Annotated in this window: 101 protein-coding genes and 1 pseudogene (2 of these 102 only partly in view); 45 read left to right on the top strand and 57 right to left on the bottom strand. The window is 59.4% G+C overall.

The genetic code is table 11. The annotated features are described in order from the left end of the window. On the bottom strand, positions 1 to 1,049 hold the 5' portion of the coding sequence (locus JTJ32_RS17415) for an endonuclease/exonuclease/phosphatase family protein (protein ID WP_210042785.1). It extends 43 nt beyond the left edge of the window; the window shows 1,049 of its 1,092 coding nt (coding positions 1-1,049); it begins with the start codon at positions 1,047 to 1,049; its stop codon lies off the left edge, out of view. A 46-nt stretch (positions 1,050 to 1,095) separates the two neighbouring features. Further along, positions 1,096 to 1,758 (bottom strand): YciC family protein, encoded by a 663-nt coding sequence (locus JTJ32_RS17410; protein ID WP_210042784.1) that lies wholly within the window; start codon positions 1,756 to 1,758, stop codon positions 1,096 to 1,098. 195 nt (positions 1,759 to 1,953) lie between these two features. Here JTJ32_RS17410 and JTJ32_RS17405 point away from each other — a divergent pair, with 195 nt between their 5' ends. The 3 genes from JTJ32_RS17405 to JTJ32_RS17395 all read left to right on the top strand — a co-directional run bounded on the left by JTJ32_RS17405 (position 1,954) and on the right by JTJ32_RS17395 (position 4,009). Continuing rightward, positions 1,954 to 2,649 carry a DUF2076 domain-containing protein gene (locus tag JTJ32_RS17405; RefSeq protein WP_210042783.1) on the top strand — a complete coding sequence of 232 codons (696 nt, stop codon included), beginning with the start codon at positions 1,954 to 1,956 and terminating at the stop codon, positions 2,647 to 2,649. A gap of 232 nt (positions 2,650 to 2,881) precedes the next feature. Beyond that, the gene (locus JTJ32_RS17400) at positions 2,882 to 3,358 is read left to right on the top strand and encodes an NYN domain-containing protein (protein ID WP_004887906.1); all 477 of its coding nucleotides are present in this window, start codon (positions 2,882 to 2,884) and stop codon (positions 3,356 to 3,358) included. A gap of 39 nt (positions 3,359 to 3,397) precedes the next feature. Further along, positions 3,398 to 4,009 carry a 3'-5' exonuclease gene (locus JTJ32_RS17395; RefSeq protein WP_180274256.1) on the top strand — a complete coding sequence of 204 codons (612 nt, stop codon included), beginning with the start codon at positions 3,398 to 3,400 and terminating at the stop codon, positions 4,007 to 4,009. Here JTJ32_RS17395 and JTJ32_RS17390 read toward each other — a convergent pair. Further along, complete coding sequence (locus JTJ32_RS17390; RefSeq protein WP_184321702.1) at positions 3,987 to 4,493, bottom strand: Lrp/AsnC family transcriptional regulator; 507 nt, start codon at positions 4,491 to 4,493, stop codon at positions 3,987 to 3,989. The genes JTJ32_RS17395 and JTJ32_RS17390 overlap by 23 nt on opposite strands. A 167-nt stretch (positions 4,494 to 4,660) precedes the next feature. On the opposite strand from JTJ32_RS17390, the gene yedA reads away from it, so the two are divergent. Both yedA and JTJ32_RS17380 read left to right on the top strand, forming a co-directional pair. Then, a complete protein-coding gene (gene yedA / locus JTJ32_RS17385; protein WP_210042782.1) occupies positions 4,661 to 5,575 on the top strand; it encodes a drug/metabolite exporter YedA in 915 nt (304 codons plus the stop codon). 62 nt (positions 5,576 to 5,637) lie between these two features. Further along, positions 5,638 to 6,966: an RNA helicase RhlE1 gene (locus tag JTJ32_RS17380; RefSeq protein WP_210042781.1), complete on the top strand. Its 1,329-nt coding sequence runs from the start codon at positions 5,638 to 5,640 to the stop codon at positions 6,964 to 6,966. 80 nt (positions 6,967 to 7,046) lie between these two features. Here the strand turns inward: JTJ32_RS17380 and JTJ32_RS17375 are convergent, their stop codons facing one another. After that, positions 7,047 to 8,630 carry a peptide chain release factor 3 gene (locus JTJ32_RS17375; protein ID WP_099226676.1) on the bottom strand — a complete coding sequence of 528 codons (1,584 nt, stop codon included), beginning with the start codon at positions 8,628 to 8,630 and terminating at the stop codon, positions 7,047 to 7,049. 298 nt (positions 8,631 to 8,928) lie between these two features. On the opposite strand from JTJ32_RS17375, the gene JTJ32_RS17370 reads away from it, so the two are divergent. From JTJ32_RS17370 to JTJ32_RS17350, 5 genes are all read left to right on the top strand, one after another. Beyond that, the gene (locus tag JTJ32_RS17370; RefSeq protein WP_236059343.1) at positions 8,929 to 9,687 is read left to right on the top strand and encodes an ABC transporter permease; all 759 of its coding nucleotides are present in this window, start codon (positions 8,929 to 8,931) and stop codon (positions 9,685 to 9,687) included. Between the two features lie 14 nt (positions 9,688 to 9,701). Then, positions 9,702 to 10,595: a glycine betaine ABC transporter substrate-binding protein gene (locus JTJ32_RS17365; RefSeq protein ID WP_210042780.1), complete on the top strand. Its 894-nt coding sequence runs from the start codon at positions 9,702 to 9,704 to the stop codon at positions 10,593 to 10,595. 13 nt (positions 10,596 to 10,608) lie between these two features. Beyond that, positions 10,609 to 11,262 carry an ABC transporter permease gene (locus JTJ32_RS17360; protein WP_099226680.1) on the top strand — a complete coding sequence of 218 codons (654 nt, stop codon included), beginning with the start codon at positions 10,609 to 10,611 and terminating at the stop codon, positions 11,260 to 11,262. Beyond that, positions 11,259 to 12,428 carry an osmoprotectant ABC transporter ATP-binding protein OsmV gene (locus tag JTJ32_RS17355; RefSeq protein ID WP_210042778.1) on the top strand — a complete coding sequence of 390 codons (1,170 nt, stop codon included), beginning with the start codon at positions 11,259 to 11,261 and terminating at the stop codon, positions 12,426 to 12,428. The genes JTJ32_RS17360 and JTJ32_RS17355 overlap by 4 nt, the downstream gene beginning before the upstream one ends. Before the next feature lie 544 nt (positions 12,429 to 12,972). Further along, positions 12,973 to 14,136 (top strand): type III PLP-dependent enzyme, encoded by a 1,164-nt coding sequence (locus JTJ32_RS17350; RefSeq protein WP_210042777.1) that lies wholly within the window; start codon positions 12,973 to 12,975, stop codon positions 14,134 to 14,136. A gap of 38 nt (positions 14,137 to 14,174) precedes the next feature. Here the strand turns inward: JTJ32_RS17350 and JTJ32_RS17345 are convergent, their stop codons facing one another. Then, complete coding sequence (locus JTJ32_RS17345; protein WP_210042776.1) at positions 14,175 to 14,972, bottom strand: tetratricopeptide repeat protein; 798 nt, start codon at positions 14,970 to 14,972, stop codon at positions 14,175 to 14,177. Between the two features lie 2 nt (positions 14,973 to 14,974). Beyond that, entirely contained in the window at positions 14,975 to 15,655 is a 681-nt protein-coding gene (locus JTJ32_RS17340) for a Fe2+-dependent dioxygenase (RefSeq protein ID WP_210042775.1), read from the bottom strand. A gap of 214 nt (positions 15,656 to 15,869) precedes the next feature. Here JTJ32_RS17340 and JTJ32_RS17335 point away from each other — a divergent pair, with 214 nt between their 5' ends. Together JTJ32_RS17335 and JTJ32_RS17330 are read left to right on the top strand one after the other, a co-directional pair. Further along, a complete protein-coding gene (locus tag JTJ32_RS17335) occupies positions 15,870 to 18,122 on the top strand; it encodes a TonB-dependent receptor (RefSeq protein WP_210042774.1) in 2,253 nt (750 codons plus the stop codon). A 142-nt stretch (positions 18,123 to 18,264) separates the two neighbouring features. Further along, positions 18,265 to 20,805: a sulfite reductase flavoprotein subunit alpha gene (locus JTJ32_RS17330; protein WP_210042773.1), complete on the top strand. Its 2,541-nt coding sequence runs from the start codon at positions 18,265 to 18,267 to the stop codon at positions 20,803 to 20,805. 63 nt (positions 20,806 to 20,868) lie between these two features. Here the strand turns inward: JTJ32_RS17330 and JTJ32_RS17325 are convergent, their stop codons facing one another. From JTJ32_RS17325 to JTJ32_RS17275, 11 genes are all read right to left on the bottom strand, one after another. Further along, a complete protein-coding gene (locus tag JTJ32_RS17325) occupies positions 20,869 to 21,843 on the bottom strand; it encodes a peptide ABC transporter ATP-binding protein (protein ID WP_210042772.1) in 975 nt (324 codons plus the stop codon). Then, on the bottom strand, positions 21,843 to 22,811 hold the full coding sequence (locus JTJ32_RS17320) for an ABC transporter ATP-binding protein (protein ID WP_099226686.1): 969 nt from the start codon (positions 22,809 to 22,811) through the stop codon (positions 21,843 to 21,845). The genes JTJ32_RS17325 and JTJ32_RS17320 overlap by 1 nt, the downstream gene beginning before the upstream one ends. Positions 22,812 to 22,821: 10 nt before the next feature. Next, positions 22,822 to 23,733 carry an ABC transporter permease subunit gene (locus tag JTJ32_RS17315; protein WP_073172030.1) on the bottom strand — a complete coding sequence of 304 codons (912 nt, stop codon included), beginning with the start codon at positions 23,731 to 23,733 and terminating at the stop codon, positions 22,822 to 22,824. Between the two features lie 10 nt (positions 23,734 to 23,743). Continuing rightward, on the bottom strand, positions 23,744 to 24,754 hold the full coding sequence (locus JTJ32_RS17310) for an ABC transporter permease subunit (protein ID WP_004887871.1): 1,011 nt from the start codon (positions 24,752 to 24,754) through the stop codon (positions 23,744 to 23,746). A gap of 71 nt (positions 24,755 to 24,825) precedes the next feature. Further along, positions 24,826 to 26,421 carry an ABC transporter substrate-binding protein gene (locus JTJ32_RS17305; protein ID WP_099226687.1) on the bottom strand — a complete coding sequence of 532 codons (1,596 nt, stop codon included), beginning with the start codon at positions 26,419 to 26,421 and terminating at the stop codon, positions 24,826 to 24,828. 66 nt (positions 26,422 to 26,487) lie between these two features. Then, a complete protein-coding gene (locus JTJ32_RS17300) occupies positions 26,488 to 27,903 on the bottom strand; it encodes an OprD family porin (protein ID WP_210042771.1) in 1,416 nt (471 codons plus the stop codon). Between the two features lie 156 nt (positions 27,904 to 28,059). Beyond that, entirely contained in the window at positions 28,060 to 29,658 is a 1,599-nt protein-coding gene (locus JTJ32_RS17295; protein ID WP_099226689.1) for an ABC transporter substrate-binding protein, read from the bottom strand. A gap of 312 nt (positions 29,659 to 29,970) precedes the next feature. Next, positions 29,971 to 31,593 carry an ABC transporter substrate-binding protein gene (locus JTJ32_RS17290; protein WP_029244387.1) on the bottom strand — a complete coding sequence of 541 codons (1,623 nt, stop codon included), beginning with the start codon at positions 31,591 to 31,593 and terminating at the stop codon, positions 29,971 to 29,973. Positions 31,594 to 31,857: 264 nt separating this feature from the next. Beyond that, complete coding sequence (locus JTJ32_RS17285) at positions 31,858 to 33,459, bottom strand: ABC transporter substrate-binding protein (RefSeq protein WP_210042769.1); 1,602 nt, start codon at positions 33,457 to 33,459, stop codon at positions 31,858 to 31,860. Between the two features lie 105 nt (positions 33,460 to 33,564). Continuing rightward, positions 33,565 to 35,112: an HET-C-related protein gene (locus JTJ32_RS17280; RefSeq protein ID WP_210042768.1), complete on the bottom strand. Its 1,548-nt coding sequence runs from the start codon at positions 35,110 to 35,112 to the stop codon at positions 33,565 to 33,567. Positions 35,113 to 35,439: 327 nt separating this feature from the next. Beyond that, positions 35,440 to 36,156, bottom strand: a complete 717-nt coding sequence (locus JTJ32_RS17275; protein WP_099226692.1) for an SIMPL domain-containing protein — start codon at positions 36,154 to 36,156, stop codon at positions 35,440 to 35,442. Between the two features lie 192 nt (positions 36,157 to 36,348). On the opposite strand from JTJ32_RS17275, the gene JTJ32_RS17270 reads away from it, so the two are divergent. The 8 genes from JTJ32_RS17270 to JTJ32_RS17235 all read left to right on the top strand — a co-directional run bounded on the left by JTJ32_RS17270 (position 36,349) and on the right by JTJ32_RS17235 (position 46,834). Beyond that, complete coding sequence (locus tag JTJ32_RS17270) at positions 36,349 to 37,608, top strand: ATP-binding protein (protein ID WP_099226693.1); 1,260 nt, start codon at positions 36,349 to 36,351, stop codon at positions 37,606 to 37,608. Beyond that, the gene (locus JTJ32_RS17265; protein WP_004883127.1) at positions 37,605 to 38,168 is read left to right on the top strand and encodes a response regulator transcription factor; all 564 of its coding nucleotides are present in this window, start codon (positions 37,605 to 37,607) and stop codon (positions 38,166 to 38,168) included. Before JTJ32_RS17270 ends, JTJ32_RS17265 begins: the two co-directional genes overlap by 4 nt. An 89-nt stretch (positions 38,169 to 38,257) precedes the next feature. After that, positions 38,258 to 39,991, top strand: coding sequence for an ABC transporter ATP-binding protein/permease (locus JTJ32_RS17260; protein ID WP_210042767.1), 1,734 nt, complete (start codon positions 38,258 to 38,260; stop codon positions 39,989 to 39,991). A 100-nt stretch (positions 39,992 to 40,091) separates the two neighbouring features. Beyond that, the gene (locus tag JTJ32_RS17255; protein ID WP_004883131.1) at positions 40,092 to 40,841 is read left to right on the top strand and encodes a FadR/GntR family transcriptional regulator; all 750 of its coding nucleotides are present in this window, start codon (positions 40,092 to 40,094) and stop codon (positions 40,839 to 40,841) included. A gap of 431 nt (positions 40,842 to 41,272) precedes the next feature. Next, positions 41,273 to 42,184, top strand: a complete 912-nt coding sequence (gene kdgD / locus JTJ32_RS17250) for a 5-dehydro-4-deoxyglucarate dehydratase (RefSeq protein ID WP_099226695.1) — start codon at positions 41,273 to 41,275, stop codon at positions 42,182 to 42,184. A 165-nt stretch (positions 42,185 to 42,349) separates the two neighbouring features. Further along, positions 42,350 to 43,732, top strand: a complete 1,383-nt coding sequence (locus JTJ32_RS17245; RefSeq protein WP_099226696.1) for an MFS transporter — start codon at positions 42,350 to 42,352, stop codon at positions 43,730 to 43,732. Between the two features lie 10 nt (positions 43,733 to 43,742). Then, a complete protein-coding gene (garD, locus tag JTJ32_RS17240; RefSeq protein WP_004883146.1) occupies positions 43,743 to 45,296 on the top strand; it encodes a galactarate dehydratase in 1,554 nt (517 codons plus the stop codon). A 383-nt stretch (positions 45,297 to 45,679) separates the two neighbouring features. Beyond that, positions 45,680 to 46,834 carry an L-dopachrome tautomerase-related protein gene (locus tag JTJ32_RS17235; RefSeq protein ID WP_408004606.1) on the top strand — a complete coding sequence of 385 codons (1,155 nt, stop codon included), beginning with the start codon at positions 45,680 to 45,682 and terminating at the stop codon, positions 46,832 to 46,834. Positions 46,835 to 46,966: 132 nt separating this feature from the next. On the opposite strand, the gene JTJ32_RS17230 is transcribed toward JTJ32_RS17235, so the two are convergent. Then, positions 46,967 to 47,593 carry a Yip1 family protein gene (locus JTJ32_RS17230; RefSeq protein WP_184321676.1) on the bottom strand — a complete coding sequence of 209 codons (627 nt, stop codon included), beginning with the start codon at positions 47,591 to 47,593 and terminating at the stop codon, positions 46,967 to 46,969. Positions 47,594 to 47,815: 222 nt separating this feature from the next. Between JTJ32_RS17230 and JTJ32_RS17225 the strand changes: the two genes are divergently transcribed. Further along, positions 47,816 to 48,055: a PLD nuclease N-terminal domain-containing protein gene (locus tag JTJ32_RS17225; protein ID WP_073172084.1), complete on the top strand. Its 240-nt coding sequence runs from the start codon at positions 47,816 to 47,818 to the stop codon at positions 48,053 to 48,055. Positions 48,056 to 48,081: 26 nt separating this feature from the next. Here the strand turns inward: JTJ32_RS17225 and JTJ32_RS17220 are convergent, their stop codons facing one another. Genes JTJ32_RS17220 through JTJ32_RS17210 form a run of 3 tightly spaced genes read right to left on the bottom strand, consistent with a single transcriptional unit; the run spans position 48,082 to position 50,387 of the window. Further along, entirely contained in the window at positions 48,082 to 48,852 is a 771-nt protein-coding gene (locus JTJ32_RS17220; protein WP_099226699.1) for an alpha/beta hydrolase family protein, read from the bottom strand. Next, on the bottom strand, positions 48,849 to 49,946 hold the full coding sequence (locus JTJ32_RS17215) for a DUF3182 family protein (protein ID WP_210042766.1): 1,098 nt from the start codon (positions 49,944 to 49,946) through the stop codon (positions 48,849 to 48,851). Before JTJ32_RS17215 ends, JTJ32_RS17220 begins: the two co-directional genes overlap by 4 nt. 39 nt (positions 49,947 to 49,985) lie before the next feature. Then, positions 49,986 to 50,387 (bottom strand): Rho termination factor N-terminal domain-containing protein, encoded by a 402-nt coding sequence (locus JTJ32_RS17210; protein ID WP_210042765.1) that lies wholly within the window; start codon positions 50,385 to 50,387, stop codon positions 49,986 to 49,988. Positions 50,388 to 50,615: 228 nt separating this feature from the next. Between JTJ32_RS17210 and JTJ32_RS17205 the strand changes: the two genes are divergently transcribed. Beyond that, complete coding sequence (locus tag JTJ32_RS17205) at positions 50,616 to 50,819, top strand: hypothetical protein (protein ID WP_099226702.1); 204 nt, start codon at positions 50,616 to 50,618, stop codon at positions 50,817 to 50,819. Positions 50,820 to 51,103: 284 nt separating this feature from the next. On the opposite strand, the gene JTJ32_RS26615 is transcribed toward JTJ32_RS17205, so the two are convergent. From JTJ32_RS26615 to JTJ32_RS17190, 3 genes are all read right to left on the bottom strand, one after another. Beyond that, the gene (locus tag JTJ32_RS26615) at positions 51,104 to 51,319 is read right to left on the bottom strand and encodes a hypothetical protein (RefSeq protein WP_099226703.1); all 216 of its coding nucleotides are present in this window, start codon (positions 51,317 to 51,319) and stop codon (positions 51,104 to 51,106) included. Positions 51,320 to 51,531: 212 nt separating this feature from the next. After that, on the bottom strand, positions 51,532 to 52,317 hold the full coding sequence (locus tag JTJ32_RS17195; protein WP_210042763.1) for a sulfite exporter TauE/SafE family protein: 786 nt from the start codon (positions 52,315 to 52,317) through the stop codon (positions 51,532 to 51,534). Between the two features lie 91 nt (positions 52,318 to 52,408). Continuing rightward, entirely contained in the window at positions 52,409 to 54,232 is a 1,824-nt protein-coding gene (locus JTJ32_RS17190) for a sensor domain-containing phosphodiesterase (protein ID WP_099226828.1), read from the bottom strand. Positions 54,233 to 54,535: 303 nt separating this feature from the next. Between JTJ32_RS17190 and JTJ32_RS17185 the strand changes: the two genes are divergently transcribed. After that, positions 54,536 to 54,862, top strand: a complete 327-nt coding sequence (locus JTJ32_RS17185) for a con-10 family general stress protein (RefSeq protein ID WP_099226705.1) — start codon at positions 54,536 to 54,538, stop codon at positions 54,860 to 54,862. A gap of 313 nt (positions 54,863 to 55,175) precedes the next feature. Here JTJ32_RS17185 and JTJ32_RS17180 read toward each other — a convergent pair whose 3' ends face one another. Next, positions 55,176 to 55,703, bottom strand: a complete 528-nt coding sequence (locus JTJ32_RS17180; protein ID WP_099226829.1) for a GAF domain-containing protein — start codon at positions 55,701 to 55,703, stop codon at positions 55,176 to 55,178. 463 nt (positions 55,704 to 56,166) lie between these two features. Between JTJ32_RS17180 and JTJ32_RS17175 the strand changes: the two genes are divergently transcribed. Further along, positions 56,167 to 57,435 carry an OmpP1/FadL family transporter gene (locus JTJ32_RS17175; protein WP_210042762.1) on the top strand — a complete coding sequence of 423 codons (1,269 nt, stop codon included), beginning with the start codon at positions 56,167 to 56,169 and terminating at the stop codon, positions 57,433 to 57,435. A gap of 254 nt (positions 57,436 to 57,689) precedes the next feature. Further along, positions 57,690 to 58,139: a hypothetical protein gene (locus tag JTJ32_RS17170; protein WP_184321668.1), complete on the top strand. Its 450-nt coding sequence runs from the start codon at positions 57,690 to 57,692 to the stop codon at positions 58,137 to 58,139. On the opposite strand, the gene JTJ32_RS17165 is transcribed toward JTJ32_RS17170, so the two are convergent. From JTJ32_RS17165 to JTJ32_RS17145, 5 genes are all read right to left on the bottom strand, one after another. Continuing rightward, on the bottom strand, positions 58,133 to 59,761 hold the full coding sequence (locus tag JTJ32_RS17165) for an ATP-binding response regulator (protein ID WP_184322141.1): 1,629 nt from the start codon (positions 59,759 to 59,761) through the stop codon (positions 58,133 to 58,135). The genes JTJ32_RS17170 and JTJ32_RS17165 overlap by 7 nt on opposite strands. A gap of 38 nt (positions 59,762 to 59,799) precedes the next feature. Then, on the bottom strand, positions 59,800 to 60,423 hold the full coding sequence (locus tag JTJ32_RS17160; protein WP_210042760.1) for a response regulator: 624 nt from the start codon (positions 60,421 to 60,423) through the stop codon (positions 59,800 to 59,802). A 336-nt stretch (positions 60,424 to 60,759) separates the two neighbouring features. After that, a complete protein-coding gene (locus JTJ32_RS17155) occupies positions 60,760 to 62,385 on the bottom strand; it encodes a methyl-accepting chemotaxis protein (protein WP_210042759.1) in 1,626 nt (541 codons plus the stop codon). Between the two features lie 367 nt (positions 62,386 to 62,752). Continuing rightward, positions 62,753 to 63,667, bottom strand: a complete 915-nt coding sequence (locus tag JTJ32_RS17150; protein ID WP_210042758.1) for a proline iminopeptidase-family hydrolase — start codon at positions 63,665 to 63,667, stop codon at positions 62,753 to 62,755. A gap of 97 nt (positions 63,668 to 63,764) precedes the next feature. Further along, positions 63,765 to 64,529, bottom strand: a complete 765-nt coding sequence (locus JTJ32_RS17145; protein WP_099226712.1) for a LuxR family transcriptional regulator — start codon at positions 64,527 to 64,529, stop codon at positions 63,765 to 63,767. A 428-nt stretch (positions 64,530 to 64,957) separates the two neighbouring features. On the opposite strand from JTJ32_RS17145, the gene JTJ32_RS17140 reads away from it, so the two are divergent. Genes JTJ32_RS17140 through JTJ32_RS17120 form a run of 5 tightly spaced genes read left to right on the top strand, consistent with a single transcriptional unit; the run spans position 64,958 to position 70,305 of the window. After that, a complete protein-coding gene (locus JTJ32_RS17140) occupies positions 64,958 to 65,905 on the top strand; it encodes an ABC transporter permease (RefSeq protein WP_099226713.1) in 948 nt (315 codons plus the stop codon). Then, positions 65,902 to 66,765 (top strand): ABC transporter permease, encoded by an 864-nt coding sequence (locus tag JTJ32_RS17135; RefSeq protein WP_184321662.1) that lies wholly within the window; start codon positions 65,902 to 65,904, stop codon positions 66,763 to 66,765. The genes JTJ32_RS17140 and JTJ32_RS17135 overlap by 4 nt, the downstream gene beginning before the upstream one ends. Next, a complete protein-coding gene (locus tag JTJ32_RS17130; RefSeq protein WP_210042757.1) occupies positions 66,762 to 67,766 on the top strand; it encodes an ABC transporter ATP-binding protein in 1,005 nt (334 codons plus the stop codon). Before JTJ32_RS17135 ends, JTJ32_RS17130 begins: the two co-directional genes overlap by 4 nt. Next, on the top strand, positions 67,763 to 68,743 hold the full coding sequence (locus JTJ32_RS17125; protein WP_210042756.1) for an ABC transporter ATP-binding protein: 981 nt from the start codon (positions 67,763 to 67,765) through the stop codon (positions 68,741 to 68,743). The genes JTJ32_RS17130 and JTJ32_RS17125 overlap by 4 nt, the downstream gene beginning before the upstream one ends. Positions 68,744 to 68,790: 47 nt before the next feature. Then, positions 68,791 to 70,305 carry an ABC transporter substrate-binding protein gene (locus tag JTJ32_RS17120; protein ID WP_210042755.1) on the top strand — a complete coding sequence of 505 codons (1,515 nt, stop codon included), beginning with the start codon at positions 68,791 to 68,793 and terminating at the stop codon, positions 70,303 to 70,305. A 245-nt stretch (positions 70,306 to 70,550) separates the two neighbouring features. Here JTJ32_RS17120 and JTJ32_RS17115 read toward each other — a convergent pair whose 3' ends face one another. From JTJ32_RS17115 to gmd, 12 genes are all read right to left on the bottom strand, one after another. Further along, the gene (locus tag JTJ32_RS17115; RefSeq protein WP_099226830.1) at positions 70,551 to 71,237 is read right to left on the bottom strand and encodes a GntR family transcriptional regulator; all 687 of its coding nucleotides are present in this window, start codon (positions 71,235 to 71,237) and stop codon (positions 70,551 to 70,553) included. A 5-nt stretch (positions 71,238 to 71,242) separates the two neighbouring features. Continuing rightward, complete coding sequence (gene hpxZ, locus JTJ32_RS17110) at positions 71,243 to 71,629, bottom strand: oxalurate catabolism protein HpxZ (RefSeq protein WP_210042754.1); 387 nt, start codon at positions 71,627 to 71,629, stop codon at positions 71,243 to 71,245. Next, positions 71,629 to 72,306: a cysteine hydrolase family protein gene (locus tag JTJ32_RS17105; RefSeq protein ID WP_210042753.1), complete on the bottom strand. Its 678-nt coding sequence runs from the start codon at positions 72,304 to 72,306 to the stop codon at positions 71,629 to 71,631. Before JTJ32_RS17105 ends, hpxZ begins: the two co-directional genes overlap by 1 nt. Beyond that, the gene (locus JTJ32_RS17100) at positions 72,303 to 73,838 is read right to left on the bottom strand and encodes an ABC transporter ATP-binding protein (RefSeq protein ID WP_210042751.1); all 1,536 of its coding nucleotides are present in this window, start codon (positions 73,836 to 73,838) and stop codon (positions 72,303 to 72,305) included. Before JTJ32_RS17100 ends, JTJ32_RS17105 begins: the two co-directional genes overlap by 4 nt. 2 nt (positions 73,839 to 73,840) lie before the next feature. Further along, positions 73,841 to 74,527, bottom strand: a complete 687-nt coding sequence (gene biuH, locus JTJ32_RS17095; RefSeq protein WP_210042750.1) for a biuret amidohydrolase — start codon at positions 74,525 to 74,527, stop codon at positions 73,841 to 73,843. After that, complete coding sequence (locus JTJ32_RS17090) at positions 74,524 to 75,549, bottom strand: formamidase (protein WP_184321647.1); 1,026 nt, start codon at positions 75,547 to 75,549, stop codon at positions 74,524 to 74,526. The genes biuH and JTJ32_RS17090 overlap by 4 nt, the downstream gene beginning before the upstream one ends. A gap of 24 nt (positions 75,550 to 75,573) precedes the next feature. Further along, positions 75,574 to 76,494 (bottom strand): ABC transporter permease, encoded by a 921-nt coding sequence (locus tag JTJ32_RS17085; protein WP_210042749.1) that lies wholly within the window; start codon positions 76,492 to 76,494, stop codon positions 75,574 to 75,576. Further along, complete coding sequence (locus JTJ32_RS17080) at positions 76,487 to 77,596, bottom strand: ABC transporter permease (protein ID WP_210042748.1); 1,110 nt, start codon at positions 77,594 to 77,596, stop codon at positions 76,487 to 76,489. The genes JTJ32_RS17085 and JTJ32_RS17080 overlap by 8 nt, the downstream gene beginning before the upstream one ends. Before the next feature lie 10 nt (positions 77,597 to 77,606). Next, complete coding sequence (locus tag JTJ32_RS17075) at positions 77,607 to 78,716, bottom strand: BMP family ABC transporter substrate-binding protein (RefSeq protein ID WP_184321641.1); 1,110 nt, start codon at positions 78,714 to 78,716, stop codon at positions 77,607 to 77,609. Between the two features lie 15 nt (positions 78,717 to 78,731). Continuing rightward, on the bottom strand, positions 78,732 to 80,540 hold the full coding sequence (gene atzF / locus JTJ32_RS17070) for an allophanate hydrolase (RefSeq protein WP_210042747.1): 1,809 nt from the start codon (positions 80,538 to 80,540) through the stop codon (positions 78,732 to 78,734). 453 nt (positions 80,541 to 80,993) lie between these two features. Beyond that, a complete protein-coding gene (locus JTJ32_RS17065) occupies positions 80,994 to 81,890 on the bottom strand; it encodes a GDP-mannose 4,6-dehydratase (RefSeq protein WP_184321637.1) in 897 nt (298 codons plus the stop codon). After that, entirely contained in the window at positions 81,890 to 82,921 is a 1,032-nt protein-coding gene (gene gmd, locus JTJ32_RS17060; protein WP_099226728.1) for a GDP-mannose 4,6-dehydratase, read from the bottom strand. The genes JTJ32_RS17065 and gmd overlap by 1 nt, the downstream gene beginning before the upstream one ends. Before the next feature lie 263 nt (positions 82,922 to 83,184). On the opposite strand from gmd, the pseudogene JTJ32_RS26815 reads away from it, so the two are divergent. Together JTJ32_RS26815 and JTJ32_RS26810 are read left to right on the top strand one after the other, a co-directional pair. Further along, a pseudogene (locus JTJ32_RS26815) lies at positions 83,185 to 83,910 on the top strand (PAS domain-containing protein); the annotation flags it as partial. A 30-nt stretch (positions 83,911 to 83,940) separates the two neighbouring features. Further along, positions 83,941 to 84,498, top strand: coding sequence for a methyl-accepting chemotaxis protein (locus JTJ32_RS26810; RefSeq protein WP_408004605.1), 558 nt, complete (start codon positions 83,941 to 83,943; stop codon positions 84,496 to 84,498). A gap of 45 nt (positions 84,499 to 84,543) precedes the next feature. Here JTJ32_RS26810 and JTJ32_RS17050 read toward each other — a convergent pair whose 3' ends face one another. Then, the gene (locus JTJ32_RS17050) at positions 84,544 to 86,115 is read right to left on the bottom strand and encodes an alkaline phosphatase D family protein (RefSeq protein ID WP_210042745.1); all 1,572 of its coding nucleotides are present in this window, start codon (positions 86,113 to 86,115) and stop codon (positions 84,544 to 84,546) included. Continuing rightward, positions 86,108 to 86,671, bottom strand: coding sequence for a GNAT family N-acetyltransferase (locus tag JTJ32_RS17045; RefSeq protein ID WP_184321628.1), 564 nt, complete (start codon positions 86,669 to 86,671; stop codon positions 86,108 to 86,110). Before JTJ32_RS17045 ends, JTJ32_RS17050 begins: the two co-directional genes overlap by 8 nt. Positions 86,672 to 86,857: 186 nt before the next feature. On the opposite strand from JTJ32_RS17045, the gene JTJ32_RS17040 reads away from it, so the two are divergent. The 5 genes from JTJ32_RS17040 (at position 86,858) to JTJ32_RS17020 (ending at position 92,308) form a co-directional block, all read left to right on the top strand. Next, positions 86,858 to 87,265 carry an ExbD/TolR family protein gene (locus tag JTJ32_RS17040; protein ID WP_099226732.1) on the top strand — a complete coding sequence of 136 codons (408 nt, stop codon included), beginning with the start codon at positions 86,858 to 86,860 and terminating at the stop codon, positions 87,263 to 87,265. Position 87,266: 1 nt separating this feature from the next. Continuing rightward, positions 87,267 to 88,028 (top strand): energy transducer TonB family protein, encoded by a 762-nt coding sequence (locus tag JTJ32_RS17035; RefSeq protein ID WP_210042744.1) that lies wholly within the window; start codon positions 87,267 to 87,269, stop codon positions 88,026 to 88,028. Between the two features lie 20 nt (positions 88,029 to 88,048). After that, positions 88,049 to 90,328: a TonB-dependent receptor gene (locus JTJ32_RS17030; RefSeq protein WP_210042741.1), complete on the top strand. Its 2,280-nt coding sequence runs from the start codon at positions 88,049 to 88,051 to the stop codon at positions 90,326 to 90,328. 25 nt (positions 90,329 to 90,353) lie between these two features. Next, complete coding sequence (locus tag JTJ32_RS17025; protein ID WP_210042739.1) at positions 90,354 to 91,004, top strand: MotA/TolQ/ExbB proton channel family protein; 651 nt, start codon at positions 90,354 to 90,356, stop codon at positions 91,002 to 91,004. Positions 91,005 to 91,093: 89 nt separating this feature from the next. Continuing rightward, positions 91,094 to 92,308: a phospholipase D-like domain-containing protein gene (locus tag JTJ32_RS17020; protein ID WP_236059353.1), complete on the top strand. Its 1,215-nt coding sequence runs from the start codon at positions 91,094 to 91,096 to the stop codon at positions 92,306 to 92,308. 75 nt (positions 92,309 to 92,383) lie between these two features. Here the strand turns inward: JTJ32_RS17020 and JTJ32_RS17015 are convergent, their stop codons facing one another. Beyond that, positions 92,384 to 92,857 carry a Dps family protein gene (locus JTJ32_RS17015; protein WP_004883263.1) on the bottom strand — a complete coding sequence of 158 codons (474 nt, stop codon included), beginning with the start codon at positions 92,855 to 92,857 and terminating at the stop codon, positions 92,384 to 92,386. Between the two features lie 218 nt (positions 92,858 to 93,075). Between JTJ32_RS17015 and mltA the strand changes: the two genes are divergently transcribed. Continuing rightward, a complete protein-coding gene (gene mltA / locus JTJ32_RS17010) occupies positions 93,076 to 94,239 on the top strand; it encodes a murein transglycosylase A (RefSeq protein WP_184321622.1) in 1,164 nt (387 codons plus the stop codon). Positions 94,240 to 94,484: 245 nt separating this feature from the next. Here the strand turns inward: mltA and JTJ32_RS17005 are convergent, their stop codons facing one another. Together JTJ32_RS17005 and parS are read right to left on the bottom strand one after the other, a co-directional pair. Beyond that, positions 94,485 to 94,958: an RES family NAD+ phosphorylase gene (locus JTJ32_RS17005; protein WP_184321620.1), complete on the bottom strand. Its 474-nt coding sequence runs from the start codon at positions 94,956 to 94,958 to the stop codon at positions 94,485 to 94,487. Beyond that, the gene (gene parS / locus JTJ32_RS17000; protein WP_099226739.1) at positions 94,955 to 95,404 is read right to left on the bottom strand and encodes a type II RES/Xre toxin-antitoxin system antitoxin; all 450 of its coding nucleotides are present in this window, start codon (positions 95,402 to 95,404) and stop codon (positions 94,955 to 94,957) included. Before parS ends, JTJ32_RS17005 begins: the two co-directional genes overlap by 4 nt. Before the next feature lie 319 nt (positions 95,405 to 95,723). Here parS and JTJ32_RS16995 point away from each other — a divergent pair, with 319 nt between their 5' ends. The 3 genes from JTJ32_RS16995 to aroA all read left to right on the top strand — a co-directional run bounded on the left by JTJ32_RS16995 (position 95,724) and on the right by aroA (position 98,567). Continuing rightward, positions 95,724 to 96,731 (top strand): response regulator, encoded by a 1,008-nt coding sequence (locus JTJ32_RS16995; protein WP_184321619.1) that lies wholly within the window; start codon positions 95,724 to 95,726, stop codon positions 96,729 to 96,731. Positions 96,732 to 96,735: 4 nt separating this feature from the next. Then, positions 96,736 to 97,215 carry a PAS domain-containing protein gene (locus JTJ32_RS16990; RefSeq protein WP_210042734.1) on the top strand — a complete coding sequence of 160 codons (480 nt, stop codon included), beginning with the start codon at positions 96,736 to 96,738 and terminating at the stop codon, positions 97,213 to 97,215. Positions 97,216 to 97,310: 95 nt separating this feature from the next. Then, the gene (gene aroA / locus JTJ32_RS16985; RefSeq protein ID WP_210042732.1) at positions 97,311 to 98,567 is read left to right on the top strand and encodes a 3-phosphoshikimate 1-carboxyvinyltransferase; all 1,257 of its coding nucleotides are present in this window, start codon (positions 97,311 to 97,313) and stop codon (positions 98,565 to 98,567) included. 22 nt (positions 98,568 to 98,589) lie between these two features. Here the strand turns inward: aroA and JTJ32_RS16980 are convergent, their stop codons facing one another. The 10 genes from JTJ32_RS16980 to JTJ32_RS16935 form a co-directional block, all read right to left on the bottom strand. Continuing rightward, entirely contained in the window at positions 98,590 to 99,246 is a 657-nt protein-coding gene (locus tag JTJ32_RS16980; protein ID WP_099226743.1) for a ChrR family anti-sigma-E factor, read from the bottom strand. Next, positions 99,246 to 99,758 carry a sigma-70 family RNA polymerase sigma factor gene (locus tag JTJ32_RS16975; protein ID WP_025994245.1) on the bottom strand — a complete coding sequence of 171 codons (513 nt, stop codon included), beginning with the start codon at positions 99,756 to 99,758 and terminating at the stop codon, positions 99,246 to 99,248. The genes JTJ32_RS16980 and JTJ32_RS16975 overlap by 1 nt, the downstream gene beginning before the upstream one ends. A gap of 434 nt (positions 99,759 to 100,192) precedes the next feature. Continuing rightward, entirely contained in the window at positions 100,193 to 101,062 is an 870-nt protein-coding gene (locus tag JTJ32_RS16970) for an aldose 1-epimerase (protein ID WP_210042730.1), read from the bottom strand. Beyond that, a complete protein-coding gene (locus JTJ32_RS16965) occupies positions 101,037 to 102,017 on the bottom strand; it encodes an EamA family transporter (RefSeq protein WP_099226745.1) in 981 nt (326 codons plus the stop codon). Before JTJ32_RS16965 ends, JTJ32_RS16970 begins: the two co-directional genes overlap by 26 nt. A 90-nt stretch (positions 102,018 to 102,107) precedes the next feature. Beyond that, complete coding sequence (locus JTJ32_RS16960) at positions 102,108 to 103,388, bottom strand: TRAP transporter large permease (RefSeq protein ID WP_099226746.1); 1,281 nt, start codon at positions 103,386 to 103,388, stop codon at positions 102,108 to 102,110. Beyond that, positions 103,389 to 103,916: a TRAP transporter small permease gene (locus JTJ32_RS16955; protein WP_099226747.1), complete on the bottom strand. Its 528-nt coding sequence runs from the start codon at positions 103,914 to 103,916 to the stop codon at positions 103,389 to 103,391. Between the two features lie 63 nt (positions 103,917 to 103,979). After that, entirely contained in the window at positions 103,980 to 105,002 is a 1,023-nt protein-coding gene (locus tag JTJ32_RS16950) for a TRAP transporter substrate-binding protein (protein WP_099226748.1), read from the bottom strand. A gap of 81 nt (positions 105,003 to 105,083) precedes the next feature. Further along, positions 105,084 to 105,968 (bottom strand): glucurono-1,5-lactonase, encoded by an 885-nt coding sequence (locus tag JTJ32_RS16945; protein ID WP_210042729.1) that lies wholly within the window; start codon positions 105,966 to 105,968, stop codon positions 105,084 to 105,086. Between the two features lie 44 nt (positions 105,969 to 106,012). Further along, positions 106,013 to 106,840, bottom strand: coding sequence for an NAD-dependent epimerase/dehydratase family protein (locus JTJ32_RS16940; RefSeq protein ID WP_099226750.1), 828 nt, complete (start codon positions 106,838 to 106,840; stop codon positions 106,013 to 106,015). 177 nt (positions 106,841 to 107,017) lie between these two features. Next, complete coding sequence (locus JTJ32_RS16935) at positions 107,018 to 108,286, bottom strand: OprD family porin (RefSeq protein ID WP_184321611.1); 1,269 nt, start codon at positions 108,284 to 108,286, stop codon at positions 107,018 to 107,020. A gap of 480 nt (positions 108,287 to 108,766) precedes the next feature. Between JTJ32_RS16935 and JTJ32_RS16930 the strand changes: the two genes are divergently transcribed. The 4 genes from JTJ32_RS16930 to JTJ32_RS16915 all read left to right on the top strand — a co-directional run. Next, the gene (locus JTJ32_RS16930; RefSeq protein ID WP_099226752.1) at positions 108,767 to 109,531 is read left to right on the top strand and encodes a meso-2,3-butanediol dehydrogenase; all 765 of its coding nucleotides are present in this window, start codon (positions 108,767 to 108,769) and stop codon (positions 109,529 to 109,531) included. Positions 109,532 to 109,953: 422 nt separating this feature from the next. After that, positions 109,954 to 110,784, top strand: coding sequence for an ABC transporter permease (locus JTJ32_RS16925; protein ID WP_408004603.1), 831 nt, complete (start codon positions 109,954 to 109,956; stop codon positions 110,782 to 110,784). Then, on the top strand, positions 110,774 to 112,135 hold the full coding sequence (locus JTJ32_RS16920) for an ABC transporter ATP-binding protein (RefSeq protein WP_210042726.1): 1,362 nt from the start codon (positions 110,774 to 110,776) through the stop codon (positions 112,133 to 112,135). The genes JTJ32_RS16925 and JTJ32_RS16920 overlap by 11 nt, the downstream gene beginning before the upstream one ends. Then, on the top strand, positions 112,132 to 115,343 hold the 5' portion of the coding sequence (locus JTJ32_RS16915; protein ID WP_210042725.1) for a glycosyltransferase. It continues 1,159 nt past the right edge of the window; 3,212 of the gene's 4,371 nt are visible here — the first part of the coding sequence; it begins with the start codon at positions 112,132 to 112,134; its stop codon lies beyond the right edge, outside the window. The genes JTJ32_RS16920 and JTJ32_RS16915 overlap by 4 nt, the downstream gene beginning before the upstream one ends.

Below are 115,343 nucleotides of genomic sequence, written 5' to 3'. Positions count from 1 at the left end.
TGATCGGAGATCAGCAGCGTGTCGTCACGACGCACTCTGGCGCTGACCCGTTTCAGGCTCGGACTGTAGAACAGATAGTCGACGGTTCGATCCGGCCCGTTCACGCGAGGATCGTTGGGGAAATAGGTCAGCCATTTGTTGCGATCGATGCCGCTGGCTTCGGCATTGGTCGGGATCATCGGGTATCTGTCCCAGAGTCCATGCAATTCACTGTCTGCTGCGTAGCCGGTGCGTAACGGTTCCGGCAGGCGTCGGTACTGGCCCAGCGGCAACAGATTGAAGTCGCCGCCGATCAGCCAGGGCGTGCCGCTGCCTTCGAATGTGTCCAGAAGGTCGCGGGTGGCAGCGATCTGTTTTTGTGCGGTGTCGCTGCTGGTTCGGGCAGCGGTCAGGTGAGTGTTGATGATGGCGAGATGGCCACCGTCACGCAGGGGAAGATAGCTGACCAGCAGCGCGTTCTTCGGCCGAAACTGCCGGCTGATGATGTTGGCGTCCGGTATCGGCAGTTGCACGCGTTCGGCACGGTCGATCTGGAAGCGGCTGAAGGTCGCCAGTTTGGTGCCGACGCCGCCCCATATGTGCGGGCTCGGTACGAACTCGGCGCGCCAGTAAAAGGCTTGTGAGCTGCATGGATAGAGATCCACCACACGCTCCTGAAGCAGCGCCAGTTGATCCTGATAGTCCGTGTTCTTGGCGTTGTCGTTCACTTCCTGCAGCAGAATGACGTCGGGTTGTTCATCGCGGATGACGCGGGCCACCTCGTCGAGGTTGTAGGCAAGGTCTTCGGGAGTCGGACGATCGTCCGGGCCGCTGCCATCGGCCATGTCATACCAGAATACGTAGCGCTTGCCGGCCAGGTATTGAATGTTCCAGGTCATGACTTTCAACGCCTGCCCCGGCACCAGGGGCTTTGCTGCCACTTCGGGGTTGCAGCTGGTCTGGGCCGACTCACGTGCGGCCGGGCGCCAGGTCATCTGCTGAATGACGATCAGCAGGAGGGCGGCCAGCAATAGACCCGAGAGTGTCAGGCGTAGCAGGAAGCGTTTCATCGGCTCGACCTGGAGCGCCTTGCGCTCGGTGAGGTTCGCGTTCGGCTCAGGCGGTGTGCTCCGGTTCGCTGATCAACATGAACAGCCGGAACATCACAACGCTGGTAAACAGGTTCAGAAAGCTGCTGATGCTGTCGATGAGCAGCGAAACCGGCGCGCTTTGCGGTTCCGGCATCAGGTAAAGCCCTACACCTTCGAGCAGCCACAACGGAATGTAGACACACAGCACGCAGACCATGATGCGTGTGAAATGCCCGGTGGTCATCAACATGCTTTCACGCATGGCCATGAACGGTGTCAGCTTGCGCAGCACCAGCAGGTATTCGCTGAAAGCCAGCTTGATCATCACCCAAATGCCCGGCACGACCAGCAGCGACAGACCGAACATGATCAGCAGCGTACTCATGGCCGAGAGCACGGCAAAGGTCGGCCAAAGACGCAAGGCCATCGCCAGCAGGTGACGGGTTGCCGGTTCCTCGCCACGGGTGCGTGCGTCAAGAAACAGAATCAGCGCAGCGGTGTAGAGCGGGTAGAAAAACAGCCCGACGACCAGGCTGTAGGCAGGTGACGCCTCGGCGGACATGGCACTGCCCAATGCTTGCTTGGCCAGCGCTTCGAGCACCACCAAGGGCAGGCAGAGCATCAGGATGCTGCCCAGATTGCGCCGGAAGAAATAGAGCGAATCCTGGATAACGGTCAACGGGTTCATAGTAGATCGCAGGCAAAAAAGCAGGTCGCCACTTTAGCCCATGCCCTGTGCCGATCCAAGCGCAGCGGCCGCCGCGGCAAGGCTTCCTTATCTTTTTTTTCATGTTGTTGAACCGCCGCCGAGCAGCCCCATTACTGATTCAGGTACCGGCATCTGGCCGGACGGTGATTGATAACGGCAATCCGCGAGGTCGCCATGAACCACGAAGAGCAAACCCTGATCGACGGTCTTTTCTCGAAACTGAAAACTGCCGAAACAACGTCCGCCCCTCGAGACACGGGGGCCGAGACGCTGATCAAGGAGCATTTGAATCGCCAGCCCGCCGCGCCTTACTACATGACGCAGGCGATTCTGGTGCAGGAAGCGGCCGTCAATCAGTTGAATCAGCAGATCAAACAGCGTGACGAACAGATCCAGCAATTGCAGGCCGAACTCCAGCAGGTGAAGAGTCAAACGTCTTCGGCACCTGCCAGCGGCGGGTTCCTATCGAACATATTCGGAAGCAGCGCGCCGCGAGCGCCGCAGTCGCCACCGGCTGCGTCGGGCGGTGGCTGGCGTGACGGGGCAGGCTTCAATCCGGCGCCGGCTCCGCAGGCAGGTTATGGCTCGGCACCAGCGGCTCCCGTCGGCAGTGGCTTTCTCGGCGGGGCGCTGAAAACAGCAGCCGGGGTCGCAGGCGGTGTGATGCTGGCTGAAGGTATCAGCAGTCTGTTCAGCCATCACAGCCAGCCGCAGGAAATCGTCGAAGTCATTCACGACTCGCCTGTTCAGGACCAATTCTCCAACAATGATCAAGGCAACTGGGGGCAGCCTGACCCGCAATACACGGCCGACGACAGCTACAACGACGATGGCGGAATGTTCTCGGACGACGACGATTCGTTTGTTTGAGGACGGTCGGTTCAGTTCGCCTGGGCACGATCAGTGTCGAGGCGGACTTCTGCATAACGATGAGCGCTGAAGCCCGGGCACGATCACCGTATGCCTGATCGTGCCCAGGCCATGCGTTGGCCAACAGACCAATCCATCCCTCAATTCCCGGCTCAAGCTGGCATACTGGGCACCGGTCCACGTTCCGGATCGCTGTAAACGCAGTGGCCAGCCTGCGTCATGAGGAATTGCGGTGAAGAAGATCGCGGTGTTCGCCGATGTGCAGAACCTCTATTACACCGTGCGCCAGGCGCATGGCTGTCATTTCAATTACGCCGCGTTGTGGGCGGATATCAGCAAGCGTGGCGAGATCGTCCATGCCTTTGCGTATGCCATCGATCGCGGCGACAGCAAGCAGCAGCAGTTCCAGCAGATCCTTCGCAATCTGGGCTTCACCGTGCGGCTCAAACCGTACATCCAGCGCAGCGACGGTTCAGCGAAAGGAGACTGGGATGTGGGCATCACCATCGATATCATGGACTTCGCGCCGCAGGTCGACGAAGTGGTGCTGGCATCGGGCGATGGCGATTTCGACATGCTGCTCGAACGCATCATCAGCAAACATGGCGTAGAAGCGGTGGCTTATGGCGTGCCGGGGCTGACGGCCAATTCGCTGATCCGCGCCGCCAGTCGTTACGTGCCCATCGAAGGCGCTTTGTTGTTGAAATGACACTGTTGTTGAAATGAATTCAAGGGTTGGACCATCGTGTTGGAACGTATTGCAGTCATCGACTTTGAAACCACCGGGATCTCGCCTGGCCATGGTTGCCGTGCGACAGAGATTGCCGTGGTCATCATGGAGCAGGGGCGTATCGTCGATCGCTACCAGAGCCTGATGAATGCCGGTGTACGCATCCCCGCGTTCATCGAAGGGCTGACCGGTATCAGCAACAACATGATTCGCACCGCGCCCAGTGCCGAGCGGGTGATGGGTGATGTGTGCGATTTCGTCGGTTCGACGCCGCTGGTGGCACACAACGCCTCGTTCGACCAGAAGTTCTGGGACTACGAGCTGTCGCGTATCGAGCGCAAGCGCGAGCAGAGCTTTGCCTGTTCGATGCTGCTCGCTCGCCGCCTGATGCCGGGTGCGCCCAATCACAAGCTCGGCACGTTGACCCAGTACGCACGCCTGCCCAACACCGGCCGGGCTCACCGGGCCATGGCCGATGCCGAGATGGCAGCCAACCTGACGGCTTATCTGACCAACGAGTTGCGTCAGAAACACGGCCTGGCGGGTGTTTCCCACCAGTTGCTGTGCTCGCTGCAGAAAGTCCCTGCGGCAAAGATCGGCGAAGCCATCAAGCGTCAGCGCGGGCTTTGAGCGGTTTTCGCTCTTTGCCGCTTTCCTGCCGGCCTTGAGGCACCAGATGGCCTGACGGCAGGCTGCGCTCCACCGCTGTCGACAGCACAATCGATGTCTTGCTGAAGCCGAACTGCGCGATGCGGTTGATCAGGTCTTCCAGATGGGGCATCGAATCCACCGCAGCGCGCATGATCACGCAGGGGTCGCCAGTCACCCGATGGCACTGGATCAGCTCCGGTATTTTCCACAGATCGTCATACGCCTGCTGGTTGCCGTGACTGGCCATGCGCAGTTCGATGATGCATTGAATCGGCAGGCCCACTTTCGACAGATCGACCTTGGCCTCATACCCGGTGATGACCCCGTTGGCCTCCAGCTTGGCGACACGTTCGGCAACGGCGGGCGCCGAAAGGTTGACCAGCTTCGCCAGTTGAGCGAATGAGGCGCGGCCGTTCTGCAGCAGCGCGTCGAGCAGAATCCGGTCGTATTTGTCCAGCATCATTGCAGGCCTCCTGTGGCATGCGTGGTGTTTTTGAAAACCAAGGCAAAACCGTAAAACAAGCATTGAATCGTAAGTTTGGCAGTCTGTTAAAAAGGTTTACCTGCTTAATATTAGTGGTTTGCCTTCATACAATAAGCCAACCATAACAATGATTACCGAGCCTGAACATGTCGCAGTCCGTTCGTTTTTCCCCATTGCTCATCGGCGCCTTTCTGGCCTTGTACCTGATCTGGGGTTCGACCTATCTGGTCATTCGCATCGGCGTCGAGTCCTGGCCGCCGTTGATGATGGCCGGTATCCGGTTTCTGATCGCAGGGGCCCTGATGTATGGATGCCTGCGTTCTCGCGGCGCGCCTGCACCGACCTGGGCGGAGTGGAAGGGCGCGGCGGTGATCGGTTTTCTGTTGCTGACCTGTGGAAACGGCGGGGTGACGCTCGCCGAACATGCCGGCGTGGCCTCGGGAATCGCAGCGTTGTCGGTTGCGACCATGCCGCTGTTCACCTTGCTGTTCGGCCTGTTCTGGGGCAATCGCACCACCAGCCTGGAATGGGCCGGCATCATTCTGGGTTTGATCGGCATTGGTCTGCTGAACATGGGCTCGAACCTGCAAGCCAGTCCTTATGGTGCAGCGCTGGTTATTTTCGCGGCCGCGTCCTGGGCCTTCGGTTCGGTATTGAGCAAACATCTCACCTTGCCCAAAGGGCCTATGGCCAGCGGCGCTGAGATGCTCGTTGCGGGCGCGACACTGCTGATCGGCAGCTTTCTGAGTGGCGAGCGGCTGGAGCAGATGCCGACGGCGGCAGGGTGGGGGGCGTTGCTGTATCTGGTGGTGTTCGGCTCTATCGTCGCGTTCAGCGCCTATATGTACCTGCTCAAGAACGTGCGTCCGGCGGCGGCGACCAGTTATGCCTATGTCAACCCGGCGGTGGCGGTGTTGCTGGGGGTGGTGTTCGCGGGTGAAACGATCGGTCTGGTCGAGTGCCTGGCAATGGTGGTGATCATCAGCGGCGTCGTGCTGATCGGCTTGCCGCAATGGCGCAGGCCGCGGCCTCAGGAAGCCGTATCGGCGCGTACAAGCTAACCGAGGCGGGCCGGACAGGGTAAACTGCGCGCCTTGCGCTGAATTTTTCCTACGGTATTCCCATGACATTCGCCTCTCTCGGCCTGATCGAACCCTTGCTGCGCGCCCTTGATGCGCTTGGCTACCAGACTCCGACCCCTGTGCAGGCACAGGCGATTCCTCCGGTTCTGGCTGGCCGTGACCTGATGGCAGCCGCCCAGACCGGCACCGGCAAGACCGCAGGTTTCGCACTGCCGCTGTTGCAGCGTCTGACGATGGAAGGGCCGAAAGTCGCCCCCAATACCATTCGCGCGCTGGTGCTGGCACCCACGCGCGAACTGGCCGAACAGGTTCACGAAAGCATCCGTCAGTATGCCGAGCATCTGCCGCTGAGCACCTACGCGGTCTATGGCGGGGTGAGCATCAACCCGCAAATGATGAAGCTGCGCAAAGGCGTTGACGTCCTGGTTGCCACGCCCGGTCGCCTGCTCGACCTGCACCGTCAGAACGCAGTCAAGTTCTCGCAATTGCAGACCCTCATCCTCGACGAAGCCGATCGTATGCTGGACCTGGGCTTTGCCGAGGAGCTGCGCGGCATCTACGCCGTGTTGCCGAAACGCCGCCAGACGCTGCTGTTCTCTGCGACTTTCTCCGACCCTATTCGCCTGCTGGCCTCACAGATGCTGGATGACCCGCTGACCATTGAGGTCAGCCCGCGCAACGTGGCGGCGGCGTCGGTCAAGCAGTGGGTCGTGACGGTGGATAAAAAACGTAAGGCCGACCTGTTCATTCACCTGATAAAAAAGCATCGCTGGGGTCAGGTGCTGGTGTTCGCCAAGACCCGTGTGGGTGTCGATCAACTGGTGGATCGCCTGCAGGCGTTGGGCCTGAACGCGGACGGCATTCATGGCGACAAGCCTCAGGCAACCCGTCAGCGTGCGCTGGACCGTTTCAAGAGCAATGAAGTGAAGATTCTGGTGGCGACCGATGTTGCGGCACGCGGGTTGGACATCGACGACCTGCCGACGGTGGTCAACCTCGACCTGCCGATTGTGGCCGAGGATTATATTCACCGTATCGGTCGTACTGGCCGTGCAGGCCTGACCGGCGAGGCGATTTCGCTGGTGTGCGCAGATGAGGTCGAGCTGCTGTCGGCCATCGAAGTGCTGACCCGTCAGACGCTGGAGCGTCGCGAAGAGCAGGATTTCGAACCGGAGCACCGCGTGCCGAGCACCGATGCCAGCGGCCAGATTCTCAAGAAACCCAAGAAGCCGAAAAAGCCGAAGGTCTCGGGCAGCAAGCGTAATCTGGGCAAATGGGTCGACAGCGGCGATTCCGAGCCGACACCAGCAGTCAAACCCGTGCGCAAGGTCCCGGTCTTCAACACCGGGCCACGCAAGAAGAAGCCTTGAGTCCTCAACGGCGTAGCCATTGAGGATGGATCGTTACCACGCGCCTGCGTGGTAACGCCGTCCAGGACGCCTTCAGTCGATCAATGGTGCTCGCGAGTGGCGCGGAATTTCACGTCGGGCCAGCGCTCTTCCATCAGCGCCAGATTCACGCGGGTAGGGGCCAGGTAGGTGAGGTGACCACCACCGTCCAGCGCGAGGTTTTCCACGGCCTTGTTTTCAAACTCTTCGAGCTTCTTCTTGTCGGCGCATTCGATCCAGCGGGCTGACCATACGGTGATCGGCTCGTAGGCGCATTCCACCTTGTATTCTTCCTTCAGGCGGCTTGCGACCACGTCAAACTGCAGCACACCCACGGCGCCGAGAATGATGTCGTTGCTGCGCTGCGGGAAGAACACCTGTGTGGCGCCTTCTTCGGCCAACTGCTGAAGGCCCTGACGCAACTGCTTGGACTTGAGCGGATCCTTCAGGCGCACGCGACGGAACAGCTCCGGTGCGAAGTGCGGAATGCCGGTGAAGCCCAGGCCTTCGCCTTCGGTGAAGGTATCGCCGATCTGGATGGTGCCGTGGTTGTGCAGGCCGATGATATCGCCTGCGTAGGCCTCTTCCAGTTGCTCGCGTTCCGAGGAGAAGAAGGTCAGGGCATCACCGATTCGCACGTCCTTGCCCAGGCGCACATGGCGCATTTTCATGCCCTTGTCGTAACGGCCCGAACAGATACGCATGAACGCAATACGGTCGCGGTGCTTGGGGTCCATGTTCGCCTGGATCTTGAACACGAAGCCGCTGAATTTCTCTTCTTCCGGCTCCACGGTGCGTTCGTTGGCGACGCGGGCCAGCGGCATGGGTGCCCAGTTCACCACGGCATCGAGCACGTGGTCGACACCGAAGTTGCCCAGTGCGGTCCCGAAGAACACCGGCGTCAGTTGACCGTCGATGAACTCCTGCTGGTTGAATTCGTGGCAGGCACCCTGCACCAGTTCCAGTTGCTCGACGAAACGGTCGTACTCGTCACCCAGGTGGGCGCGGGCTTCGTCGGAGTCCAGGTTCTGGATGATTCTGGTTTCGGTACGCTCATGCCCATGACCGGCCGTGTAGACGATGATGTAGTCGTCTGCCAAGTGGTACACGCCCTTGAAATCACGGTAGCAGCCGATTGGCCAGGTGATGGGCGCCGCCTTGATCTTGAGGACGGCTTCGATCTCGTCCAGCAGTTCGATCGGGTCGCGGATGTCACGGTCCAGCTTGTTGATGAAGCTGACAATCGGCGTATCGCGCAGACGGCAGACGTCCATCAGGGCAATGGTGCGTGGCTCGACACCTTTACCGCCGTCCAGAACCATCAGGGCCGAATCGACCGCCGTCAGGGTGCGGTAGGTGTCTTCCGAGAAGTCTTCGTGGCCCGGCGTGTCCAGCAGGTTGATCATGTGATCGCGGTACGGGAACTGCATGACGGAGGTGGTGATGGAGATGCCGCGCTGTTTCTCCATTTCCATCCAGTCGGATGTGGCGTGACGGTCGGATTTACGCGATTTGACCGTACCGGCGACGGAAATGGCCTTGCCCATCAGCAGCAGCTTTTCCGTGATGGTGGTTTTACCGGCGTCGGGGTGGGAAATAATGGCGAAAGTGCGGCGTTTCGCGACTTCGGCGGCCTGTTGGGTCATGGGAAATCGCCTGGAATGGGATTGAAAAAGGGCGCAGATTATAGCTCAACTCCGGGCAATAACCGAACCGTTCAGTCAATCGGGGGTGGCCAGTTAATGTCTCACGTGGGAACCTTTCGGGTCGTGGAGACGTCCACTCCCCCGTCAAGGCCAGTACCGAGGCCAACTTCCGGGGCTGATTCATCAGCATGTTGGCTTGACGAAGCTGCGCTCATGGCTTGTGTTATCGCCGAGGTCAAACCCTCTATGGCGACCCACCCGCTGCTCTTCGCGAACGTTATTGCCGGTGTCCTGACGGATGCCCGAGTCAACGCGTTCGCCGACTGAAATAAGGAGTCCGCCTGTGGCAAATCGCTATGGCAAGGGGCTATTGGGAGGCGCGGTTGTTATCGCGCTCCTGGCCCTGCTGATCCACTGGATCGGCATCAGTACTATCAAGCAATATCAGGATGACCTGCTGTTCTACCTTCAGGCTCACCTGATTCTGGTCCTGTTTTCAATGCTCGCGGCTTTGGTGGTCGGTATCCCGGCAGGCATTGCCCTCAGCCGACCCAGTATGGTTGGCCGCGCTGAACGCTTCATGCAGATATTCAACATTGGCAACACCGTCCCACCTCTCGCCGTTCTGGCCATTGCCCTCGGGATTCTCGGGATCGGCAGCGGACCCGCCATCTTCGCGCTGTTCCTCGCCTCGCTATTGCCCATCGTGCGCAACACCTACGAAGGCTTGAAGAACGTGCAGGGTTCACTCAAGGAAGCCGCCGTCGGCATCGGCATGACGCCGCGCCAGGTGCTGTGGCGTGTCGAACTGCCCAATGCCGTGCCGATCATTATCGGTGGCGTGCGGGTTGCGCTGGCAATCAACGTCGGTACTGCGCCGCTGGCCTTTCTCATCGGTGCCAACAGCCTCGGCAGCCTGATCTTCCCGGGGATCGCCCTGAACAATCAGCCGCAATTGGTGCTGGGCGCTGCCTGTACCGCTCTGCTGGCGTTGCTGCTCGACGGTCTGGTGATCATCGCCAGTCGCCTGTGGCTTGAACGCGGCCTGACTCGCTGAGCGAAGGAAATACCATGAAGAAGTTATGTTTGTTTTTAGGCTTTGCCCTGCTGTTCCCGGCATTGGCCCAGGCGGCGGAACAACCGCTGCTGCGCGTCGGCGCTCGCGTGTTCACCGAGCAGACGCTGCTGGCCGAGCTGACAGCGCAATACCTGCGCACCAAGAACTACAACGTGCAGATCACTGGCGGTCTGGGCAGCAACCTGGCGCGCAGCGCTCAGGAAAGCGGCCAGTTGGACCTGCTGTGGGAATACACCGGTGTTTCGCTGGTTGCTTATAACCACATCGATGAAAAGCTCGACAGCGAGCAGACCTATGCCCGGGTGAAGGAAGTCGATGCGAAGAAAGGCCTGGTCTGGCTTTCGCCGTCGAAATTCAACAACACCTACGCACTGGCGCTGCCGCAGAAGGTCGCGGACAAGTACCCGCAGGTCAACACCATGAGCGACCTGACCAAGGTGCTCAGGGATGAAGCCAAAGAGGGTCATGTCGTAGCGCTGGACACTGAGTTCGCCAACCGTTCCGACGGTCTGATCGGCATGGTCAAGCATTACGACATGAATCTCGGTCGTGAAAACACCCGGCAGATGGACGCCGGTCTGGTCTACACCGCGCTGCGTAACAGCCAGGTGTTTGCCGGCTTGGTCTACACCACCGACGGTCGCCTGAACGCGTTCAAGCTCAAGGTGCTGGAAGACGACAAGCGGTATTTCCCGGACTACACCGCTGCGCCGGTGATCCGTCAGGAGTACCTGGATGCGCATCCGGAGATCGCCACGCTGCTCAAGCCGCTGGCTGACCTTCTGGACAACCAGACCATGATCGACCTCAACGCCCGTGTCGACGTCGGCCATGAAAGCCCATCCTCGGTTGCCGCAGATTTCCTGCGTCAGCATCCCCTGAATTAAGGAAGGAGACGATATGAGTTTCTTGAGCGCCTTCTCCCATCTGGACTGGGCTCAGGTCCTGCAACTGACCTGGCAGCACATCACGCTGGTCGGCATTGCGGTGACCCTGGCCATTTTCATCGGTGTGCCGCTGGGCGTACTGATGACGCGCTTTCCGGTGTTGGCAGGTCCCCTGCAAGCCAGTGCGACCGTGCTGCTGACTGTGCCGTCGATTGCCCTGTTCGGCCTGCTGCTGCCGTTCTACTCCAAGTTCGGCCAGGGCCTTGGCCCGATGCCGGCCATCACTGCCGTTTTCCTCTATTCCCTGTTGCCGATCATGCGCAATACATACCTGGCCCTGACGGGCGTTGAACCGGGTATTCGCGAAGCCGCCAAAGGCATCGGCATGACCTTTGGCCAGCGCCTGCGCATGGTCGAGCTGCCGATTGCCGTGCCCGTCATCCTCGCCGGTGTCCGCACCGCCGTGGTGATGAATATCGGTGTCATGACCATCGCCGCGACCATCGGTGCCGGTGGCCTGGGTGTACTCATTCTCGCTTCAATCAGCCGCAGCGATATGTCGATGCTGATCGTCGGCGCCGTACTGGTCAGCATTCTGGCCATCATCGCCGACCTTCTCCTGCAATGGCTGCAACGCACGCTGACTCCAAAAGGACTCCTGAAATGATCGAACTCCAGAACCTCTCCAAGACTTTCCAGAGCAACGGCAAAGAAGTGAAGGCTGTCGACTCGGTCAGCCTCACCGTCAACGAAGGCGAGATCTGCGTCTTCCTCGGCCCGTCGGGCTGCGGCAAGAGCACCACGCTGAAAATGATCAACCGCCTGATCATGCCGACCTCCGGCAAGGTGCTGATCAACGGTGAAGACACCACGGACCTGGATGAAGTGACCTTGCGTCGCAACATCGGTTACGTGATCCAGCAGATCGGCCTGTTCCCGAACATGACCATCGAAGAGAACATCGTGGTCGTGCCCAAGCTGTTGGGCTGGGACAAGCAACGTTGCCACGACCGTGCCCGTGAACTGATGAGCATGATCAAGCTGGAGCCCAAGCAGTACCTGCATCGTTATCCGCGTGAACTGTCCGGCGGCCAGCAACAGCGTATCGGCGTGATCCGCGCCCTGGCGGCCGATGCCCCGTTGCTGCTGATGGACGAACCGTTCGGTGCGGTCGACCCAATCAACCGCGAGATGATCCAGAACGAATTCTTCGAGATGCAACGCGCACTGAACAAGACCGTGATCATGGTCAGCCACGACATCGACGAAGCGATCAAGCTGGGCGACAAGATCGCGATCTTCCGGGGCGGCAAGCTGCTGCAGATCGATCACCCGGACACCTTGCTGGCGCACCCCGCAGACGATTTCGTCAGCAGCTTCGTCGGTCAGGACAGCACCCTCAAGCGCCTGCTACTGGTCAAGGCCGAAGACGCTGCGGACAACGCACCATCGGTCAGCCCGGAAACCCCGGTGGCCGACGCGCTCGACGTCATGGACGAAAACGACCGTCGCTATATCGTCGTGACCGACAGCGAAAACAAGGCAATGGGCTACGTCCGCCGTCGCGATCTGCACCGCCAGCAGGGCACCTGCGTCCAGTTCCTGCGCGAATTCAACGGCACAGCGGCGTACGACGAGCACTTGCGTATCCTGCTGTCGCGCATGTATGAGTTCAACCGCTCGTGGCTGCCGGTGCTGGATGCCGAAAACGTATTTCTGGGTGAAGTGACTCAGGAATCGATTGCCGCTTACCTGAGCTCGGGTCGTTCGCGCGGCATGAAGACCAGTATTGTGTCGCCGGCTGAAATTGCACTGAGCGACGCGCAGGCCTGACGGCGAAACCCTCTGCGTTGGGTTCAGGGCTCGAGTCATCCAACGGGGCGACTGGCATGTGTGCCAGTCGCCCCGTTTGCATTTCACGTTTAAGGTGTTTCCGAGGTCGCCTGAACGAGTGGCGCTTGATGCAGGCCGTCAATGGCGGTGGTTTTTGGCCTTGAGCCACTGACAGCGAAGCAATCGCGGGACGTATGACCCCTGTCCCGATATTGCACAGGTCAGGAACATCAGCCTGTCACATCGGTCCGTTACACAAGAGGCCAGCGCCGCGGCCGCGACGAACGCGTGTAAAAACGCGACATTTTTTGTTGATCTCAGCCCCTTCACGCCCTAAAGTTCGCGCCGAACGTCCATGCTGGAAACGATCCATCCGGCTCAAGTACTGACGACGAGACAGCAAGGCCAGGAAGGCAAGCCCTTCAGTGGCCTTTTTGCTTTCGGCGACATGCCTTGGGAAGTAGGCGAACCAAAGTGGGGATACGGAGGACGTTCATTTGCACCCATTTACCAATTCCGTTTGCCAGACAGGAGTTCCAGCAGCATGACGATCAATGTCGAAGACTACTACTCAGCCGAAACCTTCAAGAAAATGAAGTCGTTCGCTGACAAGCAAGAAACACCTTTCGTGGTCATTGATACCGACATCATCAGCAAGGCCTATGACGACCTGCGCGCAGGTTTCGAATTTGCCAAGGTCTACTACGCTGTCAAGGCCAACCCGGCAGTCGAAATCATCGAGCTGCTGAGGAACAAGGGTTCGAGCTTCGATATCGCGTCGATCTACGAGCTGGACAAGGTCATGAGTTGCGGCGTGACCCCGGACCGCATGAGCTACGGCAACACCATCAAGAAATCCAAGGACATTCGCTACTTCTATGAGAAGGGCGTGCGCCTGTTCGCCACCGACTCCGAAGCCGACCTGCGCAACATCGCCAAGGCTGCGCCGGGCTCGAAAGTCTATGTACGCATCCTGACCGAAGGCTCGACCACGGCTGACTGGCCTCTGTCGCGCAAATTCGGCTGCCAGACCGACATGGCCATGGACCTGCTGATCCTGGCCCGTGATCTGGGTCTGGTGCCTTACGGCATCTCGTTCCACGTGGGTTCGCAGCAGCGCGACATCAGCGTCTGGGACGCCGCGATTGCCAAGGTCAAAGTGATCTTCGAGCGTCTGAAAGAAGAAGACGGCATCGTGCTCAAGCTGATCAACATGGGTGGCGGCTTCCCGGCCAACTACATCACCCGTACCAACAGCCTGGAAACCTACGCCGAGGAAATCATCCGCTTCCTGAAGGAAGACTTCGGTGACGACCTGCCGGAAATCATCCTGGAGCCAGGCCGTTCGCTGATCTCCAACGCCGGTATTCTGGTCAGCGAAGTGGTACTGGTTGCGCGCAAGTCGCGTACCGCCGTCGAGCGTTGGGTCTATACCGATGTGGGCAAGTTCTCCGGCCTGATCGAAACCATGGACGAAGCCATCAAGTTTCCGATCTGGACCGAGAAAAAGGGCGAGATGGAAGAAGTGGTCATTGCCGGTCCGACCTGCGACAGCGCCGACATCATGTATGAGAACTACAAGTACGGCCTGCCGCTGAACCTGGCGATCGGTGACCGCATGTACTGGTTGTCGACCGGTGCGTACACCACCAGCTACAGCGCAGTGGAATTCAACGGCTTTCCGCCATTGAAGGCCTTCTACCTGTAAGCACTTTGCCGATTGGCCTGCCTGAGGTGCTTCGCGCTTCAGGCAGGCCGTGCAGAGAATTCACGCAACGCCATGCGGTCCGATTCGTCACCGATGGCGGCTGCGCGCTTAAAGTAATCAGCGGACATGCGTCGAATGTCCGGATGCACCGCATCCAGCAGCACCTTGCGTCCCACTCTCAGGAAATTCAGATTCCCTTCCGTCAACGCCTTCTTCAGCCAGCCCAGCGCCTGTTCGATGTGTCCCTGTTCTGCCAGCACGGTTGCATGACTGAACTGCCCGCGAAAATCCCCGCCTTCGGCCGAGCGCCTGTAGCATTCGTGCGCTGCTGATACATCACGTTGTCCCGTCACTCCCTCCTCCAGATAACGCCCCAACAGGTTCATTGATTTGGCGTGTCCCTGGTCTGCGGCCTTGCGATAACAGTCCACGGCCTGCCGGTGATCCTGTTCAACGCCGCGCCCTGTTGCCAGCAGGTTGCCCAGATTGTAGAGCCCCCAACCCAGTCCCTGTTCGGCAGCCAGCCGGTAATGCAGCGCTGCCTGCATCGGATCGGTTGCGCAGCCCCAACCGTGCTCGAAGCAGCGACCCAGCATGTTGCGGGCCATCGAGTGGCCCTGAGTGGCAGCGATCCTGAACCAGGTCATGGCCAGCGCTTGATCGCGCTGAATACCTCTGCCGTCGAGTAGGATCTGGCCCAACAGCGCATGCGCCTCGACGTTGCCCTGGCTGGCGGCAGCGAGAATCGCCTTGGCTGCCTGCGCCGGGCTTTCTTCAAGCATTGCCTGCAGGTCGTCGATGTCCAGCAGTTCCTTGCGGGCAAGATTCCAGCTCATGTTCAGACCTCGACCCAGCGGCGCAGCAGGTTGTGATAGGTGCCGGTCAACTGGATCAGCGATGGGTGATCGGGCACCTCCAGGGTGAGCTGCTGGATGGCGGTATCCATCTCGAAAAGCAGGGCACGCTGACTGTCCTCGCGTACCAGGCTCTGGGTCCAGAAGAAGGAGGCGTAACGTGCTCCGCGCGTCACGGCGTTGACCTTGTGCAGGCTGGTGGCCGGGTAGATCAGCAGGTCGCCGGCGGGCAGTTTGATCTGCCGGGTGCCGAAGGTGTCCTGGATCTCGAGCTCGCCGCCGTCGTAATCGTCAGGATCACTGAAAAACAGCGTGGACGAAATATCGGTGCGTATACGCTCGGCTCCGCCAGGCGGCTGACGTACCGCATTGTCGATGTGGAAATCGAAGTTGCCGCCTTCCCGGTAGCAGTTGAACAGCGGCGGAAAAATCCTGTGAGGCAGGGCCGCAGACATGAACAGCGGGTTGCTCCACAACCGTTCCAGCAAGGCTGCACCGATTTCCCGGGCCAGCGGATGCGCTTCAGGCAACTGCAGGTTGTGCTTGGCCTTGGCCGACTGGAATCCAGCAGTGATCTTTCCATCCGCCCAATCGGTCTGCGCCAGTGCTTCACGGATGCGGGCGACTTCATCGCGATCAAAGACATCAGGGATATGAAGAAGCATCAGAACACCGAAAGGGTAAAAGATTGCGAATGGTAGTGATTCCCATTGTCGCTGTACATGCTTGTTTTAGGCTGAATCGAATCTTCCGTGAAAGTTTTGTGAACAGGATGTGCAGGAATAATATATTTTCGTAAATGTTAATGTATCTCAATTGCTACCGATACGTGTTTGCACTATATTCCGCCGCCTCGACTGCCTTGGGGGAGGATTTACAATGTCACGTCACACACTGTCGCTTCACACCGGTTCGCAACGTTCGATTGCTTCTGCGGTCGGGGTTGCCATCGCGGCGATGTCTGCTGCGCACATGGCTCATGCCGCTGAAAATACGGACGAAAAGGCCTTGTCGCTGGGAGCGACGAACATCAACGGCGAGCAGGCCGACACTTCTTACCGGTCTGAAGATTCGGCCTCGAAGAAGTACACCGCACCGCTGCGCGACACGCCGAAAAGCGTGACCGTCATCCCCCGCCAGGTCATCAGTGACACGGGTGCGACCACTCTGACCGAGGCATTGCGTACCACGCCAGGCATCACCTTTGGCGCAGGCGAGGGCGGCAATCCCGCTGCCGACCGGCCGATCATTCGGGGGTTCAACGCTGAAAGTGACGTGTTCATCGACGGCATGCGTGATGTGGCAGCCCAGTCCCGCGAGATGTTCAACATCGAATCCGTCGAGGTCAGTAAAGGCCCAGGCTCAGCGTTCACTGGGGCCGGCTCCACCGGCGGCAGTCTGAACCTGATTACCAAGGGCGCTCATCTGGGTAACGCCTACAACGGCGGTTATACCTTTGGCTCCGACCAGACCCAGCGCTACACGCTGGACGTCAACCAGCAGATGACCGACACCTCGGCGTTTCGCCTGAACCTGATGAAGCATGACGCCAATGTCGCCGGGCGCGACAACGTGGAGACCAGCCGCTGGGGCGTGGCTCCTTCGTTTGCGTTCGGTCTGGGTACCGATACCCGCATAAAAGTGGATTACTACCACCTTCAGACCGACGACATGCCCGACTACGGCATCCCGCTGACGTCCACGCCGGGCCGCAGCAAGTACATCGTCGATAAGCCGGCCAGTGTCGACAAGAGCAATTTCTACGGCCTGACCGGTCGCGACTACCGCAAGAGCAGCAACGACAGCGGCACCGTGCGCATCGAGCACGACCTGAACGACAGCATGACGCTCTCCAACAGTTTCCGCATGTCGCGCTCGACGCTGGATTACGTGGTCACCAACCCGGATGACAGCCGTGGCAACGTCGCCAACGGCAGCGTGTCGCGTTCGGCCAAAAGCCGTAATTCGACGTCCAGCGGCTTCGTCAACCAGACCGACCTGACCAGCAAGTTCGACACCGGCTTCATCAGCCACAGCCTTGTGACCGGTGTCGAGTTCTCCTATCAGGACACTCATAACCGTCCCTACACGATCACCAATGCCAACGGCAGCGCGATTGCCAGCACCTGCTCGGCGGCGTTGTTCAGGTCCGGTAACTGCACCAGTCTTGCCGACCCGTCGCCGAAAGATGCCTGGAACGGGCTGATTTCCGACAGCCTGGCGTACACCGATACCGACACCAAGACCAGCGCTGCCTATGTGTTCGACACCCTGACTTTCAATGAGCAGTGGTCGGTGAACATGGGCCTGCGTTACGACCATTACGACACGCGCTCCAGCGGTTTTGCGACGGCACGTGGCGCAACGCCTGCGGCCAACTTTGATCGCCAGAAGACCACCCAGCTCTGGAACTACCAGTTGGGTGTCGTCTACAAACCGGCTCCAAACGGCAGCGTTTACGCTGCGCTGTCCACGTCCAGTAACCCGTCCGGTGAGACCAGTGGCAACGGTGGCCTTGAACTGGCGGCCAACAACGCCGACCTCGACCCGGAAAAGAACCGCAACTACGAGCTGGGCACCAAATGGGACTTCTTCGGTGACGACCTGTCGCTGACCGCAGCCCTGTTCCGTACCGACAAAACAAACGCGCGGATCACTGACCCGGACAACACCACCTTTCAGGTACTCGACGGCGAGCAGCGCGTTCAGGGTGTGGAGTTCACCTACGCGGGTAACCTGACCAGTCGCTGGAAAGTGTATGGCGGTTACACCTATATGGAGAGCGAACTGGTCAAGACCACGCTGGCAGCGGACAAGGGCAATCACATGCCCAATACACCGCGCAACAGCTTCAACCTGTGGTCCACGTATCAATTGATGCCCAAGCTGACCGTTGGCGGTGGCGCGACGTACGTCGATTCGCGTTTCGGTAACGAAGCCAATTCGGTCGAAGTCCCGTCTTACTGGCGTTACGATGCAATGGCCACGTACGCCTTGACCAAAAACGTCGACCTGCAGCTCAATGTCCAGAACCTGACCGACAAGCGTTACTTCGATCAAGTGTTCCAGACGCACTACGCGCACGTCGCTGCCGGTCGCACCGCCTTGATGAGCGCCAACTTCCACTTCTAGGAAGCGGTGCGAGGCAGACCCCGCTTATTTCGGTAGGCGGGGTTTTTCTGTATAAGGCCGCAGCGCCGCATGAAGACAGACAAGACAGGCGACGCCTCCGATCAGGATGGGCGTCCGGGCAGGCGGGTGAGGGTAGCGAGTGTTGAAGAAGGTATTGTTTCAACTGCACTGGTTCTTCGGAGTCACCGCAGGGCTGGTGCTGGCCTTGATGGGCATCACCGGCGCGCTGTATTCGTTCGAGGACGAAATTCTCGATGCGCTCAATCCGAACGTGCTGCTGGTCCAGCCGCAGGGCGAAACCCTGGCGCCTGTTGAGCTGGTCCGCCGACTGGAGTCCGCAACCGGACTGACCGTCGCCATCCTCCGGGTCGAGACCGTCGGCAACCGGGTCGCCCAAGTGTTTTTCACACCCCGTCCGGGCGAGCGACGCGGCCCCAAACGCAATTTCGATCCTTATACCGGCGAGCTGAAAGGCGACGGGATGGGTGAGGATTTCTTCGACTTCATTCTGAGACTGCACCGCTTTCTGGCCATGGGCGAAGTGGGCAAGCAGGTCACAGCGGCGTGCACGCTGGTGCTGGTGTTCTTCTGTCTGTCCGGTCTGTACCTGCGCTGGCCGCGCAAGGCACTGAACTGGCGTGTCTGGCTGACGCTGGACTGGGCGAAGAAGGGGCGCAGTTTCAACTGGGATCTGCACGCTGTTTTCGGCACCTGGTGCCTGCTGTTCTATCTGTTATTTGCCATTACCGGTCTGAACTGGTCGTACGACTGGGTCAGCAATGGCCTGAACCGGTTGCTGGGCGATGCCCCGGCCGAGCAGCGCAAAGGCGGTGGCGGTCGCGGCCCAAACGGAGGCAAGGATTCACCGTCTGCGCCGCTGGCAGTCGATTACGTGGCGATCTGGGAAAGCCTGCAAAAGACCGCAGGCCCGGGGCTCGCTGCCTATAACCTGCGTCTGCCGTCAGCGGGCGGTCAGCCTGCCACGGTTTTCTACCTGCTCAAGGATTCACCTCATCCGCGCGCACTGAACAGCATCACCCTTGATCCGGCAAACGGAGCGGTCAGTTCGGTTTCGCGTTACGCCGAACGCAGCCTGGGTGCGCAGTTGCTGATCAGTAACTACGCGCTGCATGTCGGCAGCTACTTTGGCATCGTCGGTCGAATCGTCATGACCGTTGCATCGTTGATGATGCCGCTGTTTTTCATCACTGGCTGGCTGTTGTATCTGGATCGCCGACGCAAGAAACGTCAGGTCAAGGCCGCGCGAGGAGATGTATCGACCAGTGCAGTGCCTGATGCTGGCGCCTGGTTGATCGGGTTCGCCAGTCAAAGCGGGTTCGCCGAGCAACTGGCCTGGCAGACTGCGGGACAGTTGCAGGCGGCGGGCATGCCGGTACGGGTGCAGCGACTCGGTGAGATCACCGAGCAGGACCTGATTGAAAGCCGCAACGCCCTGTTCGTTGTCAGTACCTTCGGTGACGGCGAAGCGCCGGACAGTGCGCGTGGTTTTGAACGCAAGCTGCTGGGTCGCCCGCTGTCACTGGGGCTCCTTAATTATGCGGTGCTGGCACTGGGTGACCGGCAGTATCGGCATTTCTGCGGTTTTGCTCATCGCCTGCATGACTGGCTGGCCGAGCGTGGCGGCAGCACCTTGTTTGCTCCGGTCGAGGTTGACAGTGCCGACCCTGCTGCCTTGCAGCGGTGGCAGCAGCACCTTGGACAACTGACCGGCGGGACGCCGACAGCGCTTTGGCAGGCCCCGGTGTTCGAGAACTGGACGCTGAACCGACGAGAACACTTGAACCCTGGCAGCACCGGCTCGGGCGTCTATCTGTTGGACCTTGTCGCTCCCGGCGAAATGCACTGGCAGGCGGGTGATCTGGTCGAGGTATTGCCGCGCAACAGTGAGGAAAGCGTACGGCAGTTTTTGAGTGGTCTGGGCATTGATCCTGCGACCCCTGTCAGTGTGGACGGCTTGCAGGAACCCGTCGTTCAAGCATTGGCGACCCGACAGTTGCCACAGCATCGAGCCCATTTGGTGGGCTATCGCGCTCAGGCGTTGATCGATGCGCTGGTGCCAGTGTCCGCACGCGAATACTCCATCGCCTCGATTCCCGAGGATGGCTGTCTGCAACTCATTGTGCGTCAGGAGATTCATCCTGATGGCAGCCTGGGACTGGGTTCCGGCTGGCTGACCGAGCACGCCGCATCAGGCAGCGCGATCAGTCTGCGCCAGCGTCGCAACAGCAGTTTCCACCTGCCACCCGAGCCGGTCCCCCTGATCCTGCTGGGCAACGGCACCGGGCTTGCGGGGTTGCGCAGCCTGTTGAAAGCGCGCATCGCCCAAGGCCAGACGCGCAACTGGTTGCTGTTCGGCGAGCGTAATCGCGAGCATGATTTTCACTGCGGCGCAGAGCTGCAAGGCTGGCTGGAATCGGGTGACCTGACACGACTGGATCTCGCGTTCTCGCGGGACCAGGCAGAGAAAGTCTATGTGCAGGAATTGCTACGTGAAGCAGCTCAAGACCTGCGCTCATGGCTGGACGATGGCGCAGCGATTTACATCTGCGGCAGTCTGCTGGGCATGGCGTCGGGCGTGGATCAAGTGTTGAACGAAATGCTCGGCGAACAGGCCGTCAGCGAGCTGGCAGAGCAGGGGCGGTATCGGCGGGATGTGTATTGAGGTGTGCTGGCTGCGGTGATCGTGCCCACGCAGAAGCGTGGACACGATTATCACAAGGCAGAATCACGCTGCGACGAACTGCTCCGCGTAGTGACAGGCTACCTGGCGGTTATCCACCAGACGCAGTTCCGGCACATCCGTGGCGCAGCGCTCGGTCGCGTACGGGCAGCGCTTGTGGAAGGCGCAGCCGCTCGGCGGGTTGAGCGGGTTGGGCAGCTCGCCGATGATCTTGATCTTGGGTTTCAGCGGATCAGGATGGATGGTCGGGGTCGCTGACAGCAACGCCTGAGTATACGGGTGCAGCGGACGGTTGTAGATCTCTTCCTTGGGACCCATTTCCGCTGGCCGACCCAGGTACATCACCAGCACGGTGTCGGCGACATGACGCACCACCGACAGGTTGTGCGAGATGAACACGTAAGCCGTGTTGAATTCCTGCTGCAGATCCATGAACAGGTTCAGGACCTGAGCCTGAATCGACACGTCCAGTGCCGACGTGGGTTCATCTGCTACGAGCACTTTCGGCTGCAGCATCATTGCCCGAGCCAGTGCGATCCGCTGACGCTGACCACCGGAGAACATGTGCGGATAGCGCTGATAGTGCTCGGGACGCAAGCCGACCTGAGCCATCATCGCCTGCACTTTCTCGCGGCGTTCGCTGGCAGACAGGTTGGTGTTGATCAACAGCGGCTCGCCGAGCTGATCACCGATCTTCTGCCGAGGGTTCAGCGAGGCGTACGGGCTCTGGAACACCATCTGCACGTCCTTGCGCAATTGCTTGCGCTCGGATTTGCTGGCACCCGCCACTTCCTGACCGGCGATTTTCAAAGAGCCGGACGACGGCTCTTCGATCAATGTCAGTGCGCGGGCCAGTGTGGACTTGCCACAACCGGACTCGCCCACCACAGCCAGGGTCTTGCCCGCTTCGAGTTCAAAAGACACGCCATTGAGCGCGCGCACCAGTGCGGTGCCTTTGAACAGGCCGCGAGAGACTTCGTAATGACGGGTAAGGTCGCGGGCGGTAAGTACGACGCTCATTACGCCACCTCCTGATTCAAGGGATAGAAGCAGCGCGCAAGGCTGTGAGCCTTGGGGTCCAGCGCCGGACGCTGTACGCGGCAGTTGTCCTGCACGTAAGGGCAGCGCGGCGACAGCAGGCAGCCTTGCGGACGGTCATAACGGCCAGGAACCATGCCCGGCAGCGTCGCCAGACGCTCGGCGCCCATGCTGTGCTCGGGAATTGCCGCCAGCAGCGCTTCGCTGTAAGGATGCGCCGGTACGTCGAACAGACCGGGCACCTGACCGACTTCAACGGCCTGACCTGCATACATCACGCAGACCCGCTGAGCCGTTTCGGCAACGACCGCCAGGTCGTGGGTGATCAGCACCAGCGCCATGTCCTGCTCTTTTTGCAGGCTCAGCAGCAGCTCCATGATCTGCGCCTGAATGGTCACGTCCAGTGCAGTGGTCGGTTCATCGGCGATCAGCAGTTTCGGCTCGCCGGCAATCGCCATGGCAATCGCGACACGCTGACTCATACCGCCTGACAGCTGATGCGGGTAGGCATTCAGGCGTGCAGCGGCGCCAGGGATTTCGACTTTTTCCAGCAGTTCCAGAGCGCGCTGACGTGCAGCCTTGCCGGACATGCCCAGATGCTGACGCAACACTTCTTCGATCTGGAAACCTACGGTGTAGCTGGGGTTCAGCGCGGTCATCGGGTCCTGGAACACCATCGCCAGGTCTTTGCCGATAATGCGGCGACGCTGGCGGGAATTCAGTTTGGTCAGGTCCTTGCCGTCGAAATTGAGCGCGTCGGCAGTGATGATGCCGGGTGCGTCGATCAGGCCCATCAGCGCCATCATGGTCACGGATTTACCCGAACCCGACTCGCCTACGATGGCCAGAACTTCACCTTTCTCGACACTCAGGGACAGGCCATCCACGACGGGTACGGCCTTGGCGTCGCCGAAGCGGACGTTGAGATTCTTGATTTCAAGCAGTGACATACGAATCTCCTCAGGCGGCGTTCTTGAGTTTCGGGTCCAGCGCATCGCGCAGGCCGTCGCCCATCAGGTTGATTGCCAGCACGCTGAGCAAAATGGTCAGGCCGGGCAGGCTCACGACCCACCAGGCGCGTTCGATGTAATCGCGGGCCGAGGCGAGCATGGTGCCCCACTCAGGCGTCGGCGGTTGTACGCCAAGGCCCAGGAAGCCCAGTGCCGCAGCATCGAGAATCGCCGACGAGAAGCTCAGGGTGGCCTGAACGATCAGCGGCGCCATGCAATTGGGCAGCACGGTGATGAACATCAGGCGCGGCAGGGTTGCACCGGCCAGACGTGCAGCGGTCACGTAGTCGCGGTTCAGTTCGCCCATCACCGCAGCGCGGGTCAGACGGACATAGGACGGCAGCGAGACAATCGCGATGGCGATCACGGTGTTGATCAGGCCAGGGCCGAGGATCGCCACGATGGCAACTGCCAGCAGCAGCGACGGCAGTGCAAGCATGATGTCCATCAGGCGCATCACCGAAGGACCCAGAATGCGCGGGAAGAAACCCGCCAGCAGGCCCAGCAGGATGCCGGGAATCAGCGACATGACCACCGAAGACAGGCCGATCATCAGCGACAGGCGCGAGCCTTGAATCAGGCGCGACAGCAGGTCGCGGCCCAGTTCGTCGGTGCCGAGGATGAACTGCCACTGGCCGCCTTCCAGCCACACCGGCGGGGTCAGCAGGAAGTCGCGGTATTGCTCGCTCGGGTCATGCGGCGCAACCCAGGGGGCGAACAGCGCGCAGAACACGATGATGATCATGAAGATCAGGCCGGCAACGGCACCTTTGTTTTTGGAGAACGCTTGCCAGAACTCTTTGTACGGGGACGGGTAAAGCAGGCTTTGATCGACTGCTACCGAAGGAGTAGGTGTGCTCATATCGATGATCTCAGCGCTGGTGACGGATGCGTGGGTTGGCAAAGCCGTAGAGGATGTCCACCACGAAGTTGACCAGGATCACCAGGCAGGCGATCAGCAGAATGCCGTTTTGAACGACCGGATAATCGCGGGCACCGATGGCTTCGATCAGCCACTTGCCGATGCCCGGCCAGGAGAAGATCGTCTCGGTCAGTACTGCACCTGCCAGCAAGGTGCCAATCTGCAGGCCGAAAACGGTCAGGACCGGAATCAGTGCGTTGCGCAGGCCGTGGACAAACACCACGCGCGCAGGCGACAGGCCCTTGGCCCTTGCGGTACGCACGTAATCCTCACGCAGCACTTCCAGCATCGATGAACGGGTCATCCGGGCGATGACCGCCAGCGGAATGGTACCGAGCACGATGGCTGGAAGAATCAGGTGATGCAGGGCATCAAGGAACGCGCCTTGCTCATCGCTGAGCAGGGTGTCGATCAGCATGAAGCCGGTCACCGGCGGAATGTCGTAAAGCAGGTCGATTCGCCCGGACACAGGCGTCCAGCCCAGCGAAACCGAGAAGAACATGATGAGGATCAGGCCCCACCAGAAAATCGGCATGGAATAGCCGGCGAGGGAAATCCCCATGACCCCATGGTCGAACAGGGACCCTCGCTTGAGTGCGGCGATCACTCCGGCCAGAAGCCCGAGGACACCCGCGAAGATCAGGGCTGCCAGCGACAACTCGAGGGTTGCCGGGAACAGCGAGGTGAATTCTGTCCAGACGCTGGTGCGCGTACGCAGCGATTCACCGAGGTCGCCCTGGGCGAGCTTGCCGATGTAATCGATGTACTGGGCATACAGCGGTTTGTTGAGGCCAAGGCGTTCCATGGCCTGAGCGTGCATTTCCGGGTCAACCCGGCGCTCGCCCATCATGACTTCCACAGGGTCGCCCGGAATCAGGCGGATCAGTGCGAACGTCAGCAGGGTAATGCCGAAGAAGGTAGGGATCAGTAACCCCACCCGGCGGGCAATAAAACTAAACATCTTCTGGTGTACCTCATCAGCCGGTCAGGCATACCGCCCTTGCTCTTGTGGAGCGCAGGCGGTGGTTTTTTCTACTTCACCCCGGTCGTGGTGAAGTTGTTATTGGTCAGCGGGCTGATATGAAAGCCTTCGACATTTTTTCGCATTGCCACGAACAGCTTCGGATAAGCCAGGCTGATCCAGGGCTGTTCCTGATTGAACACTTTTTGAGCCTGCTTATAGAGGGCAGCCCGCTCGCTCGGTTCGGTAATTTTCCGAGCTTCGGTAATTGCCGCTTCAAACTCCTTGTTGCACCAGCGGGCATAGTTTTCGCCATTCTTCGCTGCATCGCAGCTCAGGTTGGGCGTCAGGAAGTTGTCCGGGTCGCCGTTGTCGCCGGCCCATCCTGCGAAGACCATGTCATGTTCGCCCTTCTTGGCGCGCTTGAGCATTTCGCCCCATTCCATGATGCGAATGTCCAGCTTGATGCCTACCTTGGCCAGGTCCGACTGGAGCATCTGTGCGCCCACCATCGGATTGGGGTTGGTCACCGCGCCGCCGTTGCGGGCGAACAGGGTAAACACCTGACCCTCCGGTACGCCAGCTTCCTTGAGCAGAGCACGAGCCTTTTCCGGGTCATAAGGCGTGGCCTGACTCTCGGTGTCGTAGCCCATCATGGTCGGTGGGTATGGGCCTACGCCTTCGGTGGCCTTGCCTTCGCCAAACAGCGCCCTGATGTAGGACTTCTTGTCGAATGCCAGATTGATCGCCTGTCGCACACGAGCATCGCTCAGGTATTTGTGCGAAGTGTTGATTGCCACATAGCTGGTCATCATGGACTCCATCTCGTCGATCTTGAGATTGGGGTCCGCTTTGATGTTGGCAATATCGTCAGGTTTTGGATAAAGCGCAACCTGACATTCATTGGCCTTGAGCTTTTGCAGGCGCGTGTTGTTGTCCAGAGTGATCGCGAAAATCAGCGCTTCACTGGGAACCTTGCCTTTCCAGTAATCCGGGTTGGCTTTATAGCGGACCTGGGCATCCTTGGCATAGCGCGTCAGGATGAACGGACCGGTGCCGATGGGTTTGCTGTTGAATTCGCCGGTCTTGTTGCTCTTGAGCAACTGGTCCGCGTACTCGGCGGAGTAGATCGAGGTGAACGGCATGGCCAGGTCACGCAGGAATGGCGACTCGGGGCGCGTCAGGGTGAATTTCACCGTGGAGTCGTCGACTTTTTCGACGCTCTTGAGCAGGTTCTGGAAGTCCATGCTCTCGAAATAAGGGTAACCGACCAGCGAGAGTGCATGCCACGGGTGCTTAGGGTCCAGTTGACGCTGGAAGCTCCAGACCACATCGTCGGCGTTCATTTCGCGGGTGGGTTTGAAATAGTCAGTGGTCTGGAATTTCACACCTTTGCGCAGCTTGAAGGTGTAGGTCAGGCCATCGGCGCTGATGTCCCAGCTCTCGGCGAGGCCTGGAACGGTGTCAGTGGTGCCGGGGGTGAAGGCGACCAGACGTTCGAGAATGGTTTCTGCCGAGGCGTCTGCCGTGACGGCGGTCGTGTACTGCGCGATATCGAAACCTTCAGGGCTGGCCTCTGTGCAGACCACCAGCGGCTTGGCCGAGACGGATGCAGCAGCGCTGAGCAGCGCAATGGCGATCGAAGCGCGGAGCGATAGCAGTTTCAATAGAAGCCTCCTTGATGCAATGCGAAACGGCGGCTGACGTCATGTCGGCCGCCGTTTCATCATCATTTACAGAATGTTGAACGGAATGGTGGTGACCAGACGGAACTCGTTGATGTTGCCATCAGCCTGGTTTTCGCTGGCGCGGTGCGTGGTGTAGGTCGCACGGATGGCCGTGGCCTTGAGTGGACCGGATTGTACGGAGTAAGACGTGCCGATGCCGTACTCGTAGTGGGTTTCGCCGTCCATTGCGCGCACGCCGGTTTTAGTCTCAACGCCGTCGATGAACTGCGAATCGCCGTAAACGGTACCTTTGTAGTTGGTACCGTCGATGTCCCAGCCGCGGGCCTGATAGATGTTGAATTTCAGACCGGGCACGCCGTAGCTGGCCATGTTCAGCACATAGGCAATCTGCAGCGACTTCTCGTTCGGTCCGTTGAAGTCCGAGAGCAGGGAGTTGGCCAGGAAGATGGCGTTGGTGTCGTGAACGTAGTCGAAGTATTCGTTCCCGGACACTTCCTGGTATGCAACGCTCAGGCTGTGTGCGTTATGGGTACCGGTGAAGGAAAGACTGTAAGTGTCATTATCGATCGGACCCTGTTTGGCTTGGCCGGAATCCTTGGTCTTGTAGTAGTTCAGGTTGGTGCTGAAAGCCAAGGTCTTGCTGTCGCCCATTTCATGGGTGAAGCCGAAGTAGTACTGGTGCCAGAAGTCTTCCACGTTCGAGGCGTAGAGGCTGGTGGTCAGGCTTTCGAACGGCTTGTAGTCAGCGCCGAACATATCTACACGGTCGGCGGTCTGGCTGCGATCACCGTACTCGGAGCGGAACTTGTCCAGGCTCTGCTCCATACGCGGCGAAACACGGTCGAAGCTGCCGGCCTGGAAAGACAGGTTGTTCAGCTCGTCGCTCTGCAGCGCCACACCCTGGAAGCTGGAAGGCAGCGCACGGTTGCCGATAAAGGCGATGACCGGCGTGTTGACTGACTGGCGACCCATGGTCAGTGTGGTATTGGAGACGCGAGCTTTAAGGTTGGCCAGGCCCATTTTGCTCCATTGGCCTACGGCATCACCGTCTCGGTGCGCGAGGGTGCGGTTCGAGCTGCCCGCGAAGTCATCAGTGTCGCGGTCGAGTGCGATTGCGTTATACACCGCCAGTTCGGTAGAAAAGCCCACTACGCCTTGGGTGAATCCCGAGGTGTAATTGAGAATGGTGCCCTGTTGCCAGTTGATGCGACGTCGGGTCTGTTCGGCGACGCCGTTGTCGTTGTAGTTGAAAAACTCATCACGACGCTTTAACTCGTTGGCATACCAGTTACGAGTGGTACCGGTCAGGTGTTGGTCTTCAAGAAAACCATTGGCTTCGGCCTGTGCGTTCTTGGTGCTCAGCCCGGTAGGCACGAAGGCTTGACTGACGGGCTCTGCCTGAACCATCGCGCCGAACGACGAGAGGGATAGAGCCAGTAATGCAGTGCTGGTTGTTTTCACGATGTACAGCTCCCTTTACAACTTTTATAAACGCCAGTTTTTTGAGTTCTGGCTTTGGTGATGCAGGGTTTAAGGCCCCGCCTTGTTATATGTTCTGGGCACAGACGAATCGCTCGCCGCCAGACATGGCGGTGAGCGTTATCGCTGTTTTACGGGTTACTCGGCGACGCTGACGCCCGAGAAGTTGTTACGACCGAATGGGCTGACGTGGAACCCTTCCACTTCCTTGCGCAACGGTTGATTGACCGTCGAGTGGGCAATGGGTGTGATCGGTACCTGCTCTTTCAGATAACGCTGTGCCTGCTTGTAGAGGTCGGTGCGTTGTTCCCGATCTGTCGTGGCAATGGCGGCCTTGATGAGCGCGTCGTATTTCTCGTCGCACCACATCGAGTAGTTGTTCCCGCCAATGGCGGCACAGCTGTACAGCGTGCCGAGCCAGTTGTCAGGGTCACCGTTGTCTCCGGTCCAGCCGATCAGCGAAATATCGTGCTCGCCGTTCTTGGTGCGCTTGAGGTACTCGCCCCATTCGTAACTGACGATCCTTACCTTGATACCGACCTTCGCCCAGTCGGACTGAAGCATTTCGGCCATCAGCTTTGCGTTGGGGTTGTACGGGCGTTGCACTGGCATGGCCCAAAGCGTCAGTTCGGTGCCTTCCTTGATGCCGGCATCACGCAGCATCTGCTTCGCTTTCTCCGGGTCATAGGCGGCGTCCTTGATGGTGTCGTCATAGGACCACTGGGTCGGCGGCATGGCGTTGACGGCCAACTGGCCTGCGCCCTGATACACCGCATTGATAATGGCTTTCTTGTTGACGGCCATGTCCAGTGCCTGACGTACCTGCAGGTTGCCCAGCGGTTCGTGGCGCACGTTGTAGGAGATGTAGCCGAGGTTGAAGCCCGGACGTTCCATCACGTTCAGTGTCTTGTCGGACCTGAGCGCTTCCAGGTCGGCCGGACGCGGGTTCAGCGTGACCTGGCACTCGTTCTTGCGCAGCTTCTGCACGCGCACCGAGGCATCGGTGTTGATCGCGAAAATCAGCTGGTCGATCTTTACCCGGCTCGGATCCCAGTATTCCTTGTTGCCGCGGTAGCGGATCTGCGAGTCCTTCTGATAGCGCTGGAACACGAACGGCCCCGTGCCGATGGGTTGCTGGTTGATGTCCCGTGCATTACCGCTGGCCATCAATTGTTCTGCGTACTCAGCGGACAGAATGCCTGCGAAGTTCATCGCGATGTTCTGGATGAATGCGGCATCAACGGTGTTCAGGGTAAAGACCACCGTCAGCGGATCGGTCTTCTCGACGGACTTTATCTTCTTGTTCAGCCCCATGCCGGTGAAGTACGGGAACTCGGTGGGGTAAGCCACACGAAACGGATGGTCGGGCTTGAGCATGCGGTTGAAGGTGAACAGCACGTCATCGGCGTTGAAGTCGCGGCTGGGTGTGAACGTCTTGTTGCTGTGAAACTTCACGCCCTTGCGCAGATGGAAGGTGTAAACCAGACCATCCTGCGAGACGTCCCATGAGGTTGCCAGTCCCGGCACCACGGTCGTGTCGCCTTGCTTGAATTCGGTCAGGCGGTTGTAGATGGGCTCGGAGGCGTCGTTATCGGTGGCCGACGTGTATTGGGCACTGTCGAACCCCGCCGGACTCGCTTCTGAACAGAACACCAGATTGCTCGCCATGCTGGTCATCGGAGTCAGTGCAAGCAGACTCAGACTCAGGCAAGACGTCATCGCAAGAGTTTTACGCATGATGATCCCTATCCTTAAAGGACGAGCACTCAGGCTCGGTAACTAACAGGCCCTTGGGCGATAACTGAATAACACACTGTGCTTGCAGGTAACGGGCCAGCGGATGGCGGGCTTCCTGCCTTTGCCATTGCCTTTGACGGTATGTCGTTGAAGGCATCCGGTAAATAGGCTTATAGGCTGCAAGACGTGTAGGAAATATTCCCCAGATAGGTGGCTTAGTGCCTTTAGTTGCACTTTGCCCACTAGCCGGACGGGTTTCTTTATTCAGGAATAGCGTCGACTGTGCTGCGTGAACAGCACAGTCGAATCGCGTTACTTCACGCTTACACCATAGAAGGAGTTCAAGCCGAACGGGCTGATCTTGAAGTCCTGTACTTTGGTGCTCATGGGTTGGTAGACCGTCGAGTGCGCGATAGGCGTCATCGGCACTGCGTCCTTGAGAAGGTGTTGTGCCTGTTTGTACAGTTCGGTGCGCTTGGCCTGATCGGGTGTCGATTTGGCCTGCTTGATGATGGCGTCGTAAGGCTTGTCACACCATTTGGCGAAGTTGTTGCCGTTCAGGGCATCACAGCCGAACAGGGTGCCGAGCCAGTTGTCCGGGTCACCGTTATCACCGCTCCAGCCAATCAGCATGGCGCCGTTCTCGCCATTCTTGGCGCGCTTGATGTACTCGCCCCACTCGTAGCTGACGATACGTGCGTTGATACCGATCTTCTTCCAGTCGGACTGGAGCATCTCGGCCATCAGCTTGGCATTCGGGTTGTATGGACGCTGGACAGGCATGGCCCACAGGGTGATTTCGGTACCTTCCTTGATGCCGGCTTCCTTGAGCAGGGCCTTGGCTTTCTCGGGGTCGTACTTGGCATCCTTGATCGTGGTGTCATAGGACCACTGGGTCGGCGGCATGGCATTGACGGCCAGCTGGCCTGCGCCCTGGTAGACCGAGTCGATGATCTGCTGCTTGTTGACGGCCATGTCCAGTGCCTGACGCACCTTGAGCTGGGACAGCGGGTTCTCGCGGTCTTCACCCTTGATCTTGTCCATCACGTTGTAGGCGATGTAACCCAGGTTGAAGCCGGCCTGATCAGGCATTTTCAGATTCTTGTCGGCCTTGAGCGGCTCCAGGTCCGCCGGACGTGGATAGGCCGTGATCTGGCATTCGCCTTTCTTGAGCTTCTGGATGCGCACCGACGGGTCGGTGGTGATGGCGAAAATCAGGTTGTCGATCTTGACGTCTTCAGGCTTCCAGTAATCCTTGTTGCCGGTGAAGCGGATGTTGGAGTCCTTCTGATAGCTCTTGAACACGAACGGACCCGTGCCGACCGGCTTCTGGTTGATGTCCGCTGCCTTGCCTTCCTTGAGCAGCTGGTCGCCGTACTCGGCAGACTGGATCGAGGCGAAGCTCATGGCCAGGTTCTGAATGAACGCGGCGTCGACCGTGTTCAGCACGAACTTGACGGTGTAGTCGTCGACCTTCTCGATCTTGGCGATGTTCTTGTCCATGCCCATGTCGGTGAAGTACGGGAACTCCGTCGGTGCCGCCTTGCGGAACGGCATGTCCGGGTTGATCATGCGGTTGAACGTGAACAGCACGTCATCGGCGTTGAATTCGCGAGTCGGCTTGAAATACGGGGTGGTGTGGAACTTGACGCCCTTGCGCAGATGGAAGGTGTACGTCAGTACGTCGTCGGAGATGTCCCAACTGGTCGCCAGGCCCGGCTGAACGGCAGTGCCGCCGCGCTCGAACTGGGCCAGACGGTTGAACATGGTCTCTGCCGATGCGTCGAAATCGGTACCGGTGGTGTACTGGGCCGGGTCAAAGCCCGCGGGGCTGCCTTCGGAGCAAAACACCAGATTCGATGCTGCGTGAGCGAAAGGTGCACTTGCGAGCAGGGTGGCGCCGACTAGAAACGGAATGACCGCGTGTTTGAGCATGGTGGCCTCAGTTGTTGTCATTTTTTGATTAGAGGAACCGACCTCGTGAGCCGATCCATCCGATACTTATGCAGGGGCCATACCCAAAGCAAGATGCTGACGTCAAAGAAGCCACAAAGAGTGGCACGATCGTACAGGAATGTCGCGAAAGTGTAATTTTTTCGGTATTTGATCGTTTGCGTGACCCGTTTCGAAACAAATCACGCCCCATAAAGGGGCGTGCAGGTGGGGTTAATGCACCCGGTTAGGGCTCTGACTGTTACCTCACTTGCTCAGACTGACCCCATAGAAAGGTGTGAGCCCGAATGGACTGATCTTGAAGTCCTGCACTTCCTTGCGCATCGGCTGGAAAACTTTGGAGTTGGCAATCGGCGTGATCGGCACCTGTTGCTTGAGAATGTGCTGGGCCTGTTGATAGAGCTTGATGCGCTCATCGCGATTGGTTGTCAGCTTTGCCTGCTGGACCAGCTTGTCGTAAGCCGGGTCGCACCACTTGGCGTAGTTGCTGCCCTTGACGGCGGCACAGCTGTACAGCACGCCGAGCCAGTTGTCCGGGTCACCGTTGTCGCCGGTCCAGCCGTAGATCATCGTGTCATGTTCGCCGGCCTTGGCGCGCTTGATGTACTCGCCCCATTCGTAGCTGACGATATTGGCCTTGATGCCGATCTTGTCCCAGTCGGACTGGATCATCTGCGCCGACATGCGTGCGTTGGGGTTTGAGGCGCGCTGAACCGTCATGGCCCACAGGTCGATTTTCGTACCCGGTGCCACGCCCGCTTCCTTGAGCAATTGTTTTGCTTTCGTCAGGTCGCGGGGAGTGTCCTTGATTGTCGGGTCATAGCTCCATTGGCCCGGTGGCAGTGCGTTCTGGGCCAGTTGGCCTGCGCTCTGGTAAACAGCCTTGATGATGGCCTGCTTGTCGATGGCCATGTCCAGCGCCTGACGAACCTTGAGCTGATCGAGCGGCGGGTGAGTCACGTTGTACGCCAGAAAGCCGAGGTTGAAGCCCGCCTGACTCAATACCTTGAGCTTCGGATCCTTCTGCACTTCCTCGATGTCCTGCGGGCGAGGGTAGCCACTGACCTGACATTCGCCGGCCTTGAGCTTCTGCAGGCGCACGGCGGCATCGCTGTTGATCGAGAAAATCAGGTTGTCGATTTTCACGTCTTCGGGTTTCCAGTACTCGGTGTTACCGGCGTAACGGATCTGCGAGTCTTTCTGGTAACGCTTGAACACGAACGGACCAGTGCCGACAGGCTTCTGGTTGAGGTCCTGGGCCTTGCCTTCCTTCAACAACTGGTCGGCGTATTCGGCCGACTGGATAGAGGCGAAGCTCATTGCCAGGTTCTGTACGAACGCTGCATCAATATTGTTGAGCGTGAATTTGACGGTATTGGCGTCGACCTTCTCAACCTGCTTGATGGTGGTGTTCAGGCCCATGTCGGTGAAGTAGGGCGATTCGGAAGGGTATGCCTTGCGGAACGGGTGGTTCGGGTCCAGCAGGCGATTGAAGGTGAACAGCACGTCATCGGCATTGAAGGTGCGGGTCGGTTTGAAGTAATCAGTGGTGTGGAATTTCACACCCTCGCGCAGGTGGAAGGTATAGATCAGGCCATCGGGCGACACGTCCCAGCGTGTTGCCAACCCTGGCTCCACTTCCGTTGCGCCGCGCTTGAATTGCGTCAGGCGGTTGAAAACGGTTTCAGCCGAAGCATCGAAGTCAGTGCCGCTGGTGTACTGGCTGGGGTCAAAGCCTGCCGGGCTCGCCTCGGAGCAATACACCAGGGTTGTGGCCGCCTGAGCAAAAGGTGCGCAGGCCAGCAGCGCGCTGGTCAGGATCAGCGGTTTGAAAATGGTTTGTCCCATGGAGCCCTCGCGAAGTGCGGCAGTACCGTGCTGAGTGTTGACACGTGCAATGTCGACAAAAGATGTAACACGATAGTGCCGCACTTGGTTCGAGTCGGACAAATCTTACTTGCCGGTAATTCTGTTCCACAGATCAGGCAGCGAGGTGCTTTCGAAGAACGTGTCCAGAAAGTTGCCGCTGCCTTGCTTGAATTTCTGCAACGCTTCGGTCGCATCGCCTTGAATGCGCAGGTGGAACTGATCCAGTTCGCTCTTGAGGGCTGCGCGTTTGACCTGCTCAGGATTGGCCTCGGCCCACTCGCGAACCACGGTGTCCTGCCAGTCCGTGTCCATGGCATGACTGAAGAACCGTGCGGCTACGTGCGAGGGATGGTCGGTGTCTGGCGTGCCATGCCATTGACCCAGTACTGCGCGACCAACCTCGAGTACCGCCTTCTTCGCCATCAGCGCAGCCAGATCATGCAGCGGGTGTTCAGCGTGGTCTTTGGCCAACTGCGAGTGCGAAGGATCTGTCGAGCCGTTGGTATTGGGGTCATCGCCAAGCCCGGTCTGGACATCGTCGATGCTGTTGCCCAGAAAAGTCATCAGGCTCTGGATGACGCTGCCGATGGCGTTACCGAGAAGCCTGCCAGGGGTGGCGATGAATGCGTAGAAGCGTTCGACCTGCTCGGAGAAAGGCAGCTGTGCCCAGCCGTCGCGGGCGGTGAGAAAGTCCTGATAACCCTGCAGCAGTCGTTCATCCAGGTGCTCGCCGAGCAGGATAAGCAGGATCTGGTCCCGCTCATAGCGCGCGCCGGGCTGTATGGCTTCGAAGGGTTTTTCGTCGTTCTGAAACAGGATTTTGCCCAGCGGTGCTGCCAGGCTGGCAATGATGTCGCTGCCGCCGAAACTTCCCGTGACCAATGGCAGGCGATGCCTGCACTCGGTTTCGGAAGTCCACGGCAGCACATCGGTATGGCCCAGCTTGATCAGGCTCAGTTCGACGAAGTTGGAATGGGCAAAGAAGTCTTCAAGTATATGCAGTGCTGCGCCCATTGCCCTGAGCCCGTCGGTAGAGGAAGGGCCAGCCTGTACGGTGATATCCAGGTCTGCTGTCATCAGGTCCACCGAGCGCTGTATGTAGCGTTTCATGGAGGTCTCGGGGTCAACCTGCAGCACCGGATCATCGGGTAGCGTCCAGTCATCGAAGTCTGCATCGCGTGCCTTGGGGTCGTCAGGTTTCGGGTTGACTGCCCTTGGGTTATCGATGTGTTCGCTGGCGCGATAAACACCCAGTCGCTGCGGTGTCACGATGAAGCGTGAGCGGTCGATTTTCATCAGATCCGTGAAGGCCCGTACGGCGAGGACGTCAACGATTTGCGTGATGGCTTCGCGGGACAGCACGTCAGGGAAACGTTTGGGCATATCGGGTGCGCGGACGAGCTTGGGGTCGACCAGTTGCGAATAGTCGCGCAGCCAGTTGCCGTAATAGATGGCGCGTATTTCGTCCTGTCTGAAACCGGCTGTTTCCAGAACGGCCTCGATCGAGCCATGGGTGTGCCGGTGTTCGTCACCTTCACCGGCTTCGAACCGAAGCGGCACCGGAAGCGGCTCGGCAACGTGGTCATGTAGAGGATGGGCGGGGTTTTGGCGTGTGGGGTTCGAAGGATTCATCCGTGATTCCTGAAAGTGGGGCAGGGGCTCGAGTAGGCGGCAATGCCCGTTGGGGAGTGCGTTCAAGTTTATGGATGGGGAGACTTGGCGGAATCGGCCAGCGCGGCGGATGTTGTAGGACATAGCCGAAGAAGGCAGGAATCCAGGGAACAGGAGGGGGCGAAAGTGAGCAGGGAGCATGCGCTCGGCTTATTGAATCCGCAGCCGGTGGCATGTGTGACGCTGAGTGTCACGGGGTGCATGCCCACGCGGAGCGATGGGCATGATCCGTGTCGAGGCCGGCTCGTGTCTAAAGACGAACGTGGAGCGAGGGCATGGTCAGCGATCCTATGGAACCGCCACCTCAATGACACCATCCGCCGCCACGCTCACCTGGCTTGTGCCTGCTTCGACGTCTGGCGTGGGCGCCGCGTCTTCTCGCGAGGACTTCATCATCATGGCCACTGGCGCACGCAGGTACGGCTGCGGGTAACCCGAGGTGTTGAGGTTCAGGTTGACCAGCTTGTAGCCGGTGCCGCCCAGCGCTTCGGTGACCAGTTGCGCACGGGCCTTGAACGCCGTGACTGCGTCCTTGAGCAGAGTGTCTTCGCTGGCCTTGCGTGTGGCTGGCGAGATCGAGAAGTCCATGCCGCCCATTTTCAGATCGCCGAGCAGTTCGCCGGTCAGCTTGGAGAGGACGGCGAAATCGGCACTTTCCAGCCGGACTTCTGCGCGCTCACGCCAGCCGGTGATCTTCTGACCCTTGTCGTCGTAAATCGGATAGCTGTTGCGGCTGCCCTGACGAATCTTCACGTCCTTGGCCTGACGCGCCTGGCCCAGCGCCTTGTTCAGCGTCTCGGTCACCTGCGCAGCCAGTTTCGCGGGGTCGCTGTCCTGCGCTTCGGTGTACAGCGTCACCATCATCAGGTCTCGCTGGACTTCCTGATTGACCTCGGCGCGCAGGGAAATCTGGTTGTAGCGGGCTTCTTCGGCCATTGCAGGAAGGCTGGAGAGGGTAACGGCGGCCAGAGCAAAGAGCGTGGCGGCAGGACGGAGAGTGAACATGAGAACTCCTTGTTATAAGACGGCTGTCGACTGCTGTCGGACGGCGCAAACCCATGAGACTGTAACCCTGGATACTGGTTCCTGCATCCCCGACATGCCCGACGATGCGGCGCTTTGACGCACTTTTCCAGTTTTGCGCCATGCTTGGTTATACTCGTCGCGATCCGCCTGGAGCGCTCATCAGGAGAGCTCATGCTCGCCCCCGTCCAAATGCTTTCAGCCACGCGTCAGAACCTGTGGCGCCTGACATTCATCCGCATCCTGGTACTGGCCGCACAAGCCGGTTCGGTGGGGATTGCCTGGTTGTTCGACTTTCTTCCGCTGCCCTGGCTGCAGCTGTCGATCACCCTGGGCTGCTCGCTGATTCTCTGTCTGCTGACTGTCATTCGCCTGCGCACCTCGTTGCCGCTGACCGAACTTGAATATGCCTTGCAGCTGGCACTGGACCTGCTGATTCACAGTGCGCTGTTGTATTACTCGGGCGGCTCGACCAACCCGTTCGTGTCTTATTACCTGGTACCGCTGACGATCGCGGCGGCGACGCTGCCATGGCGCTATTCACTGATTCTGTCCGGCTTCGCGCTCGGGCTGTACACCTTCCTTATGGTGCGGTCCTATCCGTTGGAGACCTACCCCATCGCTCGCGAAAACATGCAGATCTACGGCATGTGGCTGAGCTTCGTGCTGGCGGCCGGGGTGATTACTTTCTTTGCCGCAAAGATGGCTGAAGAACTGCGCCGTCAGGATCAACTGCGCGCCGAGCGCCGGGAGGAAGGCCTGCGAGACCAGCAACTGCTGGCGGTGGCCACGCAGGCAGCCGGTGCGGCTCATGAACTGGGTACGCCGCTGGCAACCATGAGCGTGTTGCTCAAGGAAATGCGCCAGGACCATAGCGATCCGGCTCTGCAGGATGATCTGTCGGTGCTGCAGGAGCAGGTCAAACAGTGCAAGCAGACGCTTCAGCAACTGGTACGCGCTGCCGAGGCCAACCGGCGCATGGCGGTCGAGACCCAGCCGGCTACGCAATGGCTGGACGAATCGCTCAACCGCTGGCACTTGATGCGTCCTGAAGTGAGCTATCGCTTTCAGAAACGGGGCAAGGACGAGGTGCCGATGCTGGCGCCGCCACCGGACCTGACTCAGGCACTGCTCAACCTGCTCAACAACGCCGCCGATGCCTGTCCCGACGGGCTGGAAGTCAATCTGGACTGGGACAGTACGGAAGTCTGCATCAGTATTCGCGACCACGGCGCCGGTGTGCCGCTGGCCATTGCCGAGCAGATCGGCAAACCGTTCTTTACTACCAAGGGCAAAGGCTTCGGCCTCGGCCTGTTCCTGAGCAAGGCCAGCGTCACCCGCGCGGGTGGCTCGGTAAAGCTCTACAGTCATGAAGAAGGCGGTACGCTCACCGAGCTGCGACTGCCCCGTGACACGCGAGGAGAAGAAGCATGAGTGACGAAGAGATTCAGGTCGAAGGCGAAGAGTTGCCGCACCTGCTGCTGGTCGATGACGACGCGACTTTCACCCGGGTCATGGCCCGCGCCATGAGCCGTCGCGGTTTTCGGGTCAGCACCGCAGGCTCTGCGGAAGAGGGCCTGATACTGGCGCAGCAGGACATTCCCGAATACGCCGCGCTGGACCTGAAGATGGATGGCGATTCCGGTCTGGTGCTGCTGCCCAAGCTGCTTGAAATGGACCCGGACATGCGGGTGGTGATTCTCACCGGCTATTCGAGCATCGCCACCGCTGTCGAAGCCATCAAGCGCGGTGCGTGCAATTACCTGTGCAAGCCCGCGGATGCCGATGACGTACTGGCAGCCTTGTTGTCGGAACACGCCAACCTCGACACGCTGGTGCCGGAAAACCCGATGTCGGTGGATCGCCTGCAGTGGGAGCATATTCAGCGCGTGCTGACCGAGCATGAAGGCAATATTTCGGCCACCGCACGCGCGCTGGGCATGCACCGCCGTACCTTGCAGCGCAAATTGCAGAAGCGTCCCGTACGGCGTTGATGAAGCTTTTTTCATGGTGATCGTTCAGGCGTTTTTTTGCTTCATTGTGTTCAGGCATCGTTCTTTTGCAGACAGCGAGCCTGAATTACATGAAACGCAATGCCGAATATTCCGTCGTCAACGACACCGTTAAAGGAGCGTTTTTCCCCAGGGTATGGAGACTGATCACGCCGTATTGGCGCAGTGAAGAAAAAACCATGGCCTGGGTGCTGCTGGCCTCCGTGGTCGCGCTGTCATTGTTCAGCGTGCAAATGTCAGTGATGTTCAACAGCTGGTATCGCGAGTTCTACAACGCCTTGCAGAACAAGGACACGGGTGCTTTCACGCACCTGATCCTGTATTTCAGCGGCCTTGCCGCCATCGCCATTTTCGCGGCCGTGTATCGGCTCTATCTGACACAGATGCTCACCATTCGCTGGCGGCGCTGGCTGACCGAGCAGCATTTCGCACGCTGGCTGGCGCACAAGAATTACTACCATCTGGAGCAGGGCGGTTACACCGACAACCCGGACCAGCGTCTTTCGGAAGACCTTAACGAATTCACAACCAGCACCCTGCACCTGGGGCTTGGCCTGATGAGTGCTGTGGTCAGCCTCGTGTCGTTCTCGGTCATTCTGTGGGGGGTGTCGGGAAGTATCGAACTCTTCGGCATCACCATTCCAGGCTACATGTTCTGGGCCGCCATGCTTTACGCCATCGTCGGCAGCTTTCTGACCCACTGGATTGGCCGACGTCTGATTCCGCTGAACAACCAGCAGGAACGCTACGAAGCGGACCTACGTTATGCGTTGGTGCGGGTGCGGGAAAACGCTGAAAGCATCGCGCTGTCCGCCGGCGAAAAAAATGAAAACCAACGGCTGAGCGGCCGGTTCTCGATGATCTGGCATAACGTCCTGACCTCGATGAAGGTGCAGAAGCGACTGACGTTCTTCACGTCGGGCTATGGCCAGATCGCGATTATCTTTCCGTTCGTTGTCGCAGCGCCCCGGTACTTTGCAGGCAAGATCGAGCTGGGTGATCTGATGCAGATCAACTCGGCGTTCGGCAACGTGCAGGAGAACTTCAGCTGGTTCATTAGCGCGTATGACACGCTGGCGTCCTGGCGGGCGACCAGTGATCGTCTGCTGAGCTTCCGTCAGGCCATGACCGACCATGAAGCTCAGGTTCCATCCATTCAACGGGTGCAGACCGGAAATGCGGTGGACCTGAAAGACCTTGGCCTGACGCTGGCCAGCGGTCGGAGTTTGCTTCACAACGCTCATCTGCATATCGAACAGGGCGAGAAAGTGATGCTCAGTGGCCGGTCAGGCAGTGGTAAAAGCTCTTTGCTCAGGGCACTTGGCGGCTTATGGCCTAAAGGTACGGGCAAGATCGGCATACCGGAAGGGCGCGCCCTGTTTCTGCCGCAACGACCCTATCTGCCAATCGGCACCTTGCGTGAAGCCTTGAGTTATCCACAGCCGCCCGAAACATTTCCTGCCGAGCGATACGGCGATGCGCTGCGCAAATGTCGCCTGGAACCGTTGGTGGCGCGACTGGATGACAGTGATCACTGGCAACGTGTGCTGTCGCCTGGGGAGCAGCAACGGATGGCCTTCGCCCGTGCGCTCTTGCTGACACCGCAGTGGCTGTACATGGATGAGGCGACCTCTGCCATGGACGAAGAGGACGAGGCGGCGATGCACCATGCGATCTTCAATGAAATTCCTGGCCTGACTCTGCTCAGCGTGGGACATCGCAGCAGTCTCAAGCGCTTTCATGGCAGGCATGTACAGGTCGAAGATGGGCAATTGATCGAGCGGCGGGCGTCTGAACCGGCCTGATGAGGCTTATGGAGAGCGGGGCCGAGCTTTTGGGGTGTGATCATACAACCGCTGAGCTATGATTGACGCTTGTTTAACTGTCCAGAGATCGATGTTGGATATGGAAAATCAAAGCGCCCCGCCCCGCGCCCGTAGAAAGCACCGCAGCCTTGCGCAGGAGCTGGTGACTGAACTGTCCGAGCGTATTCGCAGCGGACAGCTCAAGCGTGGCGATAAATTGCCCACTGAATCCGCGATCATGGAAGAGCAGGGCGTCAGCCGTACTGTGGTCCGTGAAGCGATTTCACGCCTGCAGGCGTCCGGCCTTGTGGAAACCCGCCACGGGATCGGCACCTTCGTGCTGGATACGCCGAGCCCGAGCGGCTTTCGCATCGACCCGGCCACCATCGTCACCTTGCGCGATGTGCTGGCCATTCTCGAATTGCGCATCAGCCTGGAGGTCGAGTCCGCCGGGCTGGCCGCACAGCGCCGCAGCGCCGAAGAACTGGCTGCCATGCGTGCCGCGCTGGACGCGCTGAATGAAAGCGCTGCTCATGCAACCGATGCGGTGGCGTCTGACTTCCAGTTCCACCTGCAGATTGCGTTGTCGACCGGCAACCGCTATTTCACCGACATCATGACCCATCTGGGCACCAGCATCATTCCGCGCACTCGGTTGAATTCTGCGCGGCTGGCGCATGACGATCAGCAGCACTACATGGACCGGCTCAGCCGCGAGCACGAGGAAATCTACGAGGCCATCGCCCGTCAGGACTCCGACGCCGCCCGCGCCGCCATGCGCCTGCATCTGACCAACAGCCGCGAACGCTTGCGTCACGCCCATGAAGAGGCTGAATCGCAGCGCGCCTGATGGTGCGTACTGAGCGTTCCGATGCAGAGCGCTCAGCGCTATACGCAAACCCTCACGGGGAATACGCTCCCGAAATCATGATTGGTCGGCGGGCCACACGTTGTTTGATAAGGCGGCCTTTCGGCGATGGCGTCAGTTCAGTCGCTGACGCGTCGCTTCAAAAAATGCATCGCCGACAAGCCGCCTCCCACAGGCCATGCATTCCTGCGTTTCGAGTTCTACGAAAACTCCAGTTATCGTATAACTTTCAGCAACCCTGAATCCCGCCAGACTCAAGCCCGCCAAGGCCTCCAGCCCCATTCATCGCTTTGTAAGACAAAAATCCGTAAATGCCAGTTGAGGGAATGTATTTTCAGTTGTACGATGACTTACGACATCGGCACTGCCCCGGTGATCCATTCACATTTTATGTCCCACAGGGTGTTCGAATAATGAATCCACAAGAACTGAAGTCCATCCTCTCTTCCGGTCTGCTGTCCTTCCCGGTTACCGATTTCAATGCCCAGGGCGACTTCCATCGCGCTGGCTACATCAAGCGTCTCGAGTGGCTGGCCCCGTACGGCGCCAGCGCTCTGTTCGCAGCCGGTGGTACAGGTGAGTTCTTCTCCCTGGCCGCCAGCGAATACTCCGAAATCATCAAGACTGCCGTCGATACCTGCGCTACCAGCGTGCCTATCCTCGCAGGCGTAGGCGGCCCGACTCGCCAGGCCATCGAATACGCTCAGGAAGCCGAGCGTCTGGGCGCCAAAGGCCTGCTGCTGCTGCCGCACTACCTGACTGAAGCCAGCCAGGACGGCGTTGCCGCGCACGTTGAAGCCGTCTGTAAATCGGTCAAGATCGGCGTGGTTGTCTACAACCGCAACGTCTGCCGCCTGAACGCTTCGCTGCTGGAAAAGCTGGCCGAGCGCTGCCCGAACCTGATCGGTTACAAGGATGGCCTGGGCGATATCGAGCTGATGGTTTCGATCCGCCGCCGTCTGGGCGACCGCTTCTCGTACCTGGGTGGTCTGCCGACCGCTGAAGTCTACGCCGCTGCCTACAAGGCGCTGGGCGTACCGGTCTATTCCTCGGCCGTGTTCAACTTCGTACCGAAACTGGCGATGGACTTCTACCACGCCATTTCCCGTGACGATCACGAAGCCGTCGGCAAATACATCGACGATTTCTTCCTGCCTTACCTGGAAATCCGTAACCGCAAAGCGGGCTACGCCGTCAGCATCGTGAAAGCCGGTGCGAAAATCGCAGGCTACGACGCAGGTCCGGTTCGCGCGCCGCTGACCGACCTGACGCCGGAAGAATGCGACATGCTCGCAGCGCTGATGGACAAGCAAGGCAAGCAGTAACACCTCTGAAGACCGAACCGCTGAGCGATCAGCGGTTTTGTCGTTGGAACGCATGACCCGTACAGGTAGAAGCTGGCGTCGCCGCGACACTTCTAAGGGGCCTGTAGCGCTACACCCAAAAACAGATTTACCCGCGTAAAAAAATAACTAGTGGGAGTTCAACCGATGCAAACGTCCAAGCCGACGCACGTCCGCTATTTGATCCTGTTGATGCTGTTTCTCGTTACCACGATCAACTACGCCGACCGTGCCACCATCGCTATCGCCGGTTCCAGCATCCAGAAAGACCTTGGCATCAGTGCCGTCACTCTGGGCTACATCTTCTCTGCATTCGGCTGGGCCTACGTGGCCGGTCAGATCCCGGGTGGCTGGCTGCTCGACCGTTTCGGTTCGAAGAAAGTCTACGCCCTGAGCATTTTCACCTGGTCGCTGTTCACCCTGCTGCAAGGCTACGTGGGTGAGTTCGGCATCTCCACCGCCATTGTCGCGCTGTTCATGCTGCGCTTCCTGGTGGGCCTGGCCGAAGCGCCATCCTTTCCCGGCAACGCACGTATTGTCGCTGCCTGGTTCCCGACCGCCGAACGCGGCACGGCGTCAGCCATCTTCAACTCTGCGCAATACTTCGCCACTGTGCTGTTCGCGCCGTTGATGGGCTGGATCGTCTACACCTACGGCTGGCAGCATGTGTTCATCGTCATGGGCGCGGCAGGTATCGTCTTCTCCGCCATCTGGATGAAGGTCATCTACAGCCCGCGCAGCCATCCGCGCATCAACCAGGCCGAGATCGATCACATCGCCAGTAACGGCGGCATGGTCGACATGGATCAGGACAAGTCGAAGTCGAAGAAGGACGCCAGCAGCGGCCCGAAATGGGACTACATCAAGCAGTTGCTGACCAACCGCATGATGCTGGGCATCTACCTGAGCCAATACTGCATCAACGGCATCACCTACTTCTTCCTGACCTGGTTCCCGGTTTACCTGGTTCAGGAACGCGGCATGACCATTCTCAAGGCCGGCATCATCGCCTCCTTGCCGGCCATCTGCGGTTTCATCGGCGGCGTGCTGGGCGGGATCATCTCTGACTACCTGCTGCGCAAGGGGCACTCGCTGACGTTCGCCCGCAAGGCACCGATCATTGGCGGTCTGTTGCTGTCGACTTCCATCGTGACCTGCAACTATGTCGACATCGAATGGATGGTCGTGGGCTTCATGGCCCTGGCATTCTTCGGCAAAGGCGTGGGCGCACTGGGCTGGGCTGTCATGTCCGACGTATCGCCCAAGCAGATCGCCGGTCTGAGCGGCGGCCTGTTCAACACCTTCGGTAACATTGCATCGATCACCACCCCGATCGTGATTGGTTACATCATCAGCACCACCGGCTCGTTCAAATGGGCACTGGTGTTCGTCGGCGCCAACGCGCTGCTGGCGGTGATCAGTTACATTTTCATCGTGGGTGAAATCAAGCGTGTGGAATTGATAGAGCCGCCTGTAAAGGGGCCATTGCCGACCGATCCGGCCAGCAACCTTTCCGAAGCAAAATCCTGAGGAAACCGTGATGAACCTGATTCAACATGCCGATTCTCCACGTTACATCCGGCTGCATCCGCTGGACAACGTGGTGGTCGTGGTCAACGACCAGGGTGTGCCGGCCGGAACCGAATTCGATAACGGCCTGGTGACTGTCGATAACGTACCGCAGAGCCACAAGGTCAGCACCGTTGACCTGGCCGAGGGCGATGCCGTGATCCGTTACGGCCATACCATCGGCTATGCCCTGCAACCGATACCGCGTGGTAGTTGGGTCAGGGAAGATCAGTTGCGCATGCCGTCAGCGCCTGCGCTCGACAGCCTGCCGATGTCCGATGCCGTACCTGCGAAGGGCGAGCCGCTGGAAGGCTATACCTTCGAAGGCTATCGCAATGCCGATGGCACCGTGGGCACTCGCAACATCCTGGGCATCACCACAACCGTTCAGTGCGTGACCGGTGTGCTCGACTTCGCCGTGAAGCGCATCCGTGACGAACTGCTGCCCAAATACCCGAACGTCGATGACGTAGTGGCCCTGACCCACAGCTACGGCTGCGGCGTGGCCATTACCGCCACCGACGCCTACATCCCGATCCGCACTGTACGCAATCTTGCGCGCAACCCGAATCTGGGTGGCGAGGCGCTGGTCATCAGCCTGGGCTGTGAAAAGCTGCAGGCCGGTCAGGTCATGCACGAGGGTGACAGCTCGGTGGACCTGAGCGAGCCCTGGCTCTACAAGCTTCAGGACTCCAGCCACGGCTTCAGTGAAATGGTCGAGCAGATCATGGACCTGGCCGAGGTGCGCCTGAAGAAGCTGGACCTGCGTCGTCGCGAGACGGTGCCGGCATCCGAGTTGATTCTGGGCATGCAGTGCGGCGGCAGCGATGCGTTTTCCGGCATCACCGCCAACCCGGCGCTGGGTTATGCGTCGGACCTGTTGCTGCGTGCGGGCGCTACGGTGATGTTCTCGGAAGTGACCGAAGTGCGCGATGCTATCTATTTGCTGACTTCCCGTGCGCAGGATCAGGACGTTGCTCAGGCACTGGTGCGCGAAATGGACTGGTACGACCGTTATCTGGCCAAAGGCGAAGCGGACCGCAGCGCCAACACCACGCCGGGTAACAAGAAAGGCGGCTTGTCGAACATCGTCGAGAAATCCCTCGGGTCGATTGTCAAGTCCGGCAGCAGCGCCATCAACGGCGTGCTCGGCCCTGGCGAGCGGGTCAACGGCAAAGGCCTGATCTTCTGCGCCACACCGGCCAGTGATTTTGTATGCGGTACGCTGCAGCTGGCGGCCGGGATGAACCTGCATGTGTTCACCACCGGACGCGGCACGCCGTATGGTCTGGCGATGGCGCCTGTCGTGAAGGTTTCGACCCGCACCGAGCTGGCCCAGCGCTGGCCGGATCTGATCGACATCGACGCCGGGCGCATCGCTACTGGGCGCGCGAGCATCGAGGACTTGGGTTGGGAGCTGTTCCACTATTATCTGGAAGTGGCCAGCGGCAAGAAAAAGACCTGGACCGAGCACTACCGCCTGCACAACGACATTACCCTGTTCAACCCCGCGCCGATTACCTGAGGTGTCGGGGCGTGTTCCCGGCAGGTGAGGTAGAAACCTTCTCGCAATCCGCTATCGCTCTGAGGTAGCGGATGTCCTTCAGACAACCGTCTGACAGGTCTTCCATTTGCCCCTGTCAAAAACGGCGGCCATCCCCCCAGCGAAAGACATCAGATGGTGACTGAGCCACTCGTGCCGTTGCCGTCAGCCGCCTCATTCTCTTTATTTGATTGAAAGTGTTAGTGAATTTAACGGCTTCTTTCTTTGCAACAAAGCGATCAGTATCCGCAGCAGATGTGTTTGCGTGCTCGGTACAGCCGACCCTGCAAATGAGCCATGTTCACGTTCACTACTGGCCTGCCTGATGCTGGCCAAGGAGACCTTTCTTGTCTTTCAAACAACCGATGTCCTGGGCCTCGGCGGCCTTGATGGTTGCGCTCGGTAGCCAGGCTGTTCAGGCTGCGACCCCCGCCAGGCTTCCAGAAGACAAGCCTGTGGGAAAGATCGAACAGGTCTTTGCGTTCCATGACGCAATGCCTACAGGCGTCAGCGTGAGTGAAACAGGGCGCATTTTTGTCAACTTCCCGCGTTGGGGCGACAACGTGCCTTTCACTGTCGGTGAATTACGCGATGGCAAGGTGGTGCCTTATCCTGACAGCGCATTGAACCAGGCCGACCCCCAGCATCCCGAGAAGGGATTCATCAGCGTTCAGAGTGTCGTCGCCGATGGCTTGGGCCACCTGTGGATACTCGATACCGCCGCACCGGAATTCTCCAGGCCGCTTGCTGGCGGTGCCAAACTGGTGGCCGTTGATCTCAAGACAAACAAGGTCGTCAAGACACTGGTTTTTCCTGAAAACGTGATTCTGCCGGGCACCTATGTCAACGACATGCGTTTTGACTTCAGTGCCGGCAAGGAAGGCGTGATTTATGTCACCGACTCGTCTGTCAGTGGCCCTGGCGCGATCATCGTCATGGACATTGCGACCGGCAAGGCCGTGCGTCGTTTGAGTGGCGCTGCCTCGACGTCGGCAGATCCGGGCTTTGTGCCAAGGGTTGAAGGTCAGGTACTGAAAATGCGTAATGCCGACGGTACCAGCAAACCCTTTGCGGTCGCTTCCGATGGTATCGCTTTGTCCTCGGACCGCCAGACACTTTACTTCTCTGCGCTTTCCAGCCGACACCTGTATTCGGTGTCCACAAAGCTGCTGCGCGATCCTGCCGTCACTGAGGAGCAACTCGTCGCAGCCGTGCAGGATCTGGGAGAAAAAGGGCCGTCGGATGGATTGGAAGCCGACAGCGATGGTGCGATCTACGCTGGCGACTATGAAGACAACAGCATTCGCAAACGTCTTGCGGACGGGACCTGGCAGACAGTCGCTCACGATCCTCGAATGCTGTGGCCGGACACATTGTCGGTGGCAAACGACGGCTACCTTTACTTCATAGCCAATCAGCTGCATCGCCAGGCGCTGTTTCACGGAGGCAAGGATTTACGGGAAAAGCCCTATAGCCTGTTCCGGGTGAAGATCGACGCCACACCGGCCAGGACGCGCTGAGTTCAGGCCAGACGCTTGTCAAACAGCCTGTAACCCATTGGAAACCTCAATTCGTGGGAGCGCCGCCCGGTTGCTCCCACTGAATTTGCCGGGCGACAGCCTTGGCCCCGCCAGGCGTGTACGGATCCTGCCTCAACCACCCGGCACTTCACCCAGCACGTTGCGCACGTAATCAGGCGTGAGCACGTGGTACCAGAGCAGTATCGTCGACACCAGAATCGTCACGAGCACCAGCACGCCGAAGCCCCAGACAGCGGCCGCATACAGCGGGGCGTTGCCCGGTGGCAAGCGCATGAAGGTGCCAATGCCGATGATCAACAGAAAGGTCGAATGGATGGATGCCAGTCCCAGTACCAGAATCATCAGCCAGCGGCTGGGGTACAGCCCTGCAAGGCCTGCGATGAAAAACGGGGTGATGGTGTAAGTGGCAAAGCCGATGCACTGGTTGAGCGTCGGTCGCGCCTCGGAGGAGCGTGACAGCCAGCGGATGAACGTGCCCATCAACGCCGTACCGGCCAGGATCGCGACGTAGAGCAGGGTACACAACTGCAGCGCACTCCTGGCGCTCAGCCATACCCTGTCCTCAAACGTCATGTTCCAACCTACCTGTGTCGTGCCGATGTACAGGCAAATGGCCGGAACCAGACCGAGCAGCATCAGGTGCGGCACATATTGGCGCGGGCTGTGTTCTTCCTCGTCGCGTATGTTTTTCCACGCTTGAGCGGGGCGGGTGAACAGTTTGACGATAAATGCGTTCATGACATTCCCTCCGATGGCAAACGGGTCTCGCAGGTCCTTGCGAGCCTCTTCGGATTGAATACGGCCTGACGCAATGGTTTCACCGCTGTGGACCGATGGCGGTCGAGCCCTCGGAAAAAGCCTGATTTTTCCTACTTCTCTGAACTTTAAGGTGCTCTCGAGCCTCTTCTACAGTAAGGGCGCCGGTCTGGCCGCCTTCGTTGAATGTGCAGGAGATTTCAAATGCCTTGGATATCGGAAAATCATTTGTGGCTGTTTGCAGCGATTACGGCTTTGATCGTGATTTCGGATATATGGGCGGTGATGCGTGTCCGTAAAAGCGTCACGGAGTCCAGCAACAAACTGATGTGGATCATCGTGATTGTCGCCGTGCCGATTCTCGGTGTGCTGGCGCTGCTGGTCGCCGGTCCGCGCCATGTCGACACGCCCGCCAAGCCTGAACAGCAAAGCACCAAGTACTGAGGCCGTCGTCCGGGATTGCGTGCGGGTCATGAATACTTGGCTGAGTGGTGTGGGTAATCCACCAGCCGAGCGCCAATGACCATCTCGCTGATCCAATTGGTGAGCATCGAGCTGTAGACGCTCTGGCTGATATCGCTACTCAGTGCATGGTCGGCACCGTCCACCAGACGATAGGTCAGTGAGTGCGCCAGCTCAAAGGCGGTGCGATAGCTCATCAACGTGGCATGTGGCACATAGTCGTCGCGTTCCGATTCAATCAGCAACACATCTCCCCTGAACTCCTTGCAGGCTGCCAGCGCCCGGTTGTCCGCCGCCGTGACGGCCGAGCGGCGATAGTGAGCGAGTCTGTCGCGATCCAGCTCTTGTTTGGGCATGTCCCAGTCGGCATCCCAATACAGGGCGGGTACGCGCAACGCCATCCATTTGATCGGTCGCATCGCACTCAGAATGGTGGCCAGATACCCTCCATAACTGGTGCCGATCACCGCAATGGCCTCTGGGTCGACTGAGGGATGACTGACGAGTCGGTCGTAGGCGGCCAGCAGATCCGCCAGGCTTTGCTCACGTGACACCGTGCCCCGAAGGCCCTCGGTGCGCTCGTGGCCGCGCAGGTCGAAGGTCAGGCAGACGCAGCCCAGCCCCGTAATGTTTTTGGCCCGAGCCAGATCGCGCTGCTGACTGCCGCCCCAACCGTGGACAAAAAGGATGCCGGGAAATTTCTCGCACGGCGTGACGATCGATCCGGAGATGGATTGGCTGCCTACCTTGATTTCGATGATTTCACTGCGGACACTCATAGAGACTCCACCTGAATGAATTTGCTGATGAAGCCCACCTGAGGGTCATCGCCCTCGTAGAGCACTTGGGCATTGGCGGGAAGTGTGGTCTTGCCATACACCTCGTGGGTCGAGATGTCGACCTGATGCAGCGTCGGGTCGGCGTTGAACAGCAGCAACGCCTCGATTTCCGCGGCGCTGGCACCGCCGATGCGCCAGGATTGTTCCAGTACGCCTGAGCGTCGCTGGCCTTGTGCGTTGATGCCCTGAGCGATGTCGTAGTTGCGGCGCGACGCGATGAGGCCGGGGAAGCAGGCAAACGCGGCATTTTCATAAGCCAGCGCCTGCTGCACGGCATGTCTGACCGGCTTGTCCAGGGACTGGCGCAGCAAGGCCTGATAATCGCCCCGCACGAGGTGCAGGCGCGAGCCGCCGTAAACGGTTCCCCCCTGATTGTCCCTGGTCAGGTCCTGAGTTCCGTAATAGCTGGCGATCAGCCCGGCCACTTGTACCTGACCCACGCTGAAGGTCTCGACTTCTGTCAGGTTTTCTTCCAGCACCAGACCGTATTCCTTTACCTCTTGCAGATTTTGCCGGGCAACGGCGGCCGCCAGTTCAGCCGCTGTCGTCACCACCACCTGACCTCGCCCTGCCGTCGCCAGCACGGGTTTGATTCGCACCGGACCGTTGGCGAGCATCTGTATGCCGACCTTCAGCGCATCCTGTTCGGCGAAAACCGAAAAGCCGTTGAGCACCGCCTGCGCAGTCTGACGGTGAAATGCGTCGGACCAGCCGGGCGGTTTATGCGTTGCATGATCGGGCAGCGGGTGCGAGAGGGCTTTGGTCGCCATGAACGGTTCGGTGAGCATGCCGCCAAACAGATCATCTGCGGATCGGATGGCGGGATGATCCTGCTCGATCAACGTATCGGACGGGACGAAATACAGATCACGCCCCTGATGAGTCACGCTGTCGTATAGCCCGACGAACTCTGCGCCGAGCAGGGTCGCCAGCTTTTGCGCCAGTACCTGGTGAGTCACTGTTTCATGAGTCGATAGAATTTTGCGTGTGGGCAACAGAACAACGTCGGTCTTGCTCGTTCCTGTCCGGGTCATGAGCAACTCCTGGCAGTGACACAATGTACGGCTGGATCGTTATGAGACCTTCTTCAGCGCGGTGATCAGTTCCTGCTTGCTCATGGTCGAACGACCGGCAATGTTCAAACCTCTGGCGCGTTGCATCAGGTCCACTTTGGTCTGCGACTCCAGCGGCTGATCGTTGCGCGGCTGACCGCGCTTGGTGGTCACCGCACGCCTGGCTGAATCCTGTCGCGCTGCCGACTTGCTGGACGCCGGGGTTTTGGTTCCCGAGCCACCCTTGCGTTCGCCACCGCCGGACTGCTTGTTCACAGTGGCCCACGCCCGTGCTTCAGCTTCACTTTTCGAGACGCCTTTTTCTTCATAGCCCTGTTCGATGTGTTCGGCTTTGCGTTTCTGTTTGTCGGTGTATTTGTCTTTATTCGAGGTAGCGTCTTTTTTCGAGTTCGCGGCAGGCATGGCCTATCTCCTGAAATCCTGAATGAACGTCGGGCTGACGTCGGACTCACGGACATGCTTACCGCGAACCATTAACGCTGACCCTGAAATTAGGAAGGATGCAACGGCGGCCGAGTTCAGCAAAAAAGGATGAGCGGCACGGTGGCAAAAATCTGAAACTCTGCAATTCTTCTGCAATGACGAGGTGTTTATATGCTCGCCATCCAGACCTGAATGAGGAGAGAGCGTATGTCGATCATCAGCAAATGGGCATTGCAGGCCGTTGTGCTGTTTTTGCTGGGCTGGATGGCAACGGTGACCACACACTGGAGCCGTTCGGTGGTCAGTGGCACAGGCAGTGACCGGCTGGCAGAGCAGAGCAGCGGGGCACTGGGCAATCCGGTTGTGCTCGCAACCAAGGATTCAGGACAGCCTCGCTCGCAAGTGGAGTAAGTCGGATCGGGCAAGCCTTGGATGCGCGATGCAGGTCACTTTTCTGCAGGCAAAAAAATGGCCCACAACAGGGTGGGCCAAATGGGATTCATCAAAGGAGTGGGTTCAATTTACCCAGCCTGACGTGAAGAAGATGTGAAATGGATGTCACCGAAACGAGAATGGATTTCAGTTTTTATTCAGTTGAATAGTCCGTGAAAGACGAACAGCAAAACGTCGCTGTCAGGGCAGCGACGTTTCAGTTGTTACAGGAAACAAATGTTTCAGCAAACAGAAGCAAAGGATTAGCGAGCCATCGCCCTGGAGCGTCGTTCAGGCGCGCTTCGTTCGGATACGGTATGTCGTGCGGACAGCGGAAGCGAATGGGGAGCGTCGATTCTGGATTTCATGCGGTCAGCAAATTCCTTGGCTTCCTGCCAGCTCCGGCAGGTCACCGGATAGTCGTCCAGCTTCACGACCCAGTGGGCCCCGTAAACACCTTCTTCAATTCGGATAAGCATTATTGGCATCTCCAGTCAGCAAGGATGAGTCTGTGCCGAGCACCGGCGCGAAAGCAGACCGGCAAAATCCTGCGCCGAAAAACGGCGTTGAGCTACAAAAAAATACAAATCCCGACCAATGTGCCTGTGCAGCACAATGTGTTGCGCTGCACAGCCTTCAAAGCGTGTTTGCAGGGCGAGCCTGACGCATGGATGTGACAGCTTGACGTTGATCAGAACGCCAGCTTGAAGCCGATCATTCCCAGCATGATCGCCAGGAACGGACGCAACAGATCATCAGACACGCGCCCGGCCATGTGACTGCCGAAATAGATGCCCGGTAGCGACCCCATCAGCAGCCAGCCCAGCAGTTCCCAATTCATGTTGCCCATGCTGGCGTGGCCCAGGCCTGCAACAAGCGTTAGGGGCACAGCGTGGGCGATTTCGGTTCCCACCAGGCGGCGGGTCGGCAACAACGGGTACAGGATGAATAGCGCCACGGTGCCGAGAGCGCCTGCACCAATCGACGTCAGCGCCACCATGGTGCCAAGAATCAGGCCTGTAACAACGGTAAGCACGGTCAGGCTGGTGCCTTTGAAAAAGGAATGCCCCTCGCCACGCCCATGGGCGAAGGCCAGCAGTCTTTTCTTGAACAGGACGGCGAGGGCGGTCAGTAACAACACGATCCCCAGCGCCTGTTTGATGATTGCGTTCAGGGCGTCGGGTGCTGCATGCAGGGTGCTCAGGAACCACAGCGTCAGCAGCACTGCGGGCACGCTGCCCAGAGTCAGCAGACCGGTTATTTTCCAGTCGATGTTGTCGTTCTTGCGGTGAACCAGCACGCCTCCGGATTTGGTGATCGCGGCGTACAACAGATCGGTGCCCACAGCAGTGGCCGGATTGATACCGAACCACAGCAGTATCGGGGTCATCAACGATCCCCCTCCGACACCGGTCATGCCCACGATAAAGCCAACCACCAGTCCCGCTACTACAAACCCTAAACCACCCGCGTCCATATCCAACCCTGTCAAACAAACGTATCAGGCAAAAAGTGGCGGGCAGCATAGCGGCTTATGTTATGACCGGTTATGAAGATGTGTTCTAAGGTTATAACCGTTTATCGCGTGAGGCGGCCGCCAGTGTCGCCTCGGCAACACTTTGCAGGCGCTGCGTGGGGCTGAGCCAATTCACCATCACGTCGGCTTCCAGAGGTTTTGCGATCAGGTAACCCTGTCCTTCATCGCAGCCCCATTGCTTGACCAGCGTCCGGATTTCCTCGGTTTCAATACCTTCTGCGACCACGCAGTAACCGAGTTTTTTCGCCAGACCGATCAGCGCCTTCACCAGGCGTTGATCCGTCTCGTCCGACACCAGGTTGCAAATCAGCGACTGGTCGAGCTTGACCGTAGTGGCCGGCAACTGACGCAGGTAGTTCCAGTTGCTGTAACCCGTGCCGAAATCGTCAATCGCGACATCCATGCCCATTTCACGCATGCGCTCCAACTGACTGCGGACCTCGGCGGGGTTTTGCATCAGCGCGCCTTCGGTGAATTCAAGTTCGAAACGGGTCGGGTGAATATCGTGTTTTCGCAGCAGGCCGATCATGGTGTCGGTGAATGCCGGGCCTGCGAGGTCTTCAGGCGTGACGTTGATCGCGATTCGGAAATCGAAACCCTGACGCTGCCAGTGGGCCGCCTGCTCGATCGCGTTTCTGAGCACCCACAGGCTCAAGGGGCGCATCAGCGCAGTCTTCTCCGCCAGCGGCACGAACTCCGCCGGACCGATCGGCCCCAGTGTCGGGTGGTTCCAACGCAGCAGCGCCTCAACCGAGGTGCAATGGCCGGACTTCAGGTCGATGCGGGGCTGATAGACCAGACGCAGCTGATCGTGTGCGTGCACAGCGTGAGTCAATGAGCTGAGCAGTTTGAAGGCACGCTGTTGAGCGGCATCGGAATGAGGTTCATACATGGCCCAGCCGACGTTACGGTCACGAGCGTTGTCAGCGGCGCTGATCACCAGGCGCATCCAGTCCTGTTCGGTGCTGTCGGTGTGATCCAGAGCCACCACACCCAGGCCAACCTGCATCTGCACCGGAATGCCGCGACACTGCACCGGCGTTTCGAAGTCCTTGAGAATCGCGCGAAACATGGCTTCAGTCGCGGCTTCCTCAGGCAGCAAAAAGCCAAAGCGTGTCGGGCTGACCTTGTAGAGCGAGCAATCGTGAGGCAGAAGACACTGCAGGCGATTTTTTATCGCCATCACCAGGTCCTGTGAATAGCTGTAGCCCAGCGCCTTGACGATGTCGTTGAGAAACTCGGGGGTAATCATGTCCGCAGCGACCAGCCGGTAGTTCTGCTTCACACTCAGGGTCTGGGTGATGTCTTCCTGTAATCGCGAACGGTTATACAGCCCGGTAGGCTGGTCGATGAAGCAGCTCATCCTCAGGCCGACGATGCGTTTCATCACCAGTGAGGCAAAGCGCTTGAGCATGTTCGCCTGCTTTTCGCTCATCGGCTCACGAGGGCTGGTGTCGATCACGCACAGACTGCCCAGCGCGATGCCGTCATCAGTGATCAACGGCGCGCCCGCGTAGTAGCGAATGCCGGGGTGTCCGGTGACCAGATTGTTCTCCATGAATCGCTCGTCGAGCGTGGCGTCAACCACCTCGAACGGCTCATCGGCCAGAATCGTGTAGGCGCAGAACGAAACGTCGCGAGGGGTTTCCTGGGCCTGCAGGCCAACCCGGGTGCGAAACCACTGTCGATGCTCGTCGACGATGGAAATCAGCGCGATGGGGGCATCGAAGAAACTGGCGGTCATCTCCACGATTTCATCAAACACATCGTCTGCCGTGTTCTCGAGCACGCACAGCTCCGCTATACGCAACAGGCGTTGCGTTTCGTTGAACGGGATAGGGGCGCAAACGGTCATGGATATCTCGGAGGGCGGTGCATGAGTGATGACCATATGACATCACGAAGTTCACTTTATCAGCGCGCCATTTTTATCTATAGCCCCCTTTAAGAACCTCAACGCATTAAAACGCCTGTTTGGCATGCTTTCGATGAGGGGACGGGCCTTTAAAACCGGGCAGTCCGGACCTTCCTGAACAAAATGGAACCATTTTTGCCATTCGTCGTCCGGCCCTCGAATTTCCGGATCGACTGCCCTCGCGGTGTTTTCTATTGCAGGCGACGGCAATAAAGCGGTCGGCCGATACGGAGGACAAAAACAATGGCTAGCACTGGGGAAAACAATCCCGGCAACTTCGCCAACGACCCGGAACGGGCATCCGAAGCAGGCAAGAAGGGAGGTCAGGCGTCAGGCGGCAATTTTGCCAATGATCCGGAGCGTGCGTCCGAAGCTGGCAAAAAGGGTGGTCAGGCATCAGGTGGCAACTTTGCCAATGACCCCGAGCGAGCATCCGAAGCTGGCAAAAAAGGTGGCCAGGCTTCGGGTGGCAATTTCGCCAACGACCCGGAGCGGGCAGCTGAAGCAGGCAGAAAGGGAGGACAGGCATCAGGTGGAAGAGATGACAGCGAGGAGTCAGACAAGTCCTGACGCGATTGCCCCTTCAGCCTGATAGAGGGGGGGCATGCGTTGAATTTCAGCCAGCGTAGCCGACCGGGATACACGGGTATCGAGTTGAGCAGTCACGCTGACTGAATCCTTTCATGACTGTTCGCTTCATAGCCTGAGCCTTGAACGGCTACACCACCACTGTTTCCGGCGACGTGATCAAGCTGAGAACTGCGCAGTAACGCTCAGGCGACTGCGTTGTAAATCAGGAGCCCGGTTCATGCCGGGCTTTTTGTTTCTGGCGCAGGGGACGTTCTTGGTGAGGAGGCGCGAACACTGATCACGGAGCGCCTGCTCAGACCGCAGTCCGCTCCGAACGCACAGCGATCATCTGGTTCTGTAAATCAGTGAGTTGCTGGTGCGCGTAAAGTGTGTTCGCGATCAGCGTGCAGAACACTTTCAGGGTTTCCAGAAGCTGTTCGTCGTCGAGCTTTTTCGGCAGGGGATCAAGGCCGCACAGCGTGCCGAAGAAATCACCGGTCGGAAAAATGATCGGCAGCGAGAAATAACTCTGGAAGCCGAATTTTGCCGGAATGAAGTGCTGAGCGTATTCAGGATCGGTCGCCACTTCGTTGATCACGATAGGGCGGTGATTCAGTCTGAGTTCGTTGCAGAACGTGTTTTCCAGTTTGAGCTCATGACCGGCATCCAGCCCGAAATTGATCTCGTCATACACAGCACATGCGGTCCAGCTGCTGTCGGTCACTTTGGCAATGGCGGCGAATCTGAGCCCGGTGAGTCGGGTGACCAGTCTCAACAAACTTGAGGTGGTTTCGATTTCACTGATGACGGCCAGTTCTGCTGAAGTCAATGTGGTGTTCAATGGTGAGGCCCCGACCTGATCATTAGGAAGCTGGCAAAGCGTCCGGCAGTCCTTGAACTGCATCACACTTTCGCCGCTGCTGATCCTGCCACACCTGATCAGGGGTTACATGAAAAATTCCGGGAATATGACAGCAGGCCCTCTAGTGACATGGCGTTGGCGTCAATAAGCTTTCTCATTTGAATGCACTAACAACCCTATCGATCATGAACCGTCCGTAATGGGGGGCCGTTAACCCGTATCAAACAAACTGGTCATGACGCGGCAAGGGGCCATTAGTACACCTGTACTATGGAGCGCATTTTTACTCGCTGATACGCTCGTTGATTGACCATCGAGTCGGTGCAGGGCTGTCTGCTGCGCGTGCCAACGGGCCTTTCAGGTCCGCGAATGTTTGCGGTGCACATGCCTTCACGTCTGATGACCTCTGCCGAACACTTAACTGCCACGAGTAGCGAGATTCATGCAAAAAATCACGTTGGGCCTTACCTTTGCCGTGGTTTCGACCCAGCTGTGCGCCGGCGGCTTCGGACTCAACGAACAGAGCATCAGTGGCATGGGAACGGCGTTCGCGGGCCGTGCGTCGGCTGCGGATGACGCGAGTACGGTGTATGGAAACCCGGCGGGCATGTCGCGGCTTGAGGGGCAGCAAATCACGGGCGGCGTCACCTTTATCGACGCGTCCACTGACATCAGCAACGCAACCGGCCGACCCGGTGGTACGAACAAGGGCGACATGGTGCCGTTCAAGGCCATTCCCTTCGGGTTCTATACCTACAAACCGAATCAACAATGGGCATTCGGAATGGGCGTTTATGCGCCGTTCGGTCTGGCCACCGATTACGAGTCGGGCTTTCAGGGCCGCGCTTTTGCCAGCAGGAGCGACGCCCGGGTCATCACGCTGCAACCGACCATCAGTTACGCCTTCAATGATCGCGTTTCCCTTGGTTTCGGACCGACCATCAACCGGCTTTCAGGCGAGTTGGAGTCCGACCTGACGCTCAACCCTGCCATCCCGGATACCAACGTGAAGGTCAAGGGCGACGATGTGGCCGTGGGTTTCAATGTCGGCATTCTGGCCGACCTGACGGACACCACTCGGGCAGGCATGACCTACCACTCGCGGGTCCGCTATGACCTTGATTGCCACACCGGCGTAGCCACAGGCGCCGGAACGCCACCGCAAGTGCTGACCAGCAATCGATACGACTGCTCGCTGCAACTGGACACGCCGGAGTCGGTGGATCTTTCGGTCATGCAAGACCTGAGCGATGCCTGGAAACTCTACGCTGGGGCGACCTGGACCCGATGGAGTCGCATGAAGGATCTGGATTTCAGCACACAAAGCATCAGCCCGGCGGTCGGCGGTGTGCTGGCGTCGTCGCTGTCGAATGCCGTTGCGGGCGGTCTGGACTGGCACGATACCTGGGCTTATGCGCTGGGCACGTCCTATCGTCTTAACGCTCAGTGGCTTCTGCGAACCGGTATCCGCTTCGATCAATCGCCAACCAGCAACACCAACCGCTCGCCGCGCACGCCGACAGGTGATCGCACGATATACAGCGTGGGCGCAGGCTACGACCTGACCAAAGACCTGACCCTTGATATTGCCTATTCCTGGCTCAAGGAAGAAAGCGTGAACGTCAGCCGTTCCAATGCTTTGGCCAGTTACAGCGCACGGTATGAAAACAGTGCAAGTTTTCTCGGTATTGGAGCGACGTACCGCTTTTAGTCTGTCTGAAGACCTGACTAGTACATCTGCACTATAGCCCTGCATCGGTCGAGCCACTTACCCTACTCAACTAGCTGATATCGAATCTTCTATGCACATTCACCTTCAGGGCCGCTGATTACAGTGGCCTTGCGAGACGTTTCGCGCCGGATTTTCGATAGACCCTTAACGATAGGCTGATAGTGGAGAGCGCTGAAATGGGTGGGGTTGGCCGAGTGGCAAGGTTAAAAGGATGGGCAGCCGCAGGATTGATAATGACGGCACTGACGGCCTGTTCAACCGGCGGGGGTACTCCATTTGGCGGGCTGGACTCTTTAACGGGTGAAGCCAAATATGCGCCCGAGTTCATTAAAAGCAATATCGTCGTCAACAAGTCGTCCAAACAACAGATCCGTGAAAAGTTTGGCGCGCCCACACGCGTAAGGGATAATTTGGGCAATGATTCTTCCGAATGGCTTTACGATCGTAGCGAATCGCAATTGGGCAAGCTTACCGATATGGCTTACAAATACACGAGCCGATACGGGGCCGGTGACTCTGCAAGTGCAATCATTACGGGCCAGAACAAGGTGGGAGACGCGCAAGAGATCATGGATGACGCGGGTTCACTTTCAGGCGCCAGTGCGCCAGGTCAAAAAGTGAAGATCACTCGACTTTATATCGAGTTCAGAGGTGACATAGTACGTGACTTCAGAACCTATTGAAGCACCGAAACAGATTCGTCATTTTGCCCATCGGACGATGGTTTAGAACCCACCTTGAAGCTCAGCAACAGTGAGCGAAGTTCAGCAGGGCGGACCGGTTTGGAGAGCACCGGAATATCAGGGTCATTCAATGCCTGACGGACATGTTGAAGTTCGTGCCCGGTGATCACGATGGCAGGAATCCGTCGGCCTTCCAGCCGGTTCAGGTAAGCGATGCAGTCGGCGCCTGATGCGCTGCGGTCCAGATCGAAATCGGTGATGACCAGATCGCAGTCAACGTGGGCATCGGGAATGCTGACAGAGGTCTGGACGTTACATCCCCATTTTCCCAATAACATGGCGGTGGCTTGCAGCACGCTCTGATTGTCCTCGATCAGCATGACCCGCAGTCCGCCGAGCAGACGCTTGTTCCAGTCGATGTTCGAAATCTGGACGGGCAGACTGGCGGTGACGACGGGCAATCCCGCAACAATCACGCCCGTACCGCGCTCCGGAATCGAGCGGATATTGACCTTCAATTTCATGAGCCGCGCGATGCGGCTGACAATACTCAGACCCAGCCCGACACCCTCGATGTCCCGGTCGCGCTTTTCCCGCACGCGATAAAACTCGTTGCACAGGTGGGGCAAATGCTCGGCGGAAATACCGCGACCCTGGTCATAAACGCCAATGTCCAGCTTGCCCTTGTGTTTGCGACAGCCGATGAGTATCGGTTTGCCGGGGGCGTATTTGAACGTGTTGGAAATCAGATTCTGCAACAGTGTACTGAGCAGCGCCGGGTCGGTATGCACGTGGTGTTTGCTGTTGCGTACACGAATCTGCACACCGGCCCAGCTGGCAGCTTCGCTGTTCTGGCTCGCCAGACCCTTGAGCAGCGCATCTACATCGACTGTCTCCAGGCGCGGCGTGACTTCACCCCGATTGAGTGTGTAGATGTCCAGCAACGAGCGAAACAACTGCTCGACCGAACCCAGTGCGCGGTCGATGTTATCGACCAGTCGACGCTCATTGTCACCCAGGCTGGCATCGCGCAGGCAGGCGGTGAACAGGCTGATCGAGTGAATCGGTTGGCGCAGGTCATGACTGGCCTGGGCCAGAAACCGTGACTTGGCCTGGTTGGCTTCTTCGGTCTCCTTGAGCGCCAGATGCAGTCGGCCCAGCAGGAAGTAAACAAACAACGGCAGCACCAGCATCGTCAGGATCATCATGACCGCGACCGCGTGGTGTTCGCGCAGGAAAGGTGTCAGGGCAATGATGATCAGTAAGGAAATCATCGAAAAACCGGTTGCCAGCAACAGGTAATTGCGCCCGTAACGCATGCCGTAACCGACGGTCATGCTCAGCATGACCGAGTACACCGGAAGCAATGCTTCGCCACCCACGGAAATGGTGACGATGCCCGCCAGATTGTCAGTGACCAGCGCAAACAGGCGTCGCCTGCCGGAAGCCCCCGGACGTTGGGCAATACGTACGATCAGGCCGATCGTCACAATGCCGAAACCCAGGCAGTAACCCAGAATGACAAACATGCGCTCGTCGGAGATTTCATCGAGCGCATACGTTATAAGCGTGTACAGCGTCGAAGTGGCAATGACGGCCATGCGCAATAGCGCCTGTGTCATTTCCAGATCAATGCGTTTGGGCAATATCGACATGGCGGTTACTTGATGGACAGGCTGGAAAATTGCGCGGCCGCAGCGGATCGGGTGGGCACGCCCAGTGTCTTGAGCAGACTGGAAACATGAATGCGCACCGTAAAGGGCGAGATGCCCAGTTCCTTGGCAATCTCCTTGTTGGTCTTGCCTGAAGCGACCAGTCCAAGCACTTCTTTCTGCCTGCTGGTCAGGTGACTGAGCGCAGATATTTCCACGTCACTCAGAATCGAGCCTTCCGGCTTGTACTTGACCACCACGTCGCCATTGCGAATGGCAATGAAGGCTTCGGCTATTTCCACGGGATCGATATTCTTGCCGATAAAGCCATCGGCGCCATGCGCCATGACCTCCGAAATGGTTTCCATATCATCGACCATGGACACGACAATGATTGACGTGCGCTTGAACTCCCTGCGAAGTTCGGCAATGGTCTGCATGGAAGCAAGGCCGGGAAAGCGCAAGTCCAGGACCAGCGTATCAATCTCGTCACCCGAGCGTGCCAGTTCGAGCACTTCATCAAGATTGCCAGCCTGCTCGATTACCGCGTCAGGCACGAGGCGTTCTACAGTGCGCAGCATGCCCTCGCGAAATAACGGATGATCATCGGCCACAATAATTCTGCAAGGCATGCCGCGTACTTCCACTACTCAGAGTAGTGCGCATCATACCTGATGAGACGTGTGTGTAACGTGACTGATACAGAGACTATCCGCTTATATTACGCAAGAGTGATGGCATTTTGGCGTTTTTTTTGTGCACGCTTATAGTGCAAGTTGCATCGCTACATAAAAATCTCGAAGAAAAAATCTCAACTACTGTGTACTTTCATTCCGTCAAATCATTAGGGTGACCTGTTGCGCATTCGTTTGGATCTAAACGGCCGACGGGACGACTGTCAAAACGGTTAAGCCGCTGACGGTGATCGTGCTGTTCACCGTCCCTTGGCCTGTTTGTCGTTTGCGACATTACGTCCTGAATCGCAACACCAGATTATTCATGTTCACGGCAAGTCTGGACAATTCGTTACTGGCCAACAGTGTCTGGCGAGTGCCTTCGCTGCTCTGGATCGCCAGGTCACGAATGCTGATCAGGCTGCGGTCCACATCTCGTGCAACATGAGCCTGCTCTTCCGAAGCGGTCGCAATCTGCAGGTTGCGGTTGTTGATTTCGAGAACCGAGTCGGTGATCTGGAGCAACGACTGGCCAGCCCCTTCGGCAGTCTTGCGGGTGCTGTGCACTTCCAGGGTGCTCTTCTGCATGGATTCGACCGTTGCAGAGGAGCCTGCCTGAATGGCAGAAATCATTTGCTCGATTTCCTGAGTGGACGTTTGCGTACGGTGAGCCAGGGCGCGAACCTCGTCGGCCACCACGGCAAAGCCACGGCCCTGCTCGCCGGCACGTGCGGCTTCGATGGCGGCGTTCAGGGCCAGCAGGTTGGTTTGCTCGGCAATGGCCCGGATGACGCTGAGCACTTTGCTGATGTCCTGCGCCTGATTGGCAAGCGCGGTGACCTGCGCTGAAGAGCTTTCCACCCTATGAGTCAGCCCCTGCATCGCGGTCAGCGTTTCTGTTACCCGCCTGTTGCCCAGTTCAGCGGCTACGCGAGACTGTTTGGCCGCCTCGGACGTTGATGTTGCGTTGCGCGCAACTTCTTCTACCGCAGCGCTCATTTCGTTCACGGCGGTGGCCGCCTGTTCGATTTCGCTGTTCTGCTGTTGCAGGGTACGGTCAGCACTTTCGGTGATGGACGTCATTTCGACCGCAGCAGTGCTCAATTGCGTTGAGGCGCCGGAAATCTGTTGAATGGTGTCGCGCAGGTTCTTCGACATCAGGTTCAGCGCGTGCATCAGACGGGATGCTTCATCCTTGCCGGTCACTTCAAGTTGTCGGGTCAGGTCGCCTGCGGCGATGTCTTCAGCCAGTTTCAGCGATGAACCGATCGGTTCGACAATGCTGCGTGTCAGAGCGACGGCGAGGAACACCGTGAGAATAAAGGCAACGATCACGACGCCCATGAGTACTTTGACGCTATGGTCATACACCACGGTGGCATCGCCACCGGAGCGCTTGGCTTCCTGTACGTTCTGCTCGCGCAGGGCGGTCAGCTTGTCCTGATACGCAACAGCCCGTTGCGCCTGCTCAGTGTTGGCGAACACAAGGGCTTTTTCGTGATCCGTGGAGTCCAGCGCAATGACCTGTTTTACGCCATCGATGTACTGCATCATCTTCGAGCCGGCATCGTCGAAGTTGACGCGGTCCTGCTCACCGGAAATCAGGTTCTTTCGATAGAACTCACTGCTCGACTGAAGCGCTCCGATGGCGTCATTGGTTTTGGCGACAGCCGAAGAATGCGAGGCCGGCTCAGTGGTGGCCAGCATTCGGATACTTTCCAGGCGCGCATGAAGCAGGGCGACCTGAATGTCATCGATGACCTGAACGCTGGGAAGCGAATTCAGCGAGATGTTCTGTTCGGCCGCTCGAAGATGGCCCATCTGTACGTACGAAAAGACACCGAGCCCGACCAGCAGGACCGTGATGATGCCGAAACAGAGCGACGCCCTGCGTGAAATATTGAGGGATCTGAGGTTCATGTTTGCCTCCGGTGGCAAAGCGTTTGCGGAGGGTAGAGTGCTCCCTTCCTATAAACAGTGTTTCTGCCGGAGTAGAACTTTATTGAGTTGAATGTTTGTTAAGAAATATTCATTTAAATAGACGTTACTGGAAGTGTCTCGGCGCGATGAAAGAGCGTAAAGAATCGGCTTATAGATTTCATCTATCCGATTAATAGAAAATTAGTTAAGTATTTGCTCTAAAGAGTTGGTGCATTTGAACAGCGAAGTGTCCAGCGTTCCGGAAGTACGCGTCAGATGCCGGCCGCACTCGACTTATCGGGAGGCGGCGAGGCCGATAGCATGGAGTAAATGCTCTTCATGTTCGGCCAGAGTCTGTTGCGTTGCATCAGGCCTTCGCGGAGGCCGTCGCACTGTCCAGAAATTTCGCGGTGACACCCATGCATGCCGTGCGCTCTTCCACGTGCGGCATGTGGCTGGACTCTTCGAAAACTACCGACTGAATGTCAGGCACGTTGTCCTGGTAAGGCTTCACCACGAGCGGTGTGGCTTCGTCATAACGGCCGGAAATCAGCAGTGTAGGCACTTGAATGAGGTGCAGACGATCAACAATGGTCCAGTCTTTCATGGTGCCGATCACATGAAACTCGGTCGGGCCGTTCATGGCGTGGTACACGGTCGGGTCTTCATCGATCTGGTCGAAAGTACGCTGCACTTCCTCTGGCCACGGGTTAACCCGGCACACGTGACGGTTATAGAAGAGGCGAGACGCTTCCTTGTATTCATCGTCCTGCAAAGTGCCCGCCTGTTCATGTCGCAAAAGCGTTTTCTGTACGGCTTCCGGCAACTCCCGACGCAGGCGGTTGGCTTCGCTGACCCAGGTGTGCATGTCGGCTGGCGAATTGGCGATGACCAGCGCCTTAAGCCCGGACGGTTGGCGTACCGCATGCTCGGAGGCGAGCATGCCGCCCCAGGACTGGCCCAGCAGGGCGTAGTTGTTGGCAATATCCAGGTGCATCAGCAGGTTGTCCAGCTCAGCGAGAAACAGATCGACTGTCCATAAATCCGCTTTTTTATCTGGTAAATGGGTCGATTTGCCGTTGCCCAGCTGGTCGTAATGAATAACCGCGCGGCCGGTGCTGGCGATGTCCTTGAACGCATCCACGTAGTCATGGGTGCAGCCGGGACCGCCATGCAGGATGACCAGCGGCGTGTGGGGACCACGCAGATCGCCTGTTACCCGATACCAGGTCTGGTATTGGCCAAAAGGTGCTTTATCTTCCTGAATTGTGATCTCTGACATGCTGTCGGTCTCCCGGTTATGGATCGGGGCACCTTAGCGCTGTGTGTCGTCAGCGATAACTGTAAAAAATGATAGGTTTTGCCCCTGAAACAAAGGGTCAGCTGTCCAGCAATCTATAATGTACAGCGCGCACCACAGCCTGCACGCGGTTCTTCGCCCCGAGCTTCTGCATGGCGGAGTTGAGGTGCAGTGTCACGGTGGCAACGGAGCGGTTGAGGTGCTGGGCAATTTCCTTGGCCGTCAGGCCATCGGCGGACCAGCGCAGGCATTCACGTTCACGGCGCGTGAGCTTGATTGCCGTGCAGGAGTGCATCGCCTCGTCGAACATCGGGTACGCCACTTCTTGAAAGGCATGTGCCAGCAGGCCGAACTCGGCGAGACTTTGTCTGGCGTCTTCCAGCGCCGCGTTGCTGCTGTCGGAGCAAATACCAGTGAGCGTTGCGAACCCACCTCTGGGCATGTGGATCGGCACCGTCACGCCGCAGGTCATATGAAATTCGTTGAGATAGCGCACCACAGGTGTGTGCAGGTCCTTGATGACTGTGCGTAACACGGTTTCTGCCTTGGGCTGGTAAGACCAGACGAAGGGCGAAACGCTGTTTACCGCCAGTTGCTGAACAGGGTCGATCTGGTAATAGCCCTTGCGGCACCAGAGCGTGTGCCAGTCTTCGGGTGCGTTGCGCAGTGCAAGCAATGAAGGGGTGATCAGTGCACCATCATGGGACACGGGCACCGGGCTGTAATCATAAACCACTGCGTCGAAACCGAGTCCTGCAGCGAGCATCCAAGCGCAGTCCATCTGCTGGTCCAGCGTGGCCGCAGACTGTAGACGTGTATTGAAATCCGACAACCTCACGTGCATGGCATGACTTCCTTTGTCATTCGACCCATCGAGTGACAACTATAGCAATGAACGAAGCAAAGACGGTGCCACGCGCCCGAATCCGAATGACCTGTGAGTTGAAAAACCTATAAAAATTGCTAGCTGTCACCCGACAAGCGGCGCGATAGGGTTGAGTCATGGTTGCTTGGGCATCGCGAGTGCCCGGCACCGCGGTGTCTCGCGGAGAAAAGGGCACTGTGGGAGGCGGCTTGCCGGCAAGCCACCTCCCACACCATTTCGTTTCACCCGCAGGTTACGTTTTGTCTGATAGAAGACGGTTATCTGCTGCGAAGCGGGATCACGCGACAGGTGTTTTCCAACGGTTCTGAAGTGTCGTTCTATCATGAGAGGCCCGCAGCGATTTTTTCGGTCCTGCTTGATCTTCTTCAACCACCTCGGGACATGTAATGAATCTGGGTCGTTATCGTTTCATTCTCCAGCGCCCGCTGCAGCTCTTGCCTGTATTGTTCGGGATCAGTCTGGTGACCTTCATTCTGGTGCGCTCGATACCCGGCGATCCGGCGCGCATCCTGCTGGGGGCCCGCAGCACGCCCGATGCGCTGGCCAACATTCGTGCCCAGTACGGCCTTGATCAGCCGATGTGGATGCAATACGTCTATTTCATGAAAAACCTGGTACAGGGCGATATGGGCAAATCGCTGTTGTACAAGATCGATGTCTTGAAACTGATCGTCACACGCCTGGAGCCCACGCTGTTTCTGGTGCTGGGCAGCGTATTGCTGGCCCTGCTGATTGCTATCCCGCTGGCCACCCTTGCCGCGCGCAACAAAGGCAGTTGGGGCGATAACCTGATTCGCGTGTTCACCACCACAGGGCTGGGCATGCCCGCTTTCTGGCTGGGCATCATGTTGATCCTGCTGTTCAGCGTGAAGCTGGGCTGGTTTCCGGTGTCAGGCTATGGCAACGACTGGCTGGACAAGCTTCATCACATGGTGCTGCCGTGCCTGACCATTGCGCTGGCTTTAGCCGCAGTTCTGGTGCGCAACCTGCGCGCCAGCATGCTGATGGAATTGCAGGCCGATCACGTCACCGCAGCCCGTGCCCGGGGTGTCAGTGAAGGTGCACTGTTCCGCCGTCACGTTCTGCCCAACTCGCTGGTACCTTCCATCAATCTCCTGGCGGTCAACATCGGCTGGCTGATCAGCGGCACTGTGGTCGTCGAAAGCCTGTTCGCCATTCCGGGCATTGGTCAGTTACTGGTGCGTGGCATCTTCAGCCGCGACTACATGGTGGTGCAGGGCGTCGCGATGGTGCTGGCCTGCGCGACAGTCATGGTGAATTTTCTGGCGGACGTTGCCACAGTGGCCGTCGATCCCCGGGTGAACATCAAATGAATACCGCTCAGGCCCACGTGCCCGCTCAATGGCATACGCGACTGCGTCTGCGCTTGCGCAACGGCCGACTGGCCATGTTGCTCGGCGGCTCGCTGCTGGGCGTGTGGCTGCTGCTGGCGATCTTCGCGCCATGGCTGGCGCCTTATGATCCGATCTTCCAGAACACCGAATTGCGCCTGATGGGGCCGCATCTGGCGCATCCGTTCGGAACCGACAATTTTGGCCGCGACATCTTGTCCCGCGTGATCTGGGCGGCCCGCATCGACCTGCAGATCTGCGTTCTGGGCGTGGTGTTCCCGTTTATGATCGGCACCGTCGTCGGCGCGCTGTCCGGCTACATCGGCGGTCGTTTCGACAACCTGTGCATGCGCGTGATCGACATCGTGCTGGCGTTCCCGTTTCTGGTGCTGATGCTGGCAATCATCGCGATTCTCGGTCCTGGCCTGACCAGCTTCTATATCGCCATGGCGCTGGTGGGCTGGGTGTCTTACGCGCGCCTGATCCGCTCGCAGATTCTGGTGCTCAAGGAAAGCGACTTTGCCCTTGCCGCCAAGAGCCTGGGCTTCGGTCACTTGCGCATTCTGTTTCGCCACCTGCTGCCCAATGCGCTGTTCGGCTCCGTCGTGTTTTCCATGTCCGATGCCGTGCTGGTACTGCTCAGTGGTGCTGCGGTCAGTTACCTGGGCCTTGGCGTGCAGCCGCCGTTGGCCGAGTGGGGCACGATGGTTGCCGAAGGCCAGGCGTTTCTGACGTCGGCCTGGTGGATCTGCCTGTTTCCAGGCCTGGCCATCGTTACCCTGGCCATGGGCTTCAGCCTGTTGGCGGACGGTGTAGCCGAAACACTGGGAGAACGCCGATGAGCACGCCGGTGCTGAAGGTCAACGACATGAGCGTGGTTGCCAGCAACCGTGGCCGCGAGGTGACGCTGGTGGACCGGCTGTCATTCGATCTCGAACAGGGCGAGATTCTCGGTCTGGTCGGTGAGAGCGGTTCGGGCAAGACCATGGCCTGTCGGGCCTTGATGCAGTTGATGCCGTCGCCTGATCTGCAAGTGCGCGGTGGCTCGGTGTTGCTGAACGATATCGATCTGCTCACACTCGACGCCGCCCGGATGCGCGCCATGCGCGGGCGTCGCATCGGCATGATCTTCCAGAACCCCAGCAGCCACCTCGACCCCCTGATGCGCATCGGCGAACAGATTGCCGAGGGCTTTCGTCTGCATCAGGGCTCGTCGAAGCGCGAGGCCAGGGCACAGGCCATCGACCTGTTGCGTCAGGTCGGCATTCCCGATCCGGCTTCTCGCGTGGATAACTATCCCCACGAATTCTCCGGTGGCATGCGCCAGCGCGCGATGATCGCCGTGGCGTTGGGCTGCGGCCCGCAGGTGCTGATTGCCGACGAGCCGACCACCGCGCTGGACGTGACCGTGCAGGCGCAAATCCTGCGTCTGTTGCTTGACCTGCGTGATCGTCACGGACTTTCGCTGATCATGATCACCCATGATCTGGGCGTGGTGGCGCAAACCTGCGATTCAATCGCGGTGATGTACGCCGGTCGCCTGTGCGAGCACGGTAGCAAACGCGATGTGTTGGCGCGTGCGCGGCATCCCTACACACGCGGCCTGATCGAGTGTCAGCCCGCCAGCAGTGCGGGCAATGCGCTGTTGCGCACCATTCCCGGTCAACCGCCGCTGCTCGATGCATTGCCTGAAGGCTGTCGGTTCCATGCTCGCTGCACGCATGCCGGGCCGGACTGCGCTGCACAGTTACCGTTCATGCGACCTGTGGGCAACGGCCACGCCGCTGCCTGTCATTACCCGTTACCGATGACGTTGGCGCACGCCGAAGAGGTGCACTCATGAGCGGCCCGACATTGCTGAACGTGAATGATCTGGTGGTGCGCTTCCCGACTTCCGGAACCGGTTTTCTGGGCATGCACAAGCAATGGGTTCAGGCCGTCAACGGTGTGTCCCTGACCATAGGCGCAGGCGAAACGCTGGGATTGGTCGGCGAGTCCGGTAGCGGCAAGAGCACGCTGGGCCGCGCCATCTTGCGCCTGAATGATGTGACTTCCGGGCAGATCGTGTTTGATGACGTCGATGTGGCGCAGGGCCGCGGTATTCATCTCCAGCGCCTGCGCAGCGAAACGGCAATGATCTTTCAGGACCCGTTTTCTTCGCTCAATCCGCGCATGACCATCGGTGCCACGCTGGCCGAGGTTATGCACGTGCAGCGCAAGGTCGCCAGGTCCGACATCCCGGCCCGGGTCATCGAGTTGTTGGACATGGTCGGCCTGCGCCCCGAATTCGCCGACCGCAAGCCTGGCGCCTTGAGCGGCGGGCAATGCCAGCGCGTCGGCATCGCCCGCGCGCTGGCCATCGAACCGCGGCTGATCATTGCCGACGAATGCGTGGCCGCGCTGGATGTGTCGATTCAGGGCCAGATCATCAATCTGCTGCTGGAACTGCGCCAGCGCATGAACCTGGCCATCCTGTTCATCGCTCACGATCTGGCCATCGTACGCCGGCTCTGTGACCGGGTGGCGGTGATGTACCTGGGCCGCATCGTCGAGGAAGGACCTGTCGAATCGGTCTTTCTCAGCCCGCGTCATCCCTACACCGCAGCCTTGATTCAGGCGATTCCGGAAATCGATCCGGATCGCCCGCTGCCCGGCGAGCCGCTACAGGGTGAACCGCCAAGCCCGCTGCATCTTCCGGAAGGCTGTGCGTTTCATCCCCGCTGCCGTTTTGCCCGGGCCGACTGTTCCAGCATCGCGCCACCCACGCGTCATGTGGGCGAACAGCGCTACGACTGCGTGCTTGAAGAACCTGTTTTCTGATCCCGTAATCACTATCCGTTCTCGATACCGACAAGGAGTTTCCGTATATGAAAGCACGACCTGTGAAGTTGCTGACCGTCGCCATGCTGGCGGCCTGTTCCCTGGCCGCGGGGGTGGCGGAAGCCGCTGGCGTGCTGACCATTGGCCGCCGCGAAGACGGCACCACGTTCGACCCGATCAAGAGCGCGCAGAACATCGATAACTGGGTGTTCTCCAACGTCTACGATGTGCTGATCCGGGTCGATAACAAGGGCACGAAACTGGTGCCGGGGCTGGCAGAAAGCTGGAGCATTTCACCGGACGGGCTCACGTACACCTTGAAGATGCGCCCGTCGAAGTTCTCCGACGGCTCCGAACTGACCGCCAGCGACGCGGTGTTCAGCCTGCTGCGCATTCGCGATGACAAAGGTTCGCTGTGGAGCGACTCCTACAAGATCATCGACACCGCCGTGGCAAGCGACCCGCACACGCTGGTGATCACCCTGAAACACCCGTCGGCCTCGTTCCTCTCGCAACTGGCGCTGCCCAACGTTTCGATTCTGTCGGAAAAGGCCATGAAAACCCTGGGCGAAGAAGCCTACGCGGAAAAGCCGGTGGGTTCGGGTGCATTCACCGTAAAGGAATGGCGGCGTGGCGACCGGGTGATTCTGGAAAAGAACCCCAACTTCTGGGAAGCCTCGACCGTCAGCCTCGACGGTGTTGAGTGGATATCCGTGCCGGACGACAACACCCGCATGCTCAAGGTCCAGGCTGGCGAGCTGGACGCTGCGATCTACGTACCGTTTTCCCGGGTCGAGACCCTGAAGAAAGACGCCGGTCTGGTCGTACACGAAGATCCGTCCACCCGCGAAGATCACCTGCTGATCAACCACGAGCATGGCGCGCTGGCGAAAGTGGAAGTACGTCAGGCGCTGGACATGGCCATCGACAAGAAATCCCTCGTCGAAGCCGCTACCTTCGGACTGGGTACTGTCGCCAATTCCTACATTCCTAAAGGCGCGCTGTACCACTACGCCGACAACCTGCAACGCCCTTACGACCCAGTCAAAGCCAAAAAAATGCTGGCCGACGCGGGCGCCTCAGACCTGAAACTCAATTACATCGTTAACGCAGGCAACGAAGTCGACGAGCAGATCGCCGTCATGCTTCAGCAGCAACTGGCCAAGGTCGGCGTGACCACCACGCTTCAGAAAGTCGACCCGAGCCAGAGCTGGGACATGCTGATCGCCGGTGACTACGACATCTCCGTCATGTACTGGACCAATGACATTCTCGATCCGGATCAGAAGACCACGTTCGTGCTCGGGCATGACACCAACATGAACTACATGACTCGCTACCGGAACGACAAGGTCAAGGAACTGGTCGCCGCCGCCCGCGTGGAAATGGACCCGAAAAAACGCGAGCAGATGTACATCGACCTGCAGAAAATGGCCAAGGCTGACGTGAACTGGATCGACCTCTACTACAGCCCGTACATCAGCGTATCGCGCAAGAACATCGAACACTTCGGCCAGAACCCGCTGGGTCGGTTCACGCTGGAGGAAACGGTCAAGCGCTGAGGCCGGTGCTGTTCTGCGACAGAAACAGGCTTGTGTTAAACCCCTCGGCATCTTCGACGTAGCGCTGTCGCGCAGCAAACTGGGTGGAGCGGACCAGGCGGTGCTTGTACGGTCCTTTGTTTGCTGTGAGACAGCCCCAGGTTCACGCAACTGTTCGATGGATGCATGAGCGGTTGCGTGTCATCGCTTTGGGTTAATCCTGTCTTGATGCTGTGATAAACGCGTTCATGCCCTGCAAGCTCATCTCACGCCTCATGCTGACGCCGCGCGTCGCTCAGCATCGAGATCGTCAGCTTGCGAACTTCCAGCTTGCTGATCTCCACATGGGAGCGCAGCAGCAACAGCGCTTCATCACGTTTGCGGGCTTGAAGAGCGTTGAGGATGGCGGCGTGTTCGAGGTAGGTGTGTTCGATGCGGGCGCTCTTGAAGAAATCCAGGCGTCTGACGATGCGGATACGCTCGGTGACTTCATGGTGCACGCGGGCCATTTCCTGATTGCCTGAGGCGGCCACCAGCTGGGTGTGAAACTGCTCGTCGAGGTCGGCGACCACTTGCATGTCGGTGTGCCATTGGCTTTTGTCCACCAGCCAGTGTCCACGCAGAATGTTGAGTTCCGGGTGAACCTCGGCAGAGGCACAGATGCGTTCCACGGCCGCGCATTCCAGCACGATGCGCAAATCGTAGAGCTGGTCGATCTGGGTGAAGTCCAGCGGCTTGACCGACCAGCCCCGGCGAAACTCGACTTCCAGATAACCTTCGCGCTGCAAGCGGTAGAGCGCGTCGCGAACCGGCGTGCGGGACACCTGATAACGGTCGGCCAACTGGTTTTCAGTAAAGCGGTCGTAGGGCAGCAGATAGAAATCGAAGATTTCCTGTTTCAGCCGACGGTAGACGTCTTCGGCGAGTGCGTTGGTGGAGTGGGGCGCGTTCACGGCGTTCACTCCAGCGTGCTCAGGTCGATGCTGACATGCGCGGCCACGACTTTCCACGCACCCTCGAAGCGGGCCCAGGTTTGCATCTGGCGTCCCAGCCGTTGAGTGACGCCGTCGTGAAATTCGGTGCTGACCGTCGCGAAGTCTTCGCCGAAGGTGCTGACGACCGTGCGCACCAGTTGCCGTCCGGGACCGAGCGGCTGGCAGTGACGTCGATACCGTGCGATGGCTTCGGCGCCGTGCAGGTTTTCCGCCACGCCGTAACGCACAGTGTGTTCGGAACTCCAGAAGTAGTCGTCCAGCGTTGTCAGCTCATTGGCCAGCAACGCGCGTTCGTAATCGATGAACGCATTGGTGACGGCGGCCACCACATGAGGCAGGTTGATTTCCATCAGGCTGTACTCCTTGTCTGTATTGCCTGCTCCAGGGCCGACAACGACGTCACTCGACCGACAATGCCGCCCTGGGCGGTGATCATGTCGAGCGTCGCTTGCTTGAAGGCGGGAAAGTAACTCTCGGTGGCGTCTTCGATCAACAGGCAGCGGTAACCGCGATCATTGGCTTCGCGCATGCTGCTTTGCACGCAAACCTCCGTGGTCACACCGGCGAAGATCAGATGAGTGATGCCTGCGGTGCTCAGTTTTCCGTGCAGTTCCGTGCCGAAAAACATGCCCTTGCCGGGTTTGTCGATGACCCATTCGCCGGCAATCGGAGCCAGCGCGTCGATGATCTGATTGCCCGGCTGACCACGCACCAGAATCCGCCCCATCGGCCCGGCATCGCCAATGCGCAGGCCCGGCACGCCATGTTCGAGTTTGGCGGGCGGGCAGTCGGCGAGGTCTTCGGCATGGGATTCGCGGGTGTGGATCACGGTCATGTTCTGGGCGCGTGCCAGCGCCAATAGCTGTTGAACTGTCGGGATAATGGCTTGCAGCGGCAACACGTCGTTACCCAGCGCTGCGCCGAAACCACCGGGCTCGAGAAAATCGCGCTGCATGTCGATGATCACCAGCGCCGTGCTGGCGGGTTCGAAGGCAAAGCGGGTCGGATGGGCGCTGACGTCGATCATGCGGACGCCTTCTGCGGATGTTCCGCGCCCGCCATGTGCTTGCCCAGCTCGGTACGGTCGGCAGCGTTCGAGAGCGTTTCGAAGACCAGCTCTCCGTCGTGGATCACAGCGATACGGTCTGCCAGGGTCAATAGCTCGTCGAGGTCTTCGCTCAACAGCAGCACGGCAGCGCCGCTGTTGCGAGCATCGATCAGGCGTTGATGGATCAGCGCCACGGACGAGAAATCCAGACCGAACACCGGGTTGGCGACGATCAGCACGGCAATGTCCGAGGTCAGCTCGCGAGCCAGTACCGCGCGTTGCACATTGCCGCCGGACAGGGTGCCGACAGGCCGGTGCGGGTCGTTCGGCGTGACCTGAAACCGTTCGATCAGACCGCGAGCCTGAGCGGCGACGGCGCGCCGGTCGATGCGCCAGCCCTGACGGCACAGCGGCGGGCGGTCGAAATTGCGCAAGGCCAGATTGTCGGCAACGCTGAGCCCGCCGATGCAGGCATTGCGCAGCGGCTCTTCCGGCAGGCTGAACACGCGCAGGCGCTGCATCTGTTCGCGGCTGGCGTGGTAAGGCTGACCATCGATCAGCACGCGGCCGGCGCTGAACGGCCGCTGGCCCAGCAGGGCTTCGGTCAGTTCGCGCTGGCCGTTGCCGGAGATACCGGCAATGCCAAGGATTTCTCCGGGCCGCACCGAGAGGCTCAGGTTCCTGACTGCCAGCGTGCCTTTGTCGCCCGGTACATCAAGCTGCTCGACCTGCAATTGTGGGGCATGTTCAGGCACCGGCGGTCGATCACTGCTGACACTGTTGGTTTGCGCGTGGCCCATCATCCACGTGGCCATTTGCTGAGTCGTGGTATCGGCGACTGCGCTGCTCGCCACCCAGCGACCTTTGCGCAATACCGTGACATCGTCGGCGTAGGTGCTCACCTCGCGAAACTTGTGGGTGATCATCAGCACCGTCAGCTCGCCACGGTGCGCCATCTGCTGCATGAGGCCCAATACCTCGTCGGCTTCCTGAGGCGTGAGCACCGAGGTCGGCTCGTCGAGAATCACCAGCCGACGTTCCAGATACAGCTGCTTGAGAATTTCCAGCTTCTGCTTTTCACCGGCAGCCAGACTGCTGACCGGTCGCTGAATGTCGAGGCGAAACGGCATGCCTTCCATGAAGGCTTGCAGGCGCTCGTGCTCGGCGCTCCAGTCGATGCGCCACGGAAGGTCGCCACGGGACAGCACCAGATTTTCTGCCACGCTCAGGCCCGGCGCGACGGTGAAATGCTGATACACCATACCGATCTGCAACTGGTGCGAGTCGCGTGGGGTGCGGATCTCGTGCTCGCGGTTGTTGATCAGAATGCTGCCCGACTGCAACGGGCCGTAGCCGATGATGCCTTTGACCAGCGTGCTTTTGCCGGCGCCGTTTTCGCCCAGCAGCGCATGGACGGTTCCGGCCCGCACTTTGAGTGACACGTCATCCAGCGCACGAAACGCGCCGAAGCTTTTGCTGACGCCGATGGTTTCCAGGCTCAGGGCGCGCATGTTCACGCTCCCAGTACATCGCGAAGCATCGATGAATGCCCGACGGCACCGAACACGCCGCCCTGCATCTTGATCATGCTCAGGGCCGCGGCGTGGTTGGCCGGGTCGGTCGCGCCGCAGCAGTCCTCGAGCAGGATGCATTCGAAGCCGCGATCATTGGCGTCACGCAGGGTGGTGTGCACGCACACGTCCGTCGTGATGCCCGTGAGGATCAGGTTTTCGATGCCCCGGGTTCGCAGCACCAGCTCAAGATCGGTGGCGTAGAAAGAACCCTTGCCCGGCTTGTCGATCACGATCTCGCCGGGCAGCGGGGCGAGTTCATCGATCAGTTCCCAGCCGGGCTCGCCCCTTATCAGAATCTTGCCGCACGGGCCGGGATCGCCGATGCCTGCACCGATACGCTGCGAACGCCAGCGCTTGTTGGCGGGCAGGTCGCTGAGGTCCGGGCGATGGCCTTCGCGGGTATGAATGATGGTGAAGCCCAGCGGACGCATCAGCGCAAGCAGTCCCTTGATCGGCTCGATGGGCGCCCGGGTCAGTGCCAGGTCGTAGCCCATGCTGTCGACATACCCGCCGACGCCGCAGAAGTCGGTCTGCATATCGATCACGATCAGCGCAGTGTTGCGTGCGTTGAGCTGGCCGTTCCACGGCCACGGATAAGGCTCGGAAGCGAGGTGGCGTTCGCTCATCGTGATGATTCCTTCCACGTCGTCGGGGTGGGTTTGAACGTACGCCGGGGCGTATCGAAGCCGCAGGCTTGGCCGTCGGTGTGTACCACATCGGCTTCCCACGGCAGGCGATACTGCCCGGCCGCCAGATCGTGCATGTAGGTGTAAGGGCAGTCCTGTGCGCCGCCTTTGACGGCGACATAACCGCGGTGGCCGAATTGATAGATATTGTTCTCCACGCCCCAGTTGATCCGCGCTTCACGGACCAGATCCGGGCGCAGTTCGCAGCAGACGATTTCATCGGCGCGTCCGCCGCCCTCGGCCATGATCGTGCCGTCGAAATCGACGAACATCGCTTCGCCCATCGAATCGAAGGTGCCGTCGGAGCCGCACATGCAAACGCTGGCGGTCTGCATCAGGTTGGTGAAGGCGTTGCTCTGGTTGGTGATCTTCCACGCGTGGCGAATCGGCGCTGTGTAGCCCGCCGTGCGCAGCATGATGTCTGCGCCTTTGTAGGCGCACTCGCGGGCCATCTCGGGAAACATGCCGTCGTGGCAGATGATCAGCGCCAGCTTGCTGCCGCGTGGACCGTCGCACACCGGTATGCCCAGATCGCCGGGCTCCCAGGGCTCGACCGGCACCCACGGGTGCAGCTTGCGGTAGTAGAGCTGAATCTCGCCCATGTCATCGACGATCAGACCGCTGTTGAACGGGTTGCCGTGAGGGTTGGCTTCCATGATCGAGAAACAGCCCCAGATGCGGTGATCGCGGCAGGCCTGACGCAGCGCCGCGACTTCGGGACCGTCCAGGCTGCACATGATGTCCGGTGCCGTACTCATGGACAGACCGTGCAGCGAATACTCGGGAAACACGATCAGGTCCATGCCGGGATTGCTGCGCCTTGCCTTGGCGACCATCGACACCACTTTTTCGGTTTGCGCCCACAATGCTTCGCGGGTGTGCGGGTCGGGAAGCGCCAGTTGCGCCAGACCGATCACCACGCCATTGGGCGATTTGTTCAAGCCACCAAGACCACTGGCCATGTCATGCCTCCTCTGGAAATGCGTTCATCGGGTCATGCTCAATTCGCCGGGCGCGCCGTTCAGGGTGCGGCCACGTCGACAGGTCGCGTACATCACGCCGAGGGTCAGCGCGTAGGGCGCGGCCGCGAACAGGTAGTAGCCACTGCTGATGCCCACCGCCTGCAACGCCGGGCCAATCGCACCGGCTGCGCCGAACAGCAGCGATGCCCACAGACACGCGAGCGGCCGCCAACGGGCGAAAATCACCAGCGCCACGGCCATCAGGCCCTGACCGCTGGACAGACCTTCGTTCCAGCTGCCGGGGTAATACAAGGACAGGTACGCACCGCCGATGCCCGCCAGTGCACCGCCGATGGCCGTGGCGACAATGCGTACCCGGATCGGCCGATAGCCCAGCGCCTGAGCGGTTTCAGCGTGATCACCCACCAGTCTCAGCGTCAGGCCCCAGCGCGTGCTGCGCAGCCCCCAGTGCAACGCAAAGGCCAGCGCCACACCGATGAAAAACAGCACGTTGATGTTCAATGCCGAGCGCAGACGTTCTTCATCGCTCCATGTACCCAGCGCCAGTGACGGCAGCATGGGCGCTTGCGGCTGAATGAACGCCTTGCCGAGAAAGAACGCCAGACCGGTGCCGAGCAGGATCAGCGCAATGCCGAACGCAATGTCGTTGACCCGTGGCAATGAGCAGGCAATGCCGTGCAGCAGCCCCAGCAGCAGGCCGACGCCGGCGGCTGCCCCCACGCCCAGCCAGGCCGAGCCTGTCAGACACGCAGCGGCATAGCCTGACATGGCCCCGGCCACCAGAATGCCTTCCAGCCCCAGATTGATGCGGCCACTTATTTCCGTCAGGCATTCGCCCAGGCTGACAAAAAGGAACGGCGTACCGACTCGGATCGATCCAGCCAGCAGGGCTAATAAAAAGGTGCTCAGGTCGATATCAGCCACGTTGCAGTGCTCCTTTTTCGAGGCTGGCCTGCGGTGGCGCGAGCCTCATCTTCCAGGCCGCCAGACGCCCGCTCAGGGCTTCCCAGAGCAACAGATTGGTAAACAGCAAGCCTTCGAGAATCAGCGTGGTGGCATCCGGCAGTCCGAGACGACGCTGCAACAGGCCACCGCTGGCCTCCAGACCGCCCAGCAGGATCGCGCAGAAGATGATCGCCAAGGGATGATGGCGGGCGGCGAACGCGACCAGAATGCCGCTGGTGCCATACCCCGCGATCATCGCAACGTTGGCGCTGCCTTGTACCGCCGTGACTTCGAACATGCCTGCCAGACCGGCTGCCGCACCGCCAAGCAGGCAGCTCAACAGAATCAGTCGATCCACCGGCAAGCCGATCATCAATGCCGTACGCACGTTGCCGCCGACGACCCCGAGGGCAAAACCCTTGGTGCTGTGGCGCACCAATACGTACGCGAGCAGACAGGCAAACACACCGGCTACAAGTCCCCAGTGCACTTCGAAACTGTCGCTGATGGTGCCGACCAGATAGGCGTCATCCAGCGGCGGCGTGGACGGCTTGTTCAGGCTTGCCGGATCGCGCAACGGTCCTTCGACCATTTGCCTGAACAGCGCCAGCGCGATGTACGACAGCAACAGGCTGCTGATGGTCTCATTGACGCCCCGGTGCTGGCGCATCCAGCCACTCAGGCCGATCCACAGTGCACCGGTCAGCATCGCGACGAGGCCCATGCAGCCGAGCATCAGCCAGGGTGCCACTGGCGGCAGCCAGAGCGGTGTGACCGCCGCTGCCAGCCCGCCGAGCACCAAGGCACCTTCGCCACCGATAATGATCAGTCCGGCTCTAGCCGGCAGCGCGACGCAGAGCGCGGTCAGCATCAACGGTGCCGCGCGCTGCAAGGTGTTCTCCAGCGCAAACCATGAGCCGAATGCGCCTTCGCCGACCAGATGCAGGGCCTGCCAGGCCGGCTTGCCCTGAACCGCGAGGAACAGCAGAAACAGCACGCACGACGACAGCACCGCCAACAGCGTCGGCAGGCTCGGCAGCAGCGCTACGGCAAGACGCCGCAGAGTTCGCGAGACCAACATCGGACGTTCCTCAGATCTGGCCAACAACGCCTTCCACCAGATAATTCATGCTTTCCAGCACGATATCGTTCTGGGCCTGAGCCACGCCGTCGGCGATCACCACCTTGCCTTTATTGTCCTTGAGCGGGCCTTTGAAAATCACGAAGCTGCCCGCCATCATTTGTGCCTTGATCGCGTCGGCGTTCTGTCTGGCGTCGGCACTCACGGCTGGCCCGTAGGCCGAGGTCTTGACGAAACCGTCCCGCAAACCGCCGCGCAGGAAATTGATCATCGGCGCGCCATTCCGGATAGCGGCGACATGAGCTTTGTAGGGCGTTTCCCAGTTCCATTCGGCGCCGGTCAGATAGCCTTTGGGGGCGAGCGCTGCCTGGCTGGCGTGGTAACCGCAGGTCATGGCACCGCGTTTTTCGGCCGTTTCGACAATGACCTTGGGACCGTCGACGTGGCAGGTAAGCACATCGCAACCTTGATCGATCAGGCTGTTGGCGGCTTCCGCTTCCTTGATCGGCAACGACCAGTCGCCGGTGAAAATCACGGTAGTGACGATGCTCGGGTCCACGGAGCGTGCGCCCATGGCAAACGCGTTCAGGTTGCGCAGCACCTGCGGCACCGGCTTGGCAGCGACGAAACCAAGCTTTTTCGACTTGCTCATGTGTCCGGCCACCACGCCGTTCAGGTATTGGGCTTCGTCGATGTAGCCGAAGAAGCTGCCTGCGTTCATCGGGTCGCTACCGGCTTTCCACAATCCGCCACAGTGGGCGAAACGCACGTCCGGGTATTTCTTCGCCACCTTGACCACGTGCGGGTCGAAGTAACCGAAAGAGGTCGGGAAGATCAGCGTCGCGCCGTCCTGGCGGATCATCGCTTCCATGGTCTTCTGCACCGCCACGGTTTCCGGAACGTTTTCTTCTTCGATCACTTTGACGTTGGGCAGTGTCTTGATGATGGCGGCCGCCTGCGCATGGGCCTGGTTGTAACCAAAGTCATCACGGGCGCCCACGTAAATGAAACCCACCACCAGCGGGGCGTCGGCTGCGTAGACCCGACTGAACGGCAGCGCCGCGCTGAGACCGATAATGCCCGCCAGTTTGATGAAACTGCGACGATCGACATTCGACATTGGTGCTACCCCTGATCAATGAGTCTTGGAAGACGTGGTATTCGCAGCGCGGTAGGCGCGCCAGCCTTTGAATTCGGTGATGTCCTGCGCGTCCGCAAGCCCGCCGGGCTCGCAGATGAAACCCTTGACCCATTGGCCGTTGGCCAACTGCAACGAGCCGATGCCCAGTGGTGCGGGAGTGGCGGCGACGAAGGCTCCGAACTGGCTGAGCGGCATTTCCCAGACCTCGACTTCGATGTTCGCGCCCTGCTCAGGCACACGAACCAGTCCGGGTTTGGCGGGTGTGGTGTTCGCCAGCGCATAGAGTCGATAGTCCGCACTGGTCGTGGTGAGACTGCGCAGACGAGCGCCGCCTTCAAGCAATTGCCAGTTGAGCGGCTGGCCCTGAAGATGAGCGCCGACCACGGCAACCTGAACGGTTGGGACGTTGAAGGGCAGGGGCGCCAGCGCCACGCTGTCGCGCTGATCGCTCGCACCGAAGTGGGCCTGCCAGCCTGCCGCGATCTCGGCAAGACGCTGGTCAGCGCCTGCCGGGCCGATCAGCGTAATTCCTGCGGGAAGGCCGTCGTCACGACGATGCGTCGGAATGGCCAGCGCACTCATGTTCATCAGGTTGACGAAGTTGGTGTAATAACCCAGTCGCGAGTTGAGCTCGACCGGATCGGCCAGCACGGCCTCGATGGTCGGCATGCAGGGTGCGGTCGGCACGACCAGCACATCGACCTCGGCCAGCAGCGCTTCAGCCGCGCGAGTCAGCTCGGCCAGGCGATAGCGCGCCTTGAAACTGTCCACCGCGTCGAACTGATCGGCACTTTGCAGAATGCTGCGCACCACGGGATGAATGTCCGTCGCATGCGTCTCGAAAAATTCACCGACCGCCGCGCGCCGTTCTGCGACCCATGGGCCCTGATAGAGCAGGGCGGCGGCCTCGGCGAAGACCTCGAATGCGACGCAGGTCAGCGTGACCTGCGGATCGCTCTCGAGTGATTTCAACGCCTTGTCGAACGCAGCGGCTGCCTGGGCATCGCCGAAGAATTCACAGCGCTGCGGCACCGCGACCCGCCGCGCCCGACGCAATACCGGCAACGCCTGCACCGCGACACTGGTCGAATCCAGTGCATCGAAATCAGCCATCACCTGCGCGACCTGCCAGGCTTGCGCTACGTCATTGGCAAAGATCGACGGACAATCCAGCGTCCTGCAGGCTGGAACGACACCGCGACTGCTGAACAGCCCGAGGCTCGGTTTGAGCCCGACGATCCCGTTGAAGCCCGCAGGCACCCGGCCCGACCCGGCCGTGTCCGTGCCCAAGGCAAAGCACACATGACCCCGTGCCACGGCCACGGCAGAACCCGAACTCGACCCTCCGCTGACGTATGCCGGATCACAGGCATTGCGCACCGCGCCATACGGCGAGCGCACCCCTACCAATCCCGTGGCGAATTGATCCAGATTGGTCTTGCCGATCAACACCGCGCCGCTGTCCAGCAGGCGCTGCACCACATGTGCGGTGGCCTGAGCCTGATAGGCAAACTCGGGACAGGCCGCCGTGGTGGGCAAACCCGCAACATCGAAATTGTCCTTCACCGCGAAAGGAATGCCGAACAGCGGCAGCCTTTCGTACAGCGCATCGCCCAGTTCTTCCGCCAGAGCACCGAGCGTCTGTGCCCTTTCGAGCAAACGAGAAAGCGGCTCGCGGTGAATCCAGATTTCCGGGCGGTCGTCTGCGTCAATCTGCGTGTACAGATCCTGAAGGAAAGTCGCCAGTGAGGTCTGGCCCGTGCTGAGTGACGTCTGAATGGCAGCGATATCGAGAGCAGTCATTGGCGTGTTCATTCATGTATACAAGATTGAATGTGCCAGAGCAGGATTCGTGCCGGGGGATCAGGAGCGTGGTTTTAGGGGCGTCGAGATCAACATGCCGCTGATGGTTTTGCGCCTGGGCGCGCCATTGTCGAGCGCGACGGCACGAGTTGCACGGAAACGGAACATGCTACTGACGTCTGGGGAGTCGATTCCCGCGCACGCGATCATCTTGAAATTCTGATTGCTATAACAGGAGGCAACGCTTATGCGCAGGGCAGCTTTACGACTTGTATTGGCAATCATTTTGACCGGCTGTCGGAAGCCAAGGCTGGATAGAAGCTCGAACGAAGCGCCGCAAATCGGTAAAACCCGCGTCTGCGGGTTTTACAGGGCCTGACTGACAGAAACAGCGCTTCCCGTTTCGAACAGGTCCAGTGGACGTGTACAACAGGCCTGTTCAGACACCGATCATCAGCGGGCAGACAACATCCATTCCAGGGTTTCGCGCAGGGGCGGCGTACTCCATCCCGGCACTGATCGTTTGAGCCGGACGTTGCACCCACACAACGTCTTCACTTCATTGTCGCGAACGAAATCAGGGTTCACGCGAACCTCGATCTCATGCCCGGTGATGTCCTGGCACATCTCGATCACCTCACGCAGCGAGTGCGTCACGCCCGAGCATACGTTGAGGGTCTTCCCCAAAGGCCGGGCTTCCAGCAAACCCCGATAGGCGCTGGTAACGGCGCGCACATCGCTGAAATCTCGCCATACGTCCAGGTTGCCCAGTTCGATGGTGCTCTCTCTTCTTGTGAAGTGGGACACGATCTTGGGCAGCAGGAAGTTTTCGGCCTGCCCGACCCCGGTGTAGTTGAACGGGCGCGTGATCACCAGCGGCAGCCGGGCGTGCCAGAGGCTTGCCATGTACTCCATGGCCAGCTTGCTCACGGCATAGTCGTTGGCGGGAGCGGGAATCGTCGTTTCATCCAGCATGCCGGAGGACGCATTGCCGTAGACGTTGGCGCTGCTGGCAAGCAGGACGCACTCGGGCGTTTTTCCGCTGGCGTCGATGGCCTCCAGCAGGTTGCGTGTGCCGATCAGGTTCACCTGATAGAACGCTTCCGGTGAGCCGTGACCCACGAAGGCCAGCGCGGCGAGGTGGACGACGATATCCGGCTGGATCCTGGCAAGCAGCGCAGTCAGGCCGTTCACATCCAGCAGATCGACCTGATGGTAGTTATCGCTGTCCGACGGCTGGCTGCCCATGCCGACGACCTCGCAACCCTGAGCTGCGAGTTCGGTGGCCATGAAGCTTCCTGTGAAACCGTGGATGCCCGTTATCAATGCGCGTTTACCGGCGATGCTCATCAGAAGGAAAAACCTTTTTCGTTTCGACGAAGATCCGCTTCAACCATCATGCGGCACAGTTCCTCAAGGTTGGTCTTCGGTTCCCAACCCAGTACTTCACGGGCTTTGGCAGGATTGCCGATCAACAGTTCCACTTCGGTAGGCCGGTAGAACTTCGGATTGACCGAGACAAGAACCTTCCCGGTGGCCGCATCGATACCGCGCTCGGACTCAGCCTCACCTTCCCACTGAACAGTGACGCCTGTGGCCTTGAACGCCATGCTCACGAAACTGCGGACGGTCTCGGTACGGTTGGTGGCCAGTACAAAGCTGTCCGGCGTGTCAGCCTGCAGCATCCGCCACATGCCTTCGACGTACTCCTTGGCAAACCCCCAGTCGCGCTTGGCATCCATGTTGCCCAGTTCGAAGGCGTCCATGAGGCCCATCTTGATCTTGGCGACCGAGTCGGTGATCTTGCGCGTCACGAATTCGCGGCCGCGCAGAGGCGATTCGTGGTTGAACAGGATGCCGCTGGCGCCAAAGATGCCGTAGGACTCACGGTAATTGATCGTCATCCAGTGCGCATAGAGCTTGGCGACACCGTAGGGGCTGCGTGGATAGAACGGTGTGCTTTCGACCTGAGGAATGGACTGAACCTTACCGAACATCTCGGACGTCGAGGCCTGATAAAAGCGGATTTTCGGATTGACGATCCGGATTGCCTCCAGCAGGTTGACCGCGCCGATACCGGTTATCTGGGCTGTTGTCAGCGGCTGTTCGAATGACACGCCAACAAAACTCTGCGCTGCGAGGTTGTAGATCTCGGTGGCCTCGGTGTTTTGCAGCAAGCGGATACTGGCGGACAGGTCGGTCAGGTCGTACTCGACCAGATGCAGATTGGCATCGTGCTGAATCCCGAGTTCCTCGATGCGCCAGAAATTGACAGAGCTGGTCCGGCGATAAGTGCCGTAAACGGTATAGCCTTTCTCAAGGAGCAATTGCGCCAGATAAGCGCCGTCCTGACCCGTAATGCCGGTAATGATTGCTTTCATATGAGGTGTTTGACTCCAGCAAGGAACGTGTATCCCGACGCTTTTCGAGGTTGCCTGCGCTTCAAGCGAGGGGGAGTTTCAGGGTAGAAGGCTTGGATACAACGCGCCTAGCCCGGTGGCCATCATGACCATGCGGGTAGAGGTTAGCCCGAGTCGTGAAATTTTGCCGGGATCTGAAGCCGCTTCGCATTTCAGACAAAGTGGATTAATCCCGTCTACGCTTGTGCCGATAACGTAGTACAACCCACACGAACGGTGCAGTCATGTTCAATACTCGCTTGAAAAAGGAATTACAGGCACAGCAGGCCGAGTTGTCAGTCTATCGGCAGATGCAGAAGGGTATCGACGCACGCATGGTGGGACTGAGCATCGACGCCAGCAATCGTATCGCTCATGCCAACGATAACTTCCTCAGAATGCTCGGTTACAACGCCGAGCAACTGCTTGGCAAAAACCTCGACGACCTGGTGCCGACCTACGTCAAGCAGCTCGACTGCTACCGAAACCTCAAAGCTGCGGTGCAGAAAGGCGAGTCGGTTATCGACAACTACCGCTTTCTGCGTGCCGACGGCACTCTAGCGTGGATTCGCGCCATGTGGCAGCCGGTTCTGGATGACAGCGGCAAGCTGATGACTCTGCAGTGCTACGGTTCGGACATCACGCAGACCGTTGAAACCGCCGCCGAGAACTCGGCGTTCATTCAGGCGCTGCTGCGCTCCACGGCGGTGATCGAGTTCGACCTTGGCGGCCACGTCTTGACGGCCAACGAGCAATTCCTGCGCGGAATGGGCTACAACCTCGCGCAGATCAAGGGCAAGCACCACAGTATGTTCTGCGATCCACATGAAGTGAGCCAGGCTTCGTACAAGGATTTTTGGGCAACGTTGAACCGCGGCGAGTTCGTCGCCAGCCGGTTCAAGCGCGTCGACAGCAATGGCCGCGATGTCTGGCTGGAAGCGACCTACAACCCCGTTCACGATGCCCAGGGCAAGCTCTACAAGGTCGTCAAGTTCGCGACCGTGGTGACCGACCAGGTCGCCCGCGAAGAAGACGTCAGTCAGGCGGCGAGCGTGGCCTTCGAGATCTCCCAGCAGACCGATGTCAGTGCCCAGCGTGGCGCGGATGTGGTGCAAAACACCGTACAGACCATGCGCAAGATTTCTCAGGAGATGGAGTCGGCGTCGTCAGGCATCGAGGCGCTGGGCAAGCAATCGCTGCTGATCAGCTCCATCGTCCAGACCATCGGCGGCATCGCCCAACAAACCAACCTGCTGGCGCTCAACGCCGCCATCGAGGCCGCCCGCGCGGGCGAGCAGGGCCGTGGCTTTGCGGTTGTGGCCGATGAAGTCAGGCAACTCGCCGGCCGAACCAGCGCCGCAACCGAAGAGATCGTCAGCGTCGTGCAGCAGAACCAGGCACTGGCCGACGAAGCCGTGCGCGGCATGGCCAACAGCCGTAGCCAGGCCGAACAGGGCTTGCTGCTGGCCAACGAGGCCGGTTCGGTCATCGTCGAGATTCAGGAAGGTGCCAAGCAGGTGGTGGGTGCGGTAGGGCGGTTTGCCAATCAGTTGAAGTGATCGGCGCGCCCCTGAACAGCGCTCACAGGTGCGAGGCGATCAGCTCTAAGCCGGCGCCGCGCCCGTCTTGCCTGCTTCTACCACGAAGCGCTTGAGTGTGGAGACGGTCGCAGCAGGGTTGAGTACGTCGGAAACGACCTGGAAACGGGTCAGCATTTGTTGTTCGCTGAGCTCCACCGACACATAGCCGCGTTGACGACTGTCAAAAAACTTTATGTGCGGGTTAAGTCCGAGAATAGCGTTGAAAGCGTCAAACGGAGGTCCGCTGGAGGTTACCGACGTGCCGACGAATTCAGTGGCGACGATCCTGGAGTCCGGGTTGTTGGCGTCGGCATGCAGGTCGGTGGTCCAGAATGAGTGGATATCTCCGCCCCAGAACACCGGGTTTCGAGTCTTGTGACGTTCCAGAGAGGCCAGCATGCGCTCCCGGGTCGCGATGTAGCCATCCCAGCCGTCGGTCCAGCGGCCCAGTGCCTGAGTGTCCGGGTTGCGTTGCGTCAGGGGGGCGACCAGCAAGTCCTGCGCGATTACGTTCCATTGCCCCGCAGAGTGGGCAAAACTGTGGTCCAGCCAGGCTTCCTGTTCCCATCCCAGCATGGTGCGTTTCGGATCGCGCAGGTCCGTGCAGTCATTACTGACGACACGGCCTCTATGGCTGCCGTTGGCCTGGATGCATGGCTGTTCGGAGCGGTACTGGCGACCGTCCAATACGTGAAAGCGCGCCAGACGGCCGTAGTCGATATGACGATAGATACGCATGTCCGCGCCTTTTGGCAGGCTGCTGGCGCGCAAGGGCATGTGCTCGTAAAACGCCTGATAGGCAGCGGCCCTTCGACGCAGGAAGCTCTCTGTCGAGACGCCGGGGTCCTGCGACCATTGGGCTGCGTAGTCATTTTGGACTTCGTGATCATCCCAGGTCACAACGCTTGGGGCGCAGGCATGCAGCGCCTGCAGGTCCGGGTCGGTCTTGTACTGTGCATAGCGGTTTCGATAACCGGCCAGATCCATCGGCTCGGACGTGACATGGTGCCGTGGAAGGCTGTTTTTTTGCGGGGATATCCCGGATTCGTAGATGTAGTCGCCCAGAAAAAACACCAGATCCGGCCGCTCGTTGGCCAGATGTCTGTAGGCGCTGAAGTAGCCGGCCTCCCAGTGTGAGCAGGAGACGAATCCAAATCGGGCCGTCGGCATGGCGGACAGTGGCGGTAACGTAAAGGCCTGGCCTGTCGTGCTTTGTGCGCCAAGGCTCTCGAACTGATACCAATAAGGACGTCCCGGCTGCAGACCGCTTACTTCCACATGCACCGAATGCGCAAAGCGCGGCTGGGCCATGGTCTGTCCGGTGCGTACCACTCGGGTCATCGCCGCGTCGCTGGCAACTTTCCAACGTACCGCCACCGCTTTGTTCAGACCACCGTCACCCGTGGCCGTCGTCACTTGTGGCGCCAGGCGGGTCCAGATCACGAAGCCGTCCGGCAGCGGGTCTCCGGACGCCACACCCAGAGTGAACGGATAATCAACACCAGCACTGCGAGCAAACGGGCTGAGGATTGACAGCAGCACAGCGCCGGACACGCCCGTCATGATGCGACGACGATCCGGATCGAAATCAGTCATGACGCGCCTCCAGCGATTCATACTGCGAACGCAACAGCCCGAAAAGCAGCATGTCCCTGAATACGCCGTTTTTCAGGAACACCTCCTTCATCTGGCCCTCATAAGCCAATCCGCATGCCTGTAACACTCTGGCGCTGGCCAGGTTGTCGCTGAAGCACTGACCCGCGATGCGATTAAGGTTCATGACGGCGAATCCATAGTCCAGCAGACCCAGCGCGGCTTCACGCATGTAGCCTTTGTTGCGGTAGGGAGCACCGGTCCAGTAACCCAGCCAGGCGCCGCGATGTGGCATGGCCAGCCGCATTGAGACGACGCCGACCAACTCTTCGGTTCCCAGATGTACCCCCAGACATAACGCCTTGCGATTGGCGAATTGCTCAGCGCCCTCCGCGATGAAGGCGGTGGCATGCGCAAGCGTGTAAGGGGAGGGCAGCATGCCGGTCATGGCGGCAATCACAGGATCGTCGGCCAGATGTGCCAACGTTGTTGCCTGTTCGGGCCTAAGCGGGGCGAGCAACAGGCGCGAGGTCTGAATACTGGGCAGCTCGGTGCTCATCTGAGGAATCCGTCGGAAGGAACGCCCGAATGTGCCGCGCTTGCATGTCGATTTCGTGACAGGTGCACGAACCCTTTAAGTGTCACGAAAACTGCGATTCAGAGCCATGCAATGGTCATCAAAAGCTAACCGATCGGACATATTCCGTTGCTAGATTCTCGGCCTCTGACAGAGGTGGAAGACAGCATGAGAACGTGGGACGAACCCAAAAAGCGCAAGGCACACATCGAACTGATCCCGATGATCGATGTGATGATGTTCCTGTTGGTGTTTTTCGTGCTGGTGAGCTTGAACGTGATCCCGGCGCTGGGCATGAAGACTCAGCTACCCAGTGCCAGCAGTTCTCAGCAGCTCAAACCGCAGAACAAGTCGATTCTCACCCTGGGCCTCAATGGCGAGCTGCAGCTCGATGGCAAGGCCACAACGGTTGACACGCTGGTGCCCGCGTTGAAAGCACTGGAAAAGCCCGACACCAAAACCACCATCATCGTTAACAGCGACAAGGGCGTTGAAGTGGCGCGGCTGGTGGAGATCATGGATACCCTGCGTCTGGGGGGCTTTACGTCCGTCTCCATCGCCACGCGTAAATCCTGATATGTATGTCCTGTTTCGCCTACGGCAATGGCTCGGCGGTCTGCCTGCATTGCTGGCTCTCATCGCAATCGTGATGGGAATGCAGACCCGGCCATTAAAAATGGAGCCGGTTTACGACGAGTCGGCTGTGGAACTGGCACTGGTCGAGCCAGAGCCGCCTGCGCCGGAGCCAGTCGTCCAGCCAGATACTCAGCCGGTTGAGCCGGTTCAGCCTGATGAACCGCCACCGCCGCCCGTGCCTGTCGTCGAGAGTGAGGAGGCCGAGCCACCACCGCCAAAACCGGTGCCGAAACCCGAGCCCAAGCCCAAGCCGGAACCCAAGGCTCGTCCCAAACCCGTCCCCAAACCTGCTCCAGCAGTGGCCAGGCCCGCTGAACCGGTCCCTGCACCGCGCCCGCCTGTGGCGAGTGCCCCGGTCCCAGCTCCTGCTCCACCTGCGCCACCCAAAGTCGACACGCAAGGTCTGGAGGGCGGCTACCTCAAGGGATTGCGCAACGAGCTGGACGGCTACAAACAGTACCCCACCGGACGCCAGGCATCGCTGGAGCGTCCGAGTGGCGAGGTGATCGTCTGGCTGCTGGTTGACCGTCAGGGGCGAGTGCTGGACTCCGGAATTCAGAGTCAGGCCTCCAGCATGCTGCTCAACCGAGCGGCGACCAGCAGCCTTCGACGCATCAAACAGGTCAAGCCATTTCCCGAGCAAGCCTTCGGCGGACGCAGCGAGCAGCGCTTCACCGCTACCTTCAACTACAGCGTGCAGTAGTACTGACAAGGAACAATGTGATGAGGTTTTCCAGGATTCACCTTGCTTTAGTCGCCGCCGGCATGAGCCACGGTATGGTCATGGCTGACACCAGCAGCGACGTCGGCACCATCGGCGTCCAAGGCAAGGCAACTGCAGGCGGCGGTTACATGGTTCAGGAGGACAGCATCAAGGCGCGCTCCACGGTGACCAAGGAAGCGCTCGACAAGCAGGCCGCGACCGGCAATGCGATCGACAAGCTCAAGTACACGCCCGGCCTGAACATCTCCAGCGAGGATGCCACTGGTCTGTCCGGTTTCCGTTTCACCATGCGCGGTCTCAACTCCGATCAGGTCGGCATGTCGGTCGACGGCATGCCGATCAATGACTCCGGCAACTACGCGCTGTATTCCAACCTGCTGGGTGACCCGGAAAACATCGACCAGATATTCGTGACTCAGGGTTCTGCCGAGAGTGACGGTCCGCATATCGGTTCCAGCGGCGGCAATATAGGCATCGTGACGATTCGACCTACCAAGGAAACCGGCGCGTTCGTCAAGCAGGTGGCGGGCAGCAATGGCACCTATAAGACCTTTGCCAGACTCAATACCGGCGAGGTCAACGGGCTGAGCAACTGGCTGTCTCTGTCGCACACCGAGGGCGAGAAGTGGCGTGGCGACGGCGCGGTGCGTGCCGACAAGGTTGAATGGAACAGCTTTTTCGATATGGGTTCAGGCAACACCGCCAACCTGATCCTCAAATACCACGAGCAAGACAACAATAGTTACAGCCAGCTCACCAAGGGTCAGTTTCAGCAAGGCGGACGCAAGTTCGATCCGTACCCGTCCACGCCGGCCCTGGGCAGCAACGGCAAACTGTCCAGCTATTACGAGTTGGCGCAGAACCCGTTCCAGACGTTCACCGGTGTGCTCAATACCCAGTTCAAGCTCGCCGACAACCTGTCGCTGTCGGTCATTCCGTATTATTTCTGGGGCAATGGCAGCGGCGTAGCAAGCTCATCCTTCCCGCTCAATCGTGGCTCCAATCAAGGGGGCGTATTCGACCTGAGCAACCTGCCGACGGCCGCCGCTTACAACGCAGACGGTTCGTCGACTACCGGCGTTTACTACCGGCCGTCACGCACACAGACTTGGCGTCCGGGCATCACCACCAAGCTCAACTGGGATGTCAACGACGAGCATAGTGTGCAGGTCGGCTATTGGTATGAGCGCGCGCGTCAGTTGCAGACCCAGCCATTCATTCGTTTGAAGAGCAATGGCAAACCGCAGAGCATCTGGCCTGATTCGGACTACGTGGTCGATGCCAACGGCAACGAGATTCAGGGCCGTGACCGCTACACCGTGACGCCCGCGCAGAAAGTATGGGCGCAGGACACCTGGTACTTCGCCCCGGACTGGACCCTGATTGGTGGTCTGGCCTACATGAATGTCGAGCGCGAAGGGGATAACCACGGCAGCTTGACCGAGCGTCCGGAAAAACGTGATCAGACCTACAACAAGCTGTTGCCTAACGTCGGGCTCAAGTACCAGCTTGATGAGCGCGATCAAGTGTTCTACAGCCTGTCGCGCAACATGCGGGTGCCGCAGAACTACGTGCTTTACGACCAGGGCGCTGGCTCGATCAACAGCAAGCCGGAAACCAGCTGGAACCATGAGCTGGGCTGGCGCTTTACCGATCAGGACATGACGCTGGCGGCGACCCTGTTCTACATGCAGTTCAAGGATCGGCAGGTGTCATCAAGAGACATCAACGGTGATTTTGCAGACATCAATGCCGGTGCAGTCGACAACAGCGGTCTGGAACTGGAATGGAGCGGCCTGCTGCCCCATCACTTCAACTACTACACCTCTTACACCTACACCCGCGCAAAACAGAAAGATGACCTGACGGTGTTCAATAACGGCGCAGCCATTGATCTGCCTACCAGCGGCAAGCAGTTCGCCAACGTGCCGAAGAACATGCTGGCGGCCAACATCGGTTATGACGACGGCAGCTACTACGGCACGTTCGGCGGCAAGCTCACCAGCAAGCTTTATGGTGACCTGACCAACGACGAAAGCATTCCCGGGCGCGCCATCTTCAATCTTGGCGCGGGGATCTACTTGCCCGTGGACAAGAAAATCGTCAAGGACGCGACCTTGCGCCTGAACGTCGACAACCTGTTCGACAAGGAATACCTGGACGGCGTGTACACCACCAAGACCAACGCGGCGACCTACAGCGGTTTCCGCGATGGCGACCCGGCCTACATCGTCGGTGTCGAGCGTACGGTTACCGTGTCTCTCGAAGCCAACTTTTAACTGTCACTGATCCGAGGTCTGCGTCATGGATATGAATCAGCTTCACGACATCACGTTTTATGTGATGTACGCCGCTATCGCGATAGCGATTTTTGTTGCCATCGAGCGAGGTATCTACTTTGCCTATGTACGCCGTCAGGCTCGCGATCTGCAGGCGGCGCTCACCACTTCTGTGCACGGTGAAAAAGACTTGCCCGAGGTGCTGACGCGCAGGCCGGGTCTGCCGCTGGAAATGGTCCTTCCGGTTCTGGCGCAGAAAAGTGCGCAGGGGGCCCGCAGGGACCTGGATGATGTCATCGAAACCCAGTACCTGAGCACCCGTGCACCGCTATCACGAAGCCTGTGGCTCATCGAAACCATTACCACGGCGGCCCCATTGCTGGGGCTTCTGGGTACCATTCTGGGGATCATAGACACGTTCAAGGCTCTGGCCAGCGCCGGTGTGTCGGACCCTGGGCAGATTTCCGCCGGTATCGGGACGGCGCTTTACGCCACAGGCCTGGGCATTGCCATTGCGCTTTTCTGCGTGGTCTTTCACAACTTCTTCCAGAACAGCCTTGAGCGCATCAACGATCAGCTCAAAATCCTGCTGATCCGTGCCTCCAGTGGTGCGCGGGTTCAGGACGAAACGGTGCATCCGGTCACTGCAGCCCCCTTGAACTTCCGGACGGCCTGATCGGCACCCGACGCATGTCTGTGGCGTGCGTCGGTGCAACCGGTCTCTGCGACGAGATTCCCATGGCTTCCCATCTTTCGTTTAGCTGTATGCCTCTGCGCCGGTTCGGTCTGACTGTTGCGTTCTGGTTACTGAGCTCGGTTGCTCATGCCGATTTTGCCATCCAAGGCTTCGAGCTGGTCCATACCGTTCCGGTCGGCACCGATCTGCAGACCCCCGATCTGCGAGCGCCCGGTGAAGTCTGGCGCGAGCTGTTCGATGGCGCCCGGGAGCGCATCGATATCGAACAGTTCTATGTTGCCGATCAAGCGGGCTCAGTCATGGACAAGGTCATTGAAAGTCTTCGGGCCGCCGGGCAGCGTGGGGTGCAGATACGCTTTCTTCTCGAGGAGAAAGGTCTGAAGCTTTCAGATCCGCAAACGCTTGAGCGGTTGCGCACCATTCCAAATCTCACATTGCAGGTTCTGCCTTACGCCAGACTGACCGGTAGCGGCATCATCCACGCCAAGTTTTTTGTCGTGGACGGCCAACAGGCGTTTATAGGCAGTCAAAACTTCGACTGGCGCTCGCTCGAACACATCCATGAGACCGGTCTGCGAATAGATGAGCCGAGTGTAGTGCGGCAGGTGCAGGCCATATTCGATCAGGACTGGCGTGCCCAGGCGGCCCTCGCCGAAGGTAAGCCTGCACCGATACCAGAACCCGCACCCGCTGCCTCGGCGGTCGGCAACTATCTGGTCGCCAGCCCGCAACGCTACAACCCTGCGGGGGTTATCGATTCGCAGGTCGAGCTTCCGCGTCTGCTGGCAGCAGCAAGGCGAGAGGTGCGTGTGCAACTGCTGGACTACGCGCCGTTGTCATACGGGCCGGACAAAGCCCGGCCTTATTACGCGGTGATCGACAACGCTATCCGCAGCGCTGCGGCTCGAGGCGTCTCGATCAAGCTGATGGTTTCGGACTGGAACACCGGCATGCCGGAGGTCGCGTACCTGAAGAGCCTGGCATTGGTGCCGAACGTGCAGGTGCGAGTCGTGACGCTGCCGGTCGCCGCGCAAGGCTTCATCCCTTACGCACGGGTGATCCACAGCAAGACCATGGACATCGATGATCAGGTCGCCTGGGTGGGCACCAGTAACTGGCTCGGCGGCTACCTTGATAACTCGCGAAATCTGGAAGTGGTCATGCACGACAGCAGCATGGCCGGCAGGATAGGCGCGTTGCACCGCCAGCTATGGGACAGCCCTTACGCCAGTCCTCTGGAGATAGGTCGCGACTACCCTGAGCCGCATCCCGGCCAGCCGTGAAGTACATGCAACGAGGGCGGTATGGCAAAAAGCGTCTGGCATTCGCTCAATGAATGGATGCCGGACGCTCAGTCATCAATTCCCTTCCAGCAACGTTCGCAACATCCACGCAGCCTTTTCATGCACCTGCATCCGCTGGGTCAGCAGGTCGGCGGTGGGTTCGTCGCTGACTTTTTCCAGCAGCGGGAACAGACCGCGTGCGGTACGAACCACGGCTTCCTGACCTTCTACCAACTGCCTGATCATCTCTGCTGCATCCGGCACGCCCGGTTCTTCCTTGATCGAAGACAGGCGAGCGTAGGTCGAGTAGGTGCCTGGAGCCGGGAAGCCCAGCGCGCGGATACGTTCTGCAATGGAATCCACTGCGGTGGCCAGTTCGGTGTACTGCTCTTCAAACAGCAAGTGCAGGGTACGGAACATCGGGCCGGTGACGTTCCAGTGGAAATTGTGGGTTTTCAGGTACAGCACATAAGTGTCGGAAAGCAGGTGTGACAGGCCGTCGACAATCTGTTGGCGATCCTGCTCGTTGATGCCGATTTCAATACGCATATCAGTCCTCAAGGGTCGGATGTCTTCAAAAGTGGGTTCATTCTAAAAAGTGCGGATCGTTAGCGGAAATCACCGTTGGCAATGGCAGTCATCTACACAACCTATGAGATGAAGGATTCGTATATCTGTCCATCGGGCGCTAGGTCAGAGCGCCCGGCTGGGCCACAATGGCGCTTTTTCAACTCAAGCCTGCTGCGGCTGTAAAAGGATTCGCGCTGATGACGTTCTCTTTCAAACCCTGGCACCGGCGCCTGGCGCTGGTCCTGCCGCTGGCGGCGATGCTGGTGGCGTGTGACAAGTCCGACAAGCCTGCCACTGCGCCGAAAACGCCTCACACCACGTACGCTCAGGCCAGTTGGGAAGCGCTGCCCGCTGTGTCCGATGCCGATCTGCAGGCCGGTTTCACCTCATGGCGCAGCGCGTGCACCCGTTTGAAAGCCGACGCAGTCTGGGGGCCGACCTGTGCGGCGGCCGCTAGCCTGGAGCCGGTGCCGAGTGTCGAGCAGATCCAGAAGTTTTTGCATGACCAGCTACAGGTCTACAGCCTGCGCGCCGACAGCGGCAGTGCCGACGGTTTGATCACGGGGTATTACGAACCGGTCTATCCCGGCAGCCTGACCCAGACGGCAACAGCGAACGTGCCGGTGTATGGCGTTCCGGATGATTTGATCGTGGTCAATCTGGACAGCATCTATCCCGAGCTGAAGGGCAAGCGCCTGCGCGGTCGTCTGGACGGCCGGGTGCTCAAGCCCTATGACGATGCCGCCACCATCGGTGCCAACGGCCTGAACGCGCCGATCGTGGCCTGGCTGACTGATCCGATGGACCTGCAATTCCTGCAGATCCAGGGTTCGGGCCGCGTACGTCTGGACGATGGCTCGCAAGTGCGTCTGGCTTACGCCGATCAGAACGGACGGCCGTATCGGGCCATCGGCCGCTGGCTGGTGGAGCAGGGCCAGTTGAAAAAGGATGAGGTCACCATGGGCGCCATCTCCGGTTGGGCCAAGGCCAATCCTCAGCGCGTTCCCGAGCTGTTGGCGAGCAACCCCAGTTATGTGTTCTTCGGTCGTAATCCTGACAGCAACGAAGGCCCACGCGGTTCGCTCAATGTGCCGCTGACGGCCGGCTACAGTGTGGCGATCGACCGCAAGGTCATTCCGCTGGGCAGTCTGCTGTGGCTGTCGACCACTCGGCCTGACGGCAGCAGCGTGGTGCGTCCGGTGGCGGCGCAGGACACCGGCGGTGCCATCGCGGGTGAAGTGCGCGCCGACCTGTTCTGGGGAACGGGTGAAGAGGCCGGCAAGCTGGCCGGTGACATGAAGCAGAAGGGCAATATCTGGCTGCTGTGGCCGAAGAACATGCCGTTGCCGGTTACGGAGTGAGGCTTGCCGGATAAACAAACTGGGCGAGGGAGATGCCTGCGCGTTTCGCAATCACCAGAACCGCGTGAGGCTCCCCGCGTCTTCAAGCACCGGACGTCATGAGGGCTTGTCTCTTCAGTGGGTTACAGGCTGTTTGATAGAGGCGGCCGTCGTAACCACCGAAGGCTCTTACGCCCTTCGGACAGAAGCAGGTCGCAGCGCATCTTCAGCAGTCGATGTCTGCTGTGAGGCCGCGCCTGCGTGCTTCAGGATTTGATTCCACCCAGACGGGCATCGATTACAAAATCCAGTGCCCGGGCTGTCGCCACCACTGTGTTGAACGCCGGATGCCGCACGTTGAGCAGGTAGTTGGATTCCCGCGCAATGATCACGCTGGGCACTGCCAGCGCCAGACTGTCATTGGACGCCAGCCAGGCATCTCCGAACGACGCGGTAGCGGGTGGCGCCGGTTCGTCGCGCCAGTCGGGCGGCAGGGTGTCGAGGCGCGCATTGAGGATGTGTTCTTCAGATATCTGTAGCTCAAGCATCGCATAGTGCTGCGCCACCGCTGCGTTGCCCAGATGAACCAGCACTTCCAGCAGCGCCAGTGATTCGCTGCCCGCGCAATACACGCAGGCGTTGCCTTTGCTGTTCCAGCGTCCCCCGTAGAGTTTTGCGCCTTCGCCGTCGAATGCCTGGGCCAGCCACTTGCGCTTGACCAGGCGATAGACAGCGATCAAGCCACGACCCCGTGTTCCAGACGACCGATCAGGTCGAGAACGGCCTGCGCTTCGGCAGACGTGGCGAGCATTTCCAGAGGACGTCGATTGCCGAGGCCCTTGACCGGGTTGGCCAGCCAGAGGCGAGTGGCTTCAGTATCGTCTTCGAACAGATCGAGCGTTGCCTTGTACACCGCCGCGAGGCGAAACAGGCGGTCACTTTCTTCTGGATTGAACTGACGCACCTTCAGCCGACGTTGCAGCGTCGCGGGCGCGATACCCAGATGCTCGGCCAGGGTCGAGCGGTTGAGGTCGGTGTACTGCGCCAGACGCTCGAAAATTTCATAGGGCAATCCCTTGCGCAGCGCCGTGTACAGGCTGTCGCCACGGGGCGGGATGCCCAGCTGTTGCCAGAAATCCTGCTTCTGGACCATTGCCGGATGATAGTCGCGGATGGCGAGAGACATGATTCACCTCTACTATCGAATGATTGTTTGTAAATCTATCATTTGATCATAGGTCCATTCCGTCCGGTTTGACAGGCACCCGGAAAAAAATACAGGCGGTGGGCCAATGCTGACAACGATCAGTTTCAATACGTGACGGCTTATGAAACTCTTCTACTATGACAGCGTGTCACTTCGAGATGTGGCGAGAGTGATGTCTATATGATATCTATCATCACGCACGTCTTGCAGTCAGTTGATCTGTAATCGTTTTAGCCCTGTTGTCGTACCGATGCTATCTGCCTCTGGCAGCCTGATTTTTTGCAGTGAGAACTACGCGATGTCCACTCTTGCGCTATTGATATGCGACGACTCCAACATGGCGCGAAAGCAGTTGATGCGGGCTTTGCCTGCCGACTGGGATGTGTCGGTGACAATGGCGACCCAAGGGCAGGAAGGCCTGGAAGCGATCCGCCAAGGCTTGGGCAAGGTCGTGCTGCTGGACCTGACCATGCCGGTCATGGACGGTTACCAGACTCTGGCAGCGATTCGTGAAGAGCATCTGGACGCCAAGGTCATCGTGGTTTCCGGGGACGTGCAGGACGAGGCCGTACGCCGTGTCATGGAACTGGGCGCGCTGGCTTTTCTGAAAAAGCCGGCCGATCCCGATGAACTCAAAAGCACGCTCGAACGCCTCGGTCTGCTGGGCAAGCCTTCTGCACAGCCTGTCGCTGTTGCCACGCAGCATACGGCGGGGCAGGGCATCATCAGCTTTCAGGATGCGTTCCGCGAAACGGTCAACGTCGCCATGGGCCGGGCTGCCGCATTGCTGGCCAAGGTGCTGGGTGTATTTGTGCAGTTGCCGGTGCCGAACGTGAATATGCTTGAGGTGGGCGAGTTGCATATGGCGCTCGCCGATGCGCACAGTGACCAGCGTCTTACCGCAGTCTGTCAGGGCTACATCGGTGGCGGCATTGCCGGTGAAGCGCTTTTGATCTTTCACGACTCGGAAATCTCCGGCGTGTCAAAGCTGATGGGCGGCAATTCGCCCGACTCGTCCGACATGGAAATGCTGCTGGATCTGTCCACGATTCTGATTGGTGCCTGCCTGAGCGGTATTGCCGAGCAGATCGATATCGCCTTTTCCCAGGGCCATCCGCAATTGCTGGGTGCTCAGGGCGGTATTGATGAACTGATCCGCATCAACAGCCAGCGCTGGAAGAAGACCCTGGCGGTGGAGATCAGTTACAGCGTGGAAGGTCACAACATTCATTTCGATCTGCTGATGCTGTTCACTGAAGACTCGGTCGACCTGCTGACCAAAAAACTTGCCTACCTGATGAGCTGACCCCATGAGCAACGCTATCGAAATCAACGAGCTGCATTGGTTGCTGGCCGTCACGCAAAACATCGACGTCGGCATCGTGGTGCTCGACCTGAACTATCAGGTGTCGGTCTGGAACACTTTCATGGAGAACCGCTCTGGCGTGGTGCCTTACGTGGCCATCGGCAAGACCTTCTTCGAACTGTTTCCCGACGTGAACCAGGCGTGGTTCAGCAAGAAGATCGACAACGTCGTGACTCTGGGCACGCCAGCGTTCACGATCTGGGAGCAGCGGCCTTATCTGGTACGGTTCAAGAACTACCAGCCGATCACCGGGCAGGAAGAATTCATGTACCAGAACACCACGCTGTTCCCGCTGCGCTCGACCACAGGAGAAATCAGCCATGTGTGTCTGGTGATCTACGACGTCACCGACGTGGCGACCAACCGTCATCAACTGCAGGCCGCCAATACCGAGTTGCAGAAGCTGTCGGGTGGTCAGGGTTGAGGCTGCGTTCTTGCCAAAAGGCCTGCGTTGCCCCATGAACGCTGCACCTTGCTCGTGCTAGGATCGCCATTTTTCCGCTGACGCTCAGGGACATCATGCGATCTCAAGCCACTCTCACTGTTTTGCCTGTCGAGCGCCCGCTGGTCGGGCGCGTCAGCCCGCCCGGTTCCAAGTCCATCACCAACCGCGCCCTGTTGCTGGCCGGTCTGGCGAAAGGCACCAGCCGCCTGACCGGCGCGCTGAAAAGTGACGACACCCGCGTGATGTCCGAGGCCCTGCGCCTGATGGGCGTGCAGGTCGACGAGCCGGATGACAGCACCTTCGTGGTCACCAGTTCCGGCCATTGGCAGGCGCCGCAGCAGGCGCTGTTTCTGGGTAATGCCGGGACCGCGACGCGTTTTCTGACCGCTGCACTGGCCAACTTCGAAGGCAACTTCGTGGTCGATGGCGACGAGTACATGCGCAAGCGCCCGATCGGCCCACTGGTCGACGCCTTGCAGCGTATGGGCGTTGAAGTCAGCGCACCGACCGGCTGCCCGCCGGTCGCCATCAAAGGCAAGGGCGGTCTGGCTGCCGGGCGCATCGAGATCGATGGCAATCTGTCCAGCCAGTACGTGTCGGCACTGCTGATGGCCGGTGCCTGCGGCAAAGGGCCTCTGGAAGTCGCCCTGACCGGCAGCGAGATCGGTGCACGTGGTTACGTCGACCTGACCCTGGCGGCGATGCAGGCGTTCGGCGCCGAAGTTCAGGCCGTTGGCGACGCCGCCTGGAAAGTCTCGGCCACCGGCTATCGCGCCACGGATTTCCACATCGAGCCGGACGCGTCCGCGGCGACCTACCTGTGGGCCGCGCAAGCGCTGACCCAGGGCGACATCGATCTGGGTGTCGCCACTGACGCATTCACTCAGCCAGACGCGCTGGCGAGCCACATCATCGCCCGTTTCCCGAACATGCCGGCGGTGATCGACGGCTCTCAGATGCAGGACGCCATCCCGACCCTGGCCGTGCTGGCCGCGTTCAATAATCAGCCGGTGCGTTTTGTCGGCATTGCCAACCTGCGTGTGAAGGAGTGCGACCGCATTTCGGCGCTGTCCCATGGCCTGTGTGCGATTGCGCCAGGTCTGGCGGTCGAGGAGGGGGATGATCTGGTGGTGAACGCCAAGCCGGCACTCGCGGGTACGACGGTCGATGCTTTGATCGACACCCACGCCGACCATCGCATCGCCATGTGTTTCGCGCTGGCGGGGCTGAAGATCGCCGGTATCCGCATTCTGGACCCGGACTGCGTTGGCAAGACGTACCCAGGCTACTGGGACGCGCTGGCCTCGCTGGGCGTCGGCATTCAGCGCTGACAGCTGCGTTGCAGCCGTTCAGTCAGATACCGATGAACGGCTGCATGATGCGCGCAAACAGGCCGTGAAAACGCAGTGGCGAATCGGTAGCGAGCAGGCAGATGCATTCTCCATCGGCGACAGGCTGGTGATGGACGTCACTGTCCAGATCGGCAATGTCGCCTGCCTTGAAATCGCCCATTTCGTCCTGGAAGGAACCTTTGAGTACCATGGTCATTTCACTGCCGCTGTGACTGTGCATCGGCATGCTGACGCCGGGCGCGCTTTTCAGCAGCATGAGAGTGCCCTGCGCGATACCTTCAGCCCGCACACGCTGCACGCCGGGCGCGAGCGTTTTCCACTTCAACTGACTCAGGTACTGGCCGAAATGCGCCTGCAGGCACGCGGGCAGCAAATCGGGGTCTTCATTGGAGGCCAGCAATGGGTTGATCGCCTGGCTCTGCTGCGAAGCAGGTTCGTTCAGACGTTCAAGCATTGCGGCGCGTCCACGCAACGGCACCACGGTGCTGCTGTGCTGCTGCATCAGCACGCCGCCGATCAGTTCTGCCTCCCTCAACCTTGCCCGGCATACCGGACAACGCTCCAGGTGCGCTGCCGTGACCAGCGCGATGCTTTGTGCCAGCGCGCCAGCGGCGTAGCTGATCAGTGTCGAATCATCCGGGTGTCTTAACATATTCATCAGGACTCCTCGATCCGGGAGCGCAGTTTCTGGAAGGCCAGTCGCAGGCAGGACTTGACGGTGCCCAGCGGCATACCGAGACGTTCGGAAATTTCGCGATGGCTGAGCGCCTCGAAATAGGACATGCGTAGCACCTTGGCTTGATCGGTCGGCAGGTTCTGGATGGCCGAGGCCAGTTGTTGCTCCTGACGCTGGCTGTAATCGAGCGTTCGGTCCTGTGGTGCTTCCAGGCGTTCAAGTTGTTCCAGTGAATTCTGTACCTGCACCCAGCCTCGGTCCTTGCGCACGCTGTCGATGTACAGGTTGCGCGCAATCCGGAACAGCCAGGTGCCCAGACTCGCCTTGCTGGGGTCGAACGTATCGGCCTTGTGCCAAAGCCTGAGCAGCACCTCCTGCACCAGTTCTTCGGCCTGACCTTCCGGCACGTTCAACCCGGTCAGGTAACGCAACAGACGCGGCGCGAAGTGATCGTAAATGCGCATGAAGCTGTCGCGGTCCTGCTGGCGGGCCACGGCATTGACTTCGTTGATCCAAAGTCGGGTTATCGGCGAATCGCTGGATGGGGTGGACAAGTGACAGAAGGTCCTGAGACTGGCAGTTATGCTCATGATCCACCTTCTGATCGTTGTTGTCTGGTTTTGGTTCGGAACGCCTTTGTGTTACGCAGGCGCAGCGGGAACGGATCACAGGGGAAAGAAGGTGCGTTGGGCGGATGTTTATCAGGTCTGGCGGGACAGGTCGCGTCAGGTGCCATAAAGGGCGTACCAGGTGACCCTGTCGTTTACGCGCAAGCCTTATACAGGCTGTTCACGCTCTTTCATGAAGGCGTCGCCGACAGTGTCTTCATGCTGGGCGATTCCATGATTGATGGCGACTGTGCCAGCCCCGCCGGCCTTGTCAGGATGAGTGGCCGTTCGGTGCTGGTCATGGCGAATGAATCGGTGGACTAAAGCGCCCGGTAAAGCAGGCTGAACCCCAGCGTCATGGATTCTCCCTGCTGCAACAGCTTCAGCCCCGGATGCCCCGGCATGTGATGGGCGTTGACCGGGTGGCTGACCGGTTCGAAGCAGAAGAAATCCAGCCCCGGCGGGCAGAAAACCAGAAAGTATTCGCTGCCGCTGGCCTCACAGTGCAGTTCGTAGCCCAGGTCGGGCTGGCGGATGATGCTGTGGCCATCCCATTCGGTGAAACCGTTGTCCAGCTTCGCATGGGGCAGGCTGTTGCCGTTGCGAAAATTCCATTCGTCAGGCAGGTCCCGCAATTCAGTGGGCAGGCCTGCTTCGTCGCACAGCCAGACCTGCGAAGCCTTGGCCAGCAGACGTGTGTCTGGCGTGCGCGGCAGATACGGGTGCAGGCCCAGTCCGTGCCAGGCTGCGCGGCTGTCCAGATGAGTGGTGCGCAGTTCGATGTTCAACCGGCCGTCGCGCAGCGTGTAGCGCAGTCGGGCCTGATAGGCGAACGGGATCTGACTGTCGAGTTGCAGGCAAACGTGTGTGTCCGTCTGCTCGATCACGTCCCAGGGCTGTTGCCAGGCGCTGCCGTGAATGGGCAGCGCGTCGTTGGCGCTATTGGGCGACAGAGCAAGCCAGCCATCGGGTGTGTCGAAGCCGCCGTTGCCGATACGGTTGGACCAGGGTGCCAGCGGGTAGAGCGCCAGCTTGCGAGGCGTGCCTGCGGCCAGGGCTTCATCTGAACTGGGGCGCAGCAATGGCTGACCGCTGCTCAGAACCGTCCAGTTGACGAGACTGCCGCCCGTTTCGGGGGCAAGGGTCAGCCGGGTCAGGCCGTCTTCAAGGGTCAGAACGTTCGCGGGCATGGTACGGAGCCTTTTCGGAAGTGACGGATTTCGGCGGTGAAGGCGGTGTGGCGCGACGCCAGGTCAGCAGGACGATACCACTGACCACGATCAACCCACCGATGACCTGGCCGCTGCTGAGCAGTTGATCAAGAATCAACCAGCCAAACAGCAGGCTCGCCACCGGTTCGATGTTCATGACCGGCGCATTGCGGGCGATGTCCAGGCGCGCCATGCAGATGAACAGCAGCGAAAAACCAACGCCATACAGCAGTACCAGACTCGCCAGCGCTGTCCAGCCGATGCGGCTTGTCGGCAGGTCCACGCCGCCGGGCAGCAGGCCGCTGGCACCGGCCACGGCGGCAGCGATGAACACCACAACCATGGTCAGCATGCTGCGCACTGTCCCGCGCATGCTGGACAGCTTGTTGTCGGTGATCCACAGCGCGAAGGCAAACACCACCGCTGCGGTAAAGGCGTAGGCAATGCCTTCCAGCCACTGGGGTTCGCTGCTGCCGGGGTTGGACAGCCGGTGTGGCACGTCAAGTGCCAGCACCAGACCGAACAGGATCAGACCCATCAACGCAGCGGCGCGGCGCGTCGGGGCTGAACCGCCCAGCGCCCAGGTCAGCAGCGCCAGCAGGATCGGTGAGACGTTGACCACCAGCAAGGCCAGTGCGACCGGGATACGTGCCACGGCCGAGTAGATGCAGAAGCTCTGGGTCGCGATCAGCAATCCCAGCAGCAGTTGCCAGCGCCAGGTGCTGGCGGGCAGGTTGAGCCGTTCGCGTTGCAGCAGCACCAGACTGACCAGCACCAGCAGGGTGACACCGGAGCGACACAGAATCGCCAGCAGCAGGCCGGTGTCATGGTCGAAGGCAATGCGTGCGGCAATGTGATTGCCGGCAAAGGAACAAGCCAGCAGCGCCAGTATCAGGACGGCGATGTGGCGGGGGAACAGGGCAGGGGCGGACATGCGGGACCAGCCTCCTTGGCTGGAAAAAGCGGTGCTGTCACGACCCTCGCGAACAGGCGCTCGCGAGGGCTGACAGTCAGTAACGAAGGTTCAGAGCACAGCGCCTGGCAGCCAAAGCGAGATTGCCGGAATGTAGGTCACCAGCATCAGAACCATGAACAGGGCCAGGTAGAATGGCAGCAGGGCTTTTACGGTCGCTTCGATGGTGACTTTACCCACCGCCGCGCCCACGAACAGCACTGCACCCACCGGCGGTGTGATCAGGCCGATACCGAGGTTGACCAGCATGATCATGCCGAAGTGCACCGGGTCTACGCCGACACTGGTGATCACGGGCAGCAGGATCGGCGTCAGGATCAGGATGAGCGGTGCCATGTCCATGATGGTGCCCAACAGCAGCAACATCACGTTGATGCACATCAGGATCACGTAACGGTTATCCGACAGGGTCAGAAACGCCGTGGTGATCTTCATCGGAATTTCCATCAGCGTCAGGATGTACCCGAAGCTGGCGGCGAAACCGATCAGAATCATCACGATGGAAATGGTCCGTGCCGCCCGGTGCATCAGCTTGGGCAGGTCGCGCCACTTGTAGTCACGGTAGATGAACATGGTCACGAAGAACGACCAGACCACGGCGATGGAGGCCGATTCGGTCGCCGTGAACACGCCGGACAGGATGCCGCCCAGAATAATCACCAGCGCCATCATGCCCCACAGCGCTTCGCCAGCAATCTTCAGCGCCTGGCGCATCGGAATCACTTCGCCTTTCGGGTAGTTGCGCTTGCGGGCGAAGATCATGCACAGGCCCATCATCACCGCACTGAGCAACAGGCCCGGCATGATCCCGGCCATGAACAGCGACGCGATGGACACCGTGCCGCCTGCGGCCAGCGAGTAGAGCACCGAGTTGTGGCTGGGAGGTGTCAGCAGGGCCTGCACCGAGCCGCTCACCGTGACGGCAGTCGAGAAATCCCGAGGGTAGCCGTTGCGTTCCATTTCCGGGATCAGCACCGAGCCCACCGAGGCGGTGTCCGCGACGGACGAACCGGAGATTGCGCCGAAGAAGGTCGAGGCCACGATGTTGACCAGTGACAGCCCTCCGCGCACGAAGCCCACCAGCACCCCGGCAAAGGCCACCAGCCTTCGTGACATGCCGCCTTCGGCCATGATCGCACCGGCCAGCACGAAGAACGGAATCGCCAGCAGCGAGAATTTGTTCACGCCGCCTGCGATCTGAATCATCAGGGCGTCGGCCGGGATCTCGATCCACCAGGCACCGATCAGTGCCGACAGACCTAGCGCATAGGCCACGGGCATGCCGATGAGGATCAGTGCGATAAAGCTGCCCAACAGTATCAATGCGTCCATTTATGCGGCACCTTCGCTTTCTTCAATGACGTCGAACCGCATGACGGAGCGGTGACTCTGGTCACCCAGGAACATCCTTTCCAGAACGAAAATCAGGGTTACGATGCCGCCGATGGGAATCGGCAGATACGAGATGCCGACCCGCAGATCTGGCAATTCACCCAGGAACTGATTCCAGGTGGTGGCGCACAGCTTGAATCCCTTGAAGATCATGAACAGCGCGACGATGGCCATCAGGATCTGTACGACCACTACAGCCACATTGCGCAACTGCACCGGCATGCGGTCGACCGCCATGGCCACCGCCATGTGCGCGCCTGCGCGATAACTGGCCGCAGCCCCGAAGAAGGTGAACACCACCATCAGCAGAATGGCGACCGGTTCCGGCCAGCTGGAGCCGCTGCCCAGCACGTAACGGGCGAAAATACCCCAGGGAATGATCAGGGTCATGATCAGGACCGACAGACCCGCAATCCCGATACAAACCCTGTAAAGCGTGTCGTTGATGCGCAATAACGTATTTTTCATGGAGGCTCACCACAGCGGCGGCGAACGAGCTCTCGCTCGCCCCCGCGGCGTTATTGGACTGTCTTATTGGGCAGCTTGGGTTTTTGCCATCAGCGCAGGATCGGTCTGGACCGCTTCGATACGGCTGATCAGATCCTTGTAAGGCGCGCCGTATTTGTCACGAACCGCCTGGGTCGCGTCATAAAAGGCCTTCTTCTGCTCTGGAGTGAGGGTGATGAATTCCACACCTGCGGCCTTGAGCTTGGCTTCATCGGCGGCCGATGCGGCGTCCCACAGCTTGCGCTCTTCCATCTGCGCTTCGCGCGCCAGCTTCTTCACCAGCGTCTGTTGATCCGGAGTCAGCTTGGTCCAGGTGGTTTTCGATATCACCACCGGCTCAGGCAGAATCAAGTGCTCGGTCATGGTGTAGAACTTGGCGTTCTGGTAGTGGTTGTGCTGGAAGTAGGTCGGCGGATTGTTTTCCGCGCCGTCGATCACGCCAGTCTGCAAGGCGCTGAAAATCTCGCCGGTGGCCATGGCGATGCCGTTGCCGCCCATGTCGTTGATGGTATCGATGAACACCGGGTTGCCCTGGACGCGAATCTTCATGCCCTTGAGGTCGGCGATGCTGCGTACCGGCTTCTTGGTGTACAGGTTGCGCGTGCCACCGTCCATCCAGGCCAGAGCGACCATGTTGAAGTTGGAGTTGGTGATCTTGTCGAGCATCTCCTGACCGATTTCGCCATCGATGATGGTGCGCATGTGCGCCTGGTCACGGAATACGAACGGCAGGTTGAACGCGTTGACGTCCGGCACTACGGGGCCGACGATGCCGAGACTGACGCGGGTCATCTGGATGGCGCCGGACTGTACCTGCTCGACGACTTCCTTCTCCGAGCCCAGCACGCCACCGGCGAACATCTTGAAGCTGATCTCGCCCTTGGTTTCTTCCTGCAGCTTTTTGCCCATGTTCTGCTCGGCCACCACCGGCGGATAACCGGCAGGGTGCACTTCGGCGAACTTGATTTTTACTTCGGCCTGCGCGATGCCAGACATGCAGAACGCGAGCGGAAGTGCAGCGATGAGAAGTGTGCGTTTGAAGTCCATGGATATCTCCGATTTTCTTGTTTTTGGTCGGTGCTATTGGGTTCAGTGCTGTTGCTTCAGTGTGGTGGCTCAGTGTGTGGATCAATCCCGGAAAACAGGCTCCTCCAGGCCTTTGACGCCGGGCCGCAGAGCGAACACACCACCGGCGAGTGGTTGATCGCTCAGATCGCCGCCTGGGCGGATTGAGGTCACGAACAGGGTGTCCATGTTCGGACCGCCGAATGCGCACATGGCGGGTTTTTTCACGGGCACGACCAATGATTGGTCGAGCTTGCCCTGTGGGGTGAAACGATGGATCAGGCCGGCATCGTTGCCGCAGATCCAGTAGCAGCCATCGGCGTCGATGGCTGCGCCATCCGGGCGACCCGGATGGTTGTTCATGTCCACGAACAGGCGGCGGTTGTGTGGGGTGCCGCTGTCGGTGTCGTAATCGAATGCCCAGATTTTCTGCACGCTGGGGTGCGAATCGGAGAGGTACATCGTCTTGCCGTCGGGGCTGAACGCCAGACCGTTGGGCACGATGAAGTCTTTCAGCACAGGTTCCAGCGTCTGTTGCCCTGCGCTGTAGCGATACATCGCACCCACCACGGCACCGGCATTCATGTCCATCAGCATCGTGCCGGCCCAGAAACGCCCCTGACGGTCGCAACGACCATCATTGAAGCGCATGCCGGACTGTGCGTGCGTCACCTCGACCAGAGGTGTGGCGGTCAGGCTTTCACTGTCGCCGGGCTGCAGATGAAACAGGCCGGTCCCCATGCCTGCGACCCAGCCACCTTTGCCGTCGGCCGCGATGCAAGCCAGCATCTGCGGGGCTTTCCAGTGACGGGTGCTGCCATCGCGTGCGCTCCAGCGATGCAGGTGGCCTGCCGGGATGTCGACCCAATACAGCGCCTGATCGCGGGCGCTCCAGACAGGGCTCTCACCGGTAGCGTTTTGCGCATCCAGAATCAGTTCGGCATCCATGGCGCTCGTTTCTCCAGACTGTTCAAGTTGTAGATGAGCGGTAGTTACTCGTCGCCAAACGGCCCGGAAGCCACAAAGGCGCCGCCCTGATAGACCATGGCCGGATCATCGGCGGCGGGCATCGGCTGGGCTTCGACCTTGTCGCGAAATACTTCGGAGCTGTCCTTCGGGGTATAACCCAGATGGCTGGCCAGACGGTTGTCCCACCAGACGGTCTTGTTGTCCGACACGCCGTACACAACGGTGTGGCCGACATTGGGCGTATACAGGGAGCGCTCGAGCAGTTGGGTCAGGTCATCGAAGCTGAGCCAGGTGCTCATCATTCGGCGATTCTGCGGTTCCGGAAATGAAGAACCGATGCGGATGCTGACGGTTTCGATGCCATAGCGATCGAAGTAAAAGCTGGCCATGTCCTCGCCATAGGATTTGGACAGGCCATAGTAGCTGTCCGGACGGCGCGGTGAATGGGCGTCGATGGTTTCGTCCTGTTTGTAGAAACCGATGACGTGGTTGGAGCTGGCGAAGATCACGCGCTTCACGCCGTGACGGCGGGCGGCTTCGTAGATGTGGAATACACCGCAGATGTTGGCACCAAGGATTTCCTCGAACGGCCGCTCTACGGAAACGCCACCGAAATGCAGAATGGCATCAACGCCATCGACCAACTGATGAACGGCGTTCTTGTCGGAGAGGTCGCAGACCTGGACCTCTTCATGACTGCCGGCGGCCGGAGCCATTTCGGCGATATCGGACAATCGGAGAATGTTCGCGTAGGGACGCAGCGTTTCGCGCAATACCTTGCCCAGGCCGCCTGCCGCGCCTGTCAGCAGGAGGCGATTGAAGGGAGTCTGCGTAGTGTGAGCCGATGCCATGAGGAAGTTTCCTGATTGTTATTTTTGTCATCTGTTGTCGTATGACTTGCCGGATTATCGGCAGCCCCCACGCTGCTTGTCAACGCGTCCAAAGTATTAAGTCGTCGGCTCGTCAACCGCCGCTCAGACGCCTGCGCATGACCAGGCCCGCCCAGCGGGAGGGCCTGGCGCAATGCGTCAGAGCAACGACAGCGGATAGCTGATGAAGACACGGTTTTCATCGAACTCGTTGGTGCTGAAGTCGCGTCGCAAGCTGGAGTTACGCCATTTGACGTTCAGGTTCTTGAACGTGCCGCTTTGTATGGTGTACGCCAGTTCCGACTCCCGGCCCCACTCCTTGCCGTCGGTGATAGTGCCGGTGTGCACGTTGTCGCCACTGATGTAGCGGTTCATCAGGGTCAGACCGGGCACACCCAATACGGCGAAATTATAGTCGTGACGCAACTGCCAGGATTTTTCCTTGGCGTTGTCGTAGCTGGAGTTGTAACTGTCGTTGGCCAGTGTGCCGCCGCTGGTGCCGTTTACGCGCATCCAGGCCGTGTCGCCGCTGAGTTTCTGCAGGCCGACATAGAAGGTGCTGCCGCCGTAACGGGCCGAGAGCAGGGCATAGGCGGTCTTGTTGTCCAGATCGCCGGCCAGCTTGTTGCCGTCCTCCTTGCCGATGAAGTAGCCCAGGTTCGCGCCCAGGGTCCAGTCACCGAAGGTCTGGCTGTGCAGCAGGTTGAAGAACTGCTGCTGGTAGATGTCCTGCAGTTCCGAGTACCAGACGCCGACCTGCGTGCGTTTTTCGTTGAACACGTATTCACCGCCGCCAAAGTTGAAGCGGTCGGACGTGAAGGCTGCGCGACCGTTCATCGACATGTCTTCCATGCTGGCATCGTTACGCGGGCTGTTGCCGCGGAACTGACCGCCATACAGCGTCAGGCCGTCGATTTCCTTGGACGTGATCTGTCCGCCCTGGAAGGTCTGCGGCAGTGAGCGGCCGTCATCGGAACGCAGAATCGGCAGCACCGGCATCCATTCGCCGACCTTCAGTTCGGTCTTGGAAAAACGTGCCTTGCCCGCCACGCCCAGACGACCGAAATCATCTGCCGGACGACCGTCGCTGTGGATCGGCAGCAGTTGCGTGCCGCCCGTGCCGCGACCGCCATCGAGCTTGATCGAATACAGACCCAGCACGTCGACACCAAACCCGACCGTGCCTTGAGTGAAGCCCGACTTGGCGTCGAGGATGAAGCTTTGCGTCCACTCCTCAGCCTTGCTCTGCGGGGCTGCACTATTGGGAAACGCGGGGTTGGTGAAGTTGCGGTTGAAATAGGCGTTACGCAGGTTGAGCGTGGCCTTGGTGTCGTCCACGAAGCCTTCGGCCATGCTCATCATCGGGCAAAGCAGCGTCATGCTGCCAACGCCCATCAGGATGCGCGAACGGGTGGTGTGAGATGTCATTATTGTTGTGCTCCCTTGGTTTAACGAAACCGTCCTCTTTTCTGGCCTTGCACAGGCAAGAACCGACACCGACGAGGATTATGTGATGCCTGTTTCCAGGCATGGCCCCGGTCGAAAGACAGCCGGGTACCGTCCGCTGACAGTCAGCGAAATCTATAAAACACGTGTGTCTTGGGGTGCTGCGAGAGGATAGAACGTTGCCGCGGCGACGGCGATCCAGAGGGTTACGCAAGGTAGAGCGGGCATACGGACGCGAGTCTTCATGTGATGGGCCCCGGCTTTGTTTTTATTGTTTTGGCGTCATAGGTTGTCGTACAACTTCGCCGATTATTTACAGGGTGCGTGGGGTTTGTCAACGCACGATTAGTCGAATATCGACCGTTTCAAAGGGCCTGAAAGTGCCTCACGTGAATGAGAGTGAACGCGGCCGGGGGCCTCACAGTCCACCAGACACGTATTCACTTTTTCGGAGCATTTTCAATGAATCGTTTCACCCAGAAAGTCGTTGTGGTCACAGGCGCCGGTTCCGGAATCGGCGAAGCCACCGCCAAGCGTTTTGCCAGGGAAGGGGCCAGCGTGGTGCTCGTCGGCCGCAACGAAGAGAAATTGAAAAAAGTACACGCGCAACTGGAGGGCGAAGGGCACCTGGTCAGGGCTGCCGACGTGGCGGATCTGAGCGATGTCGAGGCGCTGTTCAAGGAAGTCGCCAGTCACTTCGGCCGCCTGGACGTGCTGGTCAACAATGCGGGGATCGTGAAGTCCGGCAAGGTCACTGAACTTGAAGTGCAGGACTGGAAAGAGCTGATGTCGGTGGACCTGGACGGCGTCTTTTATTGCACCCGCAGTGCGATGCCTGCGTTGATCGTCAGCAAGGGCAATATCGTCAACGTGTCGTCGGTGTCCGGTATGGGCGGAGATTGGGGCATGAGTTTCTACAACGCGGCCAAAGGCGCGATCACCAACTTTACCCGCGCGCTCGCGCTCGACCACGGCGCCGACGGTGTGCGGGTCAACGCGGTGTGCCCGTCGCTGACGCGTAGTGAGTTGACCGACGATATGATGGACAACGCCGCGCTGATGGCCAAGTTCAAGGAACGCATCGCGCTGGGCCGTCCTGCCGAGCCTGAAGACATTGGCGATGTGATTGCCTTCCTGGCCAGCGACGATGCGCGCTTTGTCACTGGCGTCAACCTGCCGGTGGATGGCGGTCTGTCGGCTTCCAACGGACAGCCGCCGCAGGCTTGATAGGGCAGTCAACGCGTAATGGCCCCACCCCATTCCGGTGTAGCGCAGTCGTGCAGCAAACACCGGACTGTGGGAGACGGCCAAGACCCCCTATGCCCGCCGCGCAGACACAGATGTCGGCGCTTCAGAAGACAGGCGTTTTGATCAGAGTCGATGTTTGCCTGTGACAAACACGAAGCGCTGCCGTCAACCTGATGAAACACTTGCAACCATCCATCGCCCGACACGTCTGACTCGCGCATTGGCTGCCACACTGATTTTCGGAAATGCCTTGCGCGAACTCTCTGCCCTGATGCTTTCCGACGCCTCGAACCCTTCGTTGCGTTTTACGCCTGTGAGTCTGTCTCAGGGGCGGTAGCCATGCTCGTGGCGATCTGAATTCTCCATTGCCTTGATCCTCCGCCCGAAATGCAGGAGCCATCATGTTGAGCGCTCATCTGGCGCCGGCTGCCGGTCCTCTGGATATGCTGCGCAGCCTGTGGCGTCACCGACAATTGATCATCACCATGACCCGGCGCGAAGTCATTGGCCGATATCGTGGGTCGGTGATCGGTATCGCCTGGTCGTTCTTCAACCCGGTGCTGATGCTTGCGGTGTACACCTTCGTGTTCTCCGAAGTTTTCCAGGCTCGCTGGGTCGGGCAGGACACCAGCAAGGGTGGTTTTGCCATCCTGCTGTTCGTGGGCATGATCGTGCATGGCCTGTTTGCCGAATGTGCGAACCGAGCGCCGTCGCTGATCATGAGCAACGGCAATTTTGTGAAGAAAGTGGTTTTTCCTCTGGAGATACTGCCAGTCGTAACGCTGGGCTCGGCCATTTTTCATGCAGGCACCAGCCTTGTCGTACTGCTGCTGGCGCAGTTCATTCTGACTCACACCCTGTACTGGACGGCGTTGCTGTTTCCGCTGGTGCTGCTGCCGTTGGGCATAGCCACTCTGGGCTTCAGCTGGTTGCTGGCCGCGCTGGGCGTGTACCTGCGCGATGTGAGCCAGGTCATCGGCGTGCTGACCACCGTGTTGCTGTTCCTCTCGCCGGTGTTGTACCCGGTGGCCGCCTTGCCAGCGGTCTACCAACCCTGGCTGAAGCTCAACCCGCTGACCTACATCATCGAAGAAAGCCGCAATGTGCTGCTGTTCGGAAACTGGCCGGACTGGCAAAGCCTGGCGCTGGCAATGCTGATCGCCCTTGCGATCGCTGCAGCAGGCTTCGGTATCTTTCAGACAGCCCGCAAGGGGTTTGCCGATGTCCTCTGACGAAATCGCGATCAGCGTCCGTGATATTTCCAAATGCTATTACAGCTATGACCGGCCCGTGGAACGGGTCTTGCACTCGCTCGTGCCGCGGGTGCAGCGTCGGTTGCTGATGCCGGTAACGACCTACGGGCAGGCGTTCTGGGCGCTGCGCAATGTCGATTTCGAGGTGCGGCGCGGTGAAACCGTCGGGCTGGTCGGTCGCAACGGTTCAGGCAAATCGACGCTGCTGCAAATCATCTGCGGCATCCTGCGGCCGACCGGTGGCTCGGTTCAGATTCAGGGCCGTGTTGCAGCCTTGCTGGAACTGGGGTCAGGTTTCAACCCCGAATTCACCGGCCGGGAGAACGTCTATCTGAACGCCTCGGTGCTGGGGCTTAGCCGCGACGAAGTCGATCAGCGCTTCAACTCCATCGCAGGCTTTGCCGACATCGGCGACTTCATCGACCAGCCGGTCAAAACCTACTCCAGCGGCATGGCGGTGCGCCTGGCGTTTGCTGTGCAGGCACAGGTCGATCCGCAGATTCTGATTGTCGACGAAGCGCTGTCGGTCGGCGATGCGAAATTTCAGGCCAAGTGCTTCGAGCGGTTGCGACAACTCAAACAGAACGGCACCAGCATCCTGCTGGTCACGCATGCCAGCGAACAGGTGGTTACCCATTGCAACCGGGCGATTCTGCTGGAAGGTGGCCGGGTGGAAATGAGCGGCGCCCCGCGTGCCGTCGTCAATCGTTACATGGACATTCTGTTCGGCCGTGAACGCCATGTGGCGCAGGCATCGCCGAGCCCTGTTGCACAGGAGCCTTGCCCGCAACAGCCCACCGCTCGCACTCAGAAACCGATGCTGAGTTTCGAGCAGGATGCCTTCGAGTCGCGCCCCGGTTTCAACCCGCATGAATATCGTTGGGGCGATGGTGCGGCCATGCTGACGGACTTTAACCTGGCTGTTGAAGGGCGCGAGTTTCCACTCAGTATCGAGCCGGGCGCCGAGGTGCTGTTGCAGGTGGCTATCCGTTTCAATCGACTGGTCAGCCATCCGGTGCTGGGCTTCACGGTCAAGACCAAGGAAGGCGTCACAGTCTATGGCAGCAATTCCTGGCTGCTGGAGTGCGCGGCCAGCCGGCAATTCTACGAGGCGGGTTCGCAACTCAGGGCGTGTCTGCGTTTCAGAAACCGGCTGGCAGCAGGTGATTACTTCATTTCTCTGGGCGTTGCCTCTCGCGAGGGCGAAGAGATCGTTCCCCATGATCGTCGCTACGACGCCATTCACATTGTTGTGGCCCCGACCCCCACGCTGTTCGGGCTGGTCGATCTGGCCCTCATCATGGACTTCGATCAGGAACAGCCTAAATGAGTCATCTTGAGCAGAGCGGATACCGTCTGGACCGGCGTACGGGCGTGTGGGCGCGTCCTGATTACAAAGGGCTGGCGTACAGCGATGGCGATGAGCATGAAGAACGTCTGGCCGACATCGTGCGTCAGGCGCAAGACCTGAGCGTGCTTTCAACCGAACTGGGCCGGCACTGCACCGACTGGGTATCGCTTTATCATCTGGGCCGCGCACGGAGCAATCTGTTGCGTCCCTTCGAGCATTGCCTGACAGGCAGGGTGCTTGAAATAGGCGCCGGTTGTGGGGCGATCAGCCGTTATCTGGGCGAGTGCGGTGCCACGGTGCTGAGCCTTGAAGGCAGCCCGCGCCGCGCCCGGATCGCGGCCAGCCGGACTCGCGACCTGGACAATGTCACGGTGATTGCCGAACGTTTCGAGCAGTTCCAGTCGCCGCAGCGCTTCGATGTGATCACCCTGATCGGCGTGCTTGAGTACGCCAGTCTGTTCAATCAGGGCGATGATCCGGCGCTGGACATGCTGGTCAGGGGCCGCGAACTGCTGGAGCCCGATGGGGTTTTATTACTGGCCATTGAAAACCAGTTGGGCCTGAAGTATTTCGCCGGTGCACCAGAGGATCATCTGGGAACGCCGATGGCGGGCGTCGAAGGGCGTTATTCGGCAAACGGCCCGCAGACGTTCGGTCGCCAGCGCCTGACGCATCTGCTCGAACAGGCCGGCTTCAGCCGCTCTGAATTTCTGTTTCCCGCGCCGGATTACAAACTGCCCAATTCCATCGTCACCCAGCGCGGCTTTGAACACCCGGACTTCGACGCCGCTGCGCTGCTGTGGCAGAACGTGCGCAAGGATCCACAACTGCCGGGGGCCACGCTGTTCAATCTGGAGCGCGTGTGGCCTGTAGTGGTGGACAACGGGCTGGGCATGGATCTGGCCAACTCGTTTCTGATCGCCGCGTCCTGTTCGCTGACGCCGCTGACCATGCCGAACCTGCTGGCGGGGCACTACAACGTCAGCCGAAAGCCCGGCTACTGCAAGCAGACCCTGTTCATCGAAACACCGGACGACATTGAGGTGCGGCACGAGCCGCTGCGCACGGACGGTACACCCCACAAGGACTTTCGTCATGTGCTCTCGCGTGTCGATCCCTATCGACGCGGCCGTGTGCTCAGCCAGCAGTTTCTCGACATCGCCAGCACGCCCAACTGGACCGTCAGACAATTCGGTACATTCGTGGCGCGCTATTGCCTGGCGTTGAAGGACCTGCTGGCCGGGCAGGGCCACGATTTGCCGTTGCAACGTCTGGATGAGCGCCTGCCTGGCGCGCTCATCGATGCGGTGCCGCAGAACATCATCCTCGACGCCGAGGACCGGCCCACGCTGATCGACATCGAATGGGAAGCCGCAGCCGGTATCGAGTTGGGACATCTGCTGATACGTGCGCTGTTGCTGCTCATCGCCAGTGCCACGCCCTTCTGCAGCAGCGTGATGCCGCTGACGCGCCGTCAGTTCGTTACCGAGACGCTGTTTCATGCAGGGCTGGAAATCACCCCGGCACAACTGGACGCCTTCATCGAACAGGAAGCACATTTCCAGGCATTCGTGACCGGTCTTGAAGCCAGTCGGTTTCTGAACTGGGAGGCGGACCGGATCATCAATCAACGGGTGTCGCCGACCGCACCCAAAATACAGGCCCGGCTTTACTACAGCGATGAAGTCGGCAACTTCAGGGAAGAGGCAGCCCTGAGCCTTGAAGTACTGCCCGGACATCAGCACCTTCGGTTTTTGCTGAGCGGCATTGAAACCCGACCTCGATCGCTGCGGCTCGATCCGGTCGACCGGCGCATGACGTTTTCGCTGGACAACCTGCGGATCGAAAAGGATCAGGCAGTGATCTGGCAGTGGGATGGCCAGACTGCGATGCTGCCTTCGGCGTCAGGTCTGCAAGAGGTGGAGCGCATCGGCTCTTCTCTGCTGTTCGTCAGCCTCGACGATGATCCGTATCTGCAACTGCCTGTCACCCTGTCTTCACGTGATGACATTCGCGACCTGGTCCTGACGCTCGATCTGGTGCTCTACACCGATGAAGTCATCGCCCGCCGCATCAGTCAGGGGCTCAACTGGAGTCAACAGCACGAAACCTCGTTACGCACGGCGGTACAGCCCCTGTCCGAACAGATCCAGGCGCTGACGCGGCGGGTCAGTGAGCTGGACAACGTCACGCAGTTGATCGAGAGGCATGTGATCGAAGGCGAGATCGGCACCATCCAGACCGTCGAACGGTTGTTGCAGGGAAATGGACATGACCTGCGCGAACGTGAGGACCTGATCAGGCAGCTGCAACATGCCCTGCTTGAGGTGCAACGTGAAAAGGACACGCGCATTCATCAGCTGAATCTGCGCATCCACGAGCTGGAGAATTCCTACAGCCGCAGGCTGGCTGCGCCGATTAGGCATACGGTGTTGACCACACATCGCCTGGCAAAGGCCTCGCGGCGCCTGCCGGCGTTGATTCGCCGTGGCGGTGGCTTCCAGGCCACCACACGGCGCGCTGCAATGGTATTGCGGGAGGAAGGGGTGCGTGGCCTCGTGGAGCGCTTGCGCTGGTTCAACGCGCTGGGGCATGCGACCGGTCAGGCCACGGCCTCTGAAAACGAAGTACCTGACCGTCATGACTACGCGGCCTGGATCAAACGCTATGACACGCTGAGTGACAGCGCTCGTCACGCCATGCTGGAAGAGGTCGGCAACTGGGAAAATCCTCCGCTTATCTCGGTCATCATGCCGGTCTTCGATCCGCCGCCGGATATGCTTCGCGAGGCCATCGACAGCATCAGGCGGCAGGTTTATCCGCACTGGGAATTGTGCATCGCCGACGACGCTTCCCGGCAACCTGCCGTACACGACCTTCTCAGGAAAGTGCAGCGTCAGAGCCCACAGATAAAAGTCGTGGTGCGCAGCGAGAACGGTCATATCTCGGCGGCCAGTAATTCAGCTCTGGACCTTGCCCGTGGGCGATACATCGCGCTCATGGACCATGATGACCTGCTGCCGGAGCACGCCTTGTACTGGGTGGCTCGCACTATCGTCCTCAATCCCGATGTCGGGGTGATCTATTCGGACGAAGACAAGATCGATCAACGTGGGGACCGAAATGCGCCGTACTTCAAGTCCGACTGGAACGCCTTTCTATTCCGTTCGCAGAACATGATCTCTCA

Source organism: Pseudomonas alliivorans, assembly GCF_017826695.1.
Lineage (GTDB): Bacteria > Pseudomonadota > Gammaproteobacteria > Pseudomonadales > Pseudomonadaceae > Aquipseudomonas > Aquipseudomonas alliivorans.
Note: the sequence above shows the minus strand (reverse complement) of the source record. Positions and strands in the feature narration are given on the sequence as shown.

Bases quoted from the DNA above. Each gene is read 5' to 3' on its own strand.
- JTJ32_RS17410 (WP_210042784.1), bottom strand. From the start codon at position 1,758: ATGAACCCGTTGACCGTTATCCAGGATTCGCTCTATTTCTTCCGGCGC.
- JTJ32_RS17405 (WP_210042783.1), top strand. From the start codon at position 1,954: ATGAACCACGAAGAGCAAACCCTGATCGACGGTCTTTTCTCGAAACTG.
- JTJ32_RS17390 (WP_184321702.1), bottom strand. From the start codon at position 4,493: ATGATGCTGGACAAATACGACCGGATTCTGCTCGACGCGCTGCTGCAG.
- yedA (WP_210042782.1), top strand. From the start codon at position 4,661: ATGTCGCAGTCCGTTCGTTTTTCCCCATTGCTCATCGGCGCCTTTCTG.
- JTJ32_RS17380 (WP_210042781.1), top strand. From the start codon at position 5,638: ATGACATTCGCCTCTCTCGGCCTGATCGAACCCTTGCTGCGCGCCCTT.
- JTJ32_RS17375 (WP_099226676.1), bottom strand. From the start codon at position 8,630: ATGACCCAACAGGCCGCCGAAGTCGCGAAACGCCGCACTTTCGCCATT.
- JTJ32_RS17370 (WP_236059343.1), top strand. From the start codon at position 8,929: ATGCCCGAGTCAACGCGTTCGCCGACTGAAATAAGGAGTCCGCCTGTG.
- JTJ32_RS17365 (WP_210042780.1), top strand. From the start codon at position 9,702: ATGAAGAAGTTATGTTTGTTTTTAGGCTTTGCCCTGCTGTTCCCGGCA.
- JTJ32_RS17360 (WP_099226680.1), top strand. From the start codon at position 10,609: ATGAGTTTCTTGAGCGCCTTCTCCCATCTGGACTGGGCTCAGGTCCTG.
- JTJ32_RS17355 (WP_210042778.1), top strand. From the start codon at position 11,259: ATGATCGAACTCCAGAACCTCTCCAAGACTTTCCAGAGCAACGGCAAA.
- JTJ32_RS17350 (WP_210042777.1), top strand. From the start codon at position 12,973: ATGACGATCAATGTCGAAGACTACTACTCAGCCGAAACCTTCAAGAAA.
- JTJ32_RS17345 (WP_210042776.1), bottom strand. From the start codon at position 14,972: ATGAGCTGGAATCTTGCCCGCAAGGAACTGCTGGACATCGACGACCTG.
- JTJ32_RS17340 (WP_210042775.1), bottom strand. From the start codon at position 15,655: ATGCTTCTTCATATCCCTGATGTCTTTGATCGCGATGAAGTCGCCCGC.
- JTJ32_RS17335 (WP_210042774.1), top strand. From the start codon at position 15,870: ATGTCACGTCACACACTGTCGCTTCACACCGGTTCGCAACGTTCGATT.
- JTJ32_RS17325 (WP_210042772.1), bottom strand. From the start codon at position 21,843: ATGAGCGTCGTACTTACCGCCCGCGACCTTACCCGTCATTACGAAGTC.
- JTJ32_RS17320 (WP_099226686.1), bottom strand. From the start codon at position 22,811: ATGTCACTGCTTGAAATCAAGAATCTCAACGTCCGCTTCGGCGACGCC.
- JTJ32_RS17315 (WP_073172030.1), bottom strand. From the start codon at position 23,733: ATGAGCACACCTACTCCTTCGGTAGCAGTCGATCAAAGCCTGCTTTAC.
- JTJ32_RS17310 (WP_004887871.1), bottom strand. From the start codon at position 24,754: ATGTTTAGTTTTATTGCCCGCCGGGTGGGGTTACTGATCCCTACCTTC.
- JTJ32_RS17295 (WP_099226689.1), bottom strand. From the start codon at position 29,658: ATGCGTAAAACTCTTGCGATGACGTCTTGCCTGAGTCTGAGTCTGCTT.
- JTJ32_RS17290 (WP_029244387.1), bottom strand. From the start codon at position 31,593: ATGCTCAAACACGCGGTCATTCCGTTTCTAGTCGGCGCCACCCTGCTC.
- JTJ32_RS17285 (WP_210042769.1), bottom strand. From the start codon at position 33,459: ATGGGACAAACCATTTTCAAACCGCTGATCCTGACCAGCGCGCTGCTG.
- JTJ32_RS17280 (WP_210042768.1), bottom strand. From the start codon at position 35,112: ATGAATCCTTCGAACCCCACACGCCAAAACCCCGCCCATCCTCTACAT.
- JTJ32_RS17275 (WP_099226692.1), bottom strand. From the start codon at position 36,156: ATGTTCACTCTCCGTCCTGCCGCCACGCTCTTTGCTCTGGCCGCCGTT.
- JTJ32_RS17270 (WP_099226693.1), top strand. From the start codon at position 36,349: ATGCTCGCCCCCGTCCAAATGCTTTCAGCCACGCGTCAGAACCTGTGG.
- JTJ32_RS17265 (WP_004883127.1), top strand. From the start codon at position 37,605: ATGAGTGACGAAGAGATTCAGGTCGAAGGCGAAGAGTTGCCGCACCTG.
- JTJ32_RS17260 (WP_210042767.1), top strand. From the start codon at position 38,258: ATGAAACGCAATGCCGAATATTCCGTCGTCAACGACACCGTTAAAGGA.
- JTJ32_RS17255 (WP_004883131.1), top strand. From the start codon at position 40,092: ATGGAAAATCAAAGCGCCCCGCCCCGCGCCCGTAGAAAGCACCGCAGC.
- kdgD (WP_099226695.1), top strand. From the start codon at position 41,273: ATGAATCCACAAGAACTGAAGTCCATCCTCTCTTCCGGTCTGCTGTCC.
- JTJ32_RS17245 (WP_099226696.1), top strand. From the start codon at position 42,350: ATGCAAACGTCCAAGCCGACGCACGTCCGCTATTTGATCCTGTTGATG.
- garD (WP_004883146.1), top strand. From the start codon at position 43,743: ATGAACCTGATTCAACATGCCGATTCTCCACGTTACATCCGGCTGCAT.
- JTJ32_RS17235 (WP_408004606.1), top strand. From the start codon at position 45,680: ATGTCCTGGGCCTCGGCGGCCTTGATGGTTGCGCTCGGTAGCCAGGCT.
- JTJ32_RS17230 (WP_184321676.1), bottom strand. From the start codon at position 47,593: ATGAACGCATTTATCGTCAAACTGTTCACCCGCCCCGCTCAAGCGTGG.
- JTJ32_RS17225 (WP_073172084.1), top strand. From the start codon at position 47,816: ATGCCTTGGATATCGGAAAATCATTTGTGGCTGTTTGCAGCGATTACG.
- JTJ32_RS17220 (WP_099226699.1), bottom strand. From the start codon at position 48,852: ATGAGTGTCCGCAGTGAAATCATCGAAATCAAGGTAGGCAGCCAATCC.
- JTJ32_RS17215 (WP_210042766.1), bottom strand. From the start codon at position 49,946: ATGACCCGGACAGGAACGAGCAAGACCGACGTTGTTCTGTTGCCCACA.
- JTJ32_RS17210 (WP_210042765.1), bottom strand. From the start codon at position 50,387: ATGCCTGCCGCGAACTCGAAAAAAGACGCTACCTCGAATAAAGACAAA.
- JTJ32_RS17205 (WP_099226702.1), top strand. From the start codon at position 50,616: ATGTCGATCATCAGCAAATGGGCATTGCAGGCCGTTGTGCTGTTTTTG.
- JTJ32_RS26615 (WP_099226703.1), bottom strand. From the start codon at position 51,319: ATGCTTATCCGAATTGAAGAAGGTGTTTACGGGGCCCACTGGGTCGTG.
- JTJ32_RS17195 (WP_210042763.1), bottom strand. From the start codon at position 52,317: ATGGACGCGGGTGGTTTAGGGTTTGTAGTAGCGGGACTGGTGGTTGGC.
- JTJ32_RS17190 (WP_099226828.1), bottom strand. From the start codon at position 54,232: ATGACCGTTTGCGCCCCTATCCCGTTCAACGAAACGCAACGCCTGTTG.
- JTJ32_RS17185 (WP_099226705.1), top strand. From the start codon at position 54,536: ATGGCTAGCACTGGGGAAAACAATCCCGGCAACTTCGCCAACGACCCG.
- JTJ32_RS17175 (WP_210042762.1), top strand. From the start codon at position 56,167: ATGCAAAAAATCACGTTGGGCCTTACCTTTGCCGTGGTTTCGACCCAG.
- JTJ32_RS17170 (WP_184321668.1), top strand. From the start codon at position 57,690: ATGACGGCACTGACGGCCTGTTCAACCGGCGGGGGTACTCCATTTGGC.
- JTJ32_RS17165 (WP_184322141.1), bottom strand. From the start codon at position 59,761: ATGACACAGGCGCTATTGCGCATGGCCGTCATTGCCACTTCGACGCTG.
- JTJ32_RS17160 (WP_210042760.1), bottom strand. From the start codon at position 60,423: ATGCCTTGCAGAATTATTGTGGCCGATGATCATCCGTTATTTCGCGAG.
- JTJ32_RS17155 (WP_210042759.1), bottom strand. From the start codon at position 62,385: ATGAACCTCAGATCCCTCAATATTTCACGCAGGGCGTCGCTCTGTTTC.
- JTJ32_RS17150 (WP_210042758.1), bottom strand. From the start codon at position 63,667: ATGTCAGAGATCACAATTCAGGAAGATAAAGCACCTTTTGGCCAATAC.
- JTJ32_RS17145 (WP_099226712.1), bottom strand. From the start codon at position 64,529: ATGCACGTGAGGTTGTCGGATTTCAATACACGTCTACAGTCTGCGGCC.
- JTJ32_RS17140 (WP_099226713.1), top strand. From the start codon at position 64,958: ATGAATCTGGGTCGTTATCGTTTCATTCTCCAGCGCCCGCTGCAGCTC.
- JTJ32_RS17135 (WP_184321662.1), top strand. From the start codon at position 65,902: ATGAATACCGCTCAGGCCCACGTGCCCGCTCAATGGCATACGCGACTG.
- JTJ32_RS17130 (WP_210042757.1), top strand. From the start codon at position 66,762: ATGAGCACGCCGGTGCTGAAGGTCAACGACATGAGCGTGGTTGCCAGC.
- JTJ32_RS17125 (WP_210042756.1), top strand. From the start codon at position 67,763: ATGAGCGGCCCGACATTGCTGAACGTGAATGATCTGGTGGTGCGCTTC.
- JTJ32_RS17120 (WP_210042755.1), top strand. From the start codon at position 68,791: ATGAAAGCACGACCTGTGAAGTTGCTGACCGTCGCCATGCTGGCGGCC.
- hpxZ (WP_210042754.1), bottom strand. From the start codon at position 71,629: ATGGAAATCAACCTGCCTCATGTGGTGGCCGCCGTCACCAATGCGTTC.
- JTJ32_RS17105 (WP_210042753.1), bottom strand. From the start codon at position 72,306: ATGATCGACGTCAGCGCCCATCCGACCCGCTTTGCCTTCGAACCCGCC.
- JTJ32_RS17100 (WP_210042751.1), bottom strand. From the start codon at position 73,838: ATGCGCGCCCTGAGCCTGGAAACCATCGGCGTCAGCAAAAGCTTCGGC.
- biuH (WP_210042750.1), bottom strand. From the start codon at position 74,527: ATGAGCGAACGCCACCTCGCTTCCGAGCCTTATCCGTGGCCGTGGAAC.
- JTJ32_RS17090 (WP_184321647.1), bottom strand. From the start codon at position 75,549: ATGGCCAGTGGTCTTGGTGGCTTGAACAAATCGCCCAATGGCGTGGTG.
- JTJ32_RS17080 (WP_210042748.1), bottom strand. From the start codon at position 77,596: ATGTTGGTCTCGCGAACTCTGCGGCGTCTTGCCGTAGCGCTGCTGCCG.
- JTJ32_RS17075 (WP_184321641.1), bottom strand. From the start codon at position 78,716: ATGTCGAATGTCGATCGTCGCAGTTTCATCAAACTGGCGGGCATTATC.
- atzF (WP_210042747.1), bottom strand. From the start codon at position 80,540: ATGACTGCTCTCGATATCGCTGCCATTCAGACGTCACTCAGCACGGGC.
- JTJ32_RS17065 (WP_184321637.1), bottom strand. From the start codon at position 81,890: ATGAGCATCGCCGGTAAACGCGCATTGATAACGGGCATCCACGGTTTC.
- gmd (WP_099226728.1), bottom strand. From the start codon at position 82,921: ATGAAAGCAATCATTACCGGCATTACGGGTCAGGACGGCGCTTATCTG.
- JTJ32_RS17050 (WP_210042745.1), bottom strand. From the start codon at position 86,115: ATGACTGATTTCGATCCGGATCGTCGTCGCATCATGACGGGCGTGTCC.
- JTJ32_RS17045 (WP_184321628.1), bottom strand. From the start codon at position 86,671: ATGAGCACCGAGCTGCCCAGTATTCAGACCTCGCGCCTGTTGCTCGCC.
- JTJ32_RS17040 (WP_099226732.1), top strand. From the start codon at position 86,858: ATGAGAACGTGGGACGAACCCAAAAAGCGCAAGGCACACATCGAACTG.
- JTJ32_RS17035 (WP_210042744.1), top strand. From the start codon at position 87,267: ATGTATGTCCTGTTTCGCCTACGGCAATGGCTCGGCGGTCTGCCTGCA.
- JTJ32_RS17030 (WP_210042741.1), top strand. From the start codon at position 88,049: ATGAGGTTTTCCAGGATTCACCTTGCTTTAGTCGCCGCCGGCATGAGC.
- JTJ32_RS17025 (WP_210042739.1), top strand. From the start codon at position 90,354: ATGGATATGAATCAGCTTCACGACATCACGTTTTATGTGATGTACGCC.
- JTJ32_RS17020 (WP_236059353.1), top strand. From the start codon at position 91,094: ATGCCTCTGCGCCGGTTCGGTCTGACTGTTGCGTTCTGGTTACTGAGC.
- JTJ32_RS17015 (WP_004883263.1), bottom strand. From the start codon at position 92,857: ATGCGTATTGAAATCGGCATCAACGAGCAGGATCGCCAACAGATTGTC.
- mltA (WP_184321622.1), top strand. From the start codon at position 93,076: ATGACGTTCTCTTTCAAACCCTGGCACCGGCGCCTGGCGCTGGTCCTG.
- parS (WP_099226739.1), bottom strand. From the start codon at position 95,404: ATGTCTCTCGCCATCCGCGACTATCATCCGGCAATGGTCCAGAAGCAG.
- JTJ32_RS16995 (WP_184321619.1), top strand. From the start codon at position 95,724: ATGTCCACTCTTGCGCTATTGATATGCGACGACTCCAACATGGCGCGA.
- JTJ32_RS16990 (WP_210042734.1), top strand. From the start codon at position 96,736: ATGAGCAACGCTATCGAAATCAACGAGCTGCATTGGTTGCTGGCCGTC.
- aroA (WP_210042732.1), top strand. From the start codon at position 97,311: ATGCGATCTCAAGCCACTCTCACTGTTTTGCCTGTCGAGCGCCCGCTG.
- JTJ32_RS16980 (WP_099226743.1), bottom strand. From the start codon at position 99,246: ATGAATATGTTAAGACACCCGGATGATTCGACACTGATCAGCTACGCC.
- JTJ32_RS16970 (WP_210042730.1), bottom strand. From the start codon at position 101,062: ATGCCCGCGAACGTTCTGACCCTTGAAGACGGCCTGACCCGGCTGACC.
- JTJ32_RS16965 (WP_099226745.1), bottom strand. From the start codon at position 102,017: ATGTCCGCCCCTGCCCTGTTCCCCCGCCACATCGCCGTCCTGATACTG.
- JTJ32_RS16960 (WP_099226746.1), bottom strand. From the start codon at position 103,388: ATGGACGCATTGATACTGTTGGGCAGCTTTATCGCACTGATCCTCATC.
- JTJ32_RS16955 (WP_099226747.1), bottom strand. From the start codon at position 103,916: ATGAAAAATACGTTATTGCGCATCAACGACACGCTTTACAGGGTTTGT.
- JTJ32_RS16950 (WP_099226748.1), bottom strand. From the start codon at position 105,002: ATGGACTTCAAACGCACACTTCTCATCGCTGCACTTCCGCTCGCGTTC.
- JTJ32_RS16945 (WP_210042729.1), bottom strand. From the start codon at position 105,968: ATGGATGCCGAACTGATTCTGGATGCGCAAAACGCTACCGGTGAGAGC.
- JTJ32_RS16940 (WP_099226750.1), bottom strand. From the start codon at position 106,840: ATGGCATCGGCTCACACTACGCAGACTCCCTTCAATCGCCTCCTGCTG.
- JTJ32_RS16935 (WP_184321611.1), bottom strand. From the start codon at position 108,286: ATGACATCTCACACCACCCGTTCGCGCATCCTGATGGGCGTTGGCAGC.
- JTJ32_RS16930 (WP_099226752.1), top strand. From the start codon at position 108,767: ATGAATCGTTTCACCCAGAAAGTCGTTGTGGTCACAGGCGCCGGTTCC.
- JTJ32_RS16925 (WP_408004603.1), top strand. From the start codon at position 109,954: ATGTTGAGCGCTCATCTGGCGCCGGCTGCCGGTCCTCTGGATATGCTG.
- JTJ32_RS16920 (WP_210042726.1), top strand. From the start codon at position 110,774: ATGTCCTCTGACGAAATCGCGATCAGCGTCCGTGATATTTCCAAATGC.